117 protein-coding genes, 1 pseudogene and 1 other annotated feature (1 of these 119 running past the window's edge) are annotated in these 115,343 nt (G+C 55.1%); of the genes and pseudogenes, 6 read left to right on the top strand and 112 right to left on the bottom strand.

Annotated elements, in window-relative coordinates; all coding sequences use genetic code 11:
* The 34 genes from codY to JCR24_RS09480 form a co-directional block, all read right to left on the bottom strand.
* Positions 1-453: the 5' portion of a GTP-sensing pleiotropic transcriptional regulator CodY gene (gene codY, locus JCR24_RS09645; protein ID WP_033008156.1), read on the bottom strand. Its footprint begins 327 nt before the window's first position; only the first 453 of its 780 coding nucleotides appear in the window; it begins with the start codon at positions 451-453; the stop codon falls past the left edge of the window.
* Between the two features lie 16 nt (positions 454-469).
* A complete protein-coding gene (hslU, locus tag JCR24_RS09640; RefSeq protein ID WP_238980517.1) occupies positions 470-1,864 on the bottom strand; it encodes an ATP-dependent protease ATPase subunit HslU in 1,395 nt (464 codons plus the stop codon).
* A 17-nt stretch (positions 1,865-1,881) separates the two neighbouring features.
* Positions 1,882-2,424, bottom strand: a complete 543-nt coding sequence (hslV, locus tag JCR24_RS09635; RefSeq protein ID WP_238980516.1) for an ATP-dependent protease subunit HslV — start codon at positions 2,422-2,424, stop codon at positions 1,882-1,884.
* 23 nt (positions 2,425-2,447) lie between these two features.
* Positions 2,448-3,350: a tyrosine recombinase XerC gene (gene xerC / locus JCR24_RS09630; RefSeq protein WP_021321701.1), complete on the bottom strand. Its 903-nt coding sequence runs from the start codon at positions 3,348-3,350 to the stop codon at positions 2,448-2,450.
* Between the two features lie 95 nt (positions 3,351-3,445).
* On the bottom strand, positions 3,446-5,521 hold the full coding sequence (gene topA / locus JCR24_RS09625) for a type I DNA topoisomerase (RefSeq protein ID WP_011230711.1): 2,076 nt from the start codon (positions 5,519-5,521) through the stop codon (positions 3,446-3,448).
* Positions 5,522-5,599: 78 nt separating this feature from the next.
* Positions 5,600-6,481: a DNA-processing protein DprA gene (gene dprA / locus JCR24_RS09620; protein ID WP_014195444.1), complete on the bottom strand. Its 882-nt coding sequence runs from the start codon at positions 6,479-6,481 to the stop codon at positions 5,600-5,602.
* 323 nt (positions 6,482-6,804) lie between these two features.
* The gene (sucD, locus tag JCR24_RS09615; RefSeq protein WP_011230709.1) at positions 6,805-7,707 is read right to left on the bottom strand and encodes a succinate--CoA ligase subunit alpha; all 903 of its coding nucleotides are present in this window, start codon (positions 7,705-7,707) and stop codon (positions 6,805-6,807) included.
* A 17-nt stretch (positions 7,708-7,724) separates the two neighbouring features.
* The gene (gene sucC, locus JCR24_RS09610) at positions 7,725-8,885 is read right to left on the bottom strand and encodes an ADP-forming succinate--CoA ligase subunit beta (protein WP_011230708.1); all 1,161 of its coding nucleotides are present in this window, start codon (positions 8,883-8,885) and stop codon (positions 7,725-7,727) included.
* A 115-nt stretch (positions 8,886-9,000) separates the two neighbouring features.
* Positions 9,001-9,288: an EscU/YscU/HrcU family type III secretion system export apparatus switch protein gene (locus JCR24_RS09605; RefSeq protein ID WP_011230707.1), complete on the bottom strand. Its 288-nt coding sequence runs from the start codon at positions 9,286-9,288 to the stop codon at positions 9,001-9,003.
* Positions 9,285-10,832, bottom strand: coding sequence for a flagellar hook-length control protein FliK (locus JCR24_RS09600; RefSeq protein ID WP_238980515.1), 1,548 nt, complete (start codon positions 10,830-10,832; stop codon positions 9,285-9,287). The genes JCR24_RS09605 and JCR24_RS09600 overlap by 4 nt, the downstream gene beginning before the upstream one ends.
* Positions 10,833-10,850: 18 nt before the next feature.
* A complete protein-coding gene (locus JCR24_RS09595; protein ID WP_238980514.1) occupies positions 10,851-11,633 on the bottom strand; it encodes a ribonuclease HII in 783 nt (260 codons plus the stop codon).
* Between the two features lie 85 nt (positions 11,634-11,718).
* Positions 11,719-12,585 carry a ribosome biogenesis GTPase YlqF gene (gene ylqF, locus JCR24_RS09590; RefSeq protein ID WP_013145770.1) on the bottom strand — a complete coding sequence of 289 codons (867 nt, stop codon included), beginning with the start codon at positions 12,583-12,585 and terminating at the stop codon, positions 11,719-11,721.
* Positions 12,586-12,597: 12 nt separating this feature from the next.
* Positions 12,598-13,152 carry a signal peptidase I gene (lepB, locus tag JCR24_RS09585; protein ID WP_011230703.1) on the bottom strand — a complete coding sequence of 185 codons (555 nt, stop codon included), beginning with the start codon at positions 13,150-13,152 and terminating at the stop codon, positions 12,598-12,600.
* Positions 13,153-13,271: 119 nt separating this feature from the next.
* A complete protein-coding gene (rplS, locus tag JCR24_RS09580) occupies positions 13,272-13,628 on the bottom strand; it encodes a 50S ribosomal protein L19 (RefSeq protein WP_013145772.1) in 357 nt (118 codons plus the stop codon).
* Positions 13,629-13,763: 135 nt separating this feature from the next.
* Positions 13,764-14,498 carry a tRNA (guanosine(37)-N1)-methyltransferase TrmD gene (gene trmD / locus JCR24_RS09575; protein ID WP_011230701.1) on the bottom strand — a complete coding sequence of 245 codons (735 nt, stop codon included), beginning with the start codon at positions 14,496-14,498 and terminating at the stop codon, positions 13,764-13,766.
* The gene (rimM, locus tag JCR24_RS09570) at positions 14,498-15,016 is read right to left on the bottom strand and encodes a ribosome maturation factor RimM (RefSeq protein WP_015374399.1); all 519 of its coding nucleotides are present in this window, start codon (positions 15,014-15,016) and stop codon (positions 14,498-14,500) included. Before rimM ends, trmD begins: the two co-directional genes overlap by 1 nt.
* A 15-nt stretch (positions 15,017-15,031) precedes the next feature.
* On the bottom strand, positions 15,032-15,418 hold the full coding sequence (locus tag JCR24_RS09565) for a YlqD family protein (protein WP_011230699.1): 387 nt from the start codon (positions 15,416-15,418) through the stop codon (positions 15,032-15,034).
* A gap of 88 nt (positions 15,419-15,506) precedes the next feature.
* Positions 15,507-15,743, bottom strand: a complete 237-nt coding sequence (locus JCR24_RS09560) for a KH domain-containing protein (RefSeq protein ID WP_011230698.1) — start codon at positions 15,741-15,743, stop codon at positions 15,507-15,509.
* Between the two features lie 11 nt (positions 15,744-15,754).
* Complete coding sequence (gene rpsP, locus JCR24_RS09555) at positions 15,755-16,027, bottom strand: 30S ribosomal protein S16 (RefSeq protein ID WP_011230697.1); 273 nt, start codon at positions 16,025-16,027, stop codon at positions 15,755-15,757.
* Positions 16,028-16,121: 94 nt separating this feature from the next.
* Positions 16,122-17,462 (bottom strand): signal recognition particle protein, encoded by a 1,341-nt coding sequence (ffh, locus tag JCR24_RS09550; protein WP_011230696.1) that lies wholly within the window; start codon positions 17,460-17,462, stop codon positions 16,122-16,124.
* Between the two features lie 17 nt (positions 17,463-17,479).
* Entirely contained in the window at positions 17,480-17,812 is a 333-nt protein-coding gene (locus JCR24_RS09545; protein ID WP_011230695.1) for a putative DNA-binding protein, read from the bottom strand.
* Positions 17,813-17,984: 172 nt separating this feature from the next.
* Positions 17,985-18,971: a signal recognition particle-docking protein FtsY gene (gene ftsY / locus JCR24_RS09540; protein ID WP_013523383.1), complete on the bottom strand. Its 987-nt coding sequence runs from the start codon at positions 18,969-18,971 to the stop codon at positions 17,985-17,987.
* Positions 18,972-18,990: 19 nt separating this feature from the next.
* Positions 18,991-22,554, bottom strand: a complete 3,564-nt coding sequence (smc, locus tag JCR24_RS09535) for a chromosome segregation protein SMC (RefSeq protein WP_238980513.1) — start codon at positions 22,552-22,554, stop codon at positions 18,991-18,993.
* Positions 22,555-22,782: 228 nt separating this feature from the next.
* Positions 22,783-23,523, bottom strand: a complete 741-nt coding sequence (rnc, locus tag JCR24_RS09530) for a ribonuclease III (RefSeq protein WP_013523381.1) — start codon at positions 23,521-23,523, stop codon at positions 22,783-22,785.
* Positions 23,524-23,702: 179 nt separating this feature from the next.
* On the bottom strand, positions 23,703-23,936 hold the full coding sequence (locus JCR24_RS09525) for an acyl carrier protein (protein ID WP_011230691.1): 234 nt from the start codon (positions 23,934-23,936) through the stop codon (positions 23,703-23,705).
* Between the two features lie 61 nt (positions 23,937-23,997).
* Positions 23,998-24,741 carry a 3-oxoacyl-[acyl-carrier-protein] reductase gene (fabG, locus tag JCR24_RS09520; RefSeq protein ID WP_011230690.1) on the bottom strand — a complete coding sequence of 248 codons (744 nt, stop codon included), beginning with the start codon at positions 24,739-24,741 and terminating at the stop codon, positions 23,998-24,000.
* A 4-nt stretch (positions 24,742-24,745) separates the two neighbouring features.
* On the bottom strand, positions 24,746-25,687 hold the full coding sequence (fabD, locus tag JCR24_RS09515) for an ACP S-malonyltransferase (protein WP_021321695.1): 942 nt from the start codon (positions 25,685-25,687) through the stop codon (positions 24,746-24,748).
* Between the two features lie 21 nt (positions 25,688-25,708).
* Positions 25,709-26,692, bottom strand: coding sequence for a phosphate acyltransferase PlsX (gene plsX / locus JCR24_RS09510; protein WP_096225534.1), 984 nt, complete (start codon positions 26,690-26,692; stop codon positions 25,709-25,711).
* Positions 26,676-27,272 (bottom strand): transcription factor FapR, encoded by a 597-nt coding sequence (fapR, locus tag JCR24_RS09505; RefSeq protein ID WP_011230687.1) that lies wholly within the window; start codon positions 27,270-27,272, stop codon positions 26,676-26,678. The genes plsX and fapR overlap by 17 nt, the downstream gene beginning before the upstream one ends.
* A 299-nt stretch (positions 27,273-27,571) precedes the next feature.
* Positions 27,572-29,620: an ATP-dependent DNA helicase RecG gene (gene recG / locus JCR24_RS09500; RefSeq protein ID WP_011230686.1), complete on the bottom strand. Its 2,049-nt coding sequence runs from the start codon at positions 29,618-29,620 to the stop codon at positions 27,572-27,574.
* Positions 29,617-30,501 carry an L-serine ammonia-lyase, iron-sulfur-dependent, subunit alpha gene (gene sdaAA, locus JCR24_RS09495; protein ID WP_238980512.1) on the bottom strand — a complete coding sequence of 295 codons (885 nt, stop codon included), beginning with the start codon at positions 30,499-30,501 and terminating at the stop codon, positions 29,617-29,619. The genes recG and sdaAA overlap by 4 nt, the downstream gene beginning before the upstream one ends.
* Positions 30,502-30,574: 73 nt before the next feature.
* Positions 30,575-31,237 (bottom strand): L-serine ammonia-lyase, iron-sulfur-dependent subunit beta, encoded by a 663-nt coding sequence (gene sdaAB / locus JCR24_RS09490; RefSeq protein WP_011230684.1) that lies wholly within the window; start codon positions 31,235-31,237, stop codon positions 30,575-30,577.
* Between the two features lie 73 nt (positions 31,238-31,310).
* The gene (locus JCR24_RS09485; RefSeq protein ID WP_014195419.1) at positions 31,311-32,981 is read right to left on the bottom strand and encodes a DAK2 domain-containing protein; all 1,671 of its coding nucleotides are present in this window, start codon (positions 32,979-32,981) and stop codon (positions 31,311-31,313) included.
* Between the two features lie 17 nt (positions 32,982-32,998).
* Positions 32,999-33,361 carry an Asp23/Gls24 family envelope stress response protein gene (locus tag JCR24_RS09480; RefSeq protein ID WP_011230682.1) on the bottom strand — a complete coding sequence of 121 codons (363 nt, stop codon included), beginning with the start codon at positions 33,359-33,361 and terminating at the stop codon, positions 32,999-33,001.
* Between the two features lie 228 nt (positions 33,362-33,589).
* Here JCR24_RS09480 and rpmB point away from each other — a divergent pair, with 228 nt between their 5' ends.
* Positions 33,590-33,775: a 50S ribosomal protein L28 gene (rpmB, locus tag JCR24_RS09475; protein WP_011230681.1), complete on the top strand. Its 186-nt coding sequence runs from the start codon at positions 33,590-33,592 to the stop codon at positions 33,773-33,775.
* An 88-nt stretch (positions 33,776-33,863) separates the two neighbouring features.
* On the opposite strand, the gene spoVM is transcribed toward rpmB, so the two are convergent.
* The 17 genes from spoVM to JCR24_RS09390 form a co-directional block, all read right to left on the bottom strand.
* Entirely contained in the window at positions 33,864-33,944 is an 81-nt protein-coding gene (spoVM, locus tag JCR24_RS09470; RefSeq protein ID WP_011230680.1) for a stage V sporulation protein SpoVM, read from the bottom strand.
* 81 nt (positions 33,945-34,025) lie between these two features.
* The gene (locus tag JCR24_RS09465; protein WP_011230679.1) at positions 34,026-34,676 is read right to left on the bottom strand and encodes a thiamine diphosphokinase; all 651 of its coding nucleotides are present in this window, start codon (positions 34,674-34,676) and stop codon (positions 34,026-34,028) included.
* A 109-nt stretch (positions 34,677-34,785) separates the two neighbouring features.
* Positions 34,786-35,442, bottom strand: coding sequence for a ribulose-phosphate 3-epimerase (gene rpe / locus JCR24_RS09460; protein ID WP_014195417.1), 657 nt, complete (start codon positions 35,440-35,442; stop codon positions 34,786-34,788).
* A 2-nt stretch (positions 35,443-35,444) separates the two neighbouring features.
* Positions 35,445-36,326, bottom strand: a complete 882-nt coding sequence (gene rsgA / locus JCR24_RS09455) for a ribosome small subunit-dependent GTPase A (RefSeq protein ID WP_014195416.1) — start codon at positions 36,324-36,326, stop codon at positions 35,445-35,447.
* 4 nt (positions 36,327-36,330) lie between these two features.
* Positions 36,331-38,301, bottom strand: coding sequence for a Stk1 family PASTA domain-containing Ser/Thr kinase (pknB, locus tag JCR24_RS09450; RefSeq protein WP_131872975.1), 1,971 nt, complete (start codon positions 38,299-38,301; stop codon positions 36,331-36,333).
* Positions 38,302-38,306: 5 nt separating this feature from the next.
* Positions 38,307-39,056 carry a Stp1/IreP family PP2C-type Ser/Thr phosphatase gene (locus tag JCR24_RS09445; protein ID WP_238980523.1) on the bottom strand — a complete coding sequence of 250 codons (750 nt, stop codon included), beginning with the start codon at positions 39,054-39,056 and terminating at the stop codon, positions 38,307-38,309.
* Between the two features lie 5 nt (positions 39,057-39,061).
* Positions 39,062-40,159 carry a dual-specificity RNA methyltransferase RlmN gene (rlmN, locus tag JCR24_RS09440; RefSeq protein ID WP_020278167.1) on the bottom strand — a complete coding sequence of 366 codons (1,098 nt, stop codon included), beginning with the start codon at positions 40,157-40,159 and terminating at the stop codon, positions 39,062-39,064.
* 4 nt (positions 40,160-40,163) lie between these two features.
* Positions 40,164-41,498, bottom strand: a complete 1,335-nt coding sequence (rsmB, locus tag JCR24_RS09435; RefSeq protein ID WP_011230673.1) for a 16S rRNA (cytosine(967)-C(5))-methyltransferase RsmB — start codon at positions 41,496-41,498, stop codon at positions 40,164-40,166.
* Complete coding sequence (fmt, locus tag JCR24_RS09430) at positions 41,485-42,444, bottom strand: methionyl-tRNA formyltransferase (RefSeq protein ID WP_238980511.1); 960 nt, start codon at positions 42,442-42,444, stop codon at positions 41,485-41,487. Before fmt ends, rsmB begins: the two co-directional genes overlap by 14 nt.
* A 6-nt stretch (positions 42,445-42,450) precedes the next feature.
* Positions 42,451-42,924, bottom strand: a complete 474-nt coding sequence (gene def / locus JCR24_RS09425) for a peptide deformylase (RefSeq protein ID WP_238980510.1) — start codon at positions 42,922-42,924, stop codon at positions 42,451-42,453.
* 16 nt (positions 42,925-42,940) lie between these two features.
* Positions 42,941-45,346: a primosomal protein N' gene (gene priA / locus JCR24_RS09420; protein WP_238980509.1), complete on the bottom strand. Its 2,406-nt coding sequence runs from the start codon at positions 45,344-45,346 to the stop codon at positions 42,941-42,943.
* The gene (coaBC, locus tag JCR24_RS09415; RefSeq protein WP_238980508.1) at positions 45,343-46,548 is read right to left on the bottom strand and encodes a bifunctional phosphopantothenoylcysteine decarboxylase/phosphopantothenate--cysteine ligase CoaBC; all 1,206 of its coding nucleotides are present in this window, start codon (positions 46,546-46,548) and stop codon (positions 45,343-45,345) included. The genes priA and coaBC overlap by 4 nt, the downstream gene beginning before the upstream one ends.
* 49 nt (positions 46,549-46,597) lie before the next feature.
* Positions 46,598-46,798, bottom strand: coding sequence for a DNA-directed RNA polymerase subunit omega (rpoZ, locus tag JCR24_RS09410; RefSeq protein ID WP_011230668.1), 201 nt, complete (start codon positions 46,796-46,798; stop codon positions 46,598-46,600).
* Positions 46,799-46,800: 2 nt separating this feature from the next.
* A complete protein-coding gene (gene gmk / locus JCR24_RS09405) occupies positions 46,801-47,418 on the bottom strand; it encodes a guanylate kinase (RefSeq protein ID WP_011230667.1) in 618 nt (205 codons plus the stop codon).
* An 11-nt stretch (positions 47,419-47,429) separates the two neighbouring features.
* Complete coding sequence (gene remA, locus JCR24_RS09400; RefSeq protein ID WP_011230666.1) at positions 47,430-47,693, bottom strand: extracellular matrix/biofilm regulator RemA; 264 nt, start codon at positions 47,691-47,693, stop codon at positions 47,430-47,432.
* A 56-nt stretch (positions 47,694-47,749) separates the two neighbouring features.
* Positions 47,750-48,625, bottom strand: coding sequence for a YicC/YloC family endoribonuclease (locus JCR24_RS09395; RefSeq protein WP_020278162.1), 876 nt, complete (start codon positions 48,623-48,625; stop codon positions 47,750-47,752).
* 88 nt (positions 48,626-48,713) lie between these two features.
* Positions 48,714-51,386: a cation-translocating P-type ATPase gene (locus JCR24_RS09390; protein WP_238980507.1), complete on the bottom strand. Its 2,673-nt coding sequence runs from the start codon at positions 51,384-51,386 to the stop codon at positions 48,714-48,716.
* Positions 51,387-51,700: 314 nt separating this feature from the next.
* Here JCR24_RS09390 and JCR24_RS09385 point away from each other — a divergent pair, with 314 nt between their 5' ends.
* A complete protein-coding gene (locus tag JCR24_RS09385) occupies positions 51,701-53,440 on the top strand; it encodes an Rqc2 family fibronectin-binding protein (protein ID WP_033025057.1) in 1,740 nt (579 codons plus the stop codon).
* A gap of 205 nt (positions 53,441-53,645) precedes the next feature.
* On the opposite strand, the gene JCR24_RS09380 is transcribed toward JCR24_RS09385, so the two are convergent.
* From JCR24_RS09380 to JCR24_RS09135, 49 genes and pseudogenes are all read right to left on the bottom strand, one after another.
* On the bottom strand, positions 53,646-54,209 hold the full coding sequence (locus JCR24_RS09380; protein ID WP_011230662.1) for a Uma2 family endonuclease: 564 nt from the start codon (positions 54,207-54,209) through the stop codon (positions 53,646-53,648).
* Positions 54,210-54,338: 129 nt separating this feature from the next.
* Positions 54,339-54,638, bottom strand: a complete 300-nt coding sequence (locus tag JCR24_RS09375) for a hypothetical protein (RefSeq protein ID WP_238980506.1) — start codon at positions 54,636-54,638, stop codon at positions 54,339-54,341.
* Between the two features lie 240 nt (positions 54,639-54,878).
* A complete protein-coding gene (locus JCR24_RS09370) occupies positions 54,879-55,439 on the bottom strand; it encodes a hypothetical protein (RefSeq protein ID WP_238980505.1) in 561 nt (186 codons plus the stop codon).
* Positions 55,387-57,211: pseudogene (locus JCR24_RS09365) on the bottom strand (RHS repeat domain-containing protein). Before JCR24_RS09365 ends, JCR24_RS09370 begins: the two are co-directional and overlap by 53 nt.
* Before the next feature lie 870 nt (positions 57,212-58,081).
* Positions 58,082-58,705: an orotate phosphoribosyltransferase gene (pyrE, locus tag JCR24_RS09355; RefSeq protein WP_020278157.1), complete on the bottom strand. Its 624-nt coding sequence runs from the start codon at positions 58,703-58,705 to the stop codon at positions 58,082-58,084.
* Positions 58,702-59,421, bottom strand: coding sequence for an orotidine-5'-phosphate decarboxylase (pyrF, locus tag JCR24_RS09350; protein WP_062898518.1), 720 nt, complete (start codon positions 59,419-59,421; stop codon positions 58,702-58,704). Before pyrF ends, pyrE begins: the two co-directional genes overlap by 4 nt.
* Positions 59,393-60,334 (bottom strand): dihydroorotate dehydrogenase, encoded by a 942-nt coding sequence (locus tag JCR24_RS09345; protein ID WP_013523351.1) that lies wholly within the window; start codon positions 60,332-60,334, stop codon positions 59,393-59,395. Before JCR24_RS09345 ends, pyrF begins: the two co-directional genes overlap by 29 nt.
* Positions 60,331-61,104, bottom strand: coding sequence for a dihydroorotate dehydrogenase electron transfer subunit (locus JCR24_RS09340; RefSeq protein WP_014195402.1), 774 nt, complete (start codon positions 61,102-61,104; stop codon positions 60,331-60,333). The genes JCR24_RS09345 and JCR24_RS09340 overlap by 4 nt, the downstream gene beginning before the upstream one ends.
* Positions 61,101-64,298 (bottom strand): carbamoyl-phosphate synthase large subunit, encoded by a 3,198-nt coding sequence (gene carB, locus JCR24_RS09335; protein WP_023633996.1) that lies wholly within the window; start codon positions 64,296-64,298, stop codon positions 61,101-61,103. Before carB ends, JCR24_RS09340 begins: the two co-directional genes overlap by 4 nt.
* Positions 64,291-65,385, bottom strand: coding sequence for a carbamoyl phosphate synthase small subunit (locus tag JCR24_RS09330; RefSeq protein WP_238980502.1), 1,095 nt, complete (start codon positions 65,383-65,385; stop codon positions 64,291-64,293). The genes carB and JCR24_RS09330 overlap by 8 nt, the downstream gene beginning before the upstream one ends.
* A 2-nt stretch (positions 65,386-65,387) precedes the next feature.
* Entirely contained in the window at positions 65,388-66,674 is a 1,287-nt protein-coding gene (locus JCR24_RS09325) for a dihydroorotase (RefSeq protein WP_238980501.1), read from the bottom strand.
* Positions 66,637-67,563: an aspartate carbamoyltransferase catalytic subunit gene (locus JCR24_RS09320; RefSeq protein WP_011230649.1), complete on the bottom strand. Its 927-nt coding sequence runs from the start codon at positions 67,561-67,563 to the stop codon at positions 66,637-66,639. Before JCR24_RS09320 ends, JCR24_RS09325 begins: the two co-directional genes overlap by 38 nt.
* Before the next feature lie 169 nt (positions 67,564-67,732).
* Positions 67,733-69,031 carry a solute carrier family 23 protein gene (locus JCR24_RS09315; RefSeq protein ID WP_011230648.1) on the bottom strand — a complete coding sequence of 433 codons (1,299 nt, stop codon included), beginning with the start codon at positions 69,029-69,031 and terminating at the stop codon, positions 67,733-67,735.
* Between the two features lie 158 nt (positions 69,032-69,189).
* Positions 69,190-69,729: a bifunctional pyr operon transcriptional regulator/uracil phosphoribosyltransferase PyrR gene (gene pyrR / locus JCR24_RS09310; RefSeq protein ID WP_011230647.1), complete on the bottom strand. Its 540-nt coding sequence runs from the start codon at positions 69,727-69,729 to the stop codon at positions 69,190-69,192.
* 184 nt (positions 69,730-69,913) lie between these two features.
* Positions 69,914-70,828 (bottom strand): RluA family pseudouridine synthase, encoded by a 915-nt coding sequence (locus JCR24_RS09305; RefSeq protein WP_011230646.1) that lies wholly within the window; start codon positions 70,826-70,828, stop codon positions 69,914-69,916.
* Positions 70,829-71,320, bottom strand: a complete 492-nt coding sequence (gene lspA / locus JCR24_RS09300; protein WP_081712604.1) for a signal peptidase II — start codon at positions 71,318-71,320, stop codon at positions 70,829-70,831.
* Positions 71,321-71,404: 84 nt separating this feature from the next.
* Positions 71,405-74,179 (bottom strand): isoleucine--tRNA ligase, encoded by a 2,775-nt coding sequence (gene ileS / locus JCR24_RS09295; RefSeq protein WP_238980500.1) that lies wholly within the window; start codon positions 74,177-74,179, stop codon positions 71,405-71,407.
* A gap of 53 nt (positions 74,180-74,232) precedes the next feature.
* Positions 74,233-74,453, bottom strand: a binding site (T-box leader).
* A 97-nt stretch (positions 74,454-74,550) separates the two neighbouring features.
* Entirely contained in the window at positions 74,551-75,063 is a 513-nt protein-coding gene (locus JCR24_RS09290) for a DivIVA domain-containing protein (protein ID WP_011230635.1), read from the bottom strand.
* 78 nt (positions 75,064-75,141) lie between these two features.
* Positions 75,142-75,915 carry a YlmH family RNA-binding protein gene (locus JCR24_RS09285; RefSeq protein ID WP_013145833.1) on the bottom strand — a complete coding sequence of 258 codons (774 nt, stop codon included), beginning with the start codon at positions 75,913-75,915 and terminating at the stop codon, positions 75,142-75,144.
* Between the two features lie 122 nt (positions 75,916-76,037).
* On the bottom strand, positions 76,038-76,310 hold the full coding sequence (locus JCR24_RS09280) for a YggT family protein (RefSeq protein WP_011230633.1): 273 nt from the start codon (positions 76,308-76,310) through the stop codon (positions 76,038-76,040).
* A 3-nt stretch (positions 76,311-76,313) separates the two neighbouring features.
* A complete protein-coding gene (locus JCR24_RS09275) occupies positions 76,314-76,742 on the bottom strand; it encodes a cell division protein SepF (protein WP_011230632.1) in 429 nt (142 codons plus the stop codon).
* A 13-nt stretch (positions 76,743-76,755) separates the two neighbouring features.
* Complete coding sequence (locus JCR24_RS09270) at positions 76,756-77,430, bottom strand: YggS family pyridoxal phosphate-dependent enzyme (RefSeq protein WP_238980499.1); 675 nt, start codon at positions 77,428-77,430, stop codon at positions 76,756-76,758.
* Positions 77,427-78,251 carry a peptidoglycan editing factor PgeF gene (gene pgeF, locus JCR24_RS09265; protein ID WP_011230630.1) on the bottom strand — a complete coding sequence of 275 codons (825 nt, stop codon included), beginning with the start codon at positions 78,249-78,251 and terminating at the stop codon, positions 77,427-77,429. The genes JCR24_RS09270 and pgeF overlap by 4 nt, the downstream gene beginning before the upstream one ends.
* Before the next feature lie 247 nt (positions 78,252-78,498).
* On the bottom strand, positions 78,499-78,741 hold the full coding sequence (locus JCR24_RS09260) for a YlmC/YmxH family sporulation protein (RefSeq protein ID WP_025039063.1): 243 nt from the start codon (positions 78,739-78,741) through the stop codon (positions 78,499-78,501).
* 97 nt (positions 78,742-78,838) lie between these two features.
* Positions 78,839-79,618: an RNA polymerase sporulation sigma factor SigG gene (gene sigG, locus JCR24_RS09255; RefSeq protein WP_011230628.1), complete on the bottom strand. Its 780-nt coding sequence runs from the start codon at positions 79,616-79,618 to the stop codon at positions 78,839-78,841.
* Between the two features lie 119 nt (positions 79,619-79,737).
* Positions 79,738-80,457 (bottom strand): RNA polymerase sporulation sigma factor SigE, encoded by a 720-nt coding sequence (gene sigE / locus JCR24_RS09250; protein WP_011230627.1) that lies wholly within the window; start codon positions 80,455-80,457, stop codon positions 79,738-79,740.
* A 52-nt stretch (positions 80,458-80,509) separates the two neighbouring features.
* The gene (gene spoIIGA / locus JCR24_RS09245) at positions 80,510-81,424 is read right to left on the bottom strand and encodes a sigma-E processing peptidase SpoIIGA (protein WP_014195377.1); all 915 of its coding nucleotides are present in this window, start codon (positions 81,422-81,424) and stop codon (positions 80,510-80,512) included.
* Positions 81,425-81,891: 467 nt separating this feature from the next.
* Positions 81,892-83,025, bottom strand: a complete 1,134-nt coding sequence (gene ftsZ, locus JCR24_RS09240) for a cell division protein FtsZ (RefSeq protein WP_011230625.1) — start codon at positions 83,023-83,025, stop codon at positions 81,892-81,894.
* Between the two features lie 27 nt (positions 83,026-83,052).
* The gene (gene ftsA, locus JCR24_RS09235) at positions 83,053-84,321 is read right to left on the bottom strand and encodes a cell division protein FtsA (protein WP_238980522.1); all 1,269 of its coding nucleotides are present in this window, start codon (positions 84,319-84,321) and stop codon (positions 83,053-83,055) included.
* Between the two features lie 195 nt (positions 84,322-84,516).
* Positions 84,517-84,879, bottom strand: coding sequence for a small basic family protein (locus tag JCR24_RS09230; RefSeq protein WP_011230623.1), 363 nt, complete (start codon positions 84,877-84,879; stop codon positions 84,517-84,519).
* 1 nt (position 84,880) lies between these two features.
* Entirely contained in the window at positions 84,881-85,597 is a 717-nt protein-coding gene (locus tag JCR24_RS09225; RefSeq protein WP_238980498.1) for a DUF881 domain-containing protein, read from the bottom strand.
* A gap of 28 nt (positions 85,598-85,625) precedes the next feature.
* Positions 85,626-86,330, bottom strand: coding sequence for a DUF881 domain-containing protein (locus JCR24_RS09220; protein WP_011230621.1), 705 nt, complete (start codon positions 86,328-86,330; stop codon positions 85,626-85,628).
* Positions 86,311-87,096 (bottom strand): cell division protein DivIB, encoded by a 786-nt coding sequence (divIB, locus tag JCR24_RS09215; RefSeq protein WP_238980497.1) that lies wholly within the window; start codon positions 87,094-87,096, stop codon positions 86,311-86,313. Before divIB ends, JCR24_RS09220 begins: the two co-directional genes overlap by 20 nt.
* A gap of 212 nt (positions 87,097-87,308) precedes the next feature.
* Positions 87,309-88,409 (bottom strand): stage V sporulation protein E, encoded by a 1,101-nt coding sequence (spoVE, locus tag JCR24_RS09210; protein ID WP_013145846.1) that lies wholly within the window; start codon positions 88,407-88,409, stop codon positions 87,309-87,311.
* A 53-nt stretch (positions 88,410-88,462) separates the two neighbouring features.
* Positions 88,463-89,818: a UDP-N-acetylmuramoyl-L-alanine--D-glutamate ligase gene (gene murD / locus JCR24_RS09205; protein ID WP_013145847.1), complete on the bottom strand. Its 1,356-nt coding sequence runs from the start codon at positions 89,816-89,818 to the stop codon at positions 88,463-88,465.
* Entirely contained in the window at positions 89,819-90,793 is a 975-nt protein-coding gene (mraY, locus tag JCR24_RS09200) for a phospho-N-acetylmuramoyl-pentapeptide-transferase (RefSeq protein WP_011230617.1), read from the bottom strand. It lies immediately after the preceding gene.
* Positions 90,772-91,233, bottom strand: a complete 462-nt coding sequence (locus JCR24_RS09195) for a hypothetical protein (protein WP_011230616.1) — start codon at positions 91,231-91,233, stop codon at positions 90,772-90,774. Before JCR24_RS09195 ends, mraY begins: the two co-directional genes overlap by 22 nt.
* On the bottom strand, positions 91,230-92,699 hold the full coding sequence (locus tag JCR24_RS09190) for a UDP-N-acetylmuramoyl-L-alanyl-D-glutamate--2,6-diaminopimelate ligase (protein WP_238980496.1): 1,470 nt from the start codon (positions 92,697-92,699) through the stop codon (positions 91,230-91,232). The genes JCR24_RS09195 and JCR24_RS09190 overlap by 4 nt, the downstream gene beginning before the upstream one ends.
* A 113-nt stretch (positions 92,700-92,812) precedes the next feature.
* Positions 92,813-94,747, bottom strand: a complete 1,935-nt coding sequence (locus JCR24_RS09185; RefSeq protein WP_238980495.1) for a stage V sporulation protein D — start codon at positions 94,745-94,747, stop codon at positions 92,813-92,815.
* 71 nt (positions 94,748-94,818) lie between these two features.
* Positions 94,819-97,029, bottom strand: a complete 2,211-nt coding sequence (locus JCR24_RS09180) for a penicillin-binding protein (protein WP_238980494.1) — start codon at positions 97,027-97,029, stop codon at positions 94,819-94,821.
* Between the two features lie 6 nt (positions 97,030-97,035).
* Positions 97,036-97,392, bottom strand: a complete 357-nt coding sequence (ftsL, locus tag JCR24_RS09175) for a cell division protein FtsL (RefSeq protein WP_013145853.1) — start codon at positions 97,390-97,392, stop codon at positions 97,036-97,038.
* Positions 97,393-97,488: 96 nt separating this feature from the next.
* On the bottom strand, positions 97,489-98,421 hold the full coding sequence (rsmH, locus tag JCR24_RS09170) for a 16S rRNA (cytosine(1402)-N(4))-methyltransferase RsmH (protein WP_238980493.1): 933 nt from the start codon (positions 98,419-98,421) through the stop codon (positions 97,489-97,491).
* A gap of 278 nt (positions 98,422-98,699) precedes the next feature.
* Entirely contained in the window at positions 98,700-100,328 is a 1,629-nt protein-coding gene (gene bshC / locus JCR24_RS09165; RefSeq protein WP_238980492.1) for a bacillithiol biosynthesis cysteine-adding enzyme BshC, read from the bottom strand.
* Between the two features lie 82 nt (positions 100,329-100,410).
* Positions 100,411-100,797, bottom strand: a complete 387-nt coding sequence (locus JCR24_RS09160) for a DUF3397 domain-containing protein (RefSeq protein ID WP_238980491.1) — start codon at positions 100,795-100,797, stop codon at positions 100,411-100,413.
* Positions 100,790-101,710, bottom strand: a complete 921-nt coding sequence (locus JCR24_RS09155) for a 2-dehydropantoate 2-reductase (RefSeq protein WP_021321502.1) — start codon at positions 101,708-101,710, stop codon at positions 100,790-100,792. The genes JCR24_RS09160 and JCR24_RS09155 overlap by 8 nt, the downstream gene beginning before the upstream one ends.
* A gap of 69 nt (positions 101,711-101,779) precedes the next feature.
* Complete coding sequence (locus JCR24_RS09150) at positions 101,780-102,358, bottom strand: RsfA family transcriptional regulator (protein WP_020755458.1); 579 nt, start codon at positions 102,356-102,358, stop codon at positions 101,780-101,782.
* Positions 102,359-102,427: 69 nt separating this feature from the next.
* A complete protein-coding gene (locus tag JCR24_RS09145; protein WP_238980490.1) occupies positions 102,428-103,183 on the bottom strand; it encodes an enoyl-CoA hydratase/isomerase family protein in 756 nt (251 codons plus the stop codon).
* A gap of 160 nt (positions 103,184-103,343) precedes the next feature.
* Positions 103,344-103,517, bottom strand: coding sequence for a 50S ribosomal protein L32 (gene rpmF, locus JCR24_RS09140; protein WP_011230605.1), 174 nt, complete (start codon positions 103,515-103,517; stop codon positions 103,344-103,346).
* Between the two features lie 142 nt (positions 103,518-103,659).
* Positions 103,660-104,199 carry a YceD family protein gene (locus JCR24_RS09135; RefSeq protein WP_020755455.1) on the bottom strand — a complete coding sequence of 180 codons (540 nt, stop codon included), beginning with the start codon at positions 104,197-104,199 and terminating at the stop codon, positions 103,660-103,662.
* Between the two features lie 308 nt (positions 104,200-104,507).
* On the opposite strand from JCR24_RS09135, the gene JCR24_RS09130 reads away from it, so the two are divergent.
* On the top strand, positions 104,508-105,728 hold the full coding sequence (locus JCR24_RS09130) for a nucleotidyltransferase (RefSeq protein ID WP_238980489.1): 1,221 nt from the start codon (positions 104,508-104,510) through the stop codon (positions 105,726-105,728).
* On the opposite strand, the gene JCR24_RS09125 is transcribed toward JCR24_RS09130, so the two are convergent.
* Together JCR24_RS09125 and JCR24_RS09120 are read right to left on the bottom strand one after the other, a co-directional pair.
* Positions 105,701-106,720 (bottom strand): SepM family pheromone-processing serine protease, encoded by a 1,020-nt coding sequence (locus tag JCR24_RS09125; protein WP_025949749.1) that lies wholly within the window; start codon positions 106,718-106,720, stop codon positions 105,701-105,703. The genes JCR24_RS09130 and JCR24_RS09125 overlap by 28 nt on opposite strands.
* Positions 106,717-107,505, bottom strand: coding sequence for a patatin-like phospholipase family protein (locus JCR24_RS09120; RefSeq protein ID WP_238980488.1), 789 nt, complete (start codon positions 107,503-107,505; stop codon positions 106,717-106,719). Before JCR24_RS09120 ends, JCR24_RS09125 begins: the two co-directional genes overlap by 4 nt.
* Positions 107,506-107,635: 130 nt before the next feature.
* Here JCR24_RS09120 and ylbJ point away from each other — a divergent pair, with 130 nt between their 5' ends.
* Positions 107,636-108,871 carry a sporulation integral membrane protein YlbJ gene (gene ylbJ, locus JCR24_RS09115; RefSeq protein ID WP_370643324.1) on the top strand — a complete coding sequence of 412 codons (1,236 nt, stop codon included), beginning with the start codon at positions 107,636-107,638 and terminating at the stop codon, positions 108,869-108,871.
* A 139-nt stretch (positions 108,872-109,010) separates the two neighbouring features.
* Here the strand turns inward: ylbJ and coaD are convergent, their stop codons facing one another.
* Positions 109,011-109,505: a pantetheine-phosphate adenylyltransferase gene (gene coaD, locus JCR24_RS09110; protein ID WP_011230599.1), complete on the bottom strand. Its 495-nt coding sequence runs from the start codon at positions 109,503-109,505 to the stop codon at positions 109,011-109,013.
* Positions 109,471-110,067, bottom strand: a complete 597-nt coding sequence (gene rsmD, locus JCR24_RS09105; RefSeq protein ID WP_025949746.1) for a 16S rRNA (guanine(966)-N(2))-methyltransferase RsmD — start codon at positions 110,065-110,067, stop codon at positions 109,471-109,473. Before rsmD ends, coaD begins: the two co-directional genes overlap by 35 nt.
* A gap of 395 nt (positions 110,068-110,462) precedes the next feature.
* Here rsmD and JCR24_RS09100 point away from each other — a divergent pair, with 395 nt between their 5' ends.
* Positions 110,463-110,852, top strand: a complete 390-nt coding sequence (locus tag JCR24_RS09100) for a DUF7147 family protein (RefSeq protein ID WP_011230597.1) — start codon at positions 110,463-110,465, stop codon at positions 110,850-110,852.
* Positions 110,853-110,911: 59 nt separating this feature from the next.
* Here JCR24_RS09100 and JCR24_RS09095 read toward each other — a convergent pair whose 3' ends face one another.
* The 7 genes from JCR24_RS09095 to JCR24_RS09065 all read right to left on the bottom strand — a co-directional run bounded on the left by JCR24_RS09095 (position 110,912) and on the right by JCR24_RS09065 (position 114,460).
* Positions 110,912-111,181, bottom strand: coding sequence for a YlbG family protein (locus tag JCR24_RS09095; protein WP_011230596.1), 270 nt, complete (start codon positions 111,179-111,181; stop codon positions 110,912-110,914).
* A gap of 16 nt (positions 111,182-111,197) precedes the next feature.
* Complete coding sequence (locus JCR24_RS09090; protein WP_011230595.1) at positions 111,198-111,644, bottom strand: YlbF/YmcA family competence regulator; 447 nt, start codon at positions 111,642-111,644, stop codon at positions 111,198-111,200.
* Between the two features lie 140 nt (positions 111,645-111,784).
* The gene (locus JCR24_RS09085) at positions 111,785-112,153 is read right to left on the bottom strand and encodes a hypothetical protein (protein ID WP_015374350.1); all 369 of its coding nucleotides are present in this window, start codon (positions 112,151-112,153) and stop codon (positions 111,785-111,787) included.
* A 40-nt stretch (positions 112,154-112,193) separates the two neighbouring features.
* Complete coding sequence (locus JCR24_RS09080) at positions 112,194-112,427, bottom strand: YlbE-like family protein (RefSeq protein ID WP_011230593.1); 234 nt, start codon at positions 112,425-112,427, stop codon at positions 112,194-112,196.
* Positions 112,428-112,439: 12 nt separating this feature from the next.
* Entirely contained in the window at positions 112,440-112,823 is a 384-nt protein-coding gene (locus JCR24_RS09075; RefSeq protein ID WP_013145871.1) for a YlbD family protein, read from the bottom strand.
* 80 nt (positions 112,824-112,903) lie between these two features.
* A complete protein-coding gene (locus JCR24_RS09070) occupies positions 112,904-113,911 on the bottom strand; it encodes a CAP domain-containing protein (protein WP_238980487.1) in 1,008 nt (335 codons plus the stop codon).
* Positions 113,912-114,034: 123 nt separating this feature from the next.
* Complete coding sequence (locus JCR24_RS09065) at positions 114,035-114,460, bottom strand: CBS domain-containing protein (protein ID WP_020755440.1); 426 nt, start codon at positions 114,458-114,460, stop codon at positions 114,035-114,037.
* Between the two features lie 175 nt (positions 114,461-114,635).
* Between JCR24_RS09065 and JCR24_RS09060 the strand changes: the two genes are divergently transcribed.
* A complete protein-coding gene (locus tag JCR24_RS09060) occupies positions 114,636-114,995 on the top strand; it encodes a YugN family protein (protein ID WP_011230589.1) in 360 nt (119 codons plus the stop codon).
* 26 nt (positions 114,996-115,021) lie between these two features.
* Here JCR24_RS09060 and JCR24_RS09055 read toward each other — a convergent pair whose 3' ends face one another.
* Positions 115,022-115,327, bottom strand: a complete 306-nt coding sequence (locus JCR24_RS09055; protein ID WP_011230588.1) for an Asp23/Gls24 family envelope stress response protein — start codon at positions 115,325-115,327, stop codon at positions 115,022-115,024.
* Positions 115,328-115,343: the final 16 nt, after the last annotated feature.

Here is a 115,343-nt window from a genome sequence, read left to right as displayed (position 1 = left end):
GCCGACGACCGTTGCGCCATACTCGGCCAAAATCAGGTCATCGTTATCAAACTCGCGATCAAGGCGCGACAAAATAAGCGTGCCGAGCCGTTCGCCTCCGCCGTTGATCGGAACGATCGTCGTCAAACCGGTTTTGAACAAGTCACGATTTTCCACTGGAAACGCCGTATATTCGCTATTAATATCGATATTAGGGGACGTTTCCGTAATGTTGAACAAGTTTTTCGTGTATTCTTCCGGAAACTGGCGCTCCTCAAGCATCCGTTTCATCCGTTCGTTTTCAATCGACTGTTTAATGGCGAAGCCAAGCAGTTTGCCGCGGCGGCTGACGACGAACACGTTCGCTTCAATGACATCGCAAAGCGTTTCCGCCATCTCTTTGAAATTGACCGGCCGCCCGGCTGCCTTCTGCAGCATGGCGTTGATTTTTCGTGTTTTCTCTAGCAAGTTCATCGAGTCCATCTCCTCCTCATAAAATAAATTCGCTCAAATCTTTGTTTTTGACGATGCTGCCGAGTTTTTGCTCAACGTATTGCGGCGTGATGACGACTTTGTCGAGCCCGATATCGGGCGCTTCAAACAGCAAATCCTCAAGCAGTTTTTCCAAAATCGTATGCAGCCGGCGCGCGCCGATGTTGTCGGTCGTCTGGTTGACTTCGAAGGCCACTTCGGCAATCTTACGAATAGCATCGTCAGAAAATTCAAGACTTATACCTTCTGTTGCCAAAAGTGCCTGATATTGTTTAATGAGCGCATTATTCGGCTCGACCAATATACTTACGAAATCGTCAACCGAAAGTTTCGCCAACTCGACGCGGATCGGAAACCGGCCTTGCAGCTCAGGGATCAAGTCGGACGGCTTCGCCATATGAAACGCGCCGGCGGCGATGAATAAAATATGGTCTGTTTTCACCGGTCCGTACTTCGTCATGACGGTCGACCCTTCGACAATTGGCAAAATGTCGCGCTGCACCCCTTCGCGCGAGACGTCGGCCGAGCCGGACACCGCCCCGCTGCGGGCAATTTTATCAATTTCATCGATAAAGATGATGCCCGACTGTTCGGCGAGGCGGACCGCCTCTTGCGTCACTTCATCCATGTCGATCAGTTTTTGCGCTTCTTCATTGATGAGCACCTTGCGCGCTTCACTCACTTTCAGGCGCCGCTTTTTGCGCCGCTTCGGCATGAGGCTGCTCAAGGCGTCCTGCATGTTCATCCCCATCTGCTCAATGCCTGCCCCTTGCAAAAAGTCAAACCATAACGGCGTCTGTTCCTCGATTTCAATCGTCACCATCTCGTTTTCCAACTGCCCGTTTGCCAACTGCCAAGCAACTTGGCGCCGCTTTTGTTCCACCTGTTCATCCTCATGGCTGTAGCTGTTGTCCGCTTGGGCTCCTTGGCCGCCAAACAGCAACTCAAGCGGATTTTTGATTGTCTGCTTTGGCTTGCCCGGAACGAGCAGTTCAACGAGCCGCTTGTTCGCCTGTTGTTCAGCTCGGTCTTTCACCTCGTTCATTTTTCGTTCTTTCACGATCCGAACTGACGTTTCCACCAAATCGCGCACCATCGATTCGACGTCGCGCCCGACATAACCGACTTCCGTAAATTTCGTCGCCTCAACCTTGATAAACGGCGCGCCGACGAGCTTCGCGAGACGGCGGGCGATCTCCGTCTTCCCGACCCCGGTCGGGCCGATCATTAAAATGTTTTTCGGCATTACTTCATCGCGCAGTTTTTCATCGAGCAAACTGCGGCGGTACCGGTTGCGAAGCGCGATCGCCACCGCCTTTTTTGCCTCTTTTTGCCCGACGATGAACTGATCGAGCTTTTCGACAATCTGCCGTGGAGTCAACGTTTCCGCCATCATCGGCCTCCTCCTTTTTACAGCTCTTCGACAATAATATGGCCGTTCGTATAAACGCAAATGTCAGCAGCGATCTCGAGCGCCGCCTTGGCAATCTCTTTCGCGGTCATCGAGCCGCCGGCGTACTTCTTCAACGCACGCCCAGCAGCCAACGCATACTGACCGCCCGAGCCGATGGCAAGCATGCCATCATCCGGCTCAATCACTTCGCCCGTGCCGGAGACAAGCAACAAATGCTGTTGGTCCATAACAATGAGCATCGCCTCGAGGCGGCGCAACACTTTATCGCTCCGCCACTCTTTCGCCAGCTCAACCGCCGCGCGCGGCAAGTTGCCATTCCATTGTTCGAGCTTGCCTTCAAACATTTCAAACAGCGTAAACGCGTCAGCGACGGAGCCGGCAAAACCGGCGAGCACGTTTCCTTGGAACAGCCGCCGCACTTTTTTCGCTGTATGCTTCATGACGACCGCATTGCCGAACGTCACTTGGCCGTCTCCAGCCATGGCGGATGCGCCGTTATGGCGGATGGCAAAAATTGTCGTCGCATGAAAGGCTCCCATCATTTCCCCTCCTTGCCTGCGGGTTACGCCCGCGGATGCGCCTGCAAATAAATATGCCGCAGCCGGTCTTTCGTTACATGTGTATACACTTGCGTCGATGACAAATGCGCATGACCGAGCAGTTCCTGCACCGAACGGAGATCGGCCCCTTCGTTGAGCAAATGAGTCGCAAACGTATGCCGAAGCACGTGCGGGCTGATGTTTTGCGTCAGCGCAGCGGCTTCGACAATCCGATCCAAAATATGGCGCACTCCCCGAGGCGTGAGCGGATTGCCTCGGGCGTTGACAAATAAATAGCGGTGGTCCGCCGGCAGCTTTCTTGTCAGTTCGCGTCGGCCCCTATGGATATACCGTTCAAGCGCTTCGCGGGCCGGACGGCCGAACGGAACGTAGCGCTGCTTGTTTCCTTTGCCGTGAATGAGCACGGTTTCCGCAACAAAATCGACATCAGACAGCTGTATGTGACAACATTCACTAACCCGAGCGCCAGTCGCGTACAACAACTCAAGCAGCGCCGCATTGCGCTGGCCTAGGGCCGTATTTTCATCATTGACAAGAAACAATGCTTCTAATTCTTTTGGGTATAAAAAATTAGGAATTTTTTGCTCTTTTTTCGGCAGTGTCGCGAGCGCAAACGGGTTTTCGGCCGCCCGCCCTTCGCGCAACAAAAACTTGTAAAAGCTGCGCAGACTCGAAATTTTGCGGGCGACCGAACGGCTGGCCAACTGTTGCTCGTATAGTTTCGTCAAATATAAACGAACGTCGCTGTAGGACACTTCATTGAGCGCGCCGATTCCTTCCTCATCCATAAACCGGAAAAACTGCTCAATGTCACGCCGGTAACACACAATAGTATATTGTGAATAATTTTTCTCGATTTGTAAATATTCCATGAATAATTGTAACGCAAGTTTCGAATTCTCCATCGCCTCACCCCGCAACGGCTACTACATCGTACCATATTCATCCGCATGAATGCAACTGTTTTTTTATAAAATTCTGAATTGTATCCGATGCCTATTCAAGCTTCTAGCCGCTCTTCATAGTCGCACGCCGTGCATTGCACTTGCACACCTTTTTTCAGCACTTTCTCCACAAGCAGCCCCGCGCATTTCGGACACGGGCGGGCGAGCGGTTTATCCCACGAGACGAAGTCGCAATCCGGGAAACGGTCGCAGCCGTAAAACACCCGCTTTCTTTTCGTGCTGCGCTCGACGATGTTGCCCTCGCGGCATTTCGGGCACTTGACGCCGATTTCTTTGACAATCGGCTTCGTATGGCGGCATTCCGGAAAATTCGAGCAGGCGATAAACTTGCCGAAACGGCCCATTTTGTACACCATCGGACTGCCGCACACCTCGCAGTCAATGCCGGCCGGCTCATCCTTAATCTCAACTGCGCGCATTTCTTTTTCCGCCACTTTCAACCGTTTTTCAAATTCGCGGTAAAACTCGTCGACGACTTTGATCCATTCCACTTTCCCTTCTTCAATTTCGTCCAATTCTTTTTCCATTTTCGCCGTAAACTCGACATCGATAATTTCCGGGAAAAATTCGAGCATCAGCTCTACAACGATTTCGCCGAGCTCGGTCGGGACAAACCGCTTGTTCTCAAGGACGACATAGTTGCGTTTTTGGATCGTATCAAGCGTCGGGGCATACGTCGACGGGCGGCCGATGCCGAGTTCCTCCAACGTTTTGACGAGGCGGGCTTCCGTGTAGCGCGGCGGCGGCTGAGTAAAGTGCTGCTTCGATTCGATCGTTTCGCTCTCAACCGTTTCCTCTTCTTCCAAATCCGGGAGGATACGGTCCTGCTCTTCCGTTTGATCGTCCGTTCCTTCAATATACACTTTCATAAACCCTGGAAATTTCACCTTCGAGCCGCTGGCGCGGAACACGACACCGTTGTTTTCCAACTCGACGCTCATGGTGTCAAGCACGGCGGCCGCCATTTGACTGGCGATGAACCGTTCCCAAATGAGTTTATACAACCGAAACTGGTCGCGCGTCAAATACGGTTTCACTTTGTCCGGATCGCGAAATGCCGATGTCGGGCGAATCGCTTCGTGGGCGTCTTGGGCGTTCGTGCTTTTCTTCTCTTTCCGCTTTTCCTGGTTGACATACATAGCGCCGAACGTCGCCTCGATATATGCCGCCGCCTCTTGCTGCGCCGTCTCGGCGACGCGCGTTGAATCGGTGCGCATATACGTGATCAAACCGACCGTCCCTTCGCTGCCAAGATCGATTCCTTCGTACAGCTGCTGGGCGATCATCATCGTCTTTTTCGTCCGGAAATTCAGTTTGCGCGCCGCTTCCTGCTGAAGCGACGACGTCGTAAACGGCGGCACGGGGCTGCGCTTGCGCTCTCGTTTTGTCACCGTTTTCACCGCAAATGCCGTTCCGTTTAAGCGGTCCAGCACGGCTTTCACATCCGCCTCCGTCTTTAAATCGCGCTTTTGTCCGTCAATACTGTAAAACGAGGCGGCAAACGTCTCTCCTTCTTTTTGAAACGTCGCTTGAATCGTCCAATATTCTTCCGGCTGAAATTCGCGAATTTCTCGTTCCCGATCGATGATGAGGCGCAGCGCCACCGATTGGACGCGGCCGGCGCTTAATCCTTTTTTCACCTTTTTCCATAAGAGCGGGCTGATGTTATAGCCGACGAGGCGGTCGAGCACGCGCCGCGCCTGCTGGGCGTCAACAAGATTCATATTGATCGCGCGCGGCTGCTGAAACGATTGCTGAATAGCATCCTTCGTGATCTCATGAAAGACAACGCGGCAATCAGAGTGAATGTCCAGATCGAGCATGTGGGCCAAATGCCAGGCGATCGCCTCTCCTTCGCGATCGGGGTCGGCGGCAAGAAACACTTTTTTCGCTTTTTTCGCCGCCGTTTTCAACTCTTTGATCACCTGGCCTTTGCCGCGGATCGTAATGTATTTCGGCTCGTAGCCGTGGTCTATATCAACGCCCATTTGGCTTTTTGGCAAATCGCGGACGTGGCCCATCGACGCTTTGACTGTATATTTTTTTCCCAAGTATCGTTCGATCGTCTTCGCTTTCGTTGGCGATTCGACGATAACTAAGTAGTCTGACATCCATCTTCCACCCCTAGGAGGTAAATTGAAATCTTCATTATTATTAATGATTATTGCCGCATTTGTCAAACATGTGCATTACACGTACGGGAATTCATCCAAAATGTCCGCCGCTTCTTGCACTAGTTTTGCCCCGTGCTGAATGAGCGTATTCGGCCCGGCGGATTCCGCCAAACCGATCGGGCCGGGGACGGCGAACACTTCCCGCCCTTGCTCAAGCGCATACGCGGCGGTAATGAGCGAACCGCTTTTTCGCTTCGCCTGCACGACAAGCGTGCCGAGCGACAGCCCGCTGATGATGCGATTGCGCGCGGGAAACTGCCATGCCTGTGGGCGCGTTGCCGGCGGATGCTCAGCGATGACCAACTGTTCGTTCATCAGCCGGGTGGCGAACGGTCGATGTTCTTTCGGATAAATGTGGTCCAGCCCACCGGCGATGACGGCGATCGTCGACCCGCCATGCTGGACGGCAAGTTGGTGGGCGCACACGTCAATCCCAAACGCGAGCCCGCTGACGATCGTAAAGCCGGCGGCAACAAGCGGCGGCACCAATTTGTTCAACGCTTCGATTCCTTCCTTCGTCGGCCGCCTCGTGCCGACGATGCTGATCAGTTTCCGCTCCTGAAGCAAAGCGGAGTCCCCCTTTGCATACAGCACCCACGGCGGGGCGTATATATATTTAAGCAGCGGTGGATAGTCGGAATCAAATACAGTGATCACACGAATGCACCGGCCCTTATATGTTTTTATCACACGTTGCACATCGATGGAATGCAAATCATGAAAAAAAGCGGTCCATTGAGCGTCGGAAAGCGGAACGAGCGGGCGGAGATCATGAGGAGGCAGAGAAAATGGAGCGGTGAGCGTCGGATCAGCCTTAAGCAAGGAATGAATCGTCTTCCATCCCGCCCCGCGGCAATGATGGAGATGGATAAGTCGGTCGCGGACCGTATCGTACATACTGCTCCCCTTTCTTTTTTCACCTTCAGCATATGGATCTATAGGTGCAACGAAAACGTTTAACATATCCTTGACGGAAAAGCCGCCTGTCTATTTTTTCGACTGTCGGAGGCAAGCCGCAGGCTTCCTCGTCACGCCTTGGCGTGACGGAAGACCGAACAGCCACACGCTTCACAGACCCATACATGGGTCTTTAAGCAGCGTTGTTCGGTCGCCCGACAGTCGATCCAATTGCTCTGTAAAAGCGGCAAATGGTAAAGCTTCAAATTGCATCTATAGCATGATATGCAACACCCCGCACGAGGACGTGCGGGGCCAAACCATTAGTGCGTTTTGCATTTTTCGTACAAGCCGCGTTCTTTCAGCACAGAAATGAGCGTTTCGCCGATGACGGCCGGCGTTTCCGCCACTTTAATGCCGCATTCGGTCATTTTTTTGATTTTCTCTGCGGCCGTGCCTTTGCCGCCGGAAATGATCGCGCCGGCATGGCCCATCCGTTTGCCCGGAGGCGCCGTTTGCCCGCCGATAAAGCCGACGACCGGTTTCGTCATGTTCGCTTTCACCCATTCGGCCGCTTCTTCTTCCGCCGTGCCGCCGATTTCGCCGATCATAATGACCGCGTACGTTTCTTCGTCTTCATTAAACGCCTTCAACACATCGATGAAGTTTGTGCCGTTGACCGGGTCGCCGCCGATGCCGACCGCCGTCGACTGGCCGATGCCGGCTTGCGTCAGTTGGTGAACGGCTTCGTACGTCAGCGTGCCGGAACGGGAAACAATGCCGACATGTCCTTTTTTATGGATATAGCCCGGCATAATGCCGATTTTGCACTCTTCCGGCGTAATGACGCCCGGGCAGTTCGGGCCGATGAGGCGCGTCTTTTTGCCCTCCATGTACCGTTTCACTTTCACCATATCAAGCACCGGAATGCCTTCGGTGATGCAAACGACAAGGTCGAGTCCCGCGTCGACCGCTTCCATGATGGCATCCGCAGCGAAGGCCGGCGGAACGTAAATGACCGAGGCGTTCGCTCCCGTTCTTTCGACCGCTTCCGAAACAGTGTCAAACACCGGCACGCCTTCGACTTCCGTGCCGCCTTTGCCCGGCGTGACGCCGCCGACGATGTTCGTCCCGTACTCGATCATCTGCTTTGTATGGAACAGCCCTTGCGAACCGGTAATCCCTTGCACGATCACTTTCGTGTCTTTATTGACAAAAACGCTCACGTGTCTCCCTCGCTTTCTTAACGTACTAGCTCGACGATTTTTTGTGCTCCGTCCGCCATCGATTCGGCCGCAATAATGTTTAAGCCTGACTCTTGCAAAATCTTTTTCCCAAGCTCAACGTTCGTTCCTTCAAGCCGGACGACAAGCGGAAGCGTCAAACCGACTTGCTTCGTCGCCGCGACGATGCCGCTCGCGATGACATCGCATTTCATAATGCCGCCGAAAATGTTGACGAAAATGCCTTTGACGTTCGGGTCGGACAAAATGATTTTGAACGCTTCCCTTACTTTTTCCTCGCTGGCGCCGCCGCCGACATCGAGGAAGTTGGCCGGCTCGCCTCCGTAATATTTGATGATGTCCATTGTCGCCATCGCCAAGCCGGCGCCGTTGACCATGCAGCCGATGTTGCCGTCAAGAGCGATGTAGTTCAAGTCGTATTTCGACGCTTCGACTTCTTTCGGGTCTTCTTCATCCAAGTCGCGGTATTCAAGGATGTCCGGATGGCGGTATAAGGCGTTTGAATCGAAATTCAGCTTCGCATCAAGCGCCATCACTTTGCCGTCGCCGGTGACGACAAGCGGGTTGATTTCGGCGATCGAGCAGTCTTTATCGACAAACACTTGGTACAAGCCCATCATAAATTTGACCGCTTGGTTGACGAGATGCTTCGGAATGTTGATGTTGAAAGCCAATCGGCGCGCTTGGAACGCTTGGAGCCCGACGGCTGGATCGATGTATTCTTTAAAAATTTTCTCCGGCGTTTTCGCCGCCACTTCTTCGATTTCCGTTCCGCCTTCTTCCGACCCCATTAACACGACGCGCGAGGTGGCGCGGTCGACGACAAGGCCGATGTAGTATTCTTTTTGGATGTCGCACCCTTCTTCAATCAACAGCCGTTTCACTTCTTTTCCTTCCGGGCCGGTTTGATGGGTGACGAGCACTTTGCCGAGCAATTCGCTGGCGTATGTACGGACTTCCTCGAGGCTTTTTGCCACTTTCACCCCGCCCGCTTTGCCGCGCCCGCCGGCATGAATTTGCGCTTTGACGACACACACCGGCGCGCCGAGCTCTTTCGCCGCTTCGACCGCTTCATCCACCGTGAACGCGACGCGGCCGTTCGGCACGCTCACACCATAGCTTCGCAAAATTTCTTTTGCTTGGTATTCATGAATGTTCATGCGCCAACCTCCTATGTATAAAATCAAAAAAGTCTTAGCGCTTTCATTTTATACCTAACATTTCGCGCTTGTCCACCGTTTCGCCGCAAAATTAAGAAAGCGGGGAATAGGAAAATTACCCCTTCCCCGCTCTTTCTCCTTTCGCTTCCTGATCAAGCTGATACAAAAACGCGAACAATTCAGCCACTAAGGCGTACAGCTCCTCCGGGATCATTTCGTTGATCTCCACTTTCCCCAGCAGCTCAACAAGCGTCGGATCTTGGCGAATCGGCACGCCGTGCTGCCGGGCGGCGGCGATGATCGCTTCGGCGACCTTGCCAACCCCTTTCGCCTTGACGATCGGAGCTGCGTCAAGTGCCGCATCGTAAGACAAGGCGACTGCTTTTTTCCGCTCCTCGTTCATGCTTGGCAATCCACCTCGCTGCAACTGTCGGCAAACAGAAAAACGGAAGGCGGAGGAGGGGCGGAACGCGTTGCCTTTACATCAATGCCTGAAAGCGCATAGCCGTGCGCCTGAAACCGCTCTTTGACAAGCGGAGCCATCCGAGCGGCAGCAACCGCCAACCGCGGATCATCGTGAAAAATGGAGATGTGGACGATCCGTCGTTGCACGCGCATATCAACGATCACCTCTCCCAGCTCTTCAAGCGTCAGGCAACAAACAATGCGGTTGTAATCGGCATCAAGCGGCCCGCCTTGTTTCCTCCTTCCTTGCCAGCACACAGCAAAATCGCTGCTGCGGCCGCCAAGCGGCAATGGAAACGAAATCCATACGTGCTCAATGAGCCCATCGCCGCCAGCAGCGATGGCCATGCCATCGAGCTGGTCGAGAATCGCTTCGGCCGCCCTCTTGGCCCCTTCGCTCCCCGATTCATGAAGAAAGCGAAGAAGCAGCCGTTTCAACGACGGGGCGGAAGGCAAATCCTCGATTTTCCCGACACGGACGAGCGCCGCCTCGTCCTCAAGCCCAAGCCGCACGGCCGCTCGCCTCAGCCAGCAAAACAGCGACAGCGCCGGATCTCTCGTCGCTCGAGCGGCCGCCCACAACTTCGCTTCCACGGCGGGCAGCGCTCCGCTTTGATAGGCAGCATCGAGAGCGGCCCACCGTTCCAAAAACGCCTCCTCGTCCGTCAAGCCGAGCTGCCGAATGATATCGGCAAACCGGCGGCATTGCACCGCCTCCCGAAGCGCCAAGCGGCGGTCCTCCGGCAACGGGGCGAGCCCAAGGCGGGCAAGAAGCGCGCGGGCCGTTTCGGCCTCTTCCTCCCCTGACAGCAACAAACGCACGGCCGCCTCGTAAGCGGACAGCGGCGGTGAAAGAAACTTCTCCATCGCCCGGATGAGCTTAAGCGCCGCCGGATGGGCGGAAAGGGCGGCAATGGCCGCTTTCAGTTTCCCCAAACCCTCAGCGAGCGGCACCCCGGTTTTGGCTGCCCATAGCGCGCGAAACACGGCTGAAGAGAACGGCAGCCGGCGGCGAAACAAATGGGCGAGCACGTCTTCGGCCGCGTCCGGCTGGCCGGTCTCTTTCACCGCTTCAGTCAGTGCGGCAATTTCCTCTTTCGTTGCAGCCGCGCCAGCTTTCAGCGCTTGGCGGAGCACCGGCAGCGCCGCATCCGGCAGTTTCCACGCTTTTTGCCACCGGCGCACCGCCTCTTCACCTGACGGAGCAGACGCCGGTTCGGAAAGGGGAATGGCTTTCCAATAAATTGTTCCTTGTCGTTCGTGAATTTCAAACAAATACAAACGTCCGACGGCAAGCGGCGCCTCCAAACGGGCGCGCACAAGCTGTCCGCCAGCGCGGACGAGCGCCGCCCGCTCCCCGGTTTCCATCTCCTCGACCCGCTCCACTCGGCCGACGACGGCCTGCCCCGGCTGAAACCGCCGGCTGGATGTCGCGTCGCGGACAGCGGTCGTTGGCATTGTCCGCTCCATGCGCTCGACCATTTCGTCCCATCCCTTCTTCTAGAGCTGCTCGCTCGCCTTCAGCACCTCCCTCACCGGTGCGAACGAACGACGGTGCTCAGGCGTAACGCCGTAGCGGCGGATCGCCTCGAAATGTTCCGGCGTTCCGTAGCCCATATGGCGCGCGAACCCGTATTGTGGATAGCGGCGATCCAGTTCTTTCATCCACCGGTCGCGCGTCACTTTGGCGATGACCGACGCAGCGGCGATTGAAGCGCTGTTGGCGTCTCCTTTTATGAGGCGCTGTTGCGGCAGTGGGCACGGCACCGCCATCGCATCAACAAGCAAATGTTCAGGCGGCGGGGAAAGGGCGTTCACCGCTTTCGCCATCGCTTGCCTTGTCGCTTCGTAAATATTCCTTTCATCGATCTCCGCCGCGCTGACGATGCCGATGCCGATGGCGACGGCGCACGCTTCAATTTGCGCAAACAATGCCTCGCGCTTTTCCGGCGTCAGCCGCTTCGAGTCGTCAAGCCCCGGCAAATAGGCGTCTTTCGGCAAGATGACCGCGGCGGCGACGACCGGGCCGGCCAGCGGGCCGCGCCCGGCCTCATCAATGCCGGCGATCCGTCTAACGCCAGCGGCGTATAGTTCCCTCTCATAACGCATTAGTTCTTCCCACCGCTGCTCGAAGGCGTGCCGGCGCGCTTTCTGCCTTTCAAAACGGGCAAGAAGCGCCTGCACGCTTTTTCGCTCATCCTGCCGCAGCATCTCCCAGCGCGGGTCGTCCGTGCCAAGCTTCGGAAGCAGCGCTTCAATGTCTTTCACCGTATACCGCTTCATGCTCCTCTCCCTCTTCTACTTATTACTATCGGCTCTGTTTGGCCGACCGTAAAGCACCGCCGGCAAAAAACGCCCGCCGGACGCGCTACGTCCGTGAAGCGGGCGTTTCAAAGCTTAAGCGGCCTAATTTTTCCGTGCGGATGTCATACAAAACGATGTCAGCCACTTTATCGTAGTCAACAGCGCCGCCTGACGTCAAGCAGCCGCGCCGCCTTCCGATGGCGTCAAACAAGGCGACGATGTCATCAGGAATGTCATCAAGGCCGTAGCGCTCCGCAAGCCGGTTGGGATAGTGAGTCGACAAAAAGCGGAGCGCATAGACGGCGACATCCTGCAAGTTTAAAATTTCGTCCTTAATGGCGCCGGTCACCGCCAACTTGTAGCCCACGTCCTCATCCTCAAATTTCGGCCATAGGATGCCTGGGGTATCAAGCAGCTCCATTTCTTTGCCCACTTTGATCCATTGCTGCGCTTTTGTCACCCCCGGCTTGTCGCCGGTTTTCGCGATATGGCGGCCGGCGAGCCGGTTGATCAGCGTCGACTTGCCGACGTTCGGGATGCCGACGATGAGCGCCCGAACCGGGCGCGGGTTTTTAATCCCTTTCGCCCGCATTTTCTCGAATTTGTCTTTCACCATCTCTTTCGCTGCCGCCGCGATTTGCCGGACTCCTGTTCCGCTTTGAGCATCGATGGGCAAAGCCAGCCGCCCTTGATCGTGGAAATAGCGGATCCACTGTTCGGTCACCGCCTCATCGGCCATATCAGCCTTATTGAGCAAAATGAGGCGCGGCTTTTGTCCGAGAATCTCGTCGATCATCGGGTTGCGCGAGGACATCGGCACACGGGCGTCAAGCAGCTCAAACGCTACGTCGATCAACTTTAATTTTTCTTGCACTTCCCGCTTGGCCTTCGCCATATGGCCGGGGAACCATTGAATCACTGTCATTGGCATCACCTGCCTCGTTTATTTCACAATCCGGGCGTCAGCCAACGGCCAATACACAAGATTCGCCTTGCCAACGACTTTGGACATCGGAATGAAGCCGATATGGCGGCTGTCTTTGCTGAAACGGCGATTGTCGCCCATGACAAACAAATGCCCCGGCGGCACCGTGCTTCGCCCGGTCAGTTCCTCCAAAGTGAACGATTCCGTCAGTGGACCGCCGTCGGACAACTGCTTTTTATACTCGTCCAAATACGGCTCTTCATACGGCTTGCCATTGATATAGAGCGTATCATTTTTGTATTCAATTCGGTCGCCCGGCAGGCCGATGACTCGCTTAATATAGTCTCTCCCTTCTTCAGCGTGAAAAACAATGATATCGAAACGGTGCGGCATGCCGATTTTATACGCCAGTTTATTGACGATCATCCGCTCATGGTTATGTAATGTCGGCATCATCGAATAACCGTCGACGATGATCGGAGCGAAAATAAAGTAGCGGATGCCCCCGGCGAGCAAGACGGCAACGACGATCGCTTTCATCCATTCACGCCATTCGCTTTTTTTCTGTTCCATTGTCCACCCACCTAAATCAAAGTTTGCAGTCGTGGATCACTACCGTAATCATCATTGGCGGTAGTGAAAAAAGGAGCTTGAAAGCAAGCTCCTTTTCCGCTGTGATCCACCGTTGTCCATTATTGCGCTGCGTTCGTATTTTCCTTGATGCGCGCCGCTTTGCCGCGAAGTTCGCGCAAGTAGTACAATTTCGCGCGGCGGACTTTCCCGCGGCGGATGACTTCCAGCTTGGCGATTTTCGGCGTATGCACCGGGAATGTGCGCTCAACGCCGACGCCATAGGACACTTTGCGGACCGTGAACGTTTCGCTGATGCCCGCTCCGCGCCGTTTAATGACGACACCTTCAAACACTTGGATGCGTTCGCGGTTGCCTTCGACGACTTTCACATGAACGCGCACCGTGTCGCCCGGGCGGAAATCCGGCAAATCCGTCCGCAGTTGTTCTTTCGTAATCTCTTGGATTAAATGATGCATCATGATCCACTCCTTCCACAGATGTTCATGCCAATGATCTCTTCATTGCAGCGGAACATCGTTTTCCATCCTCAAGCCAATCGCTTAAGGTCACACAAAAGACATGATAGCATAAACTGTTGACTCAGGCAATAGCTATTCGCGCTCCTTTTCCCACTCTTTCAGCCATTGCTTTTGCTTGTCTGTAAGCGGATATTCATCGAGCAAGTCCGGACGGCGCAAAAACGTGCGCCGGAGCGATTCCTTCTCGCGCCACTCGGCGATGAGCTGATGGTTGCCAGAAAGCAGAATATCCGGCACTTTCATGCCGCGGAAATCGGCCGGTCTTGTGTATTGCGGATACTCAAGCAGCCCAGAGCTGAACGAGTCATCGACCGGCGACGCCTCATTGCCGAGCACCCCGGGGAGAAGACGGACGACGCTGTCGACAATGACCATGGCGCCGAGTTCCCCGCCTGTTAAAATATAGTCGCCGATCGAAATTTCATCGGTTGCTAAATATTGGCGGATGCGTTCGTCATACCCTTCGTAATGGCCGCAAATGAGCACCAAATGCGTTTCTTTCGCCAGCTCTTCCGCCTTTTTTTGCGTGTAGCGCTCGCCTTGCGGGCAAAGCAAAATGATGCGGGCGCCAGGCGATCCAGCCGTCACGTGTTCCACCGCGTCAAAAATCGGCTGCGGCTTGAGCACCATGCCGGCGCCGCCGCCATACGGATAATCGTCGACCGTTTTATGCTTGTTGTCGGCAAACTCGCGAAAATCAATAAGGCGGATGTCGACGGCCCCTTTTTCTTGCGCCTTCTTTAAAATCGACTCGCTCAACACCCCGGAAAACATGCCGGGAAACAACGTTAAAATATCGATCCGCATCACTCGAGCAGCCCTTCCATCGGCCGGATGATGATCGTTTTCCGATCCGGATCGACGTGCAAAACGACCTCGTCAATGTACGGAATGAGCGCTTCCGATCCGTCTTCGCGCCGGACGACCCAGACGTCGTTCGCCCCTGGAGTCAAAATTTCCTTTACCGCGCCGATGGTCTCCCCGCCTTCTGTCACGACAGTGCAGCCGATGATCTCATGGAAATAATATTCCCCTTCCGCGAGTTCGCCGAGCTGGCTTTCCGGCACCTTCAGCATCGCTCCCTTAAACCGTTCCACATCGTTGATGCTGTCATAGCCTTCAAACGACAACAAGTCAAACGATTTATGGACGCGGTGGCTTTTCACCGTGACTTCAATCGGTTCCGTGTCCCGTTCGCGGAAAATGTACAGCTTGTTTCCTTTTTTATACCGTTCTTCAGGAAAGTCGGTGCGCGAAATGACGCGCACTTCGCCGCGAATGCCGTGCGTATTGACAATTTTTCCGACATTAAACCATCGTTCCATCGCTTTCATCCCTTCTTAGCGAATCTCTTTGACGACGCCGTCTTCAATGATGATGGCGCGCGTTTTTGTCACCTCTTCCCAACGGTCGCCGACGTTCACCTCAACGAGCGCCTCGACTTCCCGCTCTTTCAATTCGCTCCCTAACGGTAGCATATGTAATTGTTCGAGCTGAAACTCAAGCAGTTTCATTTTCTCCATCCGCTCGTCGATCTCTTTGGCAAAATATTGTTTCACTAAAGCGGGCGGATAGTTTCCGCTTTTCTCCATTCGTTTCTGTTCAAAACGAAGCTGGTCGCACTCGCGCTCGAGCTGCTGCTTGCGCGCCAAAAACGCGGCGGCAAGCTCTTGTTTGCTCCGTTCGGTGACGATTTGCCGCACCTCAACCGTTTGAATGAGCTTCATCCTCTTCCCCCTTTTGACACGGAATGAACGGCACCCGGGCCATTTTTGCGCCCTTTGGCATCATATCAAAAAAGGGAGAGGAACATCCTCACCCTTTGTCTTTCACTTGCACAACAACCCGCTTTGGCGATCCGGCCGCGGCGGCGGCAACGACCGTGCGAATCGCCTGGATCGTCCGCCCTTGTTTGCCGATCACTTTGCCAGTGTCGTCTTCATGCACGGACAGCTCATAGATGACGGCCGTCTCTTCTTCGCGGCGTTCAACCGCCACCGCCTCCGGATGATCGACAAGCGCCTTGACGATCGTTTCAATGAGCGGCTTCATGTGCATCTCGCTTATTTGCCGTATTTCAAGTTATGGAACTTCTCTAAAATGCCTTGCTTCGACAGCAAGCTGCGCACCGTATCCGATGGTTTGGCGCCGTTTTGCAGCCATTTGAGCGCCAATTCCTCATCGATTTTCACTTGCGCCGGCTCAGCGACCGGATCGTACGTGCCGATCGTTTCGATAAAACGACCGTCGCGCGGCGAGCGCGAATCAGCTACCACGATGCGATAGAATGGTTTTTTCTTTGTCCCCATGCGTTTTAAACGAATTTTTACTGCCATAGTCAGTACGCACCTCCGTATAGAGTTCACACAAGATAGTATATTAACAATTCTTTTTCCGTTTGTAAAGGTTTTTCGCTTAACAGATCTTCATTTACATAAATGGAAAACGGAATCCTTTCTTTTTCCCTTTTGGCATATTCGTCATCATTTTCATCATTTTTTTCATCTCGTCAAATTGCTTCAAAAGCCGGTTTACTTCCTGCACCGTCGTGCCGCTTCCTTTGGCGATCCGCTTTTTGCGGCTAGCGTTGATGATTTCCGGATGCGTTTTCTCTTCTTTCGTCATCGAGCGGATGATCGCCTCAACGCGGGCGATTTGCTTTTCATCGACTTGGATGTTGGCGAGCCCTTTGATTTTGTTGGCGCCCGGCAGCATTTTAATCAGTTCGTCAAGCGGTCCGAGCTTGCGCACTTGGCCGAGCTGCTCCAAAAAGTCGTCAAGCGTGAAGGTGGCCGTGCGCATTTTTTGTTCGAGCTCCTTCGCCTTCTCTTCGTCGACGGCCGCCTGCGCTTTTTCGATGAGCGTCAGGACATCGCCCATGCCTAAAATGCGCGACGCCATTCGCTCCGGATGGAACGGCTCCAAAGCGTCAAGTTTTTCGCCCATCCCAGCAAACTTGATCGGCGCTCCGGTGACGGCGCGAATCGACAGCGCCGCCCCGCCGCGCGTGTCGCCGTCCAGCTTCGTCAAAATCACCCCGGTGATGCCGAGCTGCTCATGGAAGCTTTGTGCGACATTGACGGCATCTTGCCCGGTCATGGCGTCAACGACGAGGAAAATTTCATCCGGCTTGACCGCTTCTTTCATTTGCTTCAGTTCATCCATGAGCGCTTCATCAATGTGGAGGCGGCCGGCTGTGTCGATGAGCACGTAATCATAATGCTCTTCTTTCGCCCGCTCGAGCGCCTGTTTCGCGATTTCAACCGGATTGGCGTGCTCGCCTAACGAAAAGACAGGCATGTCGAGCTGCTTGCCAAGCGTCTCAAGCTGTTTGATCGCCGCCGGGCGGTAAACGTCGGCAGCCACCAGAAGCGGCTTCCGGTTATGCCGTTTGCGCAGCAAGTTGGCCAGCTTCCCGGTGGTCGTCGTTTTCCCGGCCCCTTGCAACCCGACCATCATCACAACGGTCGGCGGTTTCTTCGCGACAGCGATTTGGCTTTGCTCACCGCCCATTAACGCCGTCAGCTCTTCCTTGACGATTTTGATCACTTGCTGGCCCGGCGTTAAGCTTTTCATCACTTCCTGCCCGACAGCCCGCTCGCTCACCTGTCTGATGAAATCTTTGACGACTTTAAAGTTGACGTCAGCTTCCAAAAGCGCAAGGCGCACTTCGCGCATCATCTCTTTGACATCCGCTTCGGTGACTTTCCCTTTGCCGCGGATGCGGTTCATCACCTGCTGCAAACGTTCAGACAGTCCTTCAAACGCCATGGCGGCCACCCCCTTTTTTAATCAAGTTCGTCAAGCTCGCGGACTAGCGCCGCCAATTCGGCGTCAGCGCCGTAGCGCCGGCTGATGTAGTCTTTCAGCCGCTCGATGATCTGCCGCCGCCGTTCATATTTTCGCAGCAGCCCGAGCTTCTCTTCATACTGCTCCAGCATCGCTTCTGTACGCCGGATGTTATCGTACACCGCCTGGCGGCTCACCTCATATTGTTCGGCAATTTCCCCGAGGGAGTAGTCGTCCAAGTAGTAAAGCGCCATATAGTTGCGCTGTTTCGGCGTCAACAGCGCTTGGTAAAAATCGTATAAATAGTTCATGCGCATCGTTTTTTCCAGCACCGGACTCTCCCTCCCTCATTGTTAAGTAAAATACCTTTACAAAAATGTAGTGTACCGTCTTTTCGGCAAGGTGTCAAGGGATGGAACGGACAAAGGGCTTATCGGTTACACCCCCGTGGACGTAACAACAAAGGGCGCTCCATTGTTTTGGGAGCACCCTCTGTTGGCTTGTTTATGATTCCAGCAAATCAGCAAACAATCCGTAGACGTACTGTTCTGGATCGAACACTTGCAAATCGTCCATCTTCTCGCCGAGGCCGACGAGTTTCACCGGGATGGCCATCTCGTTGCGAATGGCAAGCACGATGCCGCCTTTCGCCGTGCCGTCAAGCTTCGTCAACACGATGCCGGTCACATCGGTCGCTTCTTTAAACAGCTTGGCTTGGCTCATCGCGTTTTGCCCGGTCGTCGCATCCAACACAAGCAGTACTTCATGCGGAGCGCCCGGAATTTCGCGGCTGATGACGCGTTTCACTTTTTCGAGCTCTTTCATTAAATTCACTTTGTTTTGCAGCCGCCCGGCCGTGTCGCATAACAATACGTCAACGCCGCGCGCTTTCGCCGCTTGAATCGCATCATACATGACCGCCGCTGGATCGGAGCCGGCCGCCTGCTTAATGACGTCGACCCCAACGCGCTCGCCCCACGCTTCGAGCTGCTCGATCGCCCCGGCGCGGAACGTGTCGCCAGCTGCCAACAAGACGGATTTCCCTTCCGATTTCAGCTTATGGGCGAGCTTGCCGATCGTTGTCGTTTTGCCGACGCCGTTGACACCGACGAACAAAATGACCGTCAGCCCGCCTTCTTGTATATTCAAAGCGGAAAGTTCTTTGTCATCGGCGCCGGCGCGGTAAATGTCAACGAGCTTTTCGGCGATGACGTCGCGCATTTGCGCCGGGTCTTGAATGTTGCGGCGCTTCACTTCCATTTTCAGCTCATCGACAAGTTCCATGACGGTCGTGACGCCCACATCCGCGGCGATCAAAATTTCCTCAAGCTCTTCAAAAAACTCTTCATCCACTTTCCGATAACGGGCGATGAGGTCGTTCACTTTCCCGGCGAGCGAATTTCGCGTTTTTGACAGCCCTTCTTTAAACTTTTCGGTTACGGCATCCGCTTGCTTTGTCCATTTTTCTTTCCATTTTTGAAAAAAACCCATCCAAAGCGCCTCCTTTCCATTATGACCGCACGAGCTCCTTCGAATCTTCCAAACGGACAGAAACAAGCTTTGAGACGCCCGATTCTTGCATCGTGACGCCGTACAGCACGTCCGCTTCTTCCATCGTCCCTTTTCGATGGGTGATGACGATAAACTGCGTGTCGCGGCTGAACCGTTTTAAATATTGGGCATACCGCTGCACGTTCGCTTCATCAAGCGCCGCTTCGACTTCATCAAGGACGCAAAACGGCACCGGGCGCACCTTTAAAATCGAAAACAAGAGGGCGATCGCCGTCAGCGCCCGTTCGCCGCCGGAAAGCAAGCTTAAATGTTGCAGCTTTTTCCCCGGAGGCTGAGCGACGATGTCGATCCCAGTCTCAAGCAAGTCGTTCGGATCGGTCAGCCGCAAATCGGCGCGCCCGCCGCCGAACAGCTCGCCAAATACCTCGCCAAAATGGGCGCGGATTTGTTCAAACGTCGCGAAAAATCGTTTTTTCATTTCATCGTCCATTTCATCAATGACTTGGTGGAGCGTCGCCTTCGCCTCTTCCAAATCGGTTTTTTGCTCGCTTAAAAAGCGGTGCCGTTCGGAAACTCGTTCGTATTCATCGATCGCCCCCAAGTTGACGGTGCCGAGCTCCTCCATGGCGCGCTTGATCAGCTTCACCCGCTTGCGCGCCTCATCGGCGCCGATCTCAAGCGGGTACGCGGAGCGAGCCGCTTCAAACGACAGCCCATACTCTTCGCGCAGACGGACAAGCAAATTCTCAAGCTCCACATCAAGCCGGTTCAACTTTACTTCTTCGTCTTTCACGACATCGGCGAGCTGTTTATGCTGCCGCTTCGTCTCTTTCCATTCCTGTTCCAAATGTTCAAGACGGCGTTGGAAATCGAGCCGCTGTTCGCGACGGCTCGCGATCAGCTCCAATGTCTTTTGCTTGTCCTCAAGCTTTTGCTCTCGCAGCTGCTCAATCTCTTCCTCGTTCCATTCCGGCGCCTCCATTTCCGCATCCAAAGCGGCTCGTTCGCGCTCTGCTTCTTTGAGCCCACGGATCGTTTCGGCAAGCTCCGCTTCCCATTCTTCCACTTTCCGGCGTGCATGTTTCACGCGCTCTTTCGTTTCCGCCAAGGCGATTTTTTGCTCCGTGATCGCTGCCTGGAGCGCCTCTTTCGTCGTTTGCTCCGTCTGTTTTTGCGCCTGCAGCCGGCTGATGTCGTCATCGATCGCCTGCAGTTTCTCGGCAAGCTGCTCAAGCTGCCTGTCAATGGCGCCGAGGCGGCGGTTGAGCTCTGCCATTTCGCGCTCGTCGTTCGCCTTTTCTTCATCATACAGTGCAAGCCGCTCGTCGATCCGTTTTTTCTGCCATTCGAGCTCGCGTTGCTCGTCCTTTTGTCTTTGCAGGGCCTCCCGAAGCGCCGCAACCTCTTCTTGCAGCGCGTCCGCCTGCGCTTCCTGCTCCGCCAGCTCGTGTCGTTTTGCGGCAACAGCCCGCTCAAGCCGAGCGATCGTTTCATCCATTTCCTGCAGTTTGGCCGAAAGCGTCTCAAGCTCGCGGTTTCGACTTAGCAACGACGCGGTCTTTTTCGCCGCCCCGCCGCCGGTCATCGCCCCGCCAGGGCTGACGACATCACCGTCCAATGTCACGAGGCGATAGCGATAGTGAAGAAGCTTGGCCAGCTCATTCGCGCCTTTTAAATCGGCTGTCACGATGACATGGCCGAGCAAATGGGCGATCGCCGCCCTATAGGCGCGGTCGTATTCGACGAGCTCGCTTGCGATGCCGACAAACGCCGGATGGCGGTCAATCGCCGCCCGCTCCCGTTCGGAAAGCGCGCGCGCTTGGATGACGTCAAGCGGCAAAAACGTCGCGCGCCCGTAGCCGTTCGTTTTCAAATAGTGAATCGCTTGCCGCGCCGCCTGTTCGCTGTCAACGACGATATGCTGCATCGCCCCGCCGAGCGCCGTTTCAATCGCCGTCTCATAGCGGTCCGGCACGCGAATGAGCTCAACAATGGCGCCATGAATGCCGGGCAGAAGGTCGCGCGCCTTTAATACTTCTTTTACTCCTTGGACAAAACCGGAATAATCATGTTGCATCTCTTCCAACCATTGCTGGCGCGCTTTGGTTTGCTGCCGGTATTGGCGCGCCTGATGCAGCAACGCTTCATGCTGCTCGAGCTCCGTTTTTTGCGCTGCGAGCGCCGCGGCGAGAGCGGCTTGTCTGTTATGCGCTTCCGTCAGCGCCTGTTCGAGGCGGGTCTGCTCGGCCCATAAAGCCGCCCGCTTCTGCTCGAGCTGTTCACGTTCGGCGAGATGGCGGCGGTTCGCTTCATCGAGCGCCGTCCGTTTGGCATGCAGCTTGCCAAGCGCCTGCTCCACATGTGCGCGTTCGTTTTTCAACGCCGCCTGTTCATGAACAAGGTCGATGTAATCACCTTTTCGCCGCTCGATTTCTTCTTCAATGTCGGCTTCATGCGCCGAAAACAAAGCCTGTTTTTCTTTCAGCTCCCGCTCGAGCGCTGCGGCGCCCGCCTCAAGCCGGGCGAGTTCCTCCCGCTCGGCATGCAGCTGCTCCGTCAAGCGGCGCCGTTTCGCAGCCAGTGCAGCCGTTATGTTGTCCAGCTGCGCTTTTCGCCTCGCGGCATGCTTTTTTCTCTCTTTCAATACTTCTTTCCGCCCTTCGAGCTTCTCAAGCTCTTCGCTGGCTAAAAGAAGCACTTGCTGCAAACCGTCGATCGATTCGTCAATGGCGGTCATTTGATCGCGGAGCTGTTCGATTTGGGCTTCCATTTTCTGCAACGCCGCCGCCAGCGCCACTTCGTCCCGCTGGTGCCCATCAAGCGCTTCCTTCAACTCATTCCATTGCCCGCGCAGCTGCTCGATGTCGTGAACCATCAGCGCCACTTCAAATCGCTCGAGCTCTTCGCGTTTTTCCAAAAACTCTTTGGCGAGCGACGCCTGCATGCGGAGCGGCTCAAGCTGCTGTTCGAGCTCGTGCAAAATATCGTTGACGCGGTGCAAGTTGTCTTGCGTCTCCGCTAGCTTCGCCTCCGCCTTTTTTTTCCGCAGCTTGTACTTCAACACGCCGGCCGCTTCTTCAAAAATCGTGCGCCGCTCTTCCGGTTTGCTGCTTAAAATCTCTTCGACCCGGCCTTGGCCGATGATGGAAAACGCCTCCTTGCCGAGCCCGGAATCGAGAAACAAATCGACGATGTCTTTCAAACGGCACGGCTGGCGGTTGATGAAAAACTCGCTCTCCCCCGAGCGATAGACGCGCCGGGTCACGCTCACTTCCTGGTACTCAAGCGGCAAAAAGCCGTCTTCATTGTCGAGTGTGATCGTCACTTCAGCCACATTGAGCGGCTTGCGCGATTCGCTGCCGGCGAAGATGACGTCTTCCATTTTCGCCCCGCGCAACGATTTTGCTGATTGCTCACCGAGCACCCAACGGATCGCATCGGTAATGTTGCTTTTGCCGCTCCCGTTCGGACCGACGACCGCCGTCACACCAGGGACAAACTCGATCGATACACGGTCGGCGAACGATTTAAAGCCGATCACATCCAATCGTTTCAGGAACATGGTATGACGCCTCACCATCTTTCCACTGTGATCCACCACAAACACCCCGGAGCCCTTTTTGGAAACCGAGACGTTCGATCTTTTCATCCTACCATATGAGCTATCGAAAAAAACGCCTTTCTTCCCCCGCTCAAGGCGCGCATGTTCATCGAAACACCCATGAGCAGCGTTTGCTCTCCATCCCTTCGCACGTTCACAGAAAAAAGACTGACGTAACAGCGCCAGCCTTCACTGCTGATCGGCAGCCCGCAACGTTTCGAGCGCCATTTGCGCCGCATGTTGTTCGGCTTCCTTTTTCGAGCGGCCGACGCCGATGCCAAGCTCTTGGCCGTTTAACGCTACGCGGGCGACAAACTCCTTGTTGTGGGCCGGACCTTTTTCCTCCAAAATGGCGTATTCAAGCGTTCCGCTGCCGTCCCGCTGCACCAATTCCTGCAGCTGGCTTTTAAAATCCATCACATGAGAAAAAGCACCTTCATCAATTTTCGGAAACATCGTTTTCTCCAAAAAGCGGATGACCGCGTCCATTCCTTGATCCAAATACAAAGCGCCGATGAACGCCTCAAAGACGTCTGCCAAGAGCGCCGGACGCGTCCGCCCGCCGGTCAGCTCCTCGCCTTTGCCGAGCAAGACGAGCTCGCCGAACGACAGGGCGTTGGCAAATTTCACAAGCGACGGCTCGCAGACGATGGCCGCCCTCAGCTTCGTCAATTGCCCCTCGCTCATATGCGGGAACTTTTGAAATAAATATTGAGAAACGGTCAGCTCCAGCACGGCATCGCCTAAAAACTCAAGCCGTTCATTGTCTTCGTGAAGCCGCCGCCGATGCTCATTCACATACGATGAATGGGTGAACGCTTGAATCAACAGCTTTTCGTTTCGAAAGGTGATGCCGATTTTTTTTTGCAGCTCTTGAAACTTCGCCCGCCTCTTTTCATGGATGCGCTCTTTATCTTTTTGTTTTGACATAAAAATGCCCTCCGACTTCGTTCCAGAACAAAATGGCCGTGTCTTCTTCTATTATATCCGTTCTCCGGTCCGCTACGCGAGCGGGAATCGTGCGCTTTTTTCCGCAAGGCCCGCCGAGCATCCCTGAAAAAGCAGAGAAAGCCCCGTTCGAAGCAACGGGACTTTGCAAAAAAGCAGCATTACAGACGACTTTTTATGTAGTTCACAGCGTCTCCGACTGTGACGATTTTTTCCGCCTCTTCATCGGAAATTTCCATGTTGAATTCATCTTCAAGTTCCATGACGAGTTCGACGATGTCGAGCGAGTCAGCGCCCAGGTCGTCCTTAAACGACGCCTCGAGCGTCACTTGCGATTCGTCAACCCCCAGCCGGTCAACGATGATTTTCGTTACACGTTCCAATACATCGGCCATTGCGTTCACCTCCCTTCATGATTATAGTCGATTGGCAGAAAAAATACTAGCGCTGTTTTTCTTACGGCATCACCATGCCGCCGTCAACATGAAGCGTCTGTCCAGTCATGTAGCTCGCGGCGTCGGAAGCGAGGAAAGCGACGACGCGGGCGACATCATCCGGCTCGCCAAAGCGGGCGAGCGGAATTTGCTTTAACATTTCCGCCTTCAGCTCCGGGCTGAGCGCTTCGGTCATATCGGTCGTAATGAATCCTGGTGCGACGGCGTTAACGGTGATGTTGCGGCTGGCGAATTCGCGCGCCGCCGTCTTCGTCAGCCCGATGACGCCGGCCTTGGCGGCGACATAGTTCGCCTGCCCCGGATTGCCGATCACGCCGACGACCGAAGCAATGTTGACGATCCGCCCATAGCGCTGCTTCATCATCGGGCGCGTTGCCGCCTTCGTACAAAGAAATACTCCTTTTAAGTTCGTGTTAATCACGGCATCCCATTCTTCTTCTTTCATCCGCATCAATAAATTGTCGCGTGTAATGCCGGCGTTGTTGACCAAAATATCGAGGCGGCCAAAATGGTCAATCGTCGTTTTCACCATGCGCTCAACATCTTCAGCGCGGGCGACGTCCGCCTGCACGGCGATCGCTTCGCGGCCGAGCGAGCGGATGGCCTCGACAACTTCATTCGCTTTCGCCTCGCTGCCGGCGTAATTGACGGCAACGTTCGCCCCTTGGCGGGCAAGCTCCAGAGCGACCGCCCGGCCAATGCCGCGCGACGCCCCGGTCACAAGAGCAATTTTTCCTTCGAGCATCGCTTTATTCCCCTTTCAGCACCGCAACGGTCGCTTCGAAGGAAGCAAGATCGTTCACCGCATAAACGCGGGCGTTGCGGTCGATTTTTTTCACAAGGCCGGACAACACTTTTCCCGGACCGATTTCGACAAACGTGTCGACGCCAAGCGAAAGAAGCGTGCGCACCGACTGCTCCCAACGCACCGGCGAATACAGTTGTTCAATGAGAAGGCGGGCGATGTCCTCTTTTTTCGTCACCGGCTCAGCAGTCACATTGGCGACGACCGGAATGACGGCGTCACGAATCACCAAACTGTCAAGAACCGCTTTCAGTTTTTCTGCCGCCGGCTTCATGAGAGCGGAGTGGAACGGACCGCTCACCTCAAGCGGAATGACGCGTTTGGCGCCGCGTTCTTTCAAAAGCTGAGCCGCTTTTTCCACTCCGGCTTTCGAGCCGGAGATGACAATTTGCCCCGGGCAGTTGAAGTTGGCCGGCTCGACCGGATCGCCTTGGGCGGCGATTTCATTTGTCACTGCTTCAAGCGCATCAGCGTCCATCCCAAGCACCGCCGCCATCGTCCCTTCACCGGCCGGCACCGCTTCATCCATCAGCTCACCGCGGCGGCGCACCGCGTAGACGGCATCGGCAAACGACATGGCGCCGGCGGCGACAAGCGCCGTATATTCGCCTAAGCTGTGGCCGGCAACATAGTCCGCTTTCAGCCCAGCGCCGTCGACAAGCTGGAGCAAGGCGATGCTGGCGGTCAAGAGCGCCGGCTGGGCGTTATATGTCAACGTCAGCTCTTCTTGCGGTCCGTTGAACATGAGCTTGGAAAGCGCGAATCCAAGCCGCTCGTCAGCCTCCGCGATGACGGCACGGGCGCGGTCGTCATGCTCGGCAGCGTCTTTCGCCATGCCGACCGTCTGCGATCCTTGGCCAGGAAATAAAAAGGCGATTTTCCCCATTTTTGATTCCTCCTTTACCGATTATGCCCGTTCCAGCTCCGCTCTGATCGTGCCGATGACATCATGAACCACCATCTCTCGCGCCTGGCGGATGGCGTGGAAGATGGCGTTCGCATCGGACGACCCGTGCGCTTTAATGACCGGAGCATTTAAGCCAAACAGCGCCGCGCCGCCATACTCCGAGTAGTCCATCATTTTTTTCAGCCCGGCGAGCTTTGGCTTGAGGACGGCGGCGGCCAGCTTCGCCGCGACGCCGCTTGTCAGCGTCTGCTTGAGCAAGGAAAAGAGCGCCATCGCCGTCCCTTCAATCGTTTTTAACGCAACATTGCCGGCAAAGCCGTCGGCGACAACAACATCAGCCACTCCTTGCAGCAGATCGCGCGCTTCGACATTGCCGATGAAATGAAGGTTCGTTTCCTTGAGCAAGGCAAACGCCCGTTTCGTTGTTTCGTTTCCTTTTTGGTCTTCCGTTCCGACGTTCAGCAAGCCGATGCGCGGTTTTTCGACGCCGCGCACGTTCTTTGCGTACACATGTCCCATCAAAGCGTATTGCTGCAAATGTTCCGGCTTTGCATCGACGTTGGCGCCGACATCCAGAAAGACAAAGCCGCGCCCATCCAACGTCGGCAGCGTCGGGGCGAGCGCCGGGCGGTCGATGCCGGCTGCCCGCCCGACGACAAACAGTCCGGCTGCCATGAGCGCCCCGGTATTGCCGGCGGAAATGCAGGCAGCGGCGCGCCCTTCTTTCACTTCTTCCGCCATGCGCACCATCGACGAGTTCTTTTTGCGCCGCACTGCCCGCACCGGCTCATCATCTGCTTCGATCACTTCGTCGGTGTGGATGATCGAAATGCGCTCTTCACCCGTCACATGCGGGCGAATTTTCTCTTCATCGCCAATCAGCGTAATCTCGATGTCAGGGAAATGGGCGGCGGCCATAAGCGCCCCGCGCACGATTTCGCCCGGGGCATGGTCTCCACCCATGGCATCAACCGCGATATTCATTGCTGTCCCCATCCTTTTTCTCTATGTTTGAACGATACATTTCAAACGTACCAGAAAAGACGAGCTCCTGGCCGACGTAGCTGTTCACCTCGACGATTGTGCGCCCGTGCGCCGTTTTTCCGGTCACTTTCGCTTTGGCTACGACCCGCTCCCCTTCTTTCACTTGGCGCACAAAACGAATGGTCGCTTTCGCTGTCAGCGCCAGTTCATCATGGATGACAGCGACGGCAAGCGAGTTGGCCTGAGCGAACAAATGATGGCCGCGGGCGATGCGGGTGCGCCGAAAGACGTGCTCCTCTTTCACATCGAAAATCGAAATGGCGCTCGCATCCGGCTCGATGTCAATAATGTCGCCGATCACTTCTTCAAGCGGCAACGCCCGCACTTTATCAGCGAACGACTGGCGGGCGACATTCTTGATGCGCTCACGCAGTTCGGGAATCGACAGCTCAAGCCGATCAAGGCGGATCGTCTGCACGCTGACCGAAAATTTTTCGGCGAGCTCTTCATCGGTGATAAACGGGTTTTCCCGGATCGTCTCCTGCAACAACCGTTGCCGTTCGCGTTTGCTTTTTCTCATCGATTCGTGACACCGTCCGATTTTATGACTAGGTACTAAAAGTAATATATAATATCAAAAAACGAAATGCAAGCACAAAAAATGAACAGCGCCACATGCTGTCGGCCGCTGTGGATCCGACGCCCCCCTCGCCAAACGGCTTTCTGCTCCATCCTCGAGGCCCACAAACGAAATAGTGGGACAGGCATCTCCTGCCTCCTCCGTCCGAGCAATAAAAATATAGGCTTCCACTGGCCAAAAAATCAATTACCATAAAAAACAGCGGGGCGCGAATGCGCCGGCGCCTCCTCCCCTGTCTATTAATCTAGCTTTTCCCCATCGAGTATGCCGGACGCTTCCAGCTCGGCGCGCAGCCCGGCGTACGCCTCATCGCGCCAAAACGCGGCCGAGGAAACGAGCTTGGCGGCATCGCGGCGGGCGACTTCCAAAATGCGGTAATCATGCACTGGATCGCCGTAGCGGAATTCCGGGAGCCCGCTTTGTTTTGTACCGAAAAAATCGCCCGGACCGCGCAGCTCCAAATCTTTTTCGGCCAACACAAACCCATCGGCCGTTTCCGTCATGATGCGCATTCGTTCTTTGCCGACTTCCGATTTCGGGTCGGCGATCAAAATGCAGTACGACTGGGCGTCGCCGCGCCCGACCCGCCCGCGCAGCTGATGGAGCTGGGCGAGGCCAAACCGTTCGGCGTCGTAAATGACCATCACCGTCGCATTCGGTACATTCACGCCGACTTCAACGACCGTCGTCGAGACGAGCACATGGATGCGGTTTTCGCTGAACGCCCTCATGACGCGTTCTTTTTCGTCGGCCGACAGCCGGCCGTGCATCAAGCCGATCTCATATTTCCCGCGATAATAATGGACAAGCTGGCTATGGACATCGATGGCGTTTTGCACATCCAATTTGTCCGACTCCTCAATGAGCGGACAGATGACATACGCCTGATGACCACGGCGCAATTCCTTTTCGATAAAATCGAGCACGCGGGAGAACTGATGATGCTTCACCCAATACGTCTCGACTTTTTTTCGTCCGGCCGGCATTTCATCGAGCACCGATACGTCCATGTCGCCGAACGCCGTAATGGCGAGTGTGCGCGGAATCGGCGTCGCCGTCATCATCAATACATCCGGTGCATGCCCTTTCTCACGCAAAACGCGGCGCTGTTCGACGCCAAACCGGTGCTGCTCGTCCGTAATAACGAGGCCGAGCCGGCGAAACTGCACTCCTTCTTGAATCAAGGCGTGCGTGCCTACGACGATATCAATTGTTCCTTCTTCCAGTTCGGCAAGCACCGCTTTGCGCTGCTTTCCCTTCACTGAGCTTGTCAAGAGCGCGATCGTCACATCCGTATCGGCAAACAGCTCGGCGAGCGAGCGGGCGTGCTGTTCAGCCAGAATTTCCGTCGGCACCATCAGCGCTCCTTGAAATCCGGACAAAGCGGCGGCGTAAAGAGCGACAGCGGCAACGACCGTCTTGCCAGAACCGACGTCGCCTTGCAAAAGCCGGTTCATTTGCCGCGGCGAGCGCATGTCCGCCAAAATTTCGCCGATGACACGGCGCTGGGCGTTCGTCAAGACAAACGGCAATCCGGAAAGAAAGGACGAAAGCCGCTCTTCAGAAAACGAATGAACGACGCCGCGCCGCTCATCGCGCATCAATCGACGGAGCGCCTGCATTTTCAGCTGGTACAACAAAAACTCCTCATAGATGAGCCGGCGCCGCGCCTGATGCAATTCTTCGCGCGTGCGCGGAAAATGAAGGGCGCGGAGCGCTTCTTGTTTGTCGACAAGGCGATAAGCGCGGCGCAAAGCGGGCGGCAACGGGTCGGGAATGTGCTCGCCAAACTGTTCGAACGCCGCTTTCATCAACCGGCGCATCGTTTTCACCGTCAGTGGGCTGCGCACGGAGTAAACCGGCTCGATGCCGGTGGTCTCCGGAGCCGGTCCGAACCGAAGCTCGTAGGCGTTGATCGTTTGCCGATGCCGGTCCCATTTGCCGATCACCGTCACCGTCTCGTTCAGGGCGATTTTTTCCTTCAAATAGGGACGGTTGAAACAAACGACGGTGATCAAGTAGCGATCGGCCAGCATGCGGAAGGAAAGGCGCGATTTTTTCTTTCCGTAATACGTCAACAGCGGGGCGCTGTATACTTTTCCTTCCACTGTCACTTTTTCTTCATGGCGGACGGCGGCCAAATCTTTTTGTTCGTAATCATCATAGCGGTACGGGGCGTACGCAAGCAGCTCACCGACCGTCGCGATGCCGATGTCGGCAAGCGCCGCCGCCGTCTCTTCACCGATGCCTTTGACCGCCGTCACCGGCTGCTGCATCGCTTCGTTCACTTCGATGCCGCAGAAGCGCCGAAAATGCGGGCCGCAATGGCGCGGCCAGTCGGCGTCGCGGCCAACCCCCCTTGCGCCGTTTCTTTGAGCGCCACCGGCATGGCTGCACCGATGCGATACATCGCTTCAATCACTTCATCGCACGGGATGCGGCTTTTAATGCCGGCTAGCGCCATATCCGCAGCGATCATGGCGTTCGCCGCCCCCATCGCGTTCCGCTTGACGCACGGCACTTCGACCAGGCCAGCAACCGGGTCGCATACTAATCCCAACATATTTTTTAAGGCGATGGCCATCGCTTCGGCCGCTTGAGCAGGCGTCCCACCGGCCAGCTCAACCAGCGCCGCGGCGGCCATGCCGGCCGCCGACCCAACTTCGGCTTGACAGCCGCCGGCGGCGCCGGAAATCGAGGCGTTGTTGGCGACAATGTAGCCAAACGCCCCGGCTGTAAACAAAAACTCAATCATTTCCATTCTTGTCGTCCGCAGCTTCTCTTTCACGGCAAACAGCGTCCCCGGGACGACGCCGGCCGCCCCAGCCGTCGGCGTGGCGCAAATGACGCCCATCGCTGCGTTCACTTCGTTGGTCGCCATGGCTTTGCTGACGGCGTCTAAAATCGTCTCTCCGGACAAAAAACGGCCGCCCTCAATATAACGCTGCATCCGCACCGCATCTCCGCCCGTCAATCCGGAGCGGGACACAACCCCTTCGAGTCCCCTCTCGACGGCGCGCTCCATGACGGCTAGATGGTGATCCATTTGCGCGATCACCTCTTCCCGGCTTCGCCCGCTCACTTCCACTTCCTGACGAATCATCACTTCAGCGATTTTGATGCTGTCCTTTTCGGCCAACGCCACAAGTTCAGCCACATTGCGAAACATTTGATTCCCACCTGTCCTCTCTCCATCATGGCTTATCTTCTTTGATGCACATCAACATGAAACCGATTTCTTTTCAATCCGCAAGCTTCGCCACTTGAATGATGTTCGGCAGCTGCTCCAATTCTTGAATCAGATCATCGGTCAACGGCTGGTCAACTTCGATCGCCATGAGCGCCTCTTTCCCTTTCTCCTTGCGCGACACTTCCATATGGCCGATGTTGATTTTCTGTTTCGCCAACACCGAAGCCACCGCCCCAATCGTCCCATACCGGTCATTATGCATAATGAGCAGCGCCGGATGGTGGCCAGACAGCTTCAAGGCAAACCCATTCAATTCGACGATTTCGATTTTGCCGCCGCCGATCGAAATGCCGACGAGCTCAAGCTCGCCTTCATCATCGCCAATCCGCAGGCGCGCCGTATTCGGATGATGCGGAATCGCCTCCTCGGCGGAAAACGACACATCTACACCTTCCGCTCGGGCGATCTCAAGCGCATTCGGAAGACGTTCATCGAACGTGTCAAACCCAAGCAGCCCGGCGACAATGGCAACGTCGGTGCCATGCCCCCGATACGTTTCGGCAAATGAGCCGTAAAACGAAATGCGCGCCCACGTCGGCTTTCGGCCAAACAACTTGCGCGCAACCAAACCGATGCGCACCGCCCCGGCCGTATGTGAACTTGACGGCCCGACCATCACCGGGCCAATGATATCAAAGACGCTTTTGTATTTCATCTCCGCTATTCCTCCACAAAACAGAAAAATAAGAAAAATAGAAGGGAATGCTCCCTTCTATTATTCTAACATATTATTCGACGGAAATGATAAATGGATACAGCGGCTGCTTTCCGTTATGCACTTCCACTTCGACCCCGTCATGTTTTGTTTCCAAATAGGCAACGACTGTTTCCACATCGATCTCCGTTGCGTCTTCGCCGTACAAAATGGTCACGATTTCGCTTTCTTCATCAATGAGCGCATCAAGCAGCCGCTTCGTTACGGCGAGTTTGTCTTTGTCAGCGGCAATAATGCGGTCATCCCATAACCCCATGTAATCGCCCTTTTGAATCTCGATGCCGTCAATCGTCGTATCGCGCACGGAAAATGTCACTTGCCCCGTTTTCACTCGCGACAGCGCCGCCGTCATCGCCCGCTCATTTTGCTCGGCCGATTGCGCCGGATTGAACGCCAAGAGCGCCGCCAGACCTTGCGGAACCGTTTTCGACGGGATGACGATCACCCGCTGTTCGGAAAGCTCCGCCGCTTGTTTTGCCGCCATCACAATGTTTTTGTTGTTTGGCAGCACAAACACCGTTTCCGCGTTGGCGAGGCGGATGGCGTCAGCGATTTCTTCCGTGCTCGGGTTCATCGTTTGCCCACCTTCAATGATGGCGTGTGCACCGATGCTCCGAAACAGTTCAGCCACGCCAGCGCCCATGGCGACGGCGACGATGCCGTACGGCTTTGCTTCCTCTTTGGCAACGCCAGGAAGCGTTTTTGCCTCCTTGCCGACGATGTTGGCATGTTGTTCGCGCATGTTTTCAATTTTAATATTGATCAAGCTGCCGTAGCGTTGACCGTATGTCAGCACCTCACCCGGCGTTTCCGAATGGATGTGCACCTTAACAAGCTCTTCATCCGCGACAACGAGCAAGGAGTCGCCGAACTGGCTTAACTCGCGGCGGAACGTTTCTTCGGAAAACGGGTGCTCGGCCAGCTTTTCCGGCTCAAAACGGACCATAAATTCCGTACAGTAGCCAAACTCGATCTCATCGGCATGAATATGGCTTTGCGCGCTTTGATGGTGCACCATTTTCACTAGATCGTCCATCCGCGCCTCAGCGCGTGCGGCGCTCACGATTTCTCCTTTCAAAGCAGCAAGAAACCCTTCATAGATGTATACGAGCCCTTGACCGCCGCTGTCGACGACACCGACTTCCTTTAAGATCGGGAGCAATTCGGGTGTGCGCTGCAGCGCCGCTTTCGCCTCGGCGAGCGCCGCTTCCATCACGGCGATCACGTCGCGTTCTTTTTTTGCCACCTCCACCGCCTTGCGCGCCGCTTCTTTGGCAACGGTGAGGATCGTCCCCTCAACCGGCTTCATCACCGCCTTATAGGCTGTGTCCACCCCCGCCTGCAAAGCGGCGGCGAATTCGAAGCTGTTCACCGCTTGTTTGCCTTCGACTGCCTTGGCAAATCCGCGGAACAGCTGCGACAAAATGACGCCGGAATTGCCGCGCGCCCCCATCAACAGCCCTTTTGCCAGCGCCGCGGCGACGTTGCCGATATGGTCGGAGGCATTCGCCTTCACTTCTTTCGCCCCGGACGTCATCGACAAGTTCATGTTTGTTCCTGTATCGCCATCTGGAACCGGAAAGACGTTCAGCGCATCGACCGTCTTGGCGTTGTTCGCCAAATGTGCGGCCCCTTGCTGCACCATATCGGCAAATCGTCTTCCGTCAAGCGTCCTCATTGTCACCGGCTAACTCCTCCTTACTACGGGTTTGACACCCGAACCCCTTGAACGTAAATATTGATCGACTGAACCGCCAGCCCGAGCGTCTGATCGAGCGTGTACTTCACTTTCGACTGCACGTTATGAGCGACTTCGGAAATTTTCGTTCCGTAGCTGACGATGATGTACATATCGATATGTACCTCGCCGTTTTCTTCGCGGACAATAACCCCTTTGGAAAAATTCTCCCGGCGCAAAATTTCCGACAGCCCATCGCGAATTTGGTTTTTCGACGCCATTCCGACAATGCCGTAGCAATCGACGGCAGCTCCCCCCGCGATCATCGCAATGACTTCATTGGCGACTTCGATGCGCCCGTATTTCGTTTGCCATTCGATCGACATGCTCGTTCCCCCTTTGCGTATCTCGCACAGCTACCCCTATTGTACTATAACGCTTTCTGTTTTCAAAGCGCTTCCCGTCCGCCCACTAGTATTATTTAGCCGAAAACTGAAATATATGTCAAGGACAGTTTCTTGAAAGAAAACCGCACGTCTATTGCAATCCCTACAGTTGTATGGTAAATTATAATAGTGTTTTTAGAGGGATGTGAAAGCAAGGAGGGAAAAACGATGGCGAAGTGCTTCATTACCGGCAAGAAGAAATCGTTCGGCAATTCGCGTTCGCATGCCATGAACGCCAGCCGCCGCACATGGAAAGCCAACTTGCAGAAAGTGCGCATTTTAGTTGACGGCAAACCGAAACGCGTTTGGGTTTCGGCGCGCGCGCTGAAATCTGGAAAAGTGAAACGCGTCTAACGTCCTAACGAAAAGAAGCCGCCCAAAAGGTTGCAACCCTCCTTTTGTTCGGCGGCAACAAAAAAGCACCAAAAATGGTGCTTTTTTCTTATCCTTTTTTAAATGCGTTCAACACCGCCCGCACGATTCCGCCTAAAAATCTCGGCAGCTTGATCGTATAAAACTTCATCCCGATTCCCTCCTCACACCGATCATAACGAGCTTCCCGCCATTTCCTTATCCATTATATTCCGTCATAAGCCAAGCGCGACTACGGGCAGCCGGCAAAATCGCTGCTCCTTATCATCATTAATATGCCTTCTGAAAACGAAAAAGTACCGGAAGATTGGATAAGTTCGTTACTAATACATAATGTCGAACCGCGGGAAATATGACAGTTTGTTAGCGGATATTTAAATCCGGTAAGCGTAAGCTCCGCCACCGTTTCGGAAATCGGGATGTATGACACATAGCGGTATCGATCGTCGCGCGCAACCGTATGCACGCCGGGCAGATGGACGGTGAGCACGTTTTGCCGGTCGATGAGTTCAATGGGCCGCCCGGCGTACTTTAACAGCAGCTCAACGTTGCCAAACAAATGGTCAAGCCGCCCGCCGGTCGCCCCAAACAGACGGATGGCCCCATCTGTCTGCCTAACCGCCCAGTCAAGAGCGATCTCCATATCCGTTTTATCTTTTTCCGCCGGCCAAATGTCAAGCTCCGGCAGCATCTCCCTTAGCCGCTTGACCTCCTCTGCCGGCAGCGAATCAAAATCGCCAAACGCCCGCACCGGACGGAGTCCGAAATCCAGCAGCGCTTTCGTACCGCGGTCGACGCCGACCCACTGCACATCGTTCCCATCATACGAGCGCAAATCGGGAAGAAGGTGGCGCGGACCGCCGCCGACAATATGGATCAACACATGCGTTTCCCCCTTTCAGCAAGGGCCGAGGCGGCCATCTTCCGTCCTTTTCTTTGCTCTCATCACCCTGCGGCTCGATAAGATGGCAAAAGCGGCGCTGCCTTTTTGGCTAGTTGGCGCACACTTCGCGAAGCGTGCGAATGGCGGCGGCTCGATCCCGTTCATTGTAGATGGCCGAGCCGGCGACAAGCACGTTCGCCCCGGCTTCTACGCAAAGCGGCGCCGTTTCCGCATTGATGCCGCCGTCGACCTCAATATCGACCTCTTTATTTTGTTCGCTGGCCATCCGGGCGACCTCACGGATTTTTGGCACGACCGCCGGAATGAACGCCTGTCCGCCAAACCCTGGATTGACCGTCATCAACAAGACGAGATCGACATCACCGATCACATGGCGGATCATCTCGACCGGTGTATGCGGATTGAGCACCACCCCGGCTTTGACGCCTTGTTCTTTGATAAAATGAATCGTCCGATGCAAATGCACGCACGCCTCAACATGGACGGAAATCACATCCGCGCCCGCTTTCGCAAACGCCGGAATGTATCGGTCCGGGTCGGCGATCATCAAATGGACGTCAAGCGGCAGCTTCGTCACCGGTCGAATGGCGGCCACGACCGGCGGCCCGAACGTTAAATTCGGCACGAAATGCCCGTCCATGATATCGACGTGAATCCAATCCGCCCCGCCTTCCTCGACCGAACGAATCTCCTCAGCCAGGCGGGCGAAATCGGCTGATAAAATCGATGGCGCAATTCGAATCATGTTCAATACCTCGGCTTTCGTTCTTTCATTTCGGCAACAAAACTAACGTAGTGGTCATAGCGGTACGACGGAATCTCCCCGGCCTCGACCGCCTCACGCACAGCGCATTTCGGCTCGGCGATATGAAGGCAGCCGCGGAACTTGCACCCTTCCCCGTACGTTCGGAATTCAGGAAAATAATGCGGCAATTCGTCAAGCTCGATCTGGTCGAACTCAAGTGCACTAAACCCTGGGGTGTCGGCGACAAGCCCACCGGCGACCTCAAGCAGTTCGACATGGCGGGTCGTATGCTTGCCGCGCCCTAAATGGGTGGAAATGTCGCCCGTTTTCAACCGCAAATCCGGACGGAGCGCGTTTAATAGGGACGATTTGCCGACGCCGGACTGCCCGGCGACGACTGAGACGCGGCCGCGAAGGCGCAACGCCAGTTCATCGAGGCCGCCCTTGGTCACTGCTGACGTTTCAATCACGTCGTAGCCGATGCGCCGGTAATCATGCACGTAGCGGGCAATCTCTTCTTTTGATTCGCCATCCAACAAATCGATTTTGCTGATGACAATGATCGGCGTGATGCGTTTCGATTCAACCAAGACAAGAAAGCGGTCGAGCAGCTTGGCGCTGAAGTCCGGGCTTACAGCCGAAAAGACTAAAATCGCCTGTTCGACGTTGGCAATCGGCGGCCGCACAAGCTCATTTTGCCGCTCGCCAATCTCCAAAATATAGCCTTCCGTTTCGCTCGTCGCCTGAAAAACGACGCGGTCGCCGACGAGCGGCGTCACTTTTTTCTTGCGGAACACACCGCGCCCGCGGCATTGGAACACGCGGCCTTCGGACAGGACGTAATAAAATCCGCTTAACGCCTTAATGATTTGCCCTTCCGCCATAGCCTCACCCCTTTTTTCCGTTATTTTCTGGGTACGGGATCGATCCTTCCTCTTTGACGACATTGTTGACAATGACGCGGTAATAAGCGGTCTCCCCATATGGAATTTCAAACTCGACCATCTCGGTCGCTGGCGCCGTCAGCCGGTATGTTTTGTATGGCGTTGACATATTGTGGGTGGCATCTTGGATGTAAAGCTGGGCTTCAACCATTTGCCCCGGCATCGCCGGTTCATATGGGATCATAATCTCTTTCACTACCGTTTTGGACGGCTTCGGCTCCGGCCCGCGGGAAATGACGACTGTGATGGTTTCCCCTTTTTTTACCCGCTCGTTCGCCGCTGGAGTTTGCGAAATGACAAGCCCTTCTGGCACCTCGTCCGAATACTCGTACTTCACGTCAATGCGCAGCCCTTGATCCGCGCCGTAGTCGCGCACGCTTTTTTCCGTATAGCCAGTCAAATCTTTAACGGTGACCTTCTCCGGCCCGAGGCTGACGGTGAACATCACTTCCGTTTCATCAGGCACGACTTCATCACCGGCGTACGGGTATTGATCCAAAATCGTCCCTTCCGGCTTGTCGCTGTAGCGGCCGCTGCGTGTGATGCGGGTAAATCCTTCGGCGCGCAGCTCCTCCTCCGCCGCAGCAATATCATCGCCAATGAAGCTTGGAAATTCGATTTTCTTTTTTCCAATGCTTTTATAAATAATGACGCCGGCACCTTTCTTCACCGTCATGCCGGCTTCTGGATCGGTGCGCACGACTTTTCCTTCTTCGATTTGATCATCTTCTACATCGATCGTATCTTTGATTTCCAAACCGAGCGACGACAGCTGTTCAACAGCGTCATCATAGTTTTTGTTGACCACGTTCGGCATCGTCACTTCTTTTGGAAAAATGAGGTCCGGAATCCATGTGACCGCGCTGACGCCGGCAGCTCCAATGAACAGCAAGGCAGCCACAAGCCAGGCAATCCATACCCGTTTCCGCTTCGGTTTCGGTTCGCCCGTCGTATGAACCGGTTCGCTCGTTTTTTCCTCGTACACAAGCGTCTCTTGCTCCAACGCCGCGCTTTCCGCATGTTTGATCATCGGAATGGCTTTCGTCGCTTCCTCATCGTCATCGGGTATGGTAAATTTCGGCTCATTGCGCCGCCTTGGATCCAGCGCTGTCCGAATGTCCTCGTTCATTTCGCGCGCGGATTGGTAGCGGTAAAACGGGTCTTTCGCCGTCGCTTTTAAAATAATGTTTTCCACACTTTGCGGGATGTCCGGATTCCACGCCTTCGGCGACGGCGTTTCCGCCTGCAAGTGCTTCAACACGATCGAAACGGCTGATTCGCCGGAAAACGGCAGCCGACCGGTGACGAGTTCAAACATGACAATGCCGAGTGAATAAATGTCCGATTTTTCAGTAGCGATGCCCCCGCGCGCCTGCTCCGGCGACAAATAATGAACCGAACCGAGCACAGAGTTGGTCTGCGTGATCGTCGTGCCGCTCATCGCCACAGCGATGCCGAAGTCGGTCACTTTCACATTGCCGTGCTCATCAAGCAAAATGTTTTGCGGTTTAATGTCGCGATGGATGATGCCGTTCTCATGGGCATGGGCGATCGCTGATGTCAGCTGGTCCATGATGCCAAGCGCCCGTTCGACCGGAAGCGGAGCGTGCTGCTGGATGTATTGCTTCAGCGTCGCGCCGCGCACATATTCCATGACGATGTAATAGACGCCTTCCTCTTCGCCGACGTCATAAATGGAGACGATATGTTCATGGTTTAAGCTCGTCGCCGCTTGCGCCTCGCGGCGGAACCGTTTGATGAACTGATCATCATTGGCAAAATCAAGGCGGAGCACTTTGACAGCAACATCGCGTTCCAAAATCATATCGCGGGCCAAATACACGTTGGCCATGCCGCCGCCGCCGATGAGGCTGATGATTTTATAGCGGTCATTCAATCGCTTTCCAATGAGCACGCCGATCACCCACCTTCACGTTCCGCTGAAACATCGATGACCGCCAGCGAAATGTTGTCTTCTCCGCCCCGCCCGTTGGCGAGCTGGATAAGCGCCTCCGCCTTCTCTTCCAGCGTGCCGGCACCCGTCAAAATATGTATCATGTCCGCTTCCGGCACTTTATTGGACAACCCGTCCGAACATAACAACAACATGTCGCCCTCGTCGAGCGCCACTGTTTTCACGTCGATTTTCACCGCCGGTTCCGTGCCGAGCGCCCGCAGCAGCACGTTTTTGCGCGGATGATGCTCAGCCGCTTCTTTCGAAAGCTGCCCGCTTTTGACGAGCTCATTGACCAACGAATGGTCGTCGGTCAGCTGCTGAATTCCGCTTTTGTTGAGCACGTAGCAGCGGCTGTCGCCGATATGGGCAACCGTCGCAAACGAATTAGCGCAAACGGCGGCGACGACCGTCGTCCCCATTCCTTGACATTCCGGGTGGGAAAGGGCATGGCGAAACAGTTGTTCGTTCGCCGACGCAATTTGTGTCTTGAGCCATTGCTCCGCCTCAGCCGGCGAAGCAAGGCTACTCTCTTTCTCCCATCGCTCCTGCAAATACGCCACCGCCATGGAACTGGCCACATCACCGGCGCGATGGCCGCCCATCCCGTCAGCGACGACCGCTAAATATTGGCCGCTTTGATTGACAAATACGCCGCCGCTGTCTTCGTTATGTTCGCGAATTTGGCCGATGTCAGTTCGGAAAACGGCTCGCATCCGATTCACCTCGTCTCCTCTTTTCGCTCCTTCGCGCGAAGCTGTCCGCAGGCGGCATCGATGTCGTGTCCATGTTCGCGGCGAATGGTGACATTGATTCCATGTTTTTTCAACGCCCGTTCAAAGGCGAAAATTTGGCTGCGCGGCGTGCGCACATAGTTGCGCTCCGGCACGTAGTTAACCGGAATCAAATTCACATGGCATTTCAGCCCTTTAATCAGCTCGGCCAACTGCTCGGCGTGCTCAAGCTGGTCGTTCACCCCGCCGAACAATCCGTATTCAAACGTCACGCGCCGGCCGGTTTTTTCAATGTAATACCGAACCGCCTCCATCAACTTGGGCAGCGGGTACGCTTTATTGATCGGCATGAGTTTCGTCCGCAGCTCATTCGTCGGTGCATGCAACGAAATGGCGAAGTTGACTTGCATTCCTTCATCGGCAAATTGGTAAATTTTTGGGATGATGCCGCTGGTGGAAACGGTGATATGGCGGGCGCCAATGTTCAACCCTTTTGGGTGATTGACGATGCGCAAAAACTTGATGAGCGCATCGTAGTTGTCGAACGGCTCGCCGATGCCCATGACGACGATGCTGCTGACGCGTTCATTCGTGTCATCGAGCGCCTTTTGCACTTGCACGACTTGGGCGACGATCTCGCCCGCCTCTAAATGACGCTTCAGTCCGCCGAGCGTCGAAGCGCAAAACGTGCAGCCGATGCGGCAGCCGACTTGCGTCGTGACGCACACCGAATTGCCGTAGTTATGACGCATGAGCACCGTCTCGATCGAATAGCCGTCATGGAGCTCAAACAAAAATTTGATCGTTCCGTCTTTAGACGTTTGTTTGACCACGGTTTTCAACGTCGTGATCGAAAACGATGACGCTAGCTGTTCGCGCAGCCGCTTCGGCAAATTCGTCATGTCGGCAAAATCGGTGACACGGTTTTGATACAGCCACTCGTAAATTTGCGTGGCCCGAAACGGCTTTTCGCCTTGAGCGACAAGCCATTCCTTCAATTCGTCTAGCGTGAGCGAATAAATCGATGGCAACGGAGGCTGCGTTTCGCCGACAGAGCGGCGGGCAGCCGGACGAACCATTTCCATGCTTTTACACCTTCTTTCGCAGTCGGGCGATAAAAAACCCGTCAGAGTCAAAATGATGCGGCAAAAGCTGCAACATGCCGCCTTTCACATGCGGCCGCACCGGTTCCGGCATCCGTTCGGCAAGGCTGGCGTCGAGGAAAAAGTCCGGATGATCCGCTAAAAAGCGGGCGATGGCTTCTTCATTTTCCTCGCGCTCCACCGTGCATGTGCTGTAGACAAGCGTACCGCCTTTTTTCAAAAGCGGGGCGGCCGCCCGCAAAATGGCTTGCTGAATCTCGACAAGCGCGGCGATGGCGTCTTTCCCTTTCGTATATTTGATCTCCGGTTTGCGGCGAATGACGCCGAATCCAGTGCACGGCGCATCGACCAAAACGCGGTCAAACGATTCCGGGGCAAACCGCTCGCCGAGCCGGCGGCTGTCAAGGGCGAGCGTCGCAACGTTGTCAAGCCCGAGCCGCTTGGCCTGCTGTTCGATCATCATTACCTTACGTTCGTGGATATCAACAGCAACGACCTCGCCGCGCCCGTCCATCCGCTCGGCGATATGGGTCGTTTTCCCGCCCGGCGCCGCGCAGCAGTCAAGCACCCGCTCGCCGGGGGCTGGGTCGAGCGCTCGAGCGACAAGCATTGAGCTTTCATCTTGAATCGTCAGCCAACCGGCGCGAAACGTCTCCGTATGAGCCAAATTCCCTTTTTCCGCCCGGATGGCCTCCGGAGCGACATGGCCAGGGATTGCCTGCATCCCTTCAGCGCGCAGCCGCTCAAGCGCTTCTTCGACAGTCGCACGCAGCCGGTTGACGCGGGCCGTTGATTGCGGCGGGCGCAAATTCGTCTCGCACATGCGCGCCGCTTCTTCATAACCATATTGCTGGATCCAGCGCCGAACGAGCCACTCGGGATGGCTGGTGGCAAGGGCGAGCCGCTTGCCCGCGTCATCAACCGCCTCGATCGACGGCAGCCCCTCGCGGCCGATGGCCCGCAATACGCCGTTGACAAGTGAAGCAATGCCGCGATGGCCGCGCCGTTTGGCGATTTCAACCGCTTCAAAGACGGCGGCGCGGTCGGGAACACGATCCAAATACACCATTTGATACAGCGTCAACCGAAGAAGCACGCGCACCCACGGCTCAAGCCGGCGCGCCTTGCGCAAAAACGGCGCCAAATAATAATCGAGCGTGTCGCGCCGTTGCACCGTGCCGTAGACAATCTCGGTCAACAGCGCCGCATCGCGCCCGTCAAGGCGTCCTTTTTGAATGGCTTCGTTTAATTGCAAATGACTGTACGCTCCTTTTTGTTCAATGGCTAACAGCGTATCTAAAGCAAGTTCACGTACGTTCATGATCCTCTCCTAGCTTCATGCCGACCGCCAGCCGGCTGCCGGCGCCGCGCAAAAATTCGCCCGCCGCCATCCGTTTTTTTCCGGCCGGCTGCAATTCGGTGATGCGAATGGCTGTCTCATTGCCGGTGGCCACGACAATGCCGTTTTCCTCGAGCGCCAAAATCGTGCCCGGCGGCGCCGAACGGGGCGCCGGCACTTTTTCACCCCACCAAACCTTCCAAATGTGCCCATCCTGCGTTGTATACGTGACCGGCCACGGATGGAAGGCGCGAATATGGTTGTAAATGGCTTCGCCGGGCTGCATCCAATCGATCCGCTCCTGCTCGCGGCGAATGTTCGGCGCATACGTCGCTTTCTCCTCATCTTGCGGAACGGGCGCAATGTTTCCTTCCAATAAAAGTGGAAGCGTTTCTGATAGTAGTTTAGCCCCGGCGGCGCTCAATTTATCATGGAGCGTGCCGACCGTATCCGTTTCGGCAATCGGCACTTCGACTTGCGCTAACATGTCGCCGGCGTCCAACCGCTCCACCATATACATGATCGTGACGCCCGTTTTCGTTTTCCCTTGCCAAATGGCGTAATGGATCGGCGCCCCGCCGCGCAGCTCGGGCAGAAGCGAGGCATGGACGTTGATGCAGCCGTATTTTGGTGCATCAAGCAGCGCTTTCGGCAAAATTTGCCCGAACGCAGCCGTGACAATCAAATCGGGCGCAAACGCCAGCACTTGTTCGTATTGCTCCGGCTCGCGAATTTTTGTCGGCTGCAGCACCGGGATGCCGCGGCGCTCCGCTTCCACTTTCACCGGGGGCGGAACGGGCTCGCGCTTCCGCCCTTTTGGCTTATCCGGCTGGGTGACGACCGCTGCAACATGATAACCGTCATCAAGCAGCTGGCGCAAAATCGGCACGGCAAAGTCAGGTGTTCCCATAAACACAATGTTCGTCATTGGCATCTATCCTTCCAATTCTTCAAGATCGCAATATCGAATCACTTTCGACGTAAACAGCACGCCGTGCAAATGGTCGATTTCATGCTGCAGGGCGCGCGCCAAAAAACCGGTCGCGGAAAGCGTAAACGGGCGACCGCGCCGGTTTTGCGCCCGCACTTTCACAAATTTCGCGCGCGGCACTTCGCCAAACAAACCAGGAAAGCTCAAACAGCCTTCAACATCCACTTGTTCGCCGCGCGCCTCGATCACGACCGGGTTGATGAGCTCAATGCGTCCGTGCTCATCTCCGACATCAACGACCGCAACCTGTTCCGCGACGCCGATTTGCGGGGCAGCTAGGCCCACCCCGTCAGCGGCAAGCATCGTTTCATACATATCGTCAAGCAGCCGCCCGAGCCGACGGTCAAACGCCGTCACCGGCGCGCACGGCCGCTCCAAAATTGGATTTGGATGCATCACAATCGGCAAAACAGACAACGTCATTCCCCCAAGTTCACATCATCATATATGGGTTTGTATCAATGGTGACCATCACTCCGCCATGGGCGGCATCGGCTTGGTAGCGGTCGATGACCGCCTTGAGCGCCGCGGTCAAATTCGGCTCCCGTTTGTATTTTATCATGCATTGGTAGCGATATCTATCGTGAAGACGGGCGATTGGCGAGGCGACCGGGCCGAGAACGACCGCTTCGTGCGACAGATGCTTGCGCAAATAGGCGGCGATCTTTTCCGCCGCTTTGGCCGCAGCCGGCGCCTCTTCGTGGGCGGCGGTAATGAGCGTCAAATAATAGTACGGCGGATAGCCGTGCGCTTTGCGCAGCGCCATCTCCCGCTGGTAAAAGGCGCGGTAGTCGTGGCGGGCGGCCAGTTCAATGCTGTAGTGGTCAGGCGTATACGTCTGAATGATGACTTCGCCGGGCAGCTCGTGCCGTCCGGCGCGCCCGCTCACTTGCGTCAACAGCTGAAACGTTTTTTCCGCGGCGCGAAAATCGGGCAAATGAAGCATCGTGTCGGCCGCCAGCACACCAACAAGCGTGACGTCCGGAAAATCAAGCCCTTTGGCGATCATTTGCGTGCCGAGCAAAATATCGGCTTCCTTGGCGGCAAAACGGGAAAGCAGCTCTTCATGCGCCCCTTTGCGGCCGGTCGTATCGACATCCATGCGGATGACGCGCGCTTTCGGCAACAACCTCGTCAGTTCTTCTTCCACTTTTTGCGTGCCGGTCCCGAAAAAGCGGATATGTTCGCTTCCGCACGATGGACAGCGAGGGGCAAGCGGCTCTTCATGCCCGCAATAATGGCATTTCATCCGTTCCCCGGCGCGGTGGTACGTCAACGAAATGTCGCAGTGCGGACAGCGGATGACATAGCCGCAGCCGCGGCACATGACAAACGTTGAATAGCCGCGCCGGTTTAAAAACAGCACCGCCTGCTCGCCGCGCTCAAGCCGGCGGCGCAATTCGTCAAGCAGCCGGCGTGAAAACATGGAGCGGTTGCCGCTGCGCAGTTCCTCGCGCATATCGACGACATGGACCGACGGCAAACCTTGGCGGCTGACGCGCTCCGGCAGCTCAAGCAGCTCGTACACCCCTTTGGCGGCGCGGGCGAACGTCTCAAGCGAGGGGGTGGCGCTGCCAAGCACGACCGGGCAGCTGTGGCGGCGAGCGCGGTAAATGGCGACATCGCGCGCATGATAGCGCGGCATTTCTTCTTGCTTGTAGCTCGTCTCATGCTCCTCATCGATGATGATCATCCCTAAGTTTTCAAATGGGGCAAACACCGCCGAACGCGCACCGACGACAAGCTGCACTTCTTTCCGGTGAATTTTCCGCCATTCGTCATATTTTTCGCCGACCGACAGCCCGCTGTGAAGCACCGCTACTTTCGAGCCGAACCGGCTTTTGAAGCGCTCGACCATTTGCGGCGTCAGCGAAATTTCCGGCACGAGAACGATCGCTTCCTTTCCTTGGCGCAACGCTTCATCAATCGCCTGCATATACACTTCCGTCTTCCCGCTGCCGGTGACGCCATACAGCAAAAACGTGCGATGCTCCCCAGCGCGCACCGAAGCGGCGATCTTCGCCAATGCCGCCTCTTGCGCCTGGGTGAGCGCCGGCGGCTCGCTCGGCTGAAACGTGCGATGCTCGTACGGGTCGCGGTACACCTCGACATCGTTCAGCACCACAAATCCTTTGTCGACGAGCGCTTTCAGCGGCGCTGAGGAGACGCCAAGCACCGCTTGCAGTTCGGCAACCGACGCCGCCTTCCCTTTTTCAAGCAAAAATGAAAGCACCTCTTTTTGTCTTGCCGGCAGCGACCCGAGCTCCTGTTTCGCCTGTTCCGATGGAATGGCAAGAGCGGCGTGCTTCACCGTTTTCTTGCCCGCTTTTTCTTTCACCTTGTAGACCGCCTCGAGCACGCCCTGCTGCACCGCTTTTTGCGCCGCCCGCCATAAACCGGCCGCCTCAACCTCTTTCCAAGGGGCTTCCGTCCGCCCGGCAAACAGCGGCTTTACCTCATCCGGCAACCTCCCTCTCTTCTCTTCATCCGTCAAGCGGAGCGTTTTTTCATATTTCGCCCGCATCGCCGCCGGCAGCATCGCCTGGTACGCCGAAATGGCAAAACAAAGCGTCGTTTCCGTTAAATAGCGGCCAAGATCAAGCAGCTCTTCGTTTAACACCGGCACGACATCAATCACATGCTCAATCGGTTTCAGTTGTTTGATGTCGGAATGGTCTTTCACATCAACGACAAACCCTTGCAAACGCCGCGCCCCAAACGGCACCGTCACCCGCATGCCCGGCTGGATGACGCCTTGCCAGCGCTCCGGAATCCAATAATCGAACGGGCGGTCCGTCTGCCGGGACGGGACATCGACAATCACGGATGCTACTTTCATCGAATCGCCTCGATATACGCGTGAATTTCTTTTAAAATTTCCTCGGCCGCCTCGCGTTTCGTCATGAGCGGCAGCGGCCGAACGACGCCGTCGCGGCGGAAGATGGTGACGATGTTCGTATCGCCGGCAAACCCTGCCCCTTCTTCGGTGACATTGTTGGCGACGACCATATCAAGCCGCTTTTCTTCAAGTTTTTTTAACGCATACTGCTCGAGGTTGTCCGTCTCAGCGGCAAATCCAACCAAAATCTGTCCCGTTTTCCGCTCGCCAAGCGCTTTCAAGATGTCCACCGTCCGCTCCATCTCGACGACATAACCGCCCGGCTGCTTTTTAATTTTGGAAGCCGCGACATATTTCGGCCGATAATCGGCGACCGCCGCCGCCTTGATCACGATGTCCGTTTCCGCAAACCGAGCCATCACCGCTTCATACATCTCTTCCGCCGATTCAACCGCCACCGTCTCGACGCCATCGGGTGAAGAAAGCGCCGTCGGTCCGGAGACAAGCGTCACCGAAGCGCCGAAGCGGGCCGCCGCTCCGGCGATGGCGTAGCCCATTTTGCCGCTCGAATAGTTGGAGAAATAGCGGACTGGATCAAGCCTCTCCCGCGTCGGCCCAGCGGTGACAAGCACACGCTTCCCGCGAAACAGCGGCGGATCACCGGCAAAAAAGCGCTCGATATGGGCGATGATGTTCTCCGGCTCCTCGAGCCGCCCTTTGCCGATGTAGCCGCACGCCAAATAGCCTTCCGACGGCTCGATGAACCGGTAGCCGAACTTACAGAGCCGCTCAATGTTCGCCTGGACGGCCGGATGCTCGTACATATGAACGTTCATCGCCGGAGCAATCCAGACGGGCGCTTTCGTCGCCAAAATCGTCGTCGTCACCATATTGTCGGCGATGCCGGCGGCCAGCTTCGCTATCGTATTGGCCGTCGCCGGTGCGACCAAAACGAGATCAGCCCAGTCCGCCAAATCGATATGGGCGATGACGGCCGGGTTGTTTTCGGCAAACGTATCGACATACACTTCCTGGCGCGACAACGCTTGAAACGTGAGCGGTGTAATGAACTGGCACGCCCCTTCTGTCATGATCACTTTTACTTCAGCGCCGCGCTGGACGAGCTGGCTGGTGAGCGCCGCCGCCTTGTACGCCGCCACCCCCCCGGTCACACAAAGCAAAATATGTTTTCCCTTGATCATGTTGGCCACCCCCCGACATTGAAAAAAATAACAACCTAAAGCTAGGTTGTTATTTTTCCTCCTCCACTAATTCGACCTTGTCACCGGCAATTTCCTCGAGCGCCTGGCCGACAAATTTTTTCGACACCGGCTTTTTCACCATCAGCTCCGCACCGTCCTGCAGCTCACGCGCCCGTTTGGCCACTACCGTGACGAGCTTGTATTTCGAATCGACTTTTTGCATCAGCAAATCGATGGAAGGATACAGCATCGTCATTCCACCCCCAACATCCGTTTATATCGCTCGGCGACGCGTTCGCGCCGGCAATGTTCGGCGATGACGATCGCCTTGATCCGCTCGCAGGCGAGCTCCACTTCATCATTTTCCACGACATAGTCGTACTCGTCCATCATTTCAAGCTCCTCTTTCGCCGCCCGCAGCCGATTTTCAATCAGCTCTTTCGACTCGGTGCCGCGTCCCATGATCCGCTTTTCAAGCTCCGTGAGGCTTGGCGGAGCAAGGAAAATGAAGAGCGCCTCTGGAAACGCCCGCCGTACTTTCATCGCTCCCTGCACTTCGATCTCTAAAAACACATCTTTCCCTTCGGCAAGCGTCTTCTCCACGTAGTCGATCGGCGTGCCATAGTAGTTGCCGACGTATTCCGCCCACTCGAGCAGCTTGTTTTCCCGAATCATTTGTTCAAACTGCTCGCGCGTGCGGAAGAAGTAGTCGACGCCTTCCACTTCGCCTTCGCGCGGCTTGCGCGTCGTGACCGACACCGAATAATGAAGATTGATGTCCGGCTGCGAAAACAGCGCCTTGCGCACCGTTCCTTTGCCAACGCCAGACGGACCCGACATGACGATCAACAACCCACGTTCGTTCTTCAACGCCCAAAACCCTACCCTTCCTCGGAGAAATCGTCGCTTCCATATAAGCGGTTCGCCACCGTTTCCGGCTGCACGGACGACAAAATGACGTGATCGCTGTCCATAATGATGACGGCGCGCGTCCTCCGCCCGTGCGTCGCGTCAACGAGCTTGCCGCTTTCGCGCGCATCTTGAATGATTCGTTTGATCGGCGCCGAATCAGGGCTGACAATCGTAATGATGCGGGCGGCTGACACCATGTTTCCGTACCCGATATTGATAAATTTCATCATCATGACACGCCCACCTGCCATATCCGATATTGTTGCCGCCAACAAGTCGTTTTAAACCGTTATTCCACGTTTTGCACTTGCTCGCGCATTTTCTCAAGCACGCTTTTCATCTCAACGACTTGCGCGGCAATCAGGCTGTCGTTTGCCTTGGCGCCGATCGTGTTGACTTCCCGGTTCAACTCTTGCACCAAAAAGTCCAGTTTCCTCCCGATCGGTTCGTCCATTTCTAAGGCGTCTGCCATTTGCGCCAAATGGCTGCGGATGCGTTTCAATTCCTCATGAATGTCCGCCTTTTCGGCAAACACCGCCACTTCTGTGAGCAGGCGCGCCTCATCGACCGGAGCGGGCGCCCATTCGCGCAGGCGGCGCGCAAGCCGCTCGCGGTATTGTTCAATCACAAGCGGCGCCCGCTGTTCAATAGCTTCCACCCCGGCTTCGACTTCATGAAGACGGGCGCGCAAATCCGCGGCAAGCGCCTCCCCTTCGCGCCGGCGCATGGCAACAAGTGCCTTTGCCGCTTCATCGACAGCGGTCAAAAGCAGCGGCTCGACCTCCTCGTTCGCTCCTTCCTCTTCCACAACTTCGACCGCCCCATCAAGCCGAAGCAGCTCGGCCGCCGTCACGCTGCCGTCAACGGCAAATCGCTTTGCTGCCTCCTGCAACCCGGCCCAATATTGGCCGAGCAAATCCCAATCAATATGTACGTTCCGCTTTACAAGTCCTTCGCCGGCGATCGTGACGAACACTTCCACTTTTCCGCGCCGCACGTACGGCAAAATTGCTTTCTTTATTTTATCCTCAAACACGAGCCATTGTCTAGGGAGGCGAATGGAAATTTCGCAAAACCGGTGGTTGACCGATTTCATTTCCACCGCCACCATCAAACGATCCGTTTTTTTTGTGCTTGCGCCGAAGCCGGTCATGCTGTAAACCATATCATCACATCCGTCGTTGCCTTGATGAAAAAGAAAAGGTCATAGAGCGTTCCTCTATCACCCTTTTTATTATAACATATCCATCCTTTTATTTTCTCGTAAAAAGCGAGCCTGCAAACAAAAATGTCGGCAAGGCGGACAAGCCAATGATGAGCAGCCAATCGACCGCTGCGAGCGGCTTCGTATGGAACACTGCGGCAAGCGGTGGGTAATAGATGACGACAATGAGCAAAAGCAGCGACACGATCACCGCCGCGACAAGGTATATGTTCCCGAACGGACTGCGGTCAAAAACCGAATGGTCGCAACGGCAGTCGAACACATGGATCAATTGGGCCAACACAAGCGTCGCAAACGCCGCCGTCTGGGCGTAAACGAGATCCTCGCCGCTCCGTTCATAGGCGGTCAGAAACGCAGCCAGCGTAACAACGCCGATCAAAAAGCCGCGGCTTACGATTTTCCAGCCGAGCCCGCGGGCGAACACCCCTTCATCGGGACGGCGCGGCGGCCGCTTCATCACGTTTTCTTCTGGTTGGTCGAGCCCGAGCGCCATGGCTGGCAAACCATCGGTGACAAGATTGACCCATAAAATTTGAATCGGCACGAGCGGCAGCGGCAAGGCAAGCAGCATCGCAAACAACATGACGAGAATTTCCCCGACGTTCGAGGCAAGCAAGTAGCGGATAAACTTGCGAATGTTTTCGTAAATGTTGCGCCCCTCTTCGATCGCGGCCTCAATCGTCGCAAAGTTGTCATCCAACAAAACGAGCGACGCCGCCTCTTTCGCCACCTCTGTCCCCGACCGGCCCATGGCGACGCCAATATCGGCTGCTTTCAGAGCGGGCGCATCGTTCACCCCGTCGCCGGTCATGGCAACAATATGGCCGCGACGCTTGAGGGCGTTGACAATTTTTAACTTATGCTCCGGAGCGACGCGGGCAAACACGTAAATCTCATCAACTACGCGTTCGAGCTCATCGACCGACAGCTTCGACAACGCCGCACCATCCATCACTTTTCCGCCAGGCGGCAGCACGCCAAGCTGTTTGGCGATGGCGGTGGCTGTCAACACATGATCGCCGGTGATCATCACCGTTTTCATGCCTGCCTCTTTGCATCGCGCCACTGCTTGCTTCACCTCAGGGCGCGGCGGATCGATCATGCCGGCGACGCCGAGGAACCGAAGCTTTGTCTCCGCATCCTTCTCCGACTCGATCCGTTCCGTTTCCGCAAGCAGCCGATACGCGACGGCGATCGTGCGCAAGGCGGAAGACGCCATCTGGCGAATCGCCTTCTCGATCGTTTCTTTCCACGCCGGGGTCAGCATCTGCTCGCGGCCGTTCCATTCAAGGCGGTCCGCCCGCTCAAGCAGCACATCGGGCGCCCCTTTCGTCACGACAAACCGACGGCCGTTTCGGTCGCGGACGATCACCGTCATCATTTTCCGCTCGGAATCAAACGGAAACTCCTGTTCGATCGTGTACTCACGCAAAAGCATTCCTTTCGCCAATCCAGCTTTGGCCGCCGCGACCAGCAGCGCTCCTTCCGTCGGATCGCCGTCGACGTAACGCCGGCCGTTTTCCTCTTTCAACTCCGAACTATTGCAAAGCACCCCCATTGTCAACAGGCGAGCGAGCTGGGGAACGCGGTTCGGATCAACCGTCCGGCCGCGTTCAGAAAACTCGCCATCCGTTTCAAGACCAACGCCGCTTACCGCAAATGTCCGCCCGCCTGCCCATACTTGCGTGACGGTCATCATGTTTTCCGTCATCGTCCCCGTTTTGTCGGAACAAATGACCGAAGCGCAGCCGAGCGTTTCCACCGCCGGAAGCTTGCGGACGATGGCGTTTCGTTTGATCATCCGCTGCACGCCAAGCGCCAAGACGACCGTCACAATGGCCGGCAACCCCTCCGGAATGGCGGCGACCGCGAGCGACACACCAGCCAAAAACATTTCATACAGGTCGTGCCCTTGAATGACACCTACGGCCACGACCGCTGCCGTCAGCGCCAATGCGACGACAAGCAAAATTTTCCCAAGCTGCTCGAGCCGGCGCTGGAGCGGGGTTGCCCCCGCATCCGCCTCTTCGAGCATCGTTGCGATTTGTCCCATCGCTGTTTTCATCCCAGTGGCGATGACAATCCCGACCCCATTCCCTCTTGTCACGAGCGTCCCCATAAACGCCATATTGTGCAAATCGCCGAGCGACGCCTGTTTCGTATGAAGCGGGGCGGCGGATTTGGCCACCGGCACTGATTCGCCCGTCAGCGCCGACTCCTCGATTTCCAGGCCGGCCGCCTCAATCAAGCGGATGTCGGCCCCGACCCGGTCGCCGCTTGCAAGTCTCACCACATCGCCGACAACAAGCTCGCGCGTGGGGACTTTCACCCACTCCCCGCCGCGCAACACAACCGCTTGCGGAGCGGACAACCGTTTTAAGGCGGCAAGCGACTTTTCCGCCCGCCGCTCCTGGATAAACCCCAGGATGGCGTTCATGATCACGATGACGACAATCGCCACCGCATCCACATACTCGCCTAAAAACGCGGAAATCACCGTCGCCAAAAGCAACACAAGCACCATAAAATCTTGAAACTGGCGAAAAAAGACAACGATGGCCGACTCCTTCTTCCCTTCCGCCAGCTCGTTGTACCCGAACTGCCGCAGCCGTTTTTCCGCCTCCGCCGCAGTAAGCCCGGTCTTGACATTCGTCTTCGTCTCGTGCGCGACATCGCTTGCCGCGAGCGTATGCCATTGCATCTGTCTCCCTCCGTCCTTCCATTTTTTCGCACGCCGTTCCCGCTTCTCTATGCTTATTCATACATGTCCCAAAAAATGATAGTCCCCGCCATGATGTTTAGCGACACAAACATAAGGAGTCGTGGGGCCCTTTGCCACGCCATCTCCCCCATAAGGGAAAAAATCGTGTCAAAAAAGCGGGCCTCCCCATTTTATGCAACATGTTCGTCGGGCATCTTCGTCCGTCTTCAGGTAATATTCAAAGAAATGTTCAAAACGGCGGGTCGTATGGTAAGATCGAAATAGCAAACAAACGAAATAGAAAGGTGTTTTCCATGTCCTTTGACGGAGTGTTTACGTACGCCATTGTCGGTGAACTCGAAGAGGCGCTTGCGGGCGGGCGGATCACGAAAATCCACCAGCCGTCGGCGTATGAGATCGTGCTGCTTGTGCGCGCCCGCGGCCATAACCATAAAGTGATGCTGTCGGCGCATCCGACGTACGCCCGCGTCCATTTGACAAACGAAACGTACAACAACCCATCCGAGCCGCCGATGTTTTGCATGCGGCTGCGCAAACAGTTGGAAGGAAGCGTCATCGAAGCGGTCCGCCAAGTCGATTTTGACCGCATCATCGTCATGGACACAAAAGGCCGCGACGAACTCGGCGACGTGCAGACAAAGCGGCTCATCATTGAAGTGATGGGCCGCCATAGCAACATCATCCTCGTTGATGCATCGACCGACACGATCATCGACAGCTTGAAACATTTGCCGCCGTCGGTCAACCGCTACCGGACGGTGCTTCCCGGGCATCCGTACGTCGCCCCACCGACGCACGGCAAGCTGAACCCGCTTGAGGCGACGGAAGAAATGGTGCTGAAAAAAATCGACTTTCACGCCGGCAAGCTCGCCCATCAGCTTGTTTCCGCCTTCAGCGGCATTTCGCCGCTATTTGCCAATGAGGCGGTGTTCCGCGCTGGACTCGCCAACCGGACGACGCTGCCGAAAAGCTTCCTCGCGCTCATCGATGACGTTCGGCGCCGCCGCTTTGCCCCGATGATGTACACGAACGGGGAAAAAGAATGGTTTTACGTTTTGCCGCTTAAGCACTTAAAAATCGAAGGCCAACCGTTTGCGAGTGCAAGCGAGCTATTGGACCGCTTTTATTTCGGCAAGGCCGAGCGCGACCGCGTCAAGCAGCAAGCTCATGACATCGAGCGTCTCATGGCGAACGAAAAGGCGAAAAACGAGAAAAAGCTCCTAAAGCTCGAACAGACGCTCGAAGAAGCAAAGAAAGCCGACGTTTATCGACTGTACGGCGAACTGCTCACCGCCCATTTGTACGCCATAAAGCGCGGCATGACGGAAATCGAGGTCGCAAACTACTACGACGAAAACGGAGGCACCATCACCATTCCGCTCGACCCGCAAAAATCGCCGTCCGAGAACGCGCAACAGTACTTTCAAAAATACCAAAAAGCGAAAAACTCGTTCGCCGTCGTTCAAGAACAAATCGAGCGGACGAAAGAAGACATCGCCTATTGCGACACGATTTTAAGCCAGCTCGAAACCGCCTCGCCGAAAGATGTCGAGGAAATCCGCGACGAGCTCATTGAACAAGGCTATTTGCGCCCGCGCGCGGCGAAAGGAGCAAAAAAGCGCAAACCAACCGCGCCCGAGCTTGACCGCTACGTCGCAAGCGACGGCACGGAAATACTCGTTGGCAAAAACAACAAACAAAACGATTATCTCACGACAAAGCTGGCCCATAAGGACGATGTTTGGCTGCATGTGAAAAACATTCCCGGCTCGCACGTCGTCATCCGGAACAAGCAGCCGTCTGACGAGACGCTCTTGGAAGCGGCGAATCTTGCCGCCTACTTCAGCAAGGCCCGCCACTCCGGCTCCGTGCCTGTCGACTACACGCGCATCCGCTATGTAAAAAAACCGAGCGGCGCCAAGCCGGGATTTGTCATTTACGAAAACGAGCAAACGCTCTACGTCACGCCGGATGAAGAACTCGTCCGCGCCATGAAACAGAGGCAAAAAGAACAAGCGGCGAAACCATCGTAAACCCGCCCCAATGGCCGCCCAACACGGCATCGGGCGATTTGCGCGAACTCCCGCAAACCGAAACGGTCTAGTGCCGCATAAAAGACAGCGGGCTGTCTGTAAGACCAGCTGCATTGGCCTTACGGACAGCCCGCTTTGCAAACTTGTCGAGTCAACCACAAGCCGCCATCACGAATGCAACTCCATGCACGTCTCGCCATCCGTCTCAACGAAACACATCCTCAAGAGCCACTTCAAGCCCGGGAAAGCATGCCGACTGCACCACACCCGTTCCCGCTTTCACATCCGCCTGCTCATACAGTCCTTCCTCGTTCAGCGTATAGACGGTAATCGCCTCTTTCATCGGATTGACGATCCAATACTCTTTCACACCGTACGCCATATACAAATTGAATTTGGTCACTAAATCGTGCGCCTGGTTGGAAGGGCTCAAGATCTCAACGATAAGAGTAGGCACGCCGACATACTTCGTTTCCGTAAACCCTTTTGAATCGCAAATAACGCTTAAATCCGGAATGACGACTTTGCGATCGGGAAACTTGTCGCTAGCCAGTTCGATATCGGTCGGCGCCGCAAACACGTTGCACGGCTTCCCACGAAAATAAAGGCCAAATTCGGTATGAAGGTTGCTCGAAACAAGCTGATGCTTGATGCTTGGCGACGGAGCCATATACACAGCGCCATCAATATATTCAAGCCACTCATCGCTTTGTTCCCGCAACGCCCAATATTGCTCGTACGACACATTGGAAAACCGAGGCAAGGACATCGGCATCTTCTCCTTTGTCGCTTACATATTCCCCAAAAGAAGAACGCAACAGCCGTAATGGCCGGTTATTCCTCAAGCATCTTATCCAGCTTCTTATCAAAAGTATACACTTGATATCCCTTCACTTTGTTATAGGCGTATAAAAGGGGATCGACAAAGTCCAAGCGCCTTTTGCCAAACAGAGCAAGCATGATTTTCATATTGATCCACCACAGCTTTAGACCAAGCATCGCTTTCTCGGGCTTGCAAAGTCTCATTTTTATATTTGGACAGAGCCCCTCTTAGATTCCTTTTTTTTGGCTGTTCCAAATCTTCTTTATCCGCATAAGGAAGAATAATGACTTCCACTTTTCTATTTTTTAATGATTGAGGCAAATCGATGATCTTTTCTAAGTCATTGCTGTTTTTGATTACTCTTACAAAATCCATAACGTTTTCACTCCTTTCAAGGAAGATGGATCCTTTTAAACATATTATACCCGTTCATTGTACATCATGAGATGAAAATTCACTTTACGATCTAGGTTTCGCAGCTTTTATCAAGTCATTAACTGTTTTTTCTTTCCATCTAATAAACCTTTGTTTGGTCATGAAAAAAGAAACCTTGAAAGGCCTGCTGCCAATCAAGGCTCTTTATTGTTCTGTCTTAGCGTTCGGGATAAGGCTTCTTTACTTAGCGTCGTTAGAATAATACAAGAAAAGAGAATCCACAACCTCTTGCGGAAGCTGTTGATTGGCAAAATTAAGCGCCACCCATGATAGAACCGTTTGATCCATTGGACGCCAAGTTTTTAAAATCGGCCATGCATCCACACGATAGTTTGCATCTCGAAGTCCTAAAATGCAAATGCCGTAATTTCTATCCCCCCATATGGCCCACTTCATGGAAGAAGGCAACCAAATAACTGTATACGAATTGTATAGCATCGCATCAGCTGGACTTTCCTCAGGCCCCAATTCCAGGACATTTACATATTGATCAGATGTTAAATGAACAGGGAGTTTCACCCAATTATAGTAACCAAATTCTTCATAAAAGTATTCTACAGGATGAGGATCTAGTACAGCAGTAAGAATATACTCATCTTTCATTTTTTTCGACAATTGCTGAATTACGGTCCAAAAATCCCCATCCATTGTCCAGTCGAATTCTTCAGACCAAAAATAACGAAATGGTTCACGAAATACCTGTTTGGGCAATCGATTTTCTAAGAAAAACACATCGTTCACCGTGCGGTATAACTGATAAAATTCTCTTTTTTCTCTCACAAACAATGTTTCTAAATTCACGAAGATCACCTATTGTTTTAAACCTGATTTTTAAAGTCATTTTTTTACTTCCCTTTGGATAATAGTCAGCGGTTGGCCCATCTGTAGATTTCGCTTCATCACGAAGAACGTATTTAGCTCCGTCCTTTGTAAATATCGTTGTTTTTCCATCTTTTGATTTCGATTTTCTCCATCCATTTCTAAGCAGATTTTTTTCGAACTCTGCTTTAGAAACATCCGTCTGTATGTTAATATAGCGGCTGCCGCTTTTAGTCACATTTTTGTATTTACAGGACTTGCATTTCCCTTTAAATAATGTTTTTAACCTGTTTACTAATTTGACTAAAAGCGATACAACAACTCTGTACTTCCCATCCGGATCCACGAACATCACCGGATTGTTGTTCGCATACACATACCCATTTTGCGTCAAGAGGTCATCCGCATCCCCTGGGTCTGGGTCTAAAGAAAGGAACACGCCATGCGTTGGATGATAGTATCGGGCAATTAAGTAATAGAGACCCGTTTCTTGGTCATATTGGTATCCCGCATATCGATATGGGTTTTCCTCCGCCAAGGAGCCGGATTGAGAGAGAATATTCCCCCATGCATCATATTGATAACGGGCCACGATGTTTCCTTGCGCATCCGTTAGGGCGATCACGTCGCCATGGGCGTTATAGTGGTAGAAGTACGTCGCATTGCCTTTTTTCATGGCAAGGAGTTGCCCATTTTCTCCGTATATATACGATCTTACCACATTTCCGCTTGCATCGGTTTCATACAGAACGTTTAGGCTGTCGCCTTGGTAATGGTAGTTCGTCACCACGCCATTCACGGTCTTCTGGATGCGTCGGCCGTCTTCATCATATTGGTACGTCACAAACGGCGTGCTTTCGCCTTTTCTTGTAATCGAAACTAATTGATCCGCCTCGTTCCATTCATACCGGCACTGGCCGTCTTCGACACGGTTGCCGTTCGCATCATACATGATCGTTTCATCGCCGAAACGGATCAACTGATTCGCCGCATTATAATCAGCCGTGGTTGTCGTCGACTGCCCATCTTTCGTTTTCACGATTTGCTTGCGATTGCCGAATCCATCGTACGTATACGCGATCGTCGTTCCATCCGGCCATTGCTCTTCGACTAGTTGATCCAAGGCGTCATAACGATAGAGCGTCTTCGCGCCGGTCGGGGTGGCGATTTCCGTCCGGTTGCCGTTTTCATCGTAACGGTACGTTTCCGATACAATTTCTTTTCCGTCCGCCGTACCGACCGAAACGCTTTCCACTAAGCCGCGGTCATCATACGTAAAGGTTGAACCGGCCCCATTTCCTGTCGTGAAGGTGCGAATGTTTCCTCTCTCGTCATAGTCAAAGCGGTACGTATCTTCCATCTTGGACGACTGTATTTTGATCCAATGCATTGTATTGGTAATGGATCGTTTGACTAAAGGCCCCATGAGAGAACATGAACTGCTGCAATTTATCCGATGTGGTTGGGTACAGCCATTTTTGCAGCCCGCCGCGGTCCGACAGTTCCACCAGCCGATTCGCTTTATCAAATGTTCTCGTTTTGGTGGTGCCGTCTTTTAAATATTTGACGGAAAGTTCGTTCCCATTTTTATCATAACTAAATTCGTAATACGGGACGTTGTTGTAGGAAACCGTTTTGACTCTTTCGGTCCCGTCATACGTCCATTGAATCGTGTTTCCTTTCGGCAAAACCATTTTGATTTTATTTCCGTTGGCATCATATTCATTCGTTGTCACATCATTCAACGGACCGACGGTTTTCACGAGTTTACCGGTCGCATCATAAGAATAGGTAAATGTTTGAGACTGGCCGTCGCTGGTTCGAATGACTTTTGAAGTCATATTGTCATTCGCGTCATACCCATAGTTGACGGACGTACCATTTGCTAACAACAGCTGTTTTAAGCGATTCGATAAATCATACGTGTACTCTTTCTTGTTTCCTTTCTTATCGTACTCGCTTAACAAGTTTCCTACGGCATCATAATTCTTTTTCGCCACATAGCCTTCTTCATCCACTTCTTCCGTGACATCATTTCCGCTGGCATCGTATTTGTTTTTCGTCACCACGTTTCCTTCCATGAGCCGGATCGCGTCAAACCATACCGTTCCCGTGTAATTGCCGCGGAAGACAGCGGATATGTCGATTTTATCAATTGGCTTGGAAGGTTGAATCGAAACGGCGGCACGGTTCCAATCTTGATTGCCAGCAGGGAAATCCGCAGGTGTGAGTAAAATATTTGTAGGTGAAATGGAGAATGCGAATGGTTGCTTGTGATGATGATCGTGACCACTAAGCGAAATGCTGTAAATGATCATTTTATTTGAATGCCAAGCCACCCGTTTTTTCTGTGAACATAACCATCCACGAATGGTTATGTTCATGCTTGGTGGTGAGCGAAACTTGCTCATGTTCAGAAAACCCACGAAATATTGACGACATTAGACGCTGTCGCACTCCGTTTTTCCCCATGGAATGACGCCGATGGCGAGTGAGTCATCTCCCCGCTTCGTCCATGACAAAAGCGCGAACCATCCTTTGGTCCGCGCTCCTCTTTTCCTCTTTTAGCTCCCCCACTCCTCCGGATTCTCCCGCCATTGCCGCAATGTCGCCAGATCGTGTTCGCTGACGGCGCCAAGGCGGACGGCCGTTTCGATGAGGGTGTTGTAGTCCGTAAGCGTGTAGGCAGGCAAATTCTCTGCGGCAAACGCCTGTTTCGCTTTTTCGAGCCCGTATGTGAAAATGGCGGCGACGCCCAGCACCTCGCAGCCTGCCTCTTTCAAGGCGCGGACGGCCGCAAGCGAGCTGCCGCCCGTCGAGATCAAGTCTTCGATGACGACGACGCGCTGGCCCGGTTCGGCTTGGCCTTCGATTTGTTTTCCTTTGCCGTGTGCTTTCGCCTGGCTGCGGACGTAGCACATCGGCAGCTCAAGCCGCTCGCTCACCCAGGCGGCGTGCGGGATGCCGGCGGTCGCCGTGCCGGCGATGAGGTCCGCTTTAGGGAAATGGGTGCGGATGAGTTCGGCGAGGCCGTCGGCGATCAGGCGGCGCACGCCGGGGTAAGCGAGCGTCAGGCGGTTGTCGCAATAAATCGGCGATTTCAAGCCCGAGGACCAGGTAAACGGTTCGTTCGGCTGCAGGGCGACCGCCCCGATTTCAAGCAATTTGGCGGCGATGTCGTGTTTCATTCTCTCTCTCCTCCGTTCCATTCGTGCTGCAGGCGGGCATACGTCCTGAGCGGATCGGCGGCGCGGGTGAGGCTGCGGCCGATGACGATGTAGTCAGAACCAAGCGCACGCGCTTTCCTTGGGGTGACGACGCGCACTTGGTCGTGCGCCGCATCATCAGCAAAGCGGATACCCGGGGTGACGGCAAGGAACGAGGCGCCGCACCGTTCTTTGATGAGCGGCGCTTCGTTCGCTGAACAGACGACGCCGTCAAGGCCGCTTTCTTTCGCCAAGGCGGCGTAATGGGCGACTGTTTCCACAAGCGGGCGGGAAATCCACAGCTCCTCATGAAGCATTCGCTCGTCCGTGCTTGTCAGCTGGGTGACAGCGATGCAGCGCGGCCGCATTCTTCCGCTTGGCGTGCCGGCGTCAAGCCCCTCGATCGCCGCTTCCATCATGCGCCGGCCGCCGGCGGCGTGGACGTTCACCAAATCGGCGCCGACACGGGCGAGCCCTTTCATCGCCTGTTTCACCGTATTCGGAATGTCGTGCAGTTTTAAGTCTAAAAAGACGGCATGTCCTTGTTCTTTGAGAAACGCGACGATGGCTGGACCTTCCTGATAGTACAGCTCCATGCCGACTTTGACGAACAGCGGCGTTCCGGCAAACGGCCGCAAAAACCGCTCCACCTCTTGTTTTGATGGGAAATCAAGCGCGACAATGAACGGCGTGTGCACCGGTCTTCCAGCTCCTTCCTATGCATTCGGAAATGTGGCCGATCCCGAGGTCGTCCAACAGCGCCGGCAGGTCGGCGATGATCGTCGGGCAGACGAACGGATCGACGAAGTTGGCCGTGCCGACCGCAACCGCGCTCGCGCCGGCGTAGAAAAACTCGAGCACGTCTTCCGCCGTTTGAATGCCGCCCATGCCGATGATCGGAATCGACACCGCCTGGCTCACTTCATAAATCATGCGAATGGCGATTGGTTTGACCGCCGGGCCGGATAAGCCCCCGGTGCCGTTGGCCAAAATCGGCCGGCCTGTTTTCACGTCGATGCGCATGCCAACGAGCGTGTTGATCATCGTCAAGCCATCGGCGCCCGCTTGTTCAATGGCCTTCGCCATCGCGACGATGTCGGTGACGTTCGGAGACAGCTTCACGTAAACCGGCACGGCGGACACTTCTTTGACAAGCCGCGTCAGTTCCGCGGCCACGTCCGGCACGGTGCCGAACGCAATCCCGCCTTTTTTCACGTTTGGGCAGGAAATGTTGAGCTCTAACGCATGGACATTGGGCGCTTTGGAAATCGCTTCGGCTACCTCGACGTACTCTTCCACCGTCGAGCCAGCGATGTTGGCGATGATCGGTACGTCAAACTGTTCAAGCCACGGCAGTTCTTCTTCGAGCACTTTGTCAAGGCCGGGGTTTTGCAGGCCGATGGCGTTTAACATCCCGCCCGGCGTTTCTGCCACCCTTGGTGTCGGGTTGCCAAAGCGCGGCTCTTTTGTCGTCGCCTTGATCATAATGGCGCCTAACACGCTTAAATCGTAAAACCGGGCGTACTCGCGGCCAAATCCAAAACAGCCGGACGCCGGCATGATCGGGTTTTTGAGCGAAAGACCCGGCAGTTCGACCGCAAGCCGGTTCATAGCACCACCTCCCCGGCCCGAAACACCGGGCCGTCGCTGCATACTTTTTTATACGCCGTCTCGCTCCCTGGCACATGGCAGACGCAGGCGAAACACGCCCCGACGCCGCAGCCCATCCGCTCCTCGAGCGACAAGTACACCGGCCGGTTCGGAAACCGTTCCGCAAGCGCCCGAAGCATCGGCTTCGGACCGCAGGCGTACAAGACGTCAAACTCGAGCGAGCGCGCTTCGATCACATCGGTGACGCGCCCGGCCGTTCCGTGCGAGCCGTCATCGGTCGCGACATGCGTCTCGCCGAACGCGGCAAATTCCTCTTCGTAAAAGACCGCCGCTTTCGTTTGAAACCCGAGCACGCTCACCACTTTGACGCCGCGCTTTGTGAGCTGTTTCGCCAGTTCATAGAGCGGCGGGACGCCGATGCCGCCGCCGACTAGCAGCGCCCGGCTGCCCGCCGGCGCGGCCTCGAGCGGAAAGCCGTTGCCGAGCGGGCCGAGCACATCGACCGTGTCGCCCGGCTGTTTTTGCGCCAACAGCGCCGTGCCTTTCCCTTCCTGGCGGTAAATGATCGTGCATTGCCCCTGCTTGTGGTCGATATGGCAAAGGCTGAGCGGGCGGCGCAGGAGCGGATCGGCGGATGCGGCCACTTTCACATGAACGAACTGGCCCGGTTGGCGCATCTCTTGCACGAGGCGGCCTGAAAGCGTCAATTCATACGTCCGCTCGGCGATCAACCGCTGGCTTGCGACCGTCATTCGTTCGCGGCCGATCATGACCGCACCAGCCCTTCCGTCATCGCCGTCGTTGAAAACGTCATCGATTCGAGCACTTGCAGCATCGCCCGGGCCGTATCGAGCGACGTCAAGCACGGGATGCCGTTTTCGACCGCTTCGCGGCGGATGCGGAAGCCGTCGCTTTCCGGCTGCTTTCCTTTCGTCAGCGTATTGATGACGACTTGCGCCCTCCCTTGGCGGATGACATCCAAAATGTTCGGTGACGCCGAGTGGATTTTATTGACGACCGTCACCGGAATGCCGGCCGCTTTCAACGTTTCCGCCGTGCCGTTCGTCGCCAACAGCTGGTAGCCGATGTCGGCAAAGCGGCGCGCCAGCTCGACCGCTTCTTCTTTGTCTTTGTCGGCCACCGTCAACAGCACCGCCCCATGCGGCTGGATATGGATGCCCGAGGCGACAAGCCCCTTATAGAGCGCTTTTTCAAACGTCACGTCCTTGCCGATCACTTCGCCGGTCGATTTCATTTCCGGGCCGAGCGAAATGTCGACGTTGCGCAATTTCGCAAACGAGAACACCGGCACTTTCACGTACACGCCAGGGCGCACCGGGCAGACGCCCGTCTCATAGCCCATCTCGGCGAGCTTCGTCCCTAAAATGGCTTTCGTGGCGAGATTCGCCATCGGCACGCCGGTGATTTTGCTTAAAAACGGCACCGTGCGGCTTGAGCGCGGGTTCACTTCCAAGACGTAGACATCGCTTCCCGAGACGACAAACTGAATGTTCAACAGCCCGACAATATGCAGCCCGCGCGCCAGTCGGATCGTGTAATCCGCGATCTTGTCGATCACTTCCGCGCTTAATGTCTGGGGCGGGTAGACGGCAATCGAATCGCCGGAATGGACGCCGGCCCGCTCGATATGTTCCATGATCCCGGGGATGACGACCGTCTCGCCGTCGGCGATGGCATCGACTTCGACTTCCTTGCCAGTGATGTAGCGGTCGACAAGCACTGGGTGCTGTGGATTGACGCGCACGGCGTGTTCCATGTAATGAAGCAGCTCGCCGCGATTGTACACGATTTCCATCGCCCGGCCGCCGAGCACGTACGAAGGACGGACGAGCACCGGGTAGCCGATTTCTTCGGCGATGGCGACCGCTTCTTCGACCGAAACGGCGGTTTTGCCGGCCGGTTTGGGAATGCCGAGTTCCGAGAGCGCCTGTTCAAATTTGTCGCGGTCTTCGGCGCGGTCCAAATCCTCAAGCGTTGTCCCAAGCAAGCGGACGCCGCGCGCCTCGAGTTCCGCCGCCAAGTTGATGGCCGTCTGACCGCCGAATTGGACGATGACGCCGATCGGCTGCTCGAGGTCGATGACATGCATCACGTCTTCGGCCGTCAGCGGCTCGAAATACAGTTTGTCCGACGTGCTGAAGTCGGTCGAGACCGTTTCCGGGTTGTTGTTGATGATGATCGCCTCATAGCCGGCCTGCTTAATGGCCCAGACGCAATGGACGGTCGCATAGTCAAATTCGATCCCTTGGCCGATGCGGATCGGGCCGGAGCCAAGCACGATGACGCTCGGTTTTTCCGTCACGATCGATTCGTTTTCTTCCTCGTACGTGCTGTAGTAGTACGGCGTTTCCGACGTGAATTCGGCTGCGCACGTATCGACCATTTTGTACACCGGCATGATGCCTCGTTGGCGGCGCAGCGCGTAAATGTCGCGCTCCGTTTTGTTCCATAACGCCGCTATCGCCGCATCGGAGAAGCCGAGCCCCTTCGCTTTTTTTAACACGTCAAGGTCGCCCGGGTGGTTTTTCAAGACCGTTTCCATCTCAATAATGTTTTGAATCTTATGCAGGAAAAAGCGGTCGATTTGGCTCCATTCATGCAGCGTCTCCACCGTCACCCCGCGGCGGAGCGCCTCGGCGATGTAAAAGAGCCGTTCATCGCCCGCCTTGCGGATCCGTTTTTCCATCACGTCGTCGGCGGCCGTTTTCGCCTCGTTCAATTCCAGATGATGCACCCCGATCTCGAGCGAACGAACGGCTTTTAACAGTGATTCTTCGAACGTCCGGCCGATCGCCATCACTTCGCCGGTCGCTTTCATTTGCGTGCCCAACCGGCGGTTCGCCGATTCAAATTTGTCAAACGGAAAGCGCGGAATTTTCGTCACCACATAGTCGAGCGCCGGCTCGAAGCAGGCGTACGTTTTCCCGGTGACCGGGTTGATCATTTCGTCAAGCGTCAGCCCGACGGCGATTTTCGCCGCCAGTTTCGCGATCGGATACCCCGTCGCTTTTGACGCCAGCGCCGACGAGCGGCTGACGCGCGGGTTCACTTCAATGACGTAATAGCGGAAGCTGTCCGGGTCGAGCGCGAGCTGGACGTTGCAGCCGCCTTCGATGCCAAGGGCGCGGATGATTTTCAAGGACGCGTTCCGCAAAAGCTGATATTCGCGGTCGCTTAACGTCTGGCTCGGGGCGACGACGATCGAATCACCCGTATGAATGCCGACCGGGTCGATGTTTTCCATGTTGCAGACGACGATCGCGTTGTCGTTGGCGTCGCGCATCACTTCGTATTCAATCTCCTTGTAGCCGGCGATGCTCCGCTCGAGCAAGCATTGGTGCACCGGGCTCATCTTCAAGCCAGTTGACACAATCTCGACAAGCTCTTCTTCGTTCGTGCAAATGCCGCCGCCCGTGCCGCCGAGCGTGAACGCGGGGCGGACGATGACCGGATAGCCGATTTGTTCGACAAACGCATACGCCTCTTCCAGGCTGTGAATAATCGCGCTTTCCGGCACCGGCTCGCCAAGCTCGTTCATGAGGGCGCGGAACTGTTCGCGGTCTTCCGCCTTTTCGATCGCCTCGAGCTTCGTGCCGAGAATTTCCACGCCGCACTCTTCAAGCACGCCGGCCTTGGCGAGCTCAACCGCCAAGTTGAGGCCCGTTTGGCCGCCAAGCGTCGGCAAAATCGCGTCCGGCCGCTCTTTGCGGATGATGCGGGCGACAAAATCGAGCGTCAGCGGCTCCATATAGACTTTATCGGCGATTTCCGTATCGGTCATGATCGTCGCCGGGTTTGAGTTCACCAGAATGACTTTGTATCCTTCTTCTTTTAGGGCTAAGCACGCTTGCGTCCCTGCGTAGTCGAACTCGGCCGCCTGGCCGATGACGATCGGCCCCGAGCCGATGACTAAAATCGTTTCAATGTCGCGGCGCTTAGGCATGGATGACTTCTCCTTTCTTGTTGAACTGGCGGATGAGCGCCAAAAACTCGTCAAACAGCGGATTGGCATCTTCTGGCCCCGGCGACGCTTCCGGATGGTATTGCACCGTAAACGCCGGGAAATCGAGATGGCGCAGCCCTTCGACCGTGCCGTCATTTAAGGCGATATGCGTCACCTCAAGCCGGGTGCCAGAAAGCGACTCGTGCGTGACGGTATAGCCATGGTTTTGCGACGTGATGGCGACTTTGCCGGTGCGCAAGTCTTTGACCGGATGGTTCGAGCCGCGATGGCCGAATTTCATTTTCTCCGTATTCCCGCCGCACGCCAACGCGAACAGCTGATGGCCGAGGCAGATGCCAAAGAGCGGCACTTTGCCGAGAATCCCGCGGATCATCTCGATCGCTTCCGGCACGTCTTTCGGGTCGCCCGGTCCATTGGAAAGCATGACCCCATCCGGATGCCAGCCGAGCACCTCTTCAGCGGTGGCGTTGTACGGCAAGACGATCACATCGCAATTTCGCTTGTTCAGTTCGCGCAAAATGCCGTGTTTCATCCCGAAATCAATCAAGACGATGCGCTCACCGCGCCCCGGGCTCGGGTAGGCGCTTTTCGTTGAGACGCGCCGCACTTGGTCGCGCGGCCACTCCATCGCCCGCAGCTTGGCTGCTGCTTCCGTCGGATCGACATCTAGCCCACAGATCATCCCTTTTAACGTTCCGTATTGGCGGATAAGGCGCGTCAGTTTGCGCGTGTCGATGCCGGAAAGGCCAGGGATGCCTTTTTCTTTCAAATACTCGTCCAACGTCAGTTCTCCGCGCCAGTTGGACGGCTTCACGCACGCTTCTTTGACGATGAACCCGTGCACATGCGAGCGGATCGCTTCAAAGTCGTCGCGGTTGATGCCGTAGTTGCCGATCAATGGATATGTCATCGTCACGATTTGCCCGCAATACGATGGATCGGTCAAAATTTCTTGATATCCAGTCATCCCAGTGTTAAAGACGACTTCCCCGGTCGTCTCTTTCAAGCTGCCAAACGCTTCGCCGACAAAAAACGAACCATCTTCTAAAATCAGCTGCCGTTTCATCTTTACGCCCTTCCTTTCTCCCATACGAGTGTTCCGCCAACGAACGTCATCACCGGCCAGCCTTGGCACACCCAGCTGGCAAACGGCGTATTTTTCCCTTTGGACGCGAACGTCTCGGGATCAATCGCTTCTTCTGTTTCCAAATCAATGACCGCAATATCCGCCGGCGCCCCGACGGCAAGCCGCCCGGCCTTGAGGCCAAAACATTGCGCCGGCTTGATCGTCAGCCAATCGACAAGCTGCTTTAATGTAAACACGCCTGTTTTGACGAAATGGGTATATAAGAGCGGAAACGCCGTTTCGAGCCCAACGATGCCAAACGGCGCCGCCTCGATGCCTTTCGCTTTTTCCGCGGCTGTATGCGGCGCGTGGTCGGTGGCGATAAAGTCGATCGTGCCGTCGAGCAGTCCTTCAATTAATGCGTCACGGTCCTCTCGGCTGCGCAGCGGCGGGTTCATTTTGTAGTTCGCATCAAGCCCCGGAATGTCTTCATCGCACAAGAGCAGATGGTGCGGCGTCACTTCGGCAGTGACGCGGATGCCGGCCCGCTTCGCGTCGCGGACGACGCGCACCGATTCTTTCGTGCTGATATGGCAGACGTGATAATGGCATCCGGCTGCCTCGGCAAGCAAGACGTCGCGGGCGATGTGCACCGCCTCGCAGACGGATGGAATGCCGCGAAGTCCATAGCGCCGGGCGAACTCGCCGTCATGCACCGCTCCGCCGTTTGTCAGCGTGTCGTCCTCGCAATGGGCAACGATCGCCATATCGAGCGCCGCCGCCTGTTTCATCGCTTCAAACATCATCCCGGCCGACTGGACGCCGACGCCGTCATCGGTAAAGGCGAACGCCCCTGCTTCTTTTAGCGCCGCAAAATCGGTCAGCTCCTCCCCTTTTTGCCCAATCGTGATCGCCGCGTACAGAAGCACGTTGACGCGCGCCGTTTCGCGGATGCGGGCTTGCAGCCATTCCATCTGCTCTTTCCGATCCGGCGCTGGGTTCGTGTTCGGCATGGCAGCAACCGTCGTAAATCCGCCTTTCGCCGCGGCGAGCGTGCCCGTTTCAATCGTTTCTTTCGCTTCGCCGCCCGGTTCGCGCAAATGAACGTGCAAGTCGATCAGGCCAGGAACGATGAGACGGCCGCCAACGTCGATAACGTCCTCCTCATTCGCTTCCAGCGGCTGTTCATAGAGGATCGCTGCAATGGTTCCGTGTTCGATTTTGATATGTGTCCGCATCAATTCCCCATCTTTATTGAACGACATGCCATTTTTCAGCCATACGCCCATGCTCCATTCTCCCTTCCATTGCCCGTTTTAAGACAGCCATCCGGACGTAGACGCCGTTTTCCATTTGTTTAAAAATGCGCGATGCCTTCGCTTCGACAAGTTCGCTTGCGATTTCGACCCCGCGGTTGACCGGCGCCGGGTGCAAGATGATGGCGCCCGATTTCATCCGCCGCGCCCGCTCAAGCGTCAGCCCGTACCGCGCATGGTACTCTTCTTTTGTCAGCCCCATCGTTTCCGCATGGCGTTCATGTTGGATGCGCAAAAGCATCACGACATCGGCGCGGGCGATGGCCTCGTCGACTTCGACGTACGTCCCGTACGGATTCGTTTCATCTTTCCACTCCGCCGGTCCGGAAAACAGGACGTTTGCCCCCAGCCTTGTCAACACTTCCGCATTGGAGCGGGCGACGCGGCTATGACGGATGTCGCCGATGATCGCCACCGTCAAGCCAGTGAAGGCGCCAAACTCTTGGCGGATCGTCAATAAATCCAAGAGCGACTGGGTCGGATGGTGCCCGCAGCCGTCACCGGCGTTGATGATCGGAATGCCGACCGCATGGCGGAGCGCTTCGAAATACGCATCTTCGTGATGGCGGATGACAACCGCATCGACGCCGATCGCCTCAAGCGTCCGTACGGTATCGTACAGCGTCTCCCCTTTTTGCACGCTCGAGCGTTCCGGGTCAAATGGAATGACATGAAGCCCAAGCTTCCGTTCCGCCATCTCGAAGCTGCATTTCGTGCGCGTGCTCGGTTCGAAAAACAAGTTGGCGACGTACATCGGCGCCGCCGGGCGCCAGATGCGCCCGCTGCGGAACGCTTCCGCTTCATCGAGCAAACGGTGGATTTCATCAAGCGGCAGTTCACTTAATGCGAAAAGATGGGTCATCGGTCTCGCTCCTTTTCGTTTTTTCGCGAAAAAAAACACCTTGCCGGCCAGGCAAGGTGTGACGATCGGCGCATGGCAGAGCCGAAGAAGGTGCACTCCGGCCCTGGATGCGCCTGTTTTCACACCTTTTTAAGCCTCGCGGGACTTAATTAAAAGGTGCTTTCTCCTATTAGGCGACATGGTCGCTCTGGTTTTCTTCAAATAGGTTTTCCGCGGCTTGCGGACGCCCCGGCAAAATCAAGTTGAGGAGGACGCCGACAATGGCCGAGAGCGCCATCCCGGTAATTTGGAAGCTGTCGCTGATTTTCAGCACCGCTCCGCCGATGCCGATGACCAAGATGACCGAGGCGATGACTAAATTGCGCGTCTGGCCGAAATCGACGCGGCTGTCGATCAACATGCGCAGTCCGGACGAGGCGATGATGCCAAACAGCAAGATCGACACACCGCCCATGACCGGCGTCGGAATCGAGCTGATCAGCGCCGTGATTTTGCCGACGAAGCCGAAAGCGATCGCGATGACCGCCGCGCCGGCCAGCACGTAGACACTGTAGACGCGGGTGATCGCCAGCACACCGATGTTTTCCCCGTACGTCGTTTTCGGCGGACCGCCAAGCAAGGCGGAGATCATCGTCGCCGTTCCGTCCCCTAAAATCGAGCGGTGCAGCCCCGGTTTTTGAATGAGGTCGCGGCCGACGACTTTGCTTAAGACGAGCTGGTGGCCGATATGCTCGGACAAGGTGACGATCGCCACCGGCACCATGAGCATCACGATCTCCCATGTGACGCGCACCGGATAATCGGCAAACGGGATCAAGAAATCCGGCCATTCGAACCATTTCGCCGCCGCCACTTTCGACAAATCGACGAGCCCGACCGCCAACGCGTAGAGATAGCCGACGACAATGCCGACAAGCACCGGAATCAAGCTCAACATGCCGCGCGCGAGCACGGAGCAGACGATCGTGGCCGCGAGCGTCACGAGCGCCACCGAGAAATGGAGCAAGCTGTATTTGCCGTCCGGGCCGTTCATCGCCATCCCGACCGCCGTCCCGGCCAAGCCGAGGCCGATGACGATGATGACCGGGCCGACCACAACCGGCGGCAACAGTTTCATCACCCAGCGGTAGCCGGCTTTTTTAATGATGAGGGCGACAACCCCGTACACCAATCCGGCGAGGAAGCTGCCGATCATGGCCGCTCCCGGGCCGCCAGCCGTTTTCGCCGCGATGATCGGCGCAATGTAGGCGAACGACGAGCCAAGATACGCCGGCACTTGCCATTTCGTAATGAGCAAAAACGCCAATGTTCCAAGCCCGCTTGTCAGCAAGGCGATCGACGGATCTAAGCCGACTAAGTACGGCACTAAAATCGTCGCCCCGAACATGGCGAATAAATGCTGAAGGCTTAAGGTGATCCATTGCCCAACAGTCGGGCGGTCTTGAATGTCCAACACCGGTTTGTTCATCTTTCGTCACTCCTTTGATCAAATGAGCGAGGCTTGCTTTCTAGTGTGCACAAAAAAATCCCTCTTTGCCCGCGAAGACGCAAAGAGGGTGCAGAAACAGCCGAAACGATTCCGCCCCTTTTGCAGCCTCACGGGACTGCGCTTAAAAGGGTGCTTCGCTATTTTTCATGAATGGAGACTTGATCGATGCCGTCCACTTCCGAAAGCTCCACGACGATCAGTTCCGAACGAGAGGTCGGCACGTTTTTGCCGACGAAATCAGCGCGGATCGGGAGTTCCCTGTGGCCGCGGTCAACAAGCACGGCGAGCTGGATGCGCGCCGGGCGGCCCAAATCCATGACCGCATCCATCGCCGCCCGCACCGTCCGGCCGGTGAAGAGCACGTCATCAACTAAAATGACATTCCGCTCGGTCACCGGAAACGGCACATTCGTTCCTTTCACAAGCGGTTCATGGTCGTCCGTCTTCACGGTCAAATCGTCGCGGTACAAGGTGATGTCAAGCTCACCGACGGGAACGGACGCCCCTTCAATTTGCTCGATCCGCTCCGCCAAGCGGCGCGCCAAGTAAATGCCGCGCGTTTTAATTCCGACAAGCACGCAGCCGTCAATGCCTTTGTTTCGTTCGATGATTTCGTGGGCGATGCGCGTCAAAGCGCGGCGAATCGCCTGTTCGTCCATCACGACCGCCTTTTGCATCCAAGCCACCTCCGTTTGCACAAAAAACCCCCCGCCTGTGAAGCGGGGGATGGCGCGCTTATCGCCAAACAAGATGGGCATACATCGCCCTTCTTTGTCATTCCGACCCCTTTTCAGCCTCACAGGACTGAACTTAAAGGTTCCTGTTCACCTGTTTTCATTGTAAAGGGGGCGTGTTCGTTTGTCAATCGTTTTTTCGCAGCCAGTCAAGCAGCTCAGCAAACTCCGGCGGCAACGGCGCTTCGAATTCCAAATACTCGCCGCTTCTCGGATGACGGAAGCCGAGCACCCCGGCGTGAAGCGCCTGGCCGTCGATGGCGAGCGTTTTTTTCGGCCCGTATTGCGGGTCGCCAGCGAGCGGATAGCCGATGTATTTCATATGGACGCGAATTTGGTGCGTCCGCCCCGTTTCCAGCTGGCACTCCACATACGTATAATGGCGAAACCGCTCGAGCACGCGGAAATGGGTGACGGCTTCCTTGCCGTTTTCCTCGGTGACGGCCATTTTCTTTCGATCGCGCTTGTCGCGGCCGATCGGCGCGTCGATCGTCCCGTAATCGTGTGGAATGACGCCGTGGACGATCGCCTTGTAGCGGCGCGTCACCGTTTTGTTCACAAGCTGCTCAACGAGCGAGCGGTGGGCGGCGTCGTTTTTCGCCACCATCAATAGTCCTGATGTGTCTTTGTCAATCCGATGGACGATGCCGGGGCGAAGCACGCCGTTGATCCCAGACAGGTCGCGGCAATGGGCGAGAAGCGCGTTGACAAGCGTGCCGCGCATATGCCCGGGCGCCGGATGGACGACCATGCCGCGCGGTTTGTTGACGACAAGGACATCCTCATCCTCATAATAAATGTCCAGCGGAATCGGCTCCGGCTCGACATGAAGCGGCTCCGGCTCCGGCGGTGAGACGGCGACCGAGTCGCCCGCCTCGCATTTGTAGTTCGCCTTCACCGTTTGGCCGTTCACGGTCACAAGCCCGTTTTTGATCCATTGCTGCACTTGTGAACGCGACCATTCCTCATTTAACGCCGCGATCACTTTATCAATTCGTTCGCCGTCATATTCGTCTTCAATGTGAAATGTGATCGTGTCCATCTACTCATTCCCTTTCTCTGGTGTCGCGAAAAAAAACATATGGACAAACAGCAAGATGACGCCGACCGTCAGCGCCGAGTCAGCCACGTTGAACACCGGAAAACTGTACGTGCCGATGTACGCGTGGATGAAATCAACCACTTCCTTGCGAAAGACGCGGTCGAGAAAATTGCCAATCGCCCCGCCGAGCATCAGCCCAAGCCCTACGCCCGCCAGGCGTTCAGAAGGCTTCAGGCGGCGGATGTAGATCACGATCGCCGCCACGACAATAACCGTAATCAAATAAAAGAGCCAAAACTGCCCTTCCAGCATGCCCCACGCCGCGCCGCGATTGCGGTGCGACGTAATATAGAGTACATTGTCAATGACCGGGATGCTTTCCCCAAGCCGCATATAGCGGACGACAAGCCATTTCGTCCATTGATCGAGGATGACGACCGCCGCCGCAATCCAATAGTATGCCACCGTGCCAAGTCCCCCTGTCCTTCTCATTCATCCTTTTTGCATTGTAGCATAATTCGCCATGGCAAACAAATGAAGCGGCAAGGCCGCCCCAAGGCAGCCTGCCGCTTTTCGTTACGCTGAATAATGTTCATTCACGATATGTGCGCAGCGCGGGCAAAGCGTCGGGTGGGACGGATCTTGTCCGACAGCTGGAGTCACCGTCCAGCACCGCTCGCACGTCTCGCCTTCCGCCGGGCGGACGAGGACGGCCACGTGGTCGAGCCGCTCGGCTTCGGCCGGCGCGGCGTCATACGGCTCATCGGCGATCGAAAAGGCGGAAACGATGAGAAGCTGGCGCAAATCAGCGTCCAGCGACGCCAACAGCTTCCGCGCCTCGTCTTTCGGATAGATCGTGACACTCGCGGTCAGCGATTTGCCGATCACTTTTTCATTGCGGGCGTTCTCGAGCGCTTTTAATATATCATCGCGCACGTCCATAAACGCATCCCATTTCGCCAGCAGCGCTTCTTCGCCGTCGATCGCGATCGGCTCCGGCATATCGGTGAGCTGGACGCTTTCGACGTTTTCTTTTCGGTTCGGGATATGCTCCCACACTTCATCGGCGGTATGCGGCAAAATCGGCGCGATGAGCTTCGCCAACGCGACGACCGTTTCATAGAGCACCGTCTGCACGGCGCGGCGGGCGCGTGAGTCGGCCGCTTCGATGTATAAAATGTCTTTCGCCATATCCAAGTAAAACGCGCTCAGCTCGACGGTGCAGAAATGGTTCATCTCATGGTAAACCGCGGCGAAATCGTAGCGGTCATAGGCCTTTTTCACTTTGGCGATCAGCTTGTTCAACTTCGCCAGCATATAGCGGTCGACTTCGCCAAGCTCCCCAATCGGCACGGCGTTTTGGTTCGGGTCAAAATCGAACAAGTTGCCGAGCATAAACCGGAACGTGTTGCGGATTTTCCGGTACACTTCGGACACTTGTTTTAAAATATGATCGGAGATGCGCACGTCCGCTTGGTAGTCGACTGACGAGACCCAAAGCCGCAAAATGTCGGCGCCAAACTGTTCCATCACTTTCGCCGGCACGACGACGTTGCCGAGCGACTTGCTCATTTTCCGCCCTTCGCCGTCCAAGACAAAGCCGTGGCTCAACACGCCTTTATACGGCGCTTTGCCGGTGACGGCAACGGCGGTGGACAGCGATGAGTTGAACCAGCCGCGGTATTGGTCGGAGCCTTCCAAGTACAAATCAGCCGGACGCACGAGATCGTCGCGTTCGACCAACACGGCTTGGTGCGACGAACCGGAGTCAAACCAGACATCCATAATGTCCGTTTCTTTCGTAAAGATGCCGTTCGGGCTCGACGGATGGGTGAATCCTTCCGGCAGCAAGTCTTTCGCCTCGCGTTCAAACCAGACGTTCGACCCGTATTGGCGGAACAGGTTCGACACATGCTCAATCGTCTCATCGGTGATGATCGGTTCACCGTTTTCGCCGTAAAAGACCGGAATCGGCACCCCCCAGGCGCGTTGGCGGGAAATGCACCAGTCGCCGCGGTCGCGCACCATGTTGTGGATGCGGATTTCCCCCCACTCCGGAATCCATTTCGTTTCCTTAATCGCTTGAAGCAGCTCGTTGCGGATTTTATCGATCGATGCAAACCATTGCGTTGTCGCCCGGAAAATCGTCGGCTGCTTTGTCCGCCAGTCGTGCGGATACGAGTGGGTGATAAACCCAAGCTTCAACAAAGCGCCGACTTCCTCAAGCTTCTGTGTAATCGCCTTGTTGGCGTCTTCGTAAAACATCCCGGCAAATCCCGGCGCTTCCTCGGTCATGTAGCCGCGTTCATCAACCGGACAAAGGACCGGAAGCCCATATTTTTGCCCAACGAGAAAGTCGTCTTCCCCGTGGCCCGGCGCCGTATGGACGCAGCCCGTGCCGGCGTCGGTCGTGACGTGTTCGCCGCACACAACAAGCGAGTCGCGCTCATAAAACGGATGTCTCGCCACGACGTATTCAAGCTCTTTTCCTTTGACCGTTTTGACGACCGACCATGCGTCCCAACCGATTTCTTTCGCCACCGATTCCGCCAAAGCGGCAGCGACGACATACCGTTTTCCGCTGACATCGACAACATGGTAATCCAAATCCGGATGAACCGCGATCGCCAAGTTCGCCGGAATCGTCCACGGCGTCGTCGTCCAAATGACGATTCGCTCATCGCCCTCAAGCACGCCTTTGCCGTCTTTCACCGGGAAGGCGACATAAATCGACGGCGAACGCTTGTCTTTATATTCGATTTCCGCTTCGGCGAGCGCCGATTCGCTTGACGGGGACCAATAGACCGGCTTCAACCCTTTGTAGATGAGCCCTTTTTTCGCCATTTCGCCAAACACTTTAATTTGCTGGGCTTCGTACTCCGGTTTGAGCGTAATGTACGGGTTGTCCCAGTCGCCGCGCACACCGAGCCGCTTGAACTGCCGGCGCTGGTTGTCGATTTGTTCATACGCATATTGCTCGCACCGCTTGCGGAACTCGGCGACGCTCATCGATTTGCGGTCGACGCCTTGCTTCGCGAGCGCCGTTTCGATCGGCAGTCCGTGCGTATCCCAGCCCGGCACGTACGGCGCGCAATAGCCGTTCATCGATTTGTAGCGGACGATGATATCTTTTAAAATTTTGTTCAGCGCATGGCCCATATGAATGTCGCCGTTGGCATACGGCGGGCCGTCATGCAGAACAAACAGCGGCCGTCCTTTCGTCCGCTCCTGCACTTTCCGGTAAATGTCCATTTCCTCCCATTTTTTTTGCATTTCCGGCTCCCGCTTCGGCAAGTTGCCGCGCATCGGGAACTCGGTTTGCGGCATAAGCAGCGTTTCTTTGTAATCCATCCTTGCTCCTCCTTCGAACGATAGATTCCAAATAAAAAAACCGTTCTCCCCCGGCAAGGGACGAGAACGGTCTCGCGGTACCACCCTTCTTGGCCATGCAAACGACGCACAGCCCACTTTTCATTCGTAACGGGAATGACGCGCCATGGCCTACTTGATGTTCGGCATGGAACTCCAGGGTGATGTTCACTCTTGCGCCGATGCCAGGCTTCCACCATCCCCGGCTCGCTGCGACCGGTCGTACAAGAGCTACTGTCCCTTTCATCGTCGATGGCTATTTCGCTATTCATCCTGAAAAAAGCCAACCGCCTCCCACGGCGGCTGATGCGGCGATTTTTGCCAATTATTATAACCGAAACGTCTTCGGTTCGTCAAGGCTGTGACAGCGGTTCTCTCGCCCCTTCTTCCAAATCCGGCGCCTCATACTCCATCAACTCGTCCCAATCGCGGCTGTTGATCATATCAAGCTGCGCCTCGACAAGCATGCGGAAACGGGCGCGGAACACTTTCGACTGCCGCTTCAGCTCCTCGATCTCGAGGGCGATTTTCCGCGATTTCGCCAATGCATCGCTGATGATGCGCTCGGCGTTTTTTTCCGCCTCTTTAATGATCAGCTTCGCCTCTTTTTGCGCATTCCGCTTCACTTCTTCCGCTGCTTCTTGAGCAACAAGAATCGACTTATTGAGCGTCTCTTCAATGTTCGCAAAGTAGTTCAGCTTTTCCGTCAGTTCGGCCACTTTTTCTTCCAGCTGCTTTTTTTCACGGATGAGCATTTCATAGTCTTTAATGACTTGATCGAGAAACTCGTTCACTTCGTCTTCATCGTACCCGCGAAACCCGCGGCTGAATTCCTTGTTGTGAATATCCAATGGCGTCAACGGCACAACGGCCACCTCCGTCTCCATCATTCCTTTTCTTCACTTTCATTCGACACGGTTTGCCGATTTCCTGCCGTCATTTGCTTATTTTTGTCGGCCGATCTGAACGAGCCAGCGCTCTTTTTTCGTCGGCCCTTCCACCGAAAACAGCTTGCAGCGGCCAAAACCGCGCGCCGACAGGACATCGCCCGGTCCGCAGAGGAAATCCGGCTTGTCCACCACCTTCCAGTTGACTTTGACAAGCCCGCTTTCAACAAGCGCACGCGCTTTCTCGCGCGCAAGGCGAAACGCCTGAGCGAGCACAGCATCGAGCCTTAGAGAAGACACCGTGACCGTTCCTTCCTCCCACGTTTCGGCAAGCGGCATGGCTGCCGACAACGGAAGCGGCTCAAGCGCAACCGGAGCTTTGCCGATCGTTTCGACATGCAAGCGGACGTAGTCGGCGACCTCAGCAGCAACAAAAAACTGAATTTCCCCATCCCGAACGAGAATATCGCCAAACTTGCCGCGCCGCAAGCCAAGCGACATCAGCGCCCCCAACACGTCGCGATGTTCAAGGGAAACGAATTTCGCCGGATAGCGGACGGCAAACAGCACAATGCCATAATCCTCTTCCTCAGGGTCGATATACGGCGGAGCGAGAAACGCCCGCTTCCGCTCGACAAACGGGGCGCCTCCGAAAAAAAACACGCGCACGTCTCCATCGCCGCCCGTGATGCTTTGCACGATTTGCTGCTCGCGCGGATCGAGAAAATCGGTCAGCTTCGGAGCGTACTGACGGCTCACCATCTCCTTCCACTCGAGCACTTGATCAATGAACGGATGTTCCTCTTTGCGAAAATGCTGATACAGCTCCACTCGACGTCACCTTGCTTTCATGGAAGAAAGGAACCCACAACGGATTCCTCTCTGCGAGTTTCGCCCTTCCGCCTTTTTGCCTGCCGGACGGAGAGCGGCGGCGCCGTGCGCGCAAAACGAAGTTAAAACTGCGACTGAAGAATGTCGAACAGGGCGTGAAGCCCTCTCGTCGCGAATTCAAGAACGATAAACGCGACGATTGGGGAGACGTCAATGATGCCAAGCGGCGGAATGACCCGCCGAAACGGCTCCAAATACGGCTCGCAAATAGCGGCCAACATCTGTCCGAACCGCGTTTCGCGCGCATTGGGAAACCATGACATTAAAATATAAATGATCAGCGCATACGAGTACACTTGAATCACTGTCGTCAAAAACGTGAGTACATAATCCAACAGCTACCACCTCTTCATCGGTCTGTCATCCTCGCCGTCGAGCGAAATCGAGCCGCTGACGTCGACGTTTTCCGGGGTGCATAAAAAAATTTTTGTGCCGACTTGCTGAATGTCGCCGCCAATGGCGTACACCGTGCCGCTTAAAAAGTCGACGATCCGCTTCGCCTGCTCATGCTGGATGCGCTGCAAGTTGACGATGACCGCGCGCCGGCTTTTCAAATGGTCGGCGATCTCCTGCGCCTCCGCATACACCCTCGGCTCAGCAAGCACGACTTTCGCCGATTTTTGCACGCTTTGCAGGCTGACGACGTTCGCCTTGCCTGCCGTCTTCGGCAGCGCCTCTTCTTCCGGCTGTGGCGCCTCATATTCTTCTTCATAGTCTTCGTAGTCTTCTTCTAAAAAATAATCACGGAATTTTTTCATCAATCCCATCCGGTTTCACCTCCTACAATGATCCAACAAGCGCGCTGCCTATGCGCACAAACGTCGCTCCTTCCTCGATGGCGATCGTGTAATCGTTTGACATGCCCATTGACAGTTCGGTGCATGGGGCATGGGCCATTCCCAACGCCTGAACGCGTTCCTTCAGCATCCGCAATTGGCGAAAGCAAGCGCGCAATACCGCTTCGTCGTCCGTGTGCGGCGCCATCGTCATCAATCCGACGACTTCGATGCGCGAAAAGGCGCGAAGTTGTTCAATAAACGGAATCGTTTCTTCGGGGGCGAGCCCGTGTTTGGTCACTTCCCCCGACACGTTCACTTGCACAAAACATTTTACTGGCCGCACCGCCCGTTTTTCAATTTCTTTCGCGAGCGACAAGCGGTCGAGTGAATGAATGTAATCGACTTTATCAATAATGTCTTTGACTTTGCGCGACTGAAGCGTCCCAATGAAATGCCACGTCGCTTGATTTCCGATCCGTGCATGCTTTTCAATCAATTGGTCGGAGCGGTTTTCGCCGAGGTCGGCAATGCCGGCGTCAAGCACCTCCATCGCCCGCTCGGCATCGACATATTTAGTGACCGCCACGATGCGCACGCCGGCCGGATCGCGGCCGACGCGAGCGCAGGCCGCCTCGATTTCTTGGCGAATGGCCGCCAAGTTGTCGCGCACCGTCATGCCGTCTCCTCCCTTCGGCCGATAAACGCCAACATCCTTCCAGTCGTTCCGCGGTCGCGGCGGTGGGAAAAAAACAACGCTTCCTCACAGCTTGTACAGCGTTCTGACACATAAATATGGCTGTTCGGAACGCCAGCCGCGATCAACTGAAGCCGATTGGCTTCCTTTAAGTCGAGCGCATATTGCCCTGGGCTTGTTTCCCGCCATGGCAACGGGCTTTCCGGAGGAAGCGTCGGGCGCAGACTGTCCACGACACGGTCGTCAACCGTATAACAGCACGGACCGATGGCAGGTCCGATGGCAACATAGATGTCGCTCGGCGCGATGTGTTCGCGCGTTTGCCAAAGCCGCACCATGTGACCAGCGATGCCGCCCGCCGTTCCCCGCCACCCGGCATGAGCAAGGCCGACTAACCCAGCAGATGGCGCCACAAAATAAATGGGCACACAATCGGCAAAACAAAGCGCGAGCAACACCTCCGCTTCGTCTGTATACAACCCGTCGACCCCTGGAACCGCCGTGGCGAAATCTTGCGCTCCGTTCCCCCGTTCGTTTTTCGTCACCTTCCGAATGTCGGCGCCATGCACTTGTTCACAACATACCCATCGCTCAAGCGGGAATGAGAGCCATTGCGCCAAACGCCCGCGGTTGGCGACAACAACCGTGCGATCGTCGCCGACGTGCAGCCCCATATTCAGCGAAGCGAACGGCCCTTTGCTCTCCCCGCCATGTTTCGTCGTCAATCCAGCGACGGCTCCAGCAAACGGAGGCGCACCGCAGCGGAGCCAGCCGCGGGCTTCTTGTTGAAAAATGTCCGGCATTCGCGTCAACCTCACGCTGTTTTTTGTAGTTTTTTATCACTTTTTTTCCTATTTTATCATAGTTTGTTTGTCCATGATAACCTTTATTTATGATTTTGTCGAAACATTGCCGCAGAAATTGTCCAACCCTTATTGCCGCCCGAAAACCGCGCTGGCGGCATAGCCGATCTGCCCACGAAAAGCGGAAAGGTCTGCAACATCGTCCTGCCGCGTTGCAAGCGACGGGGCCAATCGTTGCACCAGCCGTTTAATCGGAATCATGAAGGCGGACTAAAATAACATCGGCTCCGATTTTGACGATGTTCTGCCATGGAATGACGACCGCCTCTTCGCGGCCGAACAGCCCGAGCATCTTTCCGGCGCCTAAAATAATGAGTGAGCGGATTTTTCCAGTATCTAAATCAATATCAATGTCCCCAATATTGCCAAGCTTCTTCCCATTGGCTACATTGACGACATCTTTCGTCTGAAATTCGGAAATTCTCATCACGGTTTTTCTCCCCGCCTTTCCTCTCTCCCTCTTTTTCATCTATATGAAGCCAAATGTGCAGTTATGTGCCAAAGAAAAAGGCTGCACCTGCAGCCTGTCACACTTGGATGTTTTTATTCATTTGCCGGATCGCCGCTTTTTCGAGCCTCGACACTTGCGCTTGGGAAATGCCGATTTCCTCGGCCACTTCCATTTGCGTCTTTCCTTGGAAAAAGCGTTTGCGGATGATCATTTTTTCCCGCTCATTCAACCGCCGAAGCCCTTCCTTCAAGGCGATTTCTTCGATCCATTGGCTGTCGCGGTTGCGCTCATCGCTCAGCTGGTCCATCACATAAATCGGGTCGCCGCCGTCGTTGTAAATCGGCTCAAACAACGAAACAGGATCTTGAATGGCATCGAGGGCAAAAACCACTTCCTCATGGGCGACGCCGAGTTCTTTGGCAATTTCCTCGGTTGACGGTTCTTTCGCCGTCTCGCTCATGAGCCGCTCTCGCACTTGCAACGCTTTGTAGGCGATGTCGCGCAGCGAGCGCGAAACGCGGATCGGGTTGTTGTCGCGCAAATAGCGGCGGATTTCGCCGATGATCATCGGCACGGCGTAAGTGGAAAACTTCACGTTTTGATTGAGGTCAAAATTATCAATCGATTTCATAAGTCCGATGCAGCCGACTTGAAACAAATCATCGACAAATTCGCCTCGGTTGTTGAAGCGCTGAATGACGCTCAACACGAGGCGCAAGTTGCCGTTTACTAATTTTTCTCTTGCCTCCAAATCCCCCTCATGCATCCGTCGAAACAGTTCACGCATTTCCTCATTTTTGAGGACGGGAAGCTTCGAAGTGTCTACGCCGCAAATCTCGACTTTGTTCCTCGTCAAGTTGTTCCCTCCCATCAGGAGATGCTAAGTCGTCAGTTTTCAGTATCTCCTTGGAAGGGAAAAATATGCACAGCCTGTCCGACGCGGAAAAAGCGGCGGAATTTCGCTCCCGCCGCCCGCTACATCATTTTATTGAATTCTTTGCGCAACCGTTTAATGATCCGCTTCTCGAGCCGCGATATGTACGATTGCGAAATACCGAGCAAATCAGCGACGTCTTTTTGCGTCTTTTCTTCGCCGCCGGAGAGGCCAAAACGCAATTCCATAATTTGCTTCTCGCGGTCGCTCAGCTGGCGCAAGGCGTTTAAGAGCAAGCGCCGGTCGACATCCGCTTCCAAATCTTTCGTAATCACGTCGTCATCCGTTCCCAACACGTCGGAAAGCAACAGCTCGTTGCCATCCCAGTCGATATTGAGCGGTTCATCAAACGACACTTCCGCCCGCACTTTGTTGTTGCGGCGCAAATACATTAAAATTTCGTTTTCAATGCAGCGCGACGCGTATGTCGCCAGCTTGATCTTCTTCTCTGGGTTGAACGTGTTGACCGCCTTAATGAGGCCGATCGTTCCAATGCTGATCAAATCTTCAATGTGAATGCCGGTGTTTTCAAACTTGCGCGCAATGTAGACGACAAGACGCAAATTGCGTTCGATCAAAAGCGATCTTGCCGTGTCATCACCGGCGGCGAGCCTGGCAATCAGCTGCTCCTCTTCTTCTTTTGTCAGCGGCGGCGGGAGGGCTTCGCTGCCTCCGATATAATAAATTTCATCCGCCTTCAGGCCAAGCTTGGCCAAAAGCTTATACAGCCAGTTCATGAAGCGAAGTTTCCATTTTCTCATGAAAATCCCCCTTCTAAACGGATCAAAAGTGAGTATGATATACTAACAAAACTTACGAAGCGGTCAGCTTTCTTCCCGCCTGCACCATTTTCGGATGGACGATGCAGTCGTACTCCCCATCCGTCGACAGCGGATCAGCGCTTAGCGCCACAAGCCCTTGCGCTACTTCCAACCATTCGTTTTCGTACCGCAGCATAATGCGGTCTGGCTTAACCGCCGCCATCATTTGTGGACCGCTGCCGACCGCACGGTACGGAATGAGACGGAGGCGATGGACCCACCGCTCCGGCGGGGAAGCCAGCATCATGGGAGAGCTGAGACAACCCAGTAGCTCCTCAGGAAGCACGGCCTTTGCTTTTTCCTGTTCGACTACCATCACCGGCGTTTTTGTCAACGGATCGACGAGCTGGTTGCCGCTGTCAATCAAGCCGCGCAGCATAAGCGGCCGCCCGTCCCATACGATCTTGACCTCAATGATATATTCAAACCGCAGTTTTTTTTCGCGAATCGCCTCCACCCTTCGGCGAGAAAAAAGCCATAAAACCGGAAACCCGATGACAACAAACAGCCAACTGACCGGATCGCCCGCTCCGGGATGATGCATGAGAAGCATTCCTTGGCGGACGGACAGTTGGTGCGCGAAAACATAATGAACCGCCAGCATGCCGCCGCCGACGGCGAACGTGGCAAAGTAAAACGCCAGCATATTCTCAAGCAAATAGCGCGGGCGCTTAAACCCGAAGGCGGCCCACACGATCAACACGGAAACAGCTACTTTTACCAACGGGTGCTGGGCGATGGCGGAAAACGGGGTAAACAGCAATATGACAAGCAGCGAACCGATCAACGCCCCAGCCAACAGACGCCACCAGACGATCGGCCGCTTGAGCATGAGCGCCGTCAGCCAAAGAAGCAACGCGTCAAAACAGACGTTCAACAGCCAAATCACATCGAGATAGACGACCAACCGTCAAGCCCCTCCCCCGCCCATATCGGCTTTGTCTGAAACAAGTATATAGCACCTTGCGAGGGAAAGTCTGTCAATCGGTGGCGGTGAAAAAGGAGATGTTTTGTCAAAACAGGGGGAACCACGGCGGATCAAATCGGCCGGCACGAAAGCCTAGCCCGCCTTCTCTTTTTCGCCCTTTCGTTGCGAGAGAGCGGGCGGCCAACGCGAGAAGTTTTTGGTCCTAATCGGAAAAGCGAGGCTGTCTCAAAAGATCGTCTTTCTTTAAGAGAGATACAATATATTGTTTCACCAAAGTGCTTCGTGTACGTCTGTGCATGTATCTTGCGATGAAGAAAGGGGCTGACCTAAAAGCCTGCTTTTTGTCGGACTTTTGGAGTCAGCCCTCTTCATTTTTTATTTTGACGCAAAAAGTGGGGCTGACCCAAAACGCGAATGCGTTTGGGGCCAGCCCCTCGTTTCGCCATCTAGCGGCGGCGGTTGCGGTTGCGCAAGAAAGCGGGAATGTCAAGCGGATCTTCTGCTTGCCCCGAGCGGAGCGCCGCATAGTCTTGTATCGGCTCTTCGCGCTTTTCCCGCTTTGGCGCCGGCGCCGCTTTCGGCACAGTGCCGATGCCAATGCGCGGCGGCCGCGGCTGCGAAGCGACGTTTTCGTTGAATCCGGTCGCAATGACCGTCACGATGATCTCGTCCTTTAAGTTCTCATTAATAACGGAGCCGAAGATCATGTTCACTTCTTGGTCGGCCGCCGAAGCGACGATATCGGCAGCCTCCTGCACTTCGTACAAACTTAAGTTCATGCCGCCGGTGATGTTCATGAGCACCCCTTGCGCGCCGTCGATCGACGTCTCCAACAGCGGGCTGGAAATGGCTTTTTTTGCTGCCTCAGCAGCTCGGTTTTCGCCGCTGGCGATGCCAATCCCCATCAATGCCGAACCTTTATTCGACATGATCGTCTTCACATCAGCGAAGTCAAGGTTGATCAACCCCGGCACGGCGATCAAATCGGAAATGCCTTGCACCCCTTGGCGCAGCACATTGTCCGCTTCGCGGAACGCCTCAAGCATCGGCGTATTTTTGTCGACAATCTCAAGCAACCGGTCGTTCGGAATGACGATGAGCGTATCGACCGCCTCTTTCATGGCGGCGATGCCGCTTGCGGCCTGCGTCGCCCGCTTCCGCCCCTCAAACGTAAACGGGCGTGTAACAACGCCGACCGTAAGCGCCCCTAACTCGCGCGCAATTTGGGCGATGACAGGCGCCGCCCCAGTTCCCGTGCCGCCGCCCATGCCAGCGGTGACAAACACCATATCGGCGCCGCGAAGCGCTTCTTCAATTTGCTCTTTGCTCTCCTCAGCTGCTTTTTTTCCAACTTCTGGGTTCGCCCCCGCGCCCAAGCCGCGTGTCAGCTTCGCCCCGATTTGCAGCTTGATCGGCGCCTTCGACAAGTTGAGCGCCTGTGCATCCGTATTGACCGCAATAAACTCTACACCTTGCACCCCATGCTCAATCATCCGATTGACGGCGTTGTTGCCGCCGCCCCCGACTCCAATCACCTTGATCGTTGCCAACTGATCGACTGTTGTCTCAAACTCCAACATGGCCAAATCCTCCTAAAATTTCAATCTCTATTCAAAGAAAGAACCAAAAAATCTCTTGACCTTCTTCCCAAAATGGTCTTCTTTCTTTTTCGGTTTCGACTGCTGTTTTGGCGAGGAGCGCTCGACCGGCTCCACCGCAGCGGCAGCCGGGACCGTTTTCCCTTGCAGCTGCGCCTGCCGGTAGGCGAACTTGAGCAAGCCAACGCCGATCGTATACTGCGGGTCGCGCACACCGATATAATCCGGCATGGCAATGCGGACGCTCGTCCCTAAAACGACGTGGGCCAGCTCAAGCAACCCTGGCATATTGGCGACGCCGCCGGTCAGCACATAGCCGCCGGGGAGATCGCGAAACCCGAGACGACGCACTTCCTGCTGAACCATTTGCAAAATTTCTTCCAGTCTTGCCTCAATAATATCGGCGATCTCCAGCTGGCTGAACTGCTGGTGTTGATCGGTGCCCATGATCGGCACGCTGAACACTTCTTCCTCCGAAGCGTAGTCGTAAAATGCATGTCCGTGCTTCAGTTTGATTTTTTCGGCATCGTCCGTTGTCGTCCGCAATCCGATGGCCAAGTCTTTCGTAACGTGCTCCCCGCCGACCGGCAGCGAAGAGACAGCTTGCAACGTCCCTTGCTCAAAGACAGCGACCGTTGTCGAGCCGCCTCCCAGGTCAACGAGCGCCGCCCCCAAATGCCGTTCGTCATCGGACAGCACGAGCGAACCGGCCGCCAGCGGCTGAAGACAAATATCGCTGATTTCCAAGCCTGCCCGCTCCACACAGCGAAGAAGATTATGTAATACCGTCTTCGCACCCGTCACCATAGTGCCTTCCATTTCCAAGCGGACGCCGAGCATGCCGCGCGGATCATGAATGCCGTCCAACCCGTCGACGATAAACTGGCGCGGAACGACGCCGATGATTTCCCGATCGGGAGGAATAGAGACGACTTGCGCGGCATCGATGACGCGGGCGACATCTTCATCGCTGATTTCCCGGTTTTCGCTCGCGACGGCGACAATGCCGTGGCAGTCATGGAGCTGAATATGGCTGCCGGCCACCCCGACGATCACACGGCGGATCGATAAACCGACCATCCGCTCCGCTTGCTCGACGGCCCGTCTGATCGACTGCACCGTTTTATCTATATCAACAATCGCCCCTTTTTTGAGCCCTTCCGCTTTGACATTGCCCACCCCGATAATATTGATGGAGCTGCCTAGCATTTCCCCGATGATGACTTTCACGCTCGATGTTCCGACATCCAGGCTAACGACGATCTCATTGCTGCTCATTTTTTGGCATCTGCCTACTAAAAACGCGCCGGTGCCGGCCGGCGTTTCAGTAAGCAGCGACACCTCCTTTTTCGGCTGAAATTTCCCATCTCTTTGTCTATTGGTCTATGTCTAGTTTGCGAGTTTCGCAACAACACGATATTTTGTTTTACCCTATATAATTCAACACGCGAAAACACTTTCCCTGTCTTTTGCCTAACTTTTTTCGCGATTGTACCGCCGCTTGGCCCACTCAGCAAGCCAAAGGCGGCGGATGATGGCAATGTTTTGAAACAAGCGGACGCCGAAGGCGAACACAGCCGCTAAATACAAGTCTACACCAAGATGCACCCCAAGAAAAGTTAAAGTTGCGGCCAGAACAATGTTGAAAAAAAACCCGGTTATAAATACGGTTTCGTCGTACGTCCGCTGCAGGTGGGCGCGCCATCCTCCGATTAATGTATCAAAGGCGGCCAAAATGGCAATCGACAAATAATTGGAATATTCATCGGGAACTTCCCAGCCGGCGAAAACGCCGATGGCAAACCCAAGAAGCAATCCGAGAAGCGGAAGCCACATGCTATTTCTCCTCCTTGCCGCCGTTCGCTGTCTCCATGTATTTCACATCAGGGCGGCTAGCCGCGGGCGGAATGACAACGAGCGGCTGGGGCTTGGATATTGACAGCTCCAAGTTTTCCACGGCGAAATCATCGCGGATCGGCGAAACGGCGAGCCCGCTGTACAGCTTGTCCGCATCATCGGCGATTGCTCTCACTTCGACTGGCAGCCTCACTGAGCGGCTCCCGACTTTCGTTGCGCCATTGACATCGCGAATGGCCGTCCGGTTCGTCAGTCGCTCACCGTCGATGGCGATTTCTTTCGCCCCGTATTTGTTCAACTCATTCACTAACCGTTGCAATAGCTCGGGCGATACGGTGGCAACGGCCGGACCAACGTAGCCGGCCGCCGAAAGCGGCGCGATCGTCAACACGAGACCGCTTCCTCTCACTTCTGTCAGCCCGGCTTCTTCCCTCAGCTTCGCGACTGTCGCTTCAAGCTCTGTCGCGCCGCCCGCCTCGTGTTCCCGACGGTAGCGGCGCAATGTTTCCTCGTAACTCTCTAGCTCCTCAAGCAGCCGTTGTTCAAGCTTCTGCTCTTTTGTCAAATCGGCGCGCAACTCCCAAATGTCGCGCGTGTCGCGTCCTTCCGGATGCAGCGTCGTCCGAAGCCCGACGGCCAGCATCACACCGAATATGGCAGCTACGCCGGCAAAATAGAATCGATTTTTCCGTTCCAATGCGCTTCACCGCCCCTTTCCGCCCGTTTTACGGCTCGGGCGCAAACACCGGATCCAACACGATCGCTCCTTGCTTTTCCACTTTTACGTCGATATGGTCTTCGACAAGTTCGTCGACGATGCCGCCGGGAAGCTCTAGAGCGGACATGAGCACGTCCGGATTGCCAATGGCCGAAATGACAAACGGAGCGGCATGCTGCGTTCCATCGACCTCAATGACTGGGCCGTTGCAGACGATGTATGAACGGTGGGAAATGCGCTGCCCATTAATAGCGACCGCTTCGGCGCCGGAAATGAGCAACTCGTGAACAACTTTCCATACGTGCTGTTCATGAACGATATAATTGGTAGCGCTCGCTTCAGAGGGGATATAAGAGGAATCGGAAAGGGTGACTGCTACACCTTTCCCTTTCACCCTCGCTTTTCCGACATGCATGCGCAGCTGTTCCGCTTCTTTTGCCAATCCGGCCTCGTTCTCCTGCTCCTCGGCCAGCTTCTTCTCCCACGCAGCCAGCTCCTCCTGCTTTTTGACAAGCTGCTGCTTGAGCGACCGGTTTTCTTTTTGCAAAGCAAGAAGCGCCGAGCGATATTCGTACTCTTTTTTCCACTCGCTGTCGCTCCATTCGCGGCGGGATGCTTCGTTTTTCGCATGTTGGTACGAGAACCCGAGCATGGCGCCGAAGATCAAGCAGATCAACGTCAGCAGGAGGCGGCTACGGGCTTGTCGTTTCATCGCCATCCTCCTTTTTCGGGGGGGAGTAAGGAACAAAATAGCTGCCGACTTCCAAATGAATGACTCCTTTGACGTTTCGGTCAAGCGCGGCGGCAATCGCAGGATAATGCGACAGCTTGTCCGCAAATTGCCGGATTGTCGCGCTTACTTCATAACCGTCATTCATGTAGACGATGACGCGGTCTTCATATTTCCTCGTCGGCTTGTAGTGAATTTCCGACATGGCGCCCAGCACGGCCGCGGGCAGTTCGGCGAGCTGCCCCGTCATTTCAGCAATGGCGTCGCCGTCTTTCCAGCCGACAAGCACCGGCGCATCGCTTGGCGCCGTCTTCGTCCCTTCTTGCTTTAACAGCCGCCCGTTTTCAAGCAATGGAAAAAACGTTTGCCGGTCATACACATAAGCGATTCGCCGCCATTCGCGGACGTGGATGGCGATCGTGTTCGGCAGCTGTTTTTCCACTGTGGCCTCCTTAATTTCTGGATGGCGAGTGAGCTTTTTTTCCACGTTTTGTTCATTCACTTTCCAAAAGCTTGTCCGCTTCGTAATGCCGCTTAAGCTGATGATGCGCTCCGCTGTGAGATGACGGTTGCCGCTCACTTCCACATGCCCGACAGCGCCAAGCGGCGACTGGAAGTAAAGGACGCACAAAATAAATAGAAAAAAGAAAGATAAGTACGCAATGAGCCGGCGGTTCGCTTTCTGGCGGCGCCGCTCCTTCAGTTTCGGCACGCGGTCCTCCAAGACGACGACTTTTCCCTTTTCCATCGCATTCCCCGCTTTCTTCTTCAAAGCCCGCGCTGAAACGACCGGTATAAAAACAAACGGCATCCGCTGCCGTTTCTTTGTTTTTGCACTTATTTTCATTATATCACAAATGAATGTAAGAGAGAGCCTGTTTTTATCGCATTTGCCGGCACCGTTCGACGATGGGCTGCGTTCGAGAGACGCCAAAAAAACGGCGGACATCCGCCGCTTGCCTAATACCGGGCATGCCTGCTGATATTAAGCAGCACGCCGATGGCCATCAACATCAACGTCAGCGACGATCCGCCGTAGCTTAAAAACGGGAGCGTGATGCCGGTAACGGGCATCAGTCCCGTCACAACGCCGATATTGATCATCACTTGAATCGCGATCATCGAAATAATGCCAAGCGCCAAAAAACTTCCGTACAAGTCAGGGGCGCCAAGGGCAATGCGCACACCGCGCCAAAGAAGAAGAGCAAAGAGCAGGAGAACGAGTGAACCACCGATAAAGCCGAGCTCTTCAGCTAAAATGGCGAAAATAAAGTCGGTTTGCGGCTCCGGCAAATAAAAAAACTTTTGTCGGCTCTGCCCGAGCCCAAGGCCGAACAAGCCGCCCGGCCCAATGGCGTACAGCGACTGGATGATTTGAAATCCGCTTCCAAGTGGATCTTCCCATGGGTTTAAAAACGATGTAATCCGCTTGATTCGATATGGAGCCGACAGGATGAGGGCGGCAAGCCCAGCGAGCCCCAAAACGCCAAGCCCGGCAAAATGGCTGAGACGGGCGCCGGCGACGAAAATCATCGTCACGCACGTACCAACCATAACGGTGCCCGTTCCTAAGTCCGGCTGCAGCATAATCATGCCGAACGCGGCAAACACAAGCAAAAGCGCCGGCAACAGTCCTTGTTTAAATGACGTAATTTTTTTTTGGTTTTCCGATAAATATTTGGCCAAAAAAGCGATCATAGCCAGCTTCATAAACTCGGACGGCTGGATCGAAAACGCCCCGACGCCGATCCAGCTGCGCGACCCGTTGCGAACCATGCCGATGCCGGGAATGAGCACAAGAACGAGCAGCACAAAACAGACGCCAAGCAGCACTTTCGACCAGTCGCGCCACACCCAATAATCGATGTTCATGACAAAAAACATAGCGATAATGCCGACGCCCGCAAACAATAGCTGGCGCTTGGCGAAGAAAAACGAATCGTTGAATTTGTATTCCGCCCAAATGGCGCTCGCGCTGTACACCATAATAAGTCCGATGGCCAAGAGCGAAAACGTCAAAATAATGAGCAAAAAATCTGGCGCAGACTTTTTCCGCGGCAATGCCCAACACCTCTATTTTTGTAAACTAGAGGGGAAGGGCTGTCCCTTTCCCTCTATTTCAACTTATGCACGGCATTGATAAAAATGTCCCCTCTCTCCTCGAAAGTTTTGTATTGATCCCAGCTGGCGCATGCTGGAGAGAGCAAAATGACGTCGCCCGGCTCGGAAAGCTCGAAAGCAACCGGGACGGCTTTTTCCACATTATCGACATATCGGATCGTTTCTATTCCCGCTTTTTGGGCGATGCGGCCGATTTTATCCGCCGTCTGGCCGAACAGTACGACCGCCTTCACCTGTTGCAAATACGGGAGAAGATCATCAAACTCATTGCCGCGGTCAAGCCCGCCGGCCAACAAAATGACCGGCTCGCCGGCAAACGCTGAAAGCGCCTTTTGCGTCGCTAAGATGTTCGTCGCTTTCGAGTCGTTGTAAAACCGCCGGCCGTCAATTTCCGCCACATACTGAAGCCGATGTTTCACGCCGGAAAACGTCGCCAGCACCTGGCGGATCGCCTCATCACTGGCGCCGGCCAGCTTGGCGGCCGCCACCGCCGCTAAAATGTTTTCCAAATTGTGCTGTCCAGGAAGAACGATGTCAGCGATTCTGATAACTGGATCACCGTTCCAATAGATGGCGCCATCTTGAACGTACGCCCCTTCGCCAAGAAGCTTCGTCGCCGAAAACAGCACTTTTTGCGATCGAACCGAGGAGGCAATGTTCATCACGAGCGGATCGTCGGCATTGACGACGGCATAATCGCGCTCCGTTTGATTGCGGAAAATGTTCGCCTTTGCCGCTGCATACGCCTCTTTCGTTCCGTGGTAGTCCAAGTGGGCGTCGAAAATATTGAGCAAAACCGCAATGGCTGGGCGAAACTTGTCAATGCCGGCAAGCTGGAACGAAGACAGTTCCGTGACAAGCCATTGCCCCGGCTTCGCTTCCCTCGCCACCTCGCAGGCGACAAGGCCGATGTTGCCGGCAAGCAGCGGATCTTGGCCGTCCGCTTTTAACATTTCGTAAATGAGCGTCGTCGTCGTCGTTTTTCCGTTGGACCCGGTGATGCCGATAAACGGCCCTTCGGAAATGTGATAAGCAAGCTCCACTTCGGTCACAACCGGAAGCCCCTTCTCAAGCGCCTTTTTCACCATCGGGTTCGTGTACGGAATGCCCGGGTTTTTCACGACAAGGTCAAACGGCTCATCAAGCAGTTCAAGCGGATGACCGCCGCAAACGACGCGAATGCCCAGCGGTTCAAGCTGCTTGGCCTCCATGTTTTCCGAAAGCGGCTTTTGATCATTGACGACGACCTTAGCGCCTAACTCCGCAAGAAGCCGAGCTGCCGCCGCTCCGCTTTTCGCCAATCCAATGACAAGCACACGACGATGTTGATAAAAACGAGTCGGTTTCAATTACATCCACACCTCGATATAAATTCCTAGCATCGCAAATAAAAGGCCGACGGCCCAAAACGTCACAACGATCCGCCATTCTGACCAGCCGACAAGCTCATAATGATGATGAAGCGGACTCATGCGGAACACGCGCCGTCCCGTCGTTTTGAACGAAGCCACTTGAATGATGACCGACAGCGTCTCGATGACAAACACACCGCCGATGATGACAAGCAACAGCTCAAGCTTCGTCAGGACAGCGACAGCGGCGATCGCCCCGCCAAGTGCGAGCGAGCCGGTGTCGCCCATAAACACTTTCGCCGGGTGGGCGTTAAACACTAAAAAGCCAAGCACGGCGCCAACAACAGCGACGCAAAATACAGCGACATCGTACTGGCCTTGATTCCAAGCCAAGACGGCATAAGCGCCAAAGGCGATCGCCGCCGTTCCGGCAAGCAGCCCGTCAAGCCCGTCGGTCAAGTTGACAGCGTTCGAACCGCCGACAAGCATGAACAACAAGAGCACGCCGTACGCCCATCCGAGGTCGACCGACCAATCGGCGCCGGGAATATGTAACACCGTCGAAAAGCCGCTTTGGCGGTAGACGGCAAAAAAGATGGCTGCGATAAGGAGCTGGCCGATAAATTTTTGCCGGCTCGTCAAGCCAAGATTTCGCTTCATCACGACTTTGATCATATCGTCGAGGAAGCCGAGCACCCCATAGCCGACGGTGACCAACAACAGCAAATACGTCCTCGTCGACAAGCCGGCGATTTTTGGTGTGATCCATAAGGTCGTTGCCACAATCGCCAACAAAATCATGATGCCGCCCATCGTCGGCGTGCCTGATTTTTTTTGATGCGACTTCGGCCCTTCCTCGCGGATGCTTTGTCCGAATTTCAACCGCCGCAAAAACGGGATGAACAGCGGCGACAAAACGACAGTGATGAGAAAGGAAACCGCCATGGCAATCACGATCGCTTGTTCTGGCATGCATCGTCACATCCTTTAAACGGCCGAGCGTCCAGCCATCGCTTCTCCAATTCCGCCAGTCGGCGGCGCACAGCCTCGCCAGCAAGGGGGCTGTCTTCAGGAAGAGCGAAGAAAAACTGCACACCCTCTGCACGGTCTTGCTCCAAGTATCGCTCGAACAATGCCGCTGCCGCCTCGAGCGGCGACGGAACGAAAAAGATCGGAAATTGATTTGGAATGTAGCGCGGCAACGGCTCTCCCAGACGCCAAAATGAAGCGATCGCTCCGTGTTCAATCGCCGTTTTCAATGTTTCCGCCCCGTTTTCGAGCGGAACGAACAACCCTTTTTTCACTTGTTTGGCTGGGTTGACGAACACGGCGTGAAAGCGGATCGTTTCATCAACAATGCCGCGCGCCTCCACCGCCATCGATTGCACCGTCCTGTATGCGATCATGGTCATCCTCTCTCCTTCACTGCCGCTCGGGCAACAGCGCGATCGTCAAACTCAATCACATCGTTGCCAATGATTTGATACGTTTCATGCCCTTTGCCGGCAATCAACACAACATCGCCTTCCTGCGCCTGGCCAATGGCGTAGCGGATCGCCTCTTCACGGTCAGGAATCGTCACATGCTTTCCGATCTCAGCGCTTACTCCCGCTTCCATGTCGCGCAAAATTTGCTTCGGGTCTTCCGAACGCGGATTGTCGGAGGTAAAAATAGCGACATCCGCATACCGCACCGCCACCTGCGCCATGAGCGGCCGTTTCGACCGGTCGCGGTCGCCGCCGCAGCCGATGACGACATACACGTTTCGCTTCGCCAATTGGCGCACCGTTTTTAAGGCATTTTCTAAACTGTCCGGCGTGTGGGCGTAATCGACGATGATCGTAAAGTTTTGCCCTTCATCAACCGTTTCAAACCGCCCCGGCACCGGCTCGACATCCGCAAGCGCCGCGGCGATCGTTTCAAGCGAAAAGCCAGAGGCAAGGCAGGCAGCGGCAGCGGCGAGAATGTTATAGACATTGAACGAGCCGACAAGTTTCGTTTCGACCGCCGCCGATCCGTGCGGCGTGCAAAGCCGAAACGCCATGCCGCCTGCGGTCATGCGGATCTGTTCCGCCATCACATCGCTTTTTTCCCTCATCCCGTATGTGACGATCGGCGCGGCCGTCATATGTTTATAATACTGCGAAACCGGATCGTCATGATTGAGAACGGCAAATTTCGGCCGCCGTTCGTCGTAGCGGTTGCCGAGCTGGGCAAACAAAAGCCCTTTGGCGTTCCGATATTCTTCCATTGTCCCGTGATAATCCAAATGGTCTTGCGTTAAGTTCGTAAAGACGGCCACATCGTAATCGCAGCCATGCACCCGCCCTTGGTGCAGCGCGTGCGACGACACTTCCATGGCGACAAACTCCACTCCTTCATCGACCATCTGTTTAAACGTGCGCTGCAAAATGAGCGACTCCGGCGTCGTATTGGCCGCCGGATAGGAGCGATCGCCGACCTTGATGTGAACCGTGCCAATGAGCCCTGTTTTCTTGCCGGCTTTTCTCGCGATTTGTTCCATGATCGACGTTGTCGTCGTCTTGCCGTTTGTGCCTGTCACTCCGATTAAATGTAGGCGGTGGGTCGGCCGCCCGTAAAACGCGTCCGCTAAAATCGCCATCGTCCGCCGGCTGTCCGACACAAGAACGACGGGAACATCAACGGAAAGCGGCCGCTCGGCCACGATCGCCGCCGCTCCGCGCGCCACCGCTTCCTCGGCAAAGTCGTGTCCGTCTACTGTAAACCCTTTAAGGCAAAAAAAGAGAGAACCGGGGGCAACGCGGCGCGAGTCCATTTCGAGCGCCACGATATCGGGATTGCCTCCATGGTGCACCCAAAAACCGGGCAAGTGTGACAGCAGCGTCAGCAGTTTCATATTTCGTTCATCCCTTTCGCTTCGAAATCGTCCGCTCCGTTAGGCAGACAGCGGAAAAAGGGGCACAACCAACCCGATGTGTCATCGCATCGGTCGCCCCTTGCGCGTTCGTCTTACCGTTCTTCTACCGCTTCGCGTTTCGCCAAATAAATGCGGACCGTTGAACCTTCTTTCACTTTCGCCCCTGGCTTCGGGGATTGTTCAACAACGACATCTCCCTCGCCACTAACATCTAATTTTAAGTCAAAAAGCTGCTCTTGCAAATCATTTTTTGTCATTCCGATCAAGTTTGGCACTTCAATGACTTTCGGCTCGTTCCAGTCGCGCTCCTTCTCGAGCTGGTCTTTGCGGGGCTTCACGCCCAACGTGCGCAAACTATCTTCCATAATTTTTCCTACAATCGGGGCAGCGACCGTGCCGCCGAACTGAACCGTTCCTTTCGGGTTGTCGACGGCGACGTACACGACAAGCTTCGGGTCATCCGCCGGAGCGAAGCCGATGAACGAAACGATATGGTTGTTTTGCAAATAGCGGCCGCCTTGCGCCTTTTGCGCCGTTCCCGTTTTGCCGCCGACGCGGTACCCTTCGACATACGCCTTTTTCCCTGTTCCTTGAGCGACGACGCTCTCAAGTGCGTAGCGGACTTGTTTCGATGTTTCCTCGGAAATGACGCGCCGTTTCGCTTTTGGCGTGTTGCGGCGGACGATCTCTCCTGTTTCCGGGTCGACCCACTGCTTGGCAATGTACGGAGTGTACAAAATGCCGCCATTGATTGCCGCCGACACGGCAGCGACTTGCTGGATCGGCGTCACCGACACTCCTTGGCCAAACGCCGTCGTTGCCAGTTCCACCGGCCCGACCCGTTTCAAATCAAACAAAATGCCTGTTCCTTCGCCTTGCAAGTCGATGCCCGTTTTCTCACCAAAACCGAATTGCTTAATGTAACGAAACAACGTCTCCTTTCCAAGCCGCTCGCCAAGCTCGACAAACCCCGGGTTGCACGAGTTTTGCACGACTTCCAAAAACGTCTGATCTCCGTGGCCGCCTTTTTTCCAGCAGCGAAGCGTAGCGCCGGCTACTTTGGCGTAGCCCGGGTCAAAGAAATGGTCTTTCAGCAAATTCACCTTATGTTCCTCAAGCGCCGCGGCCAGCGTAATGATTTTAAACGTCGATCCCGGTTCGTACGTGCTCCAAATCGGCAAGTTGCGGTTGTAAATTTCCGGAGGAACGCTCCGGTAATCCGCTGGATTGAACGTCGGGCGGCTCGCCATCGCCAAAATTTCACCGGTGTTCGGGTCCATGGCGATCGCGATGATGCCGTCCGGATTGTATTTCGCCTCCGCGATGTCAAGTTCGCGCTCCATGATCGTCTGAATGCGCGAATCGATCGTCAACACCAAATTCAAGCCGTCAGTCGGCGGCGTATAGTCATCAGCGATATCGGGCATGCGTCGCCCTTTCGCATCGGAATAAAACTGCACGGAGCCGCGCTCGCCCCTCAGTTCCTTGTCATAATACAGCTCCAACCCGGTGAGCCCTTGGTTGTCAATGCCGGTGAAGCCGAGCACGTGCGACAAATAGCTGCCAAACGGATAGTAGCGCTTCGTATCTTCCGCGATATACACCCCATCCAAGTCGAGGGAGCGCACATTCGCCGCTTTTTCATCGGAAATTTTCCGCCCTTCTTTCAGGCGGACGATCGACGTTTTTTGCGTGATTTGTTTATAGATGGATTCGATCGAACCGCCCAGCACCCCGGCCAGCTTTTTCGCCGCCTCTGCCGGGTTTTTGACTTGCCGCGGAATGACATACACCGTCGGCGCGCTCATGTTCGTCGCCAGCGGGACGCCGTTGCGGTCCAAAATTTCGCCTCGCTTCGGCTCAAACGGAATGTTCCGGCCCCATAGCCCTTTCGCCCGTTCCGCTAATAGATCGCCGAGCCAAAATTGGACGTAGCCGAGACGGAGATCGATAATGGCAAAAATCAAAATCCCGATCAAAAACACGATCGTCAACCGCTTGCGCACGGTAACGTACGATACGCGCATATGGCGGAACCTCCTTCATGGTGGGCTCGTTCCACTATATGCTTGTACGCCCCGTTATAGAACGGCAAAAATCATTCGTGCGGCTCGGCTTCTTTCCGTAAAGCCGCCTCTTTCTCCTTCTCCGCCGCCGCTTTCTCCCATTGGCGCGGCGGAGCCAATTCAACAATTAAATAATCGCCTTTGCGCACCTCCGCTCCCGGACGAATGTTTTGGCTGACGACATAGCCGGTCCCTTTCGTGCTCGGCCGCAAGCCGAGTATATGAGCCACTTTCATAGCGTCGCGCAGCGAGAAGCCGCGCAAATCCGGCATCGTTGCCGCCCCGTCCGTTTTCAACACGACCCGTTCGCCCAAAAGAACGTGATCGCCGCCTTGCGGAAGCTGCTGCTCAACATATTTGCCGCGGCCGATCACGACCGGCACATATCCCTTTTCCTTCAGCTGCTCTGCTGCCGAAGCCGCCGGCTGGCCGATCCATGAATCAAGCGCCTGCGGTTGGGCAGTCTTTGCTTTCATTCGTTTTTCCCCGTTCGGTTCAATATGCAAATATTGCAAACTGCTTTTCATCACCGTCGTAAAAATTTGCGACACCGGCGCCGCTCCGGTTTCGGTCACATCGAGGTGCGGCTGTTGGACCGCGACATACATGAGAAGCTTCGGATCATCCGTCGGCGCCATGCCTAAAAACGAAAAAATGTAGTTTTCCCGTCCGGTCAAATAGCCCCCGGAAGCCGACGGAATTTGCGCCGTCCCCGTTTTGCCGGCGACGCGGTAGCCGTTGATTTGGTACGGACGGCCGGTGCCGTGCTCGGACGTGACGACCGTCTCTAAAATGGCGCGCACTTTGCGCGCGGTTTCCGCCGTAATCGGCTCGCCGACCACGGTCGGCCCATGATCGAGCACGACTTTGCCGCTGTCTGGGTCGACGACTTTCTCGATGACATACGGCTTCATCATTTTCCCATCGTTGGCGATCGCCGTCGCCGCTTGGATTTGCTGGATTGGCGTCACCGATGTCCCTTGGCCGAATCCGGTCGTAATTCGTTCAATCGGGTAGCGATAGCGGATTTGTCCGACCGCTTCGTTCGGCAAATCGATGCCCGTTTTCCGGTCAAAATGGAAACGGTGCAAATATTGCAAAAACCGATCTTCACCAAGCTTTTCTTTCACTAAAATCGAAAAGGCGACGTTTGAAGAGCGCTGCACCCCTTCATTAAACGTGATCGTCCCCCAGCCGACATCGTTATGGTCGCGGATCGTGTTCGGCCCCACTTTGTAGGAACCGGAGCGATACGTTTCGTTGCCGTTATACACTCCTTCGTTGATGGCCGCCGCGAGCGTGAACACTTTCATCGTCGATCCCGGCTCATACGGATAGGAAATGGCGTCATTTAAAAAGTTCGTAATATCACGCTTGTTTGGGTCAAAGCTCGGACGCGTCGCCATCGCCAAAATTTTCCCTGTTTTTGGATCAGCGACGATGGCGATCATTTTTTTCGGCTTGTATTGCTTCTCGACACTGCTCATCGCATCTTCCAAAAACGATTGAATCTTTCCGTCGATCGTCAAATAGACGTTTGCCCCATTGTCCGGCTTGACAATGCGCTCTTCCCCCCCGGGGAGGCGGAAGCCGTTTGCGTCGCCGGCAAACGACACATAGCCGTCTTTTTCACGCAAATACCGGTCAAGTTCTTTTTCCACGCCCATTTTGCCGACCGTTTCGTTGGCTGCATTTTTTTGCGCATAGCCGATGACGTGCGACGCAAACATGCCGTTCGGATAAAACCGGCTCGTGTCGCGGATGAAAGCGATGCCTGGCAAATGGAGCGCTTCGATTTTTCGCTTCAGCTCAAAACTGATGTTGCGGCCGTAGGCCCCAAACTCGACTTGCTTCGCTTTTTTGGTCAAAATGCGTTCCATCACCTCGACGTCCATGCCAAGCAACGGGGCGAGTTGTTCCGCTGTTTTTTTCGGATCGACCACATGGTGCGGATGATCTGGATCGGTTGTCATCTTCGGATCCAAAACGGCCACAACCGTATACGACGGTACATCTTCAGCCAAAATGGCGCCGTTGCGGTCGAAAATCGTTCCGCGCTTCGCCTTGATCGTCCGCGTTTGTTGATGCTGCCGCTCCGCGATCACAGCCAGCGTTTGGCCGTCCGCTTTGCCGGTCCATTCAAGCTGCACAAAGCGGGCGAACAACAGAGAAAAGAGGAAGCCGAACAGGCAAAACAGGATGAACGCTCCTTGATGGGTGTTGCGATGCTTTCTTGCCTCCATCGCCGATCATTCCTGCACAACTTTCACATGGTTTTCGTTGAGCGACAAACCGAGCTCTTTTGCCTTTTGCAAAATGCGCTCGTACGCGCTCAGCCGTTGCACCTCGACATATAGGTCATTGTTCTCCTTTTTCTGCTCGTCAATCGACGCCTCGAGCTTTTGCACCCCTTTGTTCAATTCGTAAATGCGCACTTGGTTCGAGACGATATGAACCGCCGCATAGAAAACAAACAAGCAAAACAACACAAACAGCATCTTTTCAGCCAGCGACAGGCGAAAGCGCTGCTTCCGCCGCGTCTTCGGGCTTGGCGGTGACGCCGGATGTCGTTGTTCGCGCGCGACTTTGACTGCTGCATCGTTCACATTTTTCCCCTCCTGTTTCTCCATGCATTCGTTTTTCGCCGCAATGGGCGGCGCCCGCATTGAAATTTGGTTGTGTTTCCCCGCTATTTTCGTCATCTACAGCTTTTCGGCAATGCGGAGTTTAGCCGAACGGGCGCGACGGTTTCGTTCGAGCTCTTCCTCGGAAGGAACGATCGGTTTTTTTGTAATGATTTTCAGCACGGGGCGGTAGTCGTCGGGGAGAACCGGAAGCCCCGGGGGCAACGGCGGGCTTTCGCTCGCCTTTTTAAACGTTTCTTTGCAAATGCGGTCTTCAAGCGAATGAAACGTAATGACGCTCACCCGGCCGCCGGATGCAAGCAGTTCGATCGCCTGCTCGAGCGCCTCGCGAAACGCCTCAAGTTCGTCGTTGACCGCGATGCGAAGCGCCTGAAAAATGCGTTTGGCCGGGTGTCCGCCGCTGCGGCGCGCCGGAGCGGGAATCGCCGCCTTGATCACATCAACGAGCTCCCCCGTCGTTTTAATCAGCCTCGTGCGGCGCACTTCCTCGATTTTGCGCGCCACTTGCTTCGAAAACTTCTCTTCGCCGTAACGGAAAAAGATGCGGACGAGCTCCTCGTATGGCCAGCGGTTGACAATCTCCGCCGCCGTCAGCCGCTGCTTGCGGTCCATCCGCATATCAAGCGGCGCATCGTGCTGATAGCTGAAGCCGCGCTCGGGTTCGTCGAGCTGCGGCGAAGAAACACCCAAATCAAACAAGACGCCGTCGACGGACTTGACGCCAAGCGCCGAAAGCTCCTCTTGCAAAAACCGGAAGTTCCGGTGCACAAACTGCACTTGCCGGCCGTAGCGGGCGAGCCGTTCGCGCGCATGCATGATGGCAGCTTCGTCTTGGTCAAAGGCAAACAACTTCCCACGTGCCGACAAACGGGAGAGCAAATACTCGCTATGGCCGCCGCCGCCCAGCGTACAATCGACGTAAATGCCGTCAGGGCGGATGTTCAGTCCATCGACTGCCTCTTTCAGCAACACTGTTGTATGTTGAAACACATGTCCACCACCTTCGTTGCGTAAAGCCACACTCACATCAGCCAGTGGCCGCCTCCTTATTATATCGCAAAGATGGACAAAATTTTAGCTTTTTTTGTAAAAAAACGTCCTTTTTTGTTTCTTTTTGTCGGACGGGCCAATCACAGCCATCCTGGCGGCTTCACCCCTTTACTTTTATTTCCATTTAATGAATGTTGTTTTTTTACAATTCATTTCACAAAAAAGAAAATCCTGCTCAAAGCAGGATGTTTCTTTTCGACTTTTTCTTTGAAAAAGCCTCACATATATACAATTTTATGCATTCCATTGCCAGGACTGCGAATGGCCAAAAGTTTTTCTACAAAATCAAATCCGTAGCGGTTGATGTAATAAAACACGTTCCAAACCCGCTCCTGGAGCGCGCAGTTCGGCCGAAGCGACGTCTCGATGCGCCAAAATTTCCGCCACTCCGTCTCATGTTTGCGCAACAGCGCCCGCTCGAGCGCGTGCTGAAGAAACTCGATTTGCGCCTGAAGGATGGCGGCATTTTTCGCCACCAATCCCTCCAATCCGCGGTCAATCGCCACCCCAAGCTCACGAAGCGGCCGGTGCGCCGCGTCAATGTCCGCCTTCGCTTTGGCAAACGCCGAAGCAAGCGGCGCTTGAGCGGTCGCCTCCCGCCACTCCCGCTTTGCTTCATCGAGCCGCCCAGTCAATACATCAGCCACCTCAAGGCCGATATCGGACAGGTCGGTTTGCAGCGAACGGCTGACAATCGTCGCCTGCAGACGCGGCACGACTGGAGGCATTTCTAGGTCGAAAAGCGGGAACGCCTCTTTCAATTCCGCCCAATAAGCGATCTCCCCCGGTCCGGCAACGAAAGCGAGCGTCGGCAGCAAATGCTCTTGCATGAGCGGACGGGTGACGACATTGTTGCTTAAACGGGCCGGATTCGTTTCGGCAAGCTCAAGGAGCTCTTCTCTTGTCCAAACGAGAGTTCCCGCTTTATTGTGAAACAGGCCGCGTTCCTCATCATACTGCAAAAGCGAACGTTCACGGCCGTCGTAATAAAACAAGTTGGCCGCGTCACGACCGATTTCAATCAGCGGCGCATATCCGAGCGTGCGCAACGCCTCTTGCTGAGCGAGCACCGCGGCCGTCACATCGCGATGGCGTTCAATGAGCGCAGCGAAAAAGCGGCGCTCAAGCGGCCGCACCGCCGCATCGCCAGCGTTCAAAACAACTAAACCGTGATCAGCGAACAACCGGAGCACAATGGCGGCAAAAAAGTCGACAAACGTGCGCGCCTCATCAAGACACGATGACAAAAAGAAGAGCAGCTCATTCGTCACGTCCGTTTCCCCATATGTTTTGACGACGCGCTCGATCCACTCTTTCGCAGCCATCCGGTCCAGCAGCACATCGGCGGCCATCCGTTTTTCGTTCGTTTTGTGTGGGTACGCTGCTTTTTTTACTTCTCCTTCCTCAACGACATAGACATGATCGATTTCCGCGATGTCATGATCTTCGCCGGCGATCCAAAACAGCGGCACGACCGGCACGCCCAATTTTCGTTCCTGCTCTTTGGCAAGCTGGATGATGGTGATGATCTTATAAATCGTATACAGCGGCCCAGTCAACAGCCCGGCTTGCTGCCCGCCGACAATGACGACGCTTCGCTCATTGCGCAGTTTCTCAATGTTTGCCATCGTAGCCACACTCGCCGAGAAGCGCCGGTGATAAGCACGCAAATAGTCGGCAAGCCCTTCTCGGTCATAGGTTCTTCCTTGCAAATAGGCCAACCGCCGACAAAACGCTTCATCGTCCGCCTGGGCATAAGCGAAGCCGCTCTCTGCTGGAAACGCGCCGGTTATGTAATCAGCCGCCAATTTCGTCGCTGCTGGCAACGGAATTTCGCGAACTTCCATGGCTAAAAACTCCCTTTCTTATGTATTCTTTCATGAGTATAGCACGTTTATGGCCAAGAGAAAAAAGGCTTGCTCGGCCACACTAAAGGCTCATCGCAACGCGAATGGCCATTCCGTATACAAGCAGCCCGGCGTAAAGGGAGGCAAAAATGAGAAAACTCGCCCGCCAAAAGACGCGGAACACCGTCCGCAACCGAAAGTCCGCCTTTTTCCGCCAATAGCCAAGCGCGATCGCCGCGTGCAGACCAAACAAAAAGAGAAGAAGAGGAACGAAGTACGATTTCCCAAACAGCACTGTCAGCAAAAAATAGACAGCGGCGATGAAAAAAGCAGTCGCAGCGTTGACCGCGGCGTAAAACGCTGCCCGCCTTCGCCTGCCGACCAAGCGTGCTCCGAAGTAGACGAGCAAAAACAGCAAAAGCGGCGCGGTCACAAACGTCGCTATCGTCGAAGCGAGCCAATCATCCATCCATCTCTCCCCCTTCCTTCCCTTTCACCGCGCAAAAGACAAAGCGGACGACCGGCAGCATAGCGCCGCGCGCCTCCCCTTGTTTCAACACATAGCCCAAAATGGCGTCAATCTCCGTCCGGCGCCCGTTCGCCAAGTCCATATACATCGACGAATAGTTGTCTGCTGTTTTTCGGCATATGCGGACGACACGCTCCCACGCCCGATTGGCGTCTTCAAGCGGCAGCACGTTCTGCACCTCATCAAACAGCTGCCTCATCATATCGCGGTACGGAGCCGTTTCTAGCAGCGCCCCGTTTTTCACTTGCAATAGAGCGGTGAGCGGATTGATGACTGCGTTGACAACAAGCTTGTCCACAAGAATGCGCTCCCAATCATCCGCCCATTCGATCGGAAAGCCGCGCTCCCCTTCCCGAAGCTCCCTGGCGTCGCCAAATGAACCATAGCGGGAAGCAAGTGTCAGCTTTCCGGCGCCCGTATGCGCCACCGTCCGGTCATCCAGCTTCATGGCACCATGCTCCACGACGCCGACGAGGACATTTTTGTCGGCAAACATCGTCAACTGCTCGAGATGCCCCATGCCGTTTTGCAAAAAAACGAGCGTGCGAACGCGGCGAAACGCGTCGATTTGCGCACAGACGGAAGCGAGATCGTACTGTTTGACGGTCACAAACACGAGCGGCTCGTCCAGCTCTGCTCCAGCAAACGGCTGCGCGCGCACCGCCACGACCGATGTCTCGCCATCTTTTTTCAGCGCCACACCATGCTCGGCAAGCTGCCTTGCTTGGGACGGACGCCTCGTATAGACCGTCACCCCATGGCGCCGCCCAAGATAAGCGGCGAGCAGCAATCCGATTGCTCCGCCGCCGACAATCCCAATGTTCAATCCTTCTCCCCCGCTTTCTTGCAACATGGCGTTAGCCTTATTTTAGCAGAGATCTTCTTCTTCCGTTAAGAAAAAAAGCCGGCGAAAAGCCAGCCTTTACCCTTCGTCGACGCCTTCAGCCACTGCATTCGGCGCCGGTTTCCCGCTGTCTGTCACCATTTTGCGCGCCCGCTCCATAATGGAAAGCAGCGTTTTATACTCCTCCTGGATCGCAGCTAGTTGTTTTTGCAGCGATTCTTTTTCCATTTGCAACTTCGTTACCATTTGCTGCAGCTGCTCCATGTCATTTTTGAGCGCCCGGTTTTCATCGGCCGTCCGTCGGGCGTCGCGCGCCTTTTGCTCCTCAGCTTGCAAAAAGGCCAGCACTTCCGCCCATGACAAATGGCTTTTGACTGCCGCTTCCACCTTCGCCTGCCCCTCGCTTTCCTTCGTTGATGAGGTTTCTTTTTTTCGCATCTTCCGTTCTTGCTTGGCTTGCTCGATCTCCTCCTTGTACTGCTTGCGAACGCACGAATTCCAGCGAAATCCGCACGCTGCCGCCGTCCGCGACAAGCGCCGCCCGACTTCGGCAAACGCCTCCAGTTGGGTGCCGCCTTCGCGAATATACTGAAGCACAACATTCGCCAACAACTCATCCTCTTCTTTCGTCCATGCGTCTTGACGTACTCCCGTCATCCCCTTCCCCCCTTATCGCCGCTTTGTCATTATATGTATGCGGCTAGTAGAAACGGTAGAAGGAAAAAATTACTTCTTACACAAAAAAGGACGCAATGCCTGTTCATGTTCGGCCGACCCCCACAGCTCGGCGCAACGGGCGATCTCGGCGAAGAACTGCTCTCGAAACCAAGCTGTTCGCCATTTTTCGCCAGCTGCGGCCTTATATGCCTGCAAGACGGAAAGCGATCGCTCCGCATAAGGCGCCAGCCGTTCACGCCATTGTTCGTGCCAATGTTCGGCTGGTAGGATGGCGTCAACCCAACCGCACGCTTCCATCGCCTCCGCCGTCATCGGCTCGGCGCGCAGCAATACATCAAGCGCCCGCCCGTACGGAAGTTTGGCAAACAGCATCGAAGCTCCTCCCCAGCCGGTCGTAATGCCAAGTCGACCTTGCACAAATCCGATCCGGCTTCCTTCTTTGGCAAAGCGAAAATCGCAAGCGGTCGCCAGCTCGCAGCCGCCCCCCATCGCTGTTCCGTTGACAAGGGCGGCCGTCGGCTTCGGAAACGTCAGCAGCCTGTACAGCAGCTCTCCCATGCGCATGAGCATCTGTCTTGCCTCCGTGCCGCGCAAATGCCCAAACTCACTTAAATCGCCGCCGGAGCAAAACGCCTCGCTGCCGGCACCGGTAATGGCGAACACTTTCACCTGTGGATCAGCCGCCGCCTGTTCCATCGCCTCCTCAAGCGCCCCCATCACGGCAAAATTGATCGCATTCCGTTTCTCTGAACGGCAAATCGTAAACAGCGCAATGCCGTCGTGATGCTCCAACATCGCTTCCATCAGCACGTCTCTCCTTTCTTCATCAATGAATTGGGCACGTTCTCTTCAATTTCCTGCCTCACGCCGAAAAAAATGCCGCCTGGACGAACAGCGTTGATTTTTTGCAGACAATCAAAAAGGCTGTCCTCTTTTCGGACAGCCTGTCGTTCGATGTCGGCCATTATTTGTTGACGACATCTCTTCCTTTGTATGTTCCGCATGCTTTGCAGACGCGGTGCGCCAATTTCCATTCGCCGCAGTTCGGGCATTGCACCATGCCTGGCACTTGCAGTTTAAAGTGCGTGCGGCGCAGCCGTTTTCTCGTTTTCGATGTTCTTCTAAAAGGTACTGCCATCATTCCCACCTCCTTGTCGGGCGCATTTTGGCATATCCATGCCGGCGGACCAGCCAACCTCAAGGCCGCCGTCCGCCGGCACACAAGGCGGCTGCCGGACGGCGCGCCATAGGCGCCATCGGCCGGCAACGCCGACTCACGATCATTCCTCTCGTTTTTCCTCGAAAAACTTGGCCAGCCCTGCAAGGCGAGGATCTACTTTCTTTTCCCGCTCTTGCATCGCTTTCTCCCATTCTTCTTCCGACAGAACGTCCCATCCTTCCCCATGTTGCGGCGCGCCGCCGGCAACCGGTCCTTCGGCGATCAGCTGCAACGGGATTTCAAGCAAAATCAACTCGCGGATGATGGGGTTCAAATCAATCGTGTCCCCCGCCACCATATGGGTGTCCTCATCGGTCTCCACGATGCCGCTGCCATCCGCAAAAAACGTCTCCGTCGTCTGAATGGAAAACGGATACGTCACATCGACAAGCGTCCGCGAGCAAGGCAACACCATCGTTCCGGACAATGTCAAATGAAACGTGAATTTTGTCGACCCGACATCCGCTTTTCCTTGGACGTGCACCGGCGAAATATCGCGGATCAACGTGTCAATTTGTTTTAAATCAGACACATCGACCGTCTCATCAATCGCCATTTCCTTATGTTGAAAACGGCGAAGCTGTTGGACCGTCCATTTCATATCATCACCTCAAGGCAACGAATAAAATTATACGTTTCGTTTCTAGTTTTGTCAATGTTTTTTCTTTACAACCACTCATTCCTTGGAAAAGAACGGCATACTCCCATCATGTCCAAATGCCATTCCGAACATGCACGGTCGGCGCGCGGACATTGGAAAACGGTCGACCGCTTCGTTTCTTTTGTTGTTCTCACCGCATGTTGCCGTTGATCTTCGCCGTCGTATATTCCATACTAAATTCAGATCGAATAGACAGCCATTTCGTTGCGGCCAAGCCGCGCGAATCGCCATGAAAGGAGCGAAAAAAGGTGAAAGCCGTCGGCGTGATCGTGGAATACAACCCGTTTCACAACGGTCATTTCCACCATTTGAACGAAACGAGGCAAAAGACAAATGCGGACTGTTTGATCGCCGTTATGAGCGGAAACTTCTTGCAGCGCGGTGAGCCGGCCATCGTCTCCAAATGGGCGCGGGCCAAAATGGCGCTCGCCGCCGGCGTAGATGTGGTCATCGAGCTGCCGTACGCCTTCGCTGTGCAAGCGGCTGAACAGTTCGCTCATGGGGCGGTGCAGCTGCTTGCGGCGATCGGCTGCCAAGAGCTTTGCTTTGGCAGCGAATCGGGGGAAATTTCCGCTTTTTTATCCGCGGCCAAAACATGGCTTGAACAGAAGGAAACGTTCGATTCTCTCATCCGCACCGGGCTTTCGCGCGGACAAAGCTTTCCGAAAGCCGCCGCTGAAGCGTGGCAAACGTTCGGCGCCGCTCCGCTTGATTTGTCCAAGCCCAACAACGTGCTTGGTTTTGCGTATGTGAAAGCCATTTGGCAAAACAAGCTGGCGATGATGCCGCGCACGATTCCGCGGCTGGCCGCCGGCTATCATGACGAATCATTTTCCCACCCGTCGATTGCGAGCGCCACCAGCCTGCGGAAAACATTGCGACAAACCGGACAGCTCGAGTCGATCGCGGCGTACGTTCCGCCCGCTGCGCTCGAACAACTCCGCCAATACCGGGAGACATACGGGCGCTTTCACGATTGGGAAGTGTATTTTCCACTCCTAAAATATCGGCTGTTGACCGCCACAGAGGCCGACTTGCGCCGCATCGCCGGCGTGGAGGAAGGGATCGAACACCGGCTGAAGCAACACATCACCCACGCCGAAACGTTTGCCGCCTTCATCGCCGCTGTCAAAACGAAGCGATACACCTGGACAAGGCTGCAACGCCTATGCGCGCATGTGTTGACGAATTTCACAAAGGAGGAGCAAGCCAAAGCGGCCAACCCGACCTATATCCGGCTGCTCGGCATGAGTGAAACCGGCCGCCGCTACTTAAAGCAGGTGAAAAAAAGCGCCGCGCTCCCGCTCGTCGCCAGAGCACCCAAACTCAACGGCGACCCTCTTTATGAGCAAGAAAAAAGAGCGGCAGCTGTGTACGCCGCCGCTTTTCCGGAGCCGCTCTACAGCGCCGCGCTGAAAGAAGAATACGCCACGGCGCCGATTTACGTTTCCGGCATCGAACGCAAATAACGAACTGCCTCGTCGAACGTATCGACCGGGACGATTTTCATATGCGTCCCGATTTTTTTCGCCGTCCGCACCGCCTCTCGATAGTTTGACGTCGGCGCACCATGTTCGTTCGGGGCGAAAAACACCTCGGCTCCTTCGCGGTCAGCGGCCACGACTTTTTGCGAAACACCGCCGATCGGCCCGACGTTTCCGTCAAGATCAATCGTCCCGGTGCCGGCGATTTTATGACCTTTTGTAATATCTTCATCGACAAGTTGGTTGTAAATTTCAAGTGAAAACATGAGCCCAGCCGACGGTCCGCCGATTTGTTCCGACTCCACGTCAACCGGCGGGTCGGTGCGGACGTCATAATCGGTCATGAGTGTCACCCCAAGGCCGACTTGGTTCGGGTGCTGTCGAAACGGCTTCAGCTCGAGCTCTGTTTCCTGCCGCTTCCGGCCGCGAATGAATGCGACGCGGACGCGATCACCCGCTTGTTTTCCGCGAATGTAGTTGACCATCTGCTCCGATGTGCCGAGCGGCTTTCCGTCGATCGCGACGATGCGATCGCCGGTCTTTAGACGGCCGGCGGCCGGCATATCCGGGAGGACGCTCATGACATAAACGCCATGAGGTTCATACGACACCCGCTTTCCGGCGTGTCGATAAGCGACGATGATCGCCGCTTCCTTCGACTGTTCCATGAGCTCAAGCTGGCGCATCGTATATTCCTTGTCGCTCTCCCCTTCCTGCTTGATCTCCTCCACCGGATGAAGCTCATAAAACGGGCGGATATGGGCCAACAAATACGCCATCACATTCGCCCGCCCCATCCGCACCGTCGTAAGCATCAACGTTCCCTTATCGCGGTCGCCGTTTTTCACGTGAACGAGCGGCTTCAAACTTTGCGCGCTTCCCGGCATCGTCACATAATACGGCAGCTTCATAAAAATGAGCAGAAAGATGAGGGCGGCGCCAAAGAAAAACAGGGCAATATACGTCCGTTTCTTCATTCGTGTGATGGCTCCTTCCACTGTTCGATCGCTTGACGGATCGCTCCCACTTGCTTCCGCGCTTCCTCTTCCCCGCGAGCGATGATTTCCTCAATATCCGTGAACGCCCGCGAGCTATACTGTTCGACTCGCGGCCGGATCATAACGTCTGAGGCGAGCTGACGGTGAGCTACCAGTTCCGCTTGCAAAATATCGAGGCTCTGCCAAATGACATCGGCGATCGACGCAATTTCCGCCTTTGTGTTGAGCGGAGAGACATCGACAGCGATGACAATATCCGCTCCCATCGCTCGGGCGACCGACACTGGCACCCGGTCGACGACGCCGCCGTCGACAAGCAGTCTGCCATTCACCTCCGCCGGCACAAAAATGCCAGGAATTGAGATGCTCGCCCGCACCGCCTGGGCTGCTTCCCCTTGCCGAAACACGACTTTCTCTCCTGTCCGCAAATCAGCGGCGACAACAGCCACAGGCGGGGACATCTCCTCGATTCGTTTCCCTTTCGTCAACAAGCGAAGAAACTGCGTGATGCGCTCGCCAGCGATCAGCCCCATTTTCGGCACCGTCCAGTCAAGAAAATCGTTGCGTCGAAACGATTGAGCCAACCGATAGAGACGATGGAGGCCATGGCCGCTTGCGTAAAGGACGGCGACGAGCGCGCCGATGCTGCTGCCGGCCAAATAGGAAATCGGAATATGCTCCTCCTCGAGCACTTTCAATACCCCAAGATGGGCGAACCCGCGCGCTCCTCCCGACCCGAGCGCCAATCCGACTTTTGGCGGCACGCCTCCTCCCCCCTTTGTCGCAGCGCTATCCGCTTTCATCTTATGGTCTAAAACGCCCCCCTATGCTCGTATATTAGGTTATATGAGGTTGTACTACAAGAAACCGCACGGCAAAAAAGGGGGGAAAAAAGTGAAACAAAATTGGGGGGCGAAATGGAAAACCGTATTGCTCGCTTCCGCCGCCACCTTGTTTGCGTTTTCGCTCATTTGCTATCCAAAACAGTCGCTTGAAGCGTCCATTCGCGGTTTAAATATGTGGTGGGAGGTCGTCTTTCCATCGCTTTTGCCGTTTTTCATCGTCTCGGAACTGCTCATCAGCTTCGGCGTCGTCAGCTTCCTTGGCGTCTTGCTCGAGCCGCTCATGCGCCCGTTGTTTCGCGTCCCGGGCGTCGGCGGATTCGCCTGGGCCATGGGAATGGCGTCCGGCTACCCGTCTGGAGCCAAGCTGACCGCCCGCCTGTACCAGGAAAAACAGCTGACGACGATTGAAGCCGAACGGCTCTCGTCGTTCACCAATTCATCCAACCCACTTTTTATTTTTGGAGCTGTATCAGCGGGATTTTTCAACAACCCGCAACTCGGCCTTGTGCTGGCCGTTTCCCACTATTTAGGAAACATTAGCGTTGGGCTGATCATGCGCTTTCACGGCATCCGAAAAGAACAGAGGCAATCGAAGCGGCAGCCACGCTCATTTTCGCTCCCGTATGCGCTGCGCACACTGCACCGCACGCGACTGAAAAACGAACAGCCGCTTGGCAAACTTCTTGGCGACGCCGTGCGCTCTTCTGTCCAAACACTGTTAATGATCGGCGGTTTTATTATTCTCTTTTCGGTTATGAATAAACTGCTGTATATGATGCATTTGACCGAACAGCTTGCCCCATTGCTGCGCCATCTGCTCCGCCTTGCCCAGCTGCCGGAGCAGCTTGACATCCCAGTGTTTTCCGGCTTGTTTGAAATTACACTCGGCAGCCAAATGATCAGTCAAACCGATGAGGCGATGCTGATGGAAAAAGCAGTGGCCACAAGCTTCGTCCTCGCTTTCGGCGGTTTTTCCGTCCAAGCGCAAGTCGCCAGCATTCTCGCCGAAGCGAACATCCGCTTTCAGCCGTTTTTCATCGCGCGCTTGCTGCACGGAGTGTTTGCCGCTTCCTTTACATACTTGCTTTGGAAACCGTTGTACATCAAAACAGCCGGCGGGATGCCGACCCACATCCCAGCGTTTCTTCACGCCGCAAAAGACAGCGCTTGGAATGAAGGCTGGCGGTTGCTGCAGCAATACGGGCCGCTCCTGACACTGTTGTTCCTTTGCCTTTATATATGGCTCGTCATCAAGGCGGTCAGTAAATCGCGCGGGCGCTCATAAGACGCTTGAGCGCCCAGCTTTTTGGCAGCAAAAAGCCATCGGGGCGGTTCGCGTCGTCTCAGCCGTGAGCCGCCCTTGACGGCAAAACCGGGCCGGCGCCGACTGCAATGTTCGCTTAAGCGGCTTTCATAAGGAAGCGTCAATCAGCGGCCGTGGACGCAAATTTCCGCTTCAGCGCCTGCTCAACAACCGGGGGCACAAGCTCGGAAATATCGCCGTTGTATTTCGCCACTTCTTTGACGATGCTCGAGCTTAAAAACGCATACTGGCTGTTCGTCATCATAAAAAACGTTTCAATGTTTTCATCAAGAACGCGGTTCATCGACGTAATTTGCATTTCGTATTCGAAATCGGACACAGCGCGCAAGCCGCGCAAAATGGCATTCGCTTTTTTGCTGCGGGCATAATCAACAAGCAGGCCGTGAAACGCTTCGACATGGACGTTCGGAAGCGTCCGCGTCACCTCACGAAGCAGCTCGATCCGCTCCTCGACAGTAAACAGCGGCTTTTTCGACGAGTTGTTCAACACCGCCACATACACTTGATCAAACACTTTCGCCCCTCGTTTAATAATATCCAAATGCCCGTACGTCACAGGGTCAAAGCTCCCGGGGCAAACCGCAATGCTCGCCATCGCTTCCATCCCCTTCCCATCTATAAATCGTCACACCGGTGATACCGTATGTTTCCCGCTTCCATCGTGTCAGGCCGCCGACCTCCTCCGGCAGCTCCGCCTCCGCCGAGTGTTCAGCGACGACGACGCCGTGCGGCTCCAGCAACTGACGCTCGGCGATCGACGACAGCAACGTCGGCCACTGTTTCTCTTTGTACGGCGGATCAAGGAAAATAACCGCAAAGCGGAGGCCGCGCTTCGCTGCTGCCTTCAGCGCCCGCTCGGCGTCGTTGCAGTAAATTTCCGCCCGCTTCTCAAGCCCGCAGGCCGCCACGTTTTTTCGGACCGTCTGCACCGCTTTCCTGTCATGATCGACGAAAATGACGCGCTCGATTCCTCGGCTGAGCGCCTCGATGCCCAAGCCGCCGCTGCCAGCAAACAAATCAAGACCGTTGCCGCCTGAGAAATATGGCCCGATCATATTAAATATCGCTTCTTTGACTTTATCGGTCGTCGGCCGCGTCGACATCCCTGGAACCGCTTGCAGACGCCGTCCTTTGCATGTCCCGGAAATGACTCTCATCGCCTTCACCCAATTCACCGTTTCAAGGTGGCCTTGTCATCCATTTGATTCGTTGTTTTCATGGTAATCTTACCATAAAGTTGATGATCGTCAAACTACGGAATTTTTTCGCCATTCATGTATAGAAATCGGCAAACGGTCCATAATGAGTAATGGCAACACGCTTGACGCGTTGTTGCCAGTGACGGAGAAGACTTACGTTTCCCCATAAGTTCTTCCTCCGGTTTCTCCTCTCCCTTTTCTTTATTCTTTCCGATCCTTGTTCCGCCCTGCGCGGAGGCAAGGAACTGGAAAGGGCCTTGCGGGTTCATTTCCGCAAGGTTTTTTTTGATTGCAATTCGCGAGGATGGCCGGTAAAGTTAAGGGTGGACGATGCTTGCAAGGGGGAACGATTCATGATCCAACGATTTATCGAACTTGGCGAAGGATATTCCGATATATATGAGCTGATTGCATTGGCGAAGGCCAACCGCCATCGTTTGTCCGGATTCTTTGTCTTTCATACGGTGAAAAAAGGCCAGGCGGTCGTCTCCTTGGCCGTTGTCCTTCATCCGACGGATCCCGGCGATTTCCAACCACTTTACATTTGCCGTGAAGGCATTCCCGATCCGTCCGTCAAGCCAAACAAACGGTACGAACTATTTATGGAAACCGCAAAGGAGCTGGGCATGGACGTCATTCACCTTGATGTTAAGCCATCGACGATGTTCGCTGAACCCGATTTATATTACCAACATTTGATCGGCATTATGCGGATGAATCGCTTCATCCCGCCGCTGCAGTAAACAAAGAAACAGCGGGCCGAAAAGCCGGTGCCGGCTTTTTTTCGACCCGCTGTTTTCCTTCATCCAAGCGGATACGGGGAGTCTTTTTCCTTCTCCCCTTTCGATTCAAATTCCAGTTTTAAAAATGGGCGGTACGACGGCTCGACCCGCTTGACGAACGGAAGCGAGGCGAGCTTTTTCATTACATGGTCGACTTGCTCCATATCACAATACAGAACAGCATACTTCAGCCGTTTGGAAATGTAATGAATGTTGCCGAACTTGCGCAACTGTTTCCCATATTTCAGCGAATGAAGCCAAACGATAATCCCTTGCCGTTTTGGAAACATAGTCCCTTCCCCTTTTTTATGTGCGGCAGCCGCAGCTTCCGCCCGCCCCGCAGCCACCGGAACAGCCCGCCGACAAAAAGTACGGATTTCCGGTCGGCACTTTCACATGTTCGGACACCGCTTTGCCGATCAGCACGCTGATCTCATCAAGCAACTCTTGCATCGCCTTCTCCGCCTCCTTAAAGGCGGCGACCGTCTCATGCAAATCGAGCTCTCGCTTCGCTTCGCGCACTTCTTTCATCACGTCGCGGTAATCAGGATGGTATTTTCCGAAGCGCTGCACTTCTTCGTAGCGCTCCTTCAGCTTGACAAAGCGAGCGATCAGCTGCTGGGCGCGGCGGTCTTGCTTCAGCCGCCAAAAGGCGCGGCGGTATTCGTCCGCCACGTCCGACTCGACAATCATTTTGGCCAACGCTTCTGCTTTATCTAAAATCTCGATGCGCTCGAGAGTCGCAATCTTCACCAAATGGCACCTCCATTATCCATCATACCATGAACGAAAAGAAAATGAAAAGGAAAGAGATAGCAAAGAAGCAAACAAAAAAGGCGATCCAGACTGTGCCGAATCGCCTCTGTTCGCCTTTTAAACGATCGTCGTCATCTCTATCGGATGGCGACGTCAAATTCGTGCGTCATGCCGGTTGCTTTCCCATCATTGTAGACGAGCTCAAGACGGATGGTATGTTTCCCGCTCGGCAAACCGCGCACGATAAAGGCGGCCGTGTATACTTCCGTCATTTTTTGCCCGTTGACATAGACATTAATGTGTCCGCCGCCGCTCCCTTTGCGGAACGGAAAGTGGACGGCAACACATTCAATGAATACGTCGCTTCCTTTCACTTCATGCTTCACCTGAAGCGGACCGCCCACTGCTTCGGCGTGAGCGGAGGACGACGGCGCCGGCTCAAAGAAGGCATACGCCGCAAGCAATATGACAGCCGCAAACCATGCGAACCACTTTGGCAAAGACATCACTCCCTTTCGAAACTAGTCTTTGCCATTGGCCGCCCGATTAGTCGCGCATGGCTTTAAACATTTGCCACATAAGCGAAGCCATTTGCAACGATTGGGAGATTCTTTCCACTTTGTCAGGGATCGTCAGCTCATAGTGGCGCAAGGCGGCCAATTGGAACGTCGACAGTTCATGCGGACGGCGGGCAAGGAGCCGGTACCAGCGCGGCTGTTCGCGCAAAAACGCGCGCAACATCGGAGTTCCTTGCACGTATTGCCATACATCTTTCCTCATCGCCACCACCCTTTAATCTTTGCGGAACGAAAACGGATGCGCTTCTTTGTTTCTTTGTTCTTGACCGGCCCCTTGAAATTCGGAAAGAATGCTCTGAATCGCCGCGATCGCCTGCTGGACGTTCGCCAAATGTTTTTGCACATCAGCTGCATCGATCTGTCCAAGCATAGCCGCGAGCTTATCGAGCCATTTGTTCGTTCCTTTTTCCTCCTCTTTTGCCGCACCGTTTGTTTCCCGATACGGCTCCCATATGTCATCGTCTTCCCCGAACAAATACCAATCCTCATACACTTGTTTCCACGTCTTTTTGCCACTGCGCACCTCTTGGATGATTTTTGGATGTTTTTTCACAAACTGTTTAAACTGTTCAACGGAAGGATGCAGAGGCTTGACCATGGCGGTTCTCATCCCTTTCGTCCACTCATGCCTATCTGCCATATCATATCGCATCCAACAAAGAGAGGTGCGCCCAATTTTTAGAGCGGCGTAAAGAAGTTTTGCGTATAGTAATCGGCGTAGACGCCAACGCCCAAGCGGGTGAACTCTTCGTTCAACATAATTTTCCGATGGTTTTGGCTGTTCAGCCATCCGATGGTCGCCTCAACGCCATCGACTTGATGGGCGGCGATATTTTCCCCGGCAAGCTGGAACGGAATGTGAAGCGCGCCAAGCCGCTTCGATAAATCGCCATACTGCGGCGACTCATGGGAGAAAAACCGGTGATCATGCATATCTCGGCTATGTTTTTCCGCAGCGGCAGCGGCCTTGTCATCCCATAGGAGAGAGGAAAGCCCATGGCGACGGCGGATCAAATTCGTCCAGTCAAAAATTTGCTTCGCGTTGGCCGCATCAACAGCCTGTCGCTTTTCTTCCGACAGCGGCGCGGCCGCCGGCAGGCTGCCGCGGTAAACGAGCTCGTACGGCCGCAACTTGACGAACGTTTCTGCATCCATCAGGCGGATCGCCGCCACCTCGCCGGTAAAGCGGTCAACATACAGCTGAGCGTAAACGCTGCCCACTTTGACAACCGGCCTTGATGAGTAATCTTGTTCAGACAGCTCAAACCGGTATGTCCCGCTGCCTAGCTTAATCTCAATGTTCGATAGCACCGGCATCGTTTGAAAAATCGTCTGCAACCGCTGGCCGACCGCAAACGGTTCAACGTTCACCTTCTCTCCGCCGACAAGAGCGGTGACGACGCGACCGCGCAAGATGCCAATCTGCACGTACGACTCAGGTCGACGGCTGTACACCCACCAGTCATATCCGTAAGCTGACGGGTCGATTCGGTCTGGAGCGCCAAGCCGTTTTTTCGCCTCTTGCGCCGATTGCCCGATCAACGCAACGATGCCGGCCGTCGCCTTCGGCTCTTTCAACATGTATCGATTCGTCTCTGGCTGCTCCGGGGGGCTCGGGGGCGGCGGACTCGGCACAAAATAATACAATCCAATCAAGAAAAACAAAAAAAGGAAAAACCATTTCACACGGCAACTCCCGCTTTCTGCGCAATCTCCTTATTGCCATTATAGCCGTTTTTTAGAGGCAAAAAAAAGAGGACACCCAAAAAGAGCGCTCCTCCTCGAAAGAAGCCGTGTCCGTTGCGTTTGTCAATGGATGGCGTCTTGTTCGGAAATCTCGCTTAACGCACGACCCGCGCGTTCATCAGAATAGCGGTTCGTCGCCAAATCGCCGAGCGAGATGATGCCGACCAAACGCCCGTTTTCTACGACCGGGAGGCGGCGAATTTGGTGACGTGCCATCATATCTGCTGCCTTTTGCACCGAATCGTCCGGGGAAAGCGTGACGAGATCGCGGCTCATCACTTCCGTCACCGCAGTCGAACCGGGACGTTTTTCAGCCATGCCGCGCACGACAATATCGCGGTCGGTAATCATTCCGACAAGGCGGCCGTCATCGACAATCGGAATCGCCCCGACGTTGAAATCGCGCATTTTTACCGCCACTTCGTAGAGATTGTCAAGGGGGGTGCAATATTGCACATCCGTTGACATGACGTCCCGTACCGTTTGCATTCTTCGTCTCTCCTTTCTACCCGTATTGTGCGCCGGATCACACAAAAAAATGCGAGCGAAACGGAAACAATGGCAAACAATTCGTTGAAAAGCAAACCGTTTTCGTACTATTATAAATGAGGGGATGATTTCCTGTTTGGCGCTTTTACATACTGTGTTGTTAGGAGGAAGAAGGATGAAGTTTGAAAATACCGGACTGGAAAATCAGACGGTCGAACTATCCCGCCTTGATGACATTATGGAGCGCCTCGGCTTTGTACGCGCGGCGCAATGGGATTATGAACGGGTCACATACGACCGGAAATACGTCGTGAAAGAAGGCACCTACTATTTGCGCGTTCAAGGATACGCCATTGAGGGAAACGTCGATTCGCGCTATGCACTCATTAAGCTGCTCACGCCGATTTTAGGGAAACATTACTATCCACACGGCGTCGAATACGGCGATGATGAGCATTTTCCGTCCTCTCTTGTCAGCCAATGCCAAAACGTGTTGGCGCAGGTCAAAAGCGAGCTTGAAAAAATCAAAGAATAATCAAAAAACGCATGAGAGCGCGGTTCTCATGCGTTTTTTTCCGGCATGACAAGCCGTTTGACAACAATGTCGACCGCCTCGGCGACATATGGCGTCATCGCGGCGATCTCCTCGGCAATATGCTGTTGCAGCTGGCGGCAAACTTCCATCACCGGCGCCCCATATCGAATGGACATCTTTACCGTGACGCGGCACCGCCCGCCTTGAGCAACGGTGATGAACACCTCACAATCGTCAAGGGCGACCTCCGTCTGGCCGCGCACACACATCATGACAATTGTCAATAGCGTCGCCTCTACGGCGCTCCGTTTCCGATAGCGAAACGTGTTCACCGCCTTCCCCCCCCCC

Source organism: Geobacillus sp. YHL (genome assembly GCF_022341265.1).
Lineage (GTDB): Bacteria > Bacillota > Bacilli > Bacillales > Anoxybacillaceae > Geobacillus > Geobacillus thermoleovorans.
This window is presented reverse-complemented; position numbering and strand designations above follow the sequence as displayed.

What these genes read in the sequence shown, in the direction of transcription:
- dprA (WP_014195444.1), bottom strand. Translation starts at nt 6,481, where the DNA reads ATGTACGATACGGTCCGCGACCGACTTATCCATCTCCATCATTGCCGC.
- ylqF (WP_013145770.1), bottom strand. Translation starts at nt 12,585, where the DNA reads ATGCCAATGACAGTGATTCAATGGTTCCCCGGCCATATGGCGAAGGCC.
- sigE (WP_011230627.1), bottom strand. Translation starts at nt 80,457, where the DNA reads ATGAGAAAATGGAAACTTCGCTTCATGAACTGGCTGTATAAGCTTTTG.
- JCR24_RS09075 (WP_013145871.1), bottom strand. Translation starts at nt 112,823, where the DNA reads ATGGTCAAGCCTCTGCATCCTTCCGTTGAACAGTTTAAACAGTTTGTG.
- coaD (WP_011230599.1), bottom strand. Translation starts at nt 109,505, where the DNA reads ATGGCGAGCATTGCGGTTTGCCCCGGGAGCTTTGACCCTGTGACGTAC.
- rsmD (WP_025949746.1), bottom strand. Translation starts at nt 110,067, where the DNA reads ATGAGAGTCATTTCCGGGACATGCAAAGGACGGCGTCTGCAAGCGGTT.
- JCR24_RS09065 (WP_020755440.1), bottom strand. Translation starts at nt 114,460, where the DNA reads ATGCAAACGGTACGGGACGTCATGTCAACGGATGTGCAATATTGCACC.
- JCR24_RS09100 (WP_011230597.1), top strand. Translation starts at nt 110,463, where the DNA reads ATGATCCAACGATTTATCGAACTTGGCGAAGGATATTCCGATATATAT.
- sucC (WP_011230708.1), bottom strand. Translation starts at nt 8,885, where the DNA reads ATGAACATTCATGAATACCAAGCAAAAGAAATTTTGCGAAGCTATGGT.
- JCR24_RS09220 (WP_011230621.1), bottom strand. Translation starts at nt 86,330, where the DNA reads ATGAAACGACAAGCCCGTAGCCGCCTCCTGCTGACGTTGATCTGCTTG.
- JCR24_RS09375 (WP_238980506.1), bottom strand. Translation starts at nt 54,638, where the DNA reads ATGGATTTTGTAAGAGTAATCAAAAACAGCAATGACTTAGAAAAGATC.
- JCR24_RS09320 (WP_011230649.1), bottom strand. Translation starts at nt 67,563, where the DNA reads ATGACCCATCTTTTCGCATTAAGTGAACTGCCGCTTGATGAAATCCAC.
- fmt (WP_238980511.1), bottom strand. Translation starts at nt 42,444, where the DNA reads ATGACGAACATTGTGTTTATGGGAACACCTGACTTTGCCGTGCCGATT.
- JCR24_RS09095 (WP_011230596.1), bottom strand. Translation starts at nt 111,181, where the DNA reads ATGTTTCCAAAACGGCAAGGGATTATCGTTTGGCTTCATTCGCTGAAA.
- rlmN (WP_020278167.1), bottom strand. Translation starts at nt 40,159, where the DNA reads ATGGAAATGGTTCGTCCGGCTGCCCGCCGCTCTGTCGGCGAAACGCAG.
- rsgA (WP_014195416.1), bottom strand. Translation starts at nt 36,326, where the DNA reads ATGGCGGAAGGGCAAATCATTAAGGCGTTAAGCGGATTTTATTACGTC.
- smc (WP_238980513.1), bottom strand. Translation starts at nt 22,554, where the DNA reads ATGTTCCTGAAACGATTGGATGTGATCGGCTTTAAATCGTTCGCCGAC.
- JCR24_RS09145 (WP_238980490.1), bottom strand. Translation starts at nt 103,183, where the DNA reads ATGGAAGCGATGTTGGAGCATCACGACGGCATTGCGCTGTTTACGATT.
- JCR24_RS09385 (WP_033025057.1), top strand. Translation starts at nt 51,701, where the DNA reads ATGTCCTTTGACGGAGTGTTTACGTACGCCATTGTCGGTGAACTCGAA.
- rplS (WP_013145772.1), bottom strand. Translation starts at nt 13,628, where the DNA reads ATGCATCATTTAATCCAAGAGATTACGAAAGAACAACTGCGGACGGAT.
- JCR24_RS09155 (WP_021321502.1), bottom strand. Translation starts at nt 101,710, where the DNA reads ATGTTGCAAGAAAGCGGGGGAGAAGGATTGAACATTGGGATTGTCGGC.
- JCR24_RS09305 (WP_011230646.1), bottom strand. Translation starts at nt 70,828, where the DNA reads ATGGACACGATCACATTTCACATTGAAGACGAATATGACGGCGAACGA.
- fabD (WP_021321695.1), bottom strand. Translation starts at nt 25,687, where the DNA reads ATGGGGAAAATCGCCTTTTTATTTCCTGGCCAAGGATCGCAGACGGTC.
- fabG (WP_011230690.1), bottom strand. Translation starts at nt 24,741, where the DNA reads ATGCTCGAAGGAAAAATTGCTCTTGTGACCGGGGCGTCGCGCGGCATT.
- ileS (WP_238980500.1), bottom strand. Translation starts at nt 74,179, where the DNA reads ATGGATTACAAAGAAACGCTGCTTATGCCGCAAACCGAGTTCCCGATG.
- carB (WP_023633996.1), bottom strand. Translation starts at nt 64,298, where the DNA reads ATGCCTAAGCGCCGCGACATTGAAACGATTTTAGTCATCGGCTCGGGG.
- JCR24_RS09480 (WP_011230682.1), bottom strand. Translation starts at nt 33,361, where the DNA reads ATGTCGATCGAATGGCAAACGAAATACGGGCGCATCGAAGTCGCCAAT.
- JCR24_RS09195 (WP_011230616.1), bottom strand. Translation starts at nt 91,233, where the DNA reads ATGACCATGATCGCATACAGGACGGTGCAATCGATGGCGGTGGAGGCG.
- rpe (WP_014195417.1), bottom strand. Translation starts at nt 35,442, where the DNA reads ATGATTCGAATTGCGCCATCGATTTTATCAGCCGATTTCGCCCGCCTG.
- JCR24_RS09390 (WP_238980507.1), bottom strand. Translation starts at nt 51,386, where the DNA reads ATGCAATGGCATACGCTCGCGGCAAGCGATGTCGCGCACGAGACGAAG.
- JCR24_RS09060 (WP_011230589.1), top strand. Translation starts at nt 114,636, where the DNA reads ATGAAGTTTGAAAATACCGGACTGGAAAATCAGACGGTCGAACTATCC.
- sdaAB (WP_011230684.1), bottom strand. Translation starts at nt 31,237, where the DNA reads ATGAAATACAAAAGCGTCTTTGATATCATTGGCCCGGTGATGGTCGGG.
- rpsP (WP_011230697.1), bottom strand. Translation starts at nt 16,027, where the DNA reads ATGGCAGTAAAAATTCGTTTAAAACGCATGGGGACAAAGAAAAAACCA.
- coaBC (WP_238980508.1), bottom strand. Translation starts at nt 46,548, where the DNA reads ATGATCAAGGGAAAACATATTTTGCTTTGTGTGACCGGGGGGGTGGCG.
- priA (WP_238980509.1), bottom strand. Translation starts at nt 45,346, where the DNA reads ATGAAAGTAGCATCCGTGATTGTCGATGTCCCGTCCCGGCAGACGGAC.
- pyrE (WP_020278157.1), bottom strand. Translation starts at nt 58,705, where the DNA reads ATGAAACACGACATCGCCGCCAAATTGCTTGAAATCGGGGCGGTCGCC.
- rpoZ (WP_011230668.1), bottom strand. Translation starts at nt 46,798, where the DNA reads ATGCTGTATCCTTCCATCGATTTGCTGATGCAAAAAGTCGATTCGAAA.
- mraY (WP_011230617.1), bottom strand. Translation starts at nt 90,793, where the DNA reads ATGCCAGAACAAGCGATCGTGATTGCCATGGCGGTTTCCTTTCTCATC.
- rpmF (WP_011230605.1), bottom strand. Translation starts at nt 103,517, where the DNA reads ATGGCAGTACCTTTTAGAAGAACATCGAAAACGAGAAAACGGCTGCGC.
- JCR24_RS09605 (WP_011230707.1), bottom strand. Translation starts at nt 9,288, where the DNA reads ATGAACGAGGAGCGGAAAAAAGCAGTCGCCTTGTCTTACGATGCGGCA.
- rpmB (WP_011230681.1), top strand. Translation starts at nt 33,590, where the DNA reads ATGGCGAAGTGCTTCATTACCGGCAAGAAGAAATCGTTCGGCAATTCG.
- ffh (WP_011230696.1), bottom strand. Translation starts at nt 17,462, where the DNA reads ATGGCGTTTGAAGGACTGTCTGAACGTTTGCAGCAGGTGATGAACCGC.
- JCR24_RS09560 (WP_011230698.1), bottom strand. Translation starts at nt 15,743, where the DNA reads ATGAAGCCGCTCATTGAAACGATCGTCAAGGCGCTTGTCGATCATCCG.
- plsX (WP_096225534.1), bottom strand. Translation starts at nt 26,692, where the DNA reads ATGAATATCGCGGTTGATGCCATGGGTGGAGACCATGCCCCGGGCGAA.
- JCR24_RS09230 (WP_011230623.1), bottom strand. Translation starts at nt 84,879, where the DNA reads ATGTGGCTTCCGCTTCTCGGATTGCTTCTTGGGTTTGCCATCGGCGTT.
- pyrR (WP_011230647.1), bottom strand. Translation starts at nt 69,729, where the DNA reads ATGCAAAAGGCGGTCGTGATGGACGAACAGGCGATTCGCCGCGCTTTG.
- remA (WP_011230666.1), bottom strand. Translation starts at nt 47,693, where the DNA reads ATGATGATGAAATTTATCAATATCGGGTACGGAAACATGGTGTCAGCC.
- JCR24_RS09135 (WP_020755455.1), bottom strand. Translation starts at nt 104,199, where the DNA reads ATGAAATGGACGGTCCAACAGCTTCGCCGTTTTCAACATAAGGAAATG.
- xerC (WP_021321701.1), bottom strand. Translation starts at nt 3,350, where the DNA reads ATGGAGAATTCGAAACTTGCGTTACAATTATTCATGGAATATTTACAA.
- ftsA (WP_238980522.1), bottom strand. Translation starts at nt 84,321, where the DNA reads ATGAGCAGCAATGAGATCGTCGTTAGCCTGGATGTCGGAACATCGAGC.
- JCR24_RS09445 (WP_238980523.1), bottom strand. Translation starts at nt 39,056, where the DNA reads ATGCGAGCCGTTTTCCGAACTGACATCGGCCAAATTCGCGAACATAAC.
- trmD (WP_011230701.1), bottom strand. Translation starts at nt 14,498, where the DNA reads ATGCGGATCGATATTTTAACGTTGTTTCCCGGCATGTTTTCCGGGGTG.
- ftsY (WP_013523383.1), bottom strand. Translation starts at nt 18,971, where the DNA reads ATGGGTTTTTTTCAAAAATGGAAAGAAAAATGGACAAAGCAAGCGGAT.
- rnc (WP_013523381.1), bottom strand. Translation starts at nt 23,523, where the DNA reads ATGTCAAAACAAAAAGATAAAGAGCGCATCCATGAAAAGAGGCGGGCG.
- spoVM (WP_011230680.1), bottom strand. Translation starts at nt 33,944, where the DNA reads ATGAAGTTTTATACGATCAAGCTGCCGAGATTTTTAGGCGGAATCGTG.
- bshC (WP_238980492.1), bottom strand. Translation starts at nt 100,328, where the DNA reads ATGGAAGTTCGCGAAATTCCGTTGCCAGCAGCGACGAAATTGGCGGCT.
- JCR24_RS09315 (WP_011230648.1), bottom strand. Translation starts at nt 69,031, where the DNA reads ATGAACAAACCGGTGTTGGACATTCAAGACCGCCCGACTGTTGGGCAA.
- fapR (WP_011230687.1), bottom strand. Translation starts at nt 27,272, where the DNA reads ATGAGAAAAAGCAAACGCGAACGGCAACGGTTGTTGCAGGAGACGATC.
- JCR24_RS09395 (WP_020278162.1), bottom strand. Translation starts at nt 48,625, where the DNA reads ATGGTTTACAGCATGACCGGCTTCGGCGCAAGCACAAAAAAAACGGAT.
- JCR24_RS09150 (WP_020755458.1), bottom strand. Translation starts at nt 102,358, where the DNA reads ATGACGGGAGTACGTCAAGACGCATGGACGAAAGAAGAGGATGAGTTG.
- topA (WP_011230711.1), bottom strand. Translation starts at nt 5,521, where the DNA reads ATGTCAGACTACTTAGTTATCGTCGAATCGCCAACGAAAGCGAAGACG.
- JCR24_RS09340 (WP_014195402.1), bottom strand. Translation starts at nt 61,104, where the DNA reads ATGATCGGCCGCGAACGAATGACGGTCGCAAGCCAGCGGTTGATCGCC.
- JCR24_RS09180 (WP_238980494.1), bottom strand. Translation starts at nt 97,029, where the DNA reads ATGGAGGCAAGAAAGCATCGCAACACCCATCAAGGAGCGTTCATCCTG.
- hslU (WP_238980517.1), bottom strand. Translation starts at nt 1,864, where the DNA reads ATGGCGGAAACGTTGACTCCACGGCAGATTGTCGAAAAGCTCGATCAG.
- JCR24_RS09565 (WP_011230699.1), bottom strand. Translation starts at nt 15,418, where the DNA reads ATGAAGCTCATTCAAACGGTTGAGGTGCGGCAAATCGTCACCGAACGG.
- hslV (WP_238980516.1), bottom strand. Translation starts at nt 2,424, where the DNA reads ATGGGAGCCTTTCATGCGACGACAATTTTTGCCATCCGCCATAACGGC.
- JCR24_RS09125 (WP_025949749.1), bottom strand. Translation starts at nt 106,720, where the DNA reads ATGAAGAAACGGACGTATATTGCCCTGTTTTTCTTTGGCGCCGCCCTC.
- pgeF (WP_011230630.1), bottom strand. Translation starts at nt 78,251, where the DNA reads ATGCCGGACATTTTTCAACAAGAAGCCCGCGGCTGGCTCCGCTGCGGT.
- JCR24_RS09190 (WP_238980496.1), bottom strand. Translation starts at nt 92,699, where the DNA reads ATGAAACTGCTGACGCTGCTGTCACACTTGCCCGGTTTTTGGGTGCAC.
- JCR24_RS09345 (WP_013523351.1), bottom strand. Translation starts at nt 60,334, where the DNA reads ATGAACCGGCTTGCGGTCGAACTGCCGGGTCTTTCGCTCAAAAACCCG.
- rimM (WP_015374399.1), bottom strand. Translation starts at nt 15,016, where the DNA reads ATGGAACGATGGTTTAATGTCGGAAAAATTGTCAATACGCACGGCATT.
- rsmB (WP_011230673.1), bottom strand. Translation starts at nt 41,498, where the DNA reads ATGAACGTACGTGAACTTGCTTTAGATACGCTGTTAGCCATTGAACAA.
- JCR24_RS09160 (WP_238980491.1), bottom strand. Translation starts at nt 100,797, where the DNA reads ATGGATGATTGGCTCGCTTCGACGATAGCGACGTTTGTGACCGCGCCG.
- JCR24_RS09270 (WP_238980499.1), bottom strand. Translation starts at nt 77,430, where the DNA reads ATGACGGTGCGCGACAACTTGGCGGCCATTCGCCAAGAAATCGAGGCG.
- JCR24_RS09325 (WP_238980501.1), bottom strand. Translation starts at nt 66,674, where the DNA reads ATGGGCGTATGGCTGAAAAATGGCATGTCGTTCAATAAAGATGGGGAA.
- JCR24_RS09330 (WP_238980502.1), bottom strand. Translation starts at nt 65,385, where the DNA reads ATGAAACGGCAGCTGATTTTAGAAGATGGTTCGTTTTTTGTCGGCGAA.
- JCR24_RS09080 (WP_011230593.1), bottom strand. Translation starts at nt 112,427, where the DNA reads ATGAGGAAAGATGTATGGCAATACGTGCAAGGAACTCCGATGTTGCGC.
- ftsZ (WP_011230625.1), bottom strand. Translation starts at nt 83,025, where the DNA reads ATGTTGGAGTTTGAGACAACAGTCGATCAGTTGGCAACGATCAAGGTG.
- lspA (WP_081712604.1), bottom strand. Translation starts at nt 71,320, where the DNA reads ATGAGAAGGACAGGGGGACTTGGCACGGTGGCATACTATTGGATTGCG.
- JCR24_RS09595 (WP_238980514.1), bottom strand. Translation starts at nt 11,633, where the DNA reads ATGAAGCGGTATACGGTGAAAGACATTGAAGCGCTGCTTCCGAAGCTT.
- JCR24_RS09085 (WP_015374350.1), bottom strand. Translation starts at nt 112,153, where the DNA reads ATGTCTTTGCCAAAGTGGTTCGCATGGTTTGCGGCTGTCATATTGCTT.
- sdaAA (WP_238980512.1), bottom strand. Translation starts at nt 30,501, where the DNA reads ATGTTTCGCAATGTGGCTGAACTTGTGGCGTTGGCCGAAAAGGACAGC.
- JCR24_RS09380 (WP_011230662.1), bottom strand. Translation starts at nt 54,209, where the DNA reads ATGTCCTTGCCTCGGTTTTCCAATGTGTCGTACGAGCAATATTGGGCG.
- divIB (WP_238980497.1), bottom strand. Translation starts at nt 87,096, where the DNA reads ATGGAAAAGGGAAAAGTCGTCGTCTTGGAGGACCGCGTGCCGAAACTG.
- JCR24_RS09600 (WP_238980515.1), bottom strand. Translation starts at nt 10,832, where the DNA reads ATGGTCGAGCGCATGGAGCGGACAATGCCAACGACCGCTGTCCGCGAC.
- JCR24_RS09525 (WP_011230691.1), bottom strand. Translation starts at nt 23,936, where the DNA reads ATGGCCGATGTATTGGAACGTGTAACGAAAATCATCGTTGACCGGCTG.
- JCR24_RS09185 (WP_238980495.1), bottom strand. Translation starts at nt 94,747, where the DNA reads ATGCGCGTATCGTACGTTACCGTGCGCAAGCGGTTGACGATCGTGTTT.
- JCR24_RS09275 (WP_011230632.1), bottom strand. Translation starts at nt 76,742, where the DNA reads ATGGGATTGATGAAAAAATTCCGTGATTATTTTTTAGAAGAAGACTAC.
- lepB (WP_011230703.1), bottom strand. Translation starts at nt 13,152, where the DNA reads ATGGAACAGAAAAAAAGCGAATGGCGTGAATGGATGAAAGCGATCGTC.